Here is a 114,739-nt window from a genome sequence, read left to right as displayed (position 1 = left end):
ATCGCGTACGTACTGGTCCCGCCCGCCGCGAGCGCGAAAGCCCTGGCTTCGGAGTTCGCTCGCTACCTCGGTATCCCCGTCACTGCCCGGATGACGCAGGCGCGGATCACCGACGCTGCCTGCCATACCTACAACCGTGTGGGCGTGCGTCTGGTCGTGATCGACGAAATGCACCGCCTCAATCCCCGCACCACCACCGGTGCGGACCAGATCACGACCGAACGTACCGCGTCCCGCTGCTCTCCCGCGTCCTGCTGGAAACCTGGCGCCGACGCCAGGGCCGCACTCTCACCCTCGACGCTACGAACGAGCCGGCGGACTACAGGGATCCATAGCCCAGAACGCCGAAGCCATCTACGGCCGGCTCGACGAACACCGACAACGCCTGGCCCGCCGGGTAGAGGATCGCGGTGGCGATCTCAGGGGCTCCTGGCAACCGCCCCGCTCCTGCCCGGATCGTGGTGCAGGCCTGCCAGCCGTTCGGACCCGATCGGCTGAAGACTCGGGCAGATCTTCTCCTGGACGGGTTGCGTGCGGCGGACAGCGACTGGGGGCTCGTCATCGCTCCGCACCCGGCACAGGGCGCCGACGCCTTCTCTCCGGTGTTACGGAGGGCCACTCGTGGCCGTGGCCGATTCGCGAGTCGGCGCTCGGGGCTGCCTCACTGGTGCCGACGCTCTGGCGAGCGCCTACTCGACGTGCGGGATCGAGGCCGCTCTGCTCGGCGTCCCGGTCCTCGAAATCGGCTCGCCGGGCGAACGCACGCTGGACCTGGCCGGCCATGGCCTCGCGAGGAGGCGCAGCAATGCTCACGACAGCATTGAGGGTGGCCGGAGTTGATCAATGTTACTGTGAGCAGTATGTCGGCCCACCACATGATCTGTGACTCCGGCCGTGCGGTGCGCACGGTCCGGTTCGGTGTGGCCACCTTCCGAGGCGGTTCCAAGGCCGCAGACCGGCGCCCCACGGGCTTGGTCTGGATCGAAAGGGCTGCAGCAGCGGCTACGTCCCTCTGACACTTGCGGCTGAGGATTTCCTCGCCGGTCAGGCCACCAGTTTTGCGCCGATAATGCGCTACGAGTGGTATGTCCATGCTTCGCCCCTGCGCCCGCCCGGACACCGGGATCAGCCGGGGTGGCACATCGTCGCTCCGAAGCCGCAGCCTCGCTCCACAGCCCCGTATTTCCCCGGACCCTCCTTCCGCCGTCCGACCCGCCCTGGAGTTTTACCGTGATCACCGCTTCCGGCATCGAGCTGCGTGCCGGCGCCCGCATCCTCATCGAGTCCGCTTCCTTCCGTATCGCCAAGGGCGACCGCATCGGTCTGGTCGGTCGCAACGGAGCGGGCAAGACCACGCTCACCAAGTGCCTTGCCGGCGAGGGCAATCCCGTCGGCGGCACGATCGCCCGCTCCGGCGAGGTGGGCTACCTCCCGCAGGACCCCCGCACCGGCGACCTCGACGTGCTGGCCCGCGACCGCATCCTCTCCGCCCGTGGCCTCGACGAGATCCTGCGCAAGATGCGGGAGAACGAGGAGCGGATGGCGACCGGCAAGGGCGCCACCCGCGAGAAGGCGATGAAGAAGTACGAGCGCCTGGAGACGGAGTTCCTCACCAAGGGCGGCTACGCCGCCGAGGCCGAGGCCGCCACCATCGCCGCCGCGCTCAGCCTGCCCGACCGGGTCCTCGGACAGCCGCTCCATACGCTCTCCGGCGGACAGCGCCGCCGCGTCGAGCTGGCCCGCATCCTCTTCTCGGACGCCGACATCCTGCTGCTCGACGAGCCGACCAACCACCTCGACGCCGACTCGATCGTCTGGCTGCGCGACTACCTCAAGACCTACCGCGGCGGCTTCATCGTGATCTCCCACGATGAAGAGCTGGTCGAGACGGTCGTCAACAAGGTCTTCTACCTCGACGCCAACCGCGCCCAGATCGACATCTACAACATGAGCTGGAAGCTCTACCAGCAGCAGCGCGAGGCCGACGAGAAGCGCCGCAAGCGCGAGCGGCAGAACGCCGAGAAGAAGGCCGCGGCCCTCAACTCGCAGGCCGACAAGATGCGCGCCAAGGCCACCAAGACCGTCGCCGCACAGAACATGGCCAAGCGCGCCGAGCGGCTGCTGTCCGGTCTGGAGGCCGTCCGGGTCTCCGACAAGGTCGCCAAGCTCCGCTTCCCCGAGCCCGCACCGTGCGGCAAGACCCCCCTGATGGCCGAGGGCCTGTCCAAGTCGTACGGCTCGCTCGAAATCTTCACCGATGTGGACCTCGCCATCGACAAGGGCTCCCGGGTCGTCATCCTCGGCCTCAACGGCGCGGGCAAGACCACGCTGCTGCGGCTCCTCGGCGGCGCCGAGAAGCCCAACACCGGCGAGGTGATCCAGGGCCACGGCCTCAAGCTCGGCTACTACGCCCAGGAACACGAGACCCTCGACCCGGACCGCTCCGTCCTGGAGAACATGCGCTCCGCGGCGCCCGACCTCGACCTCGTCGAGGTCCGCAAGACCCTGGGCTCCTTCCTCTTCTCCGGCGACGACGTCGACAAGCCCGCCGGCGTCCTCTCCGGCGGCGAGAAGACCCGTCTCGCCCTGGCCACCCTGGTGGTCTCCTCCGCCAACGTGCTGCTGCTGGACGAGCCGACCAACAACCTCGACCCGGCCAGCCGCGAGGAGATCCTCGGCGCGCTGCGCACGTACAAGGGCGCCGTCGTCCTCGTCACGCACGACGAGGGCGCGGTCGAGGCGCTCCAGCCGGAGCGCATCATCCTGCTGCCCGACGGTGTCGAGGACCTGTGGGGCGCGGACTACCAGGACCTCGTCGCGCTGGCCTAGTACTGCAACGGTGTTTGCTGTGACGGGTAGGCAGGTCGATCGTTGGTGTTGTCATGGGTGGGGATCTTGCTGAGGTCAGGTCGTGGGCCGGTGAGTTGGGTGCGGTGCAAGGGCGGTTTCTTCACCGATTCGGCAGATCGGAGCCTCGTGAGTCAGCTCTTGCCTATATGCGGGGACTCGTAGCCCCGTTGCAGCGGAAGAACGGCTGGACGCTGGCCGAAGAAGCCGGCCACGCAGGTCCGGACCGCATCCACCGGCTGTTGAACCGGATCGAGTGGGACGCCGACGAGGTTCTGGACGATGTGCGTGACTACGTGGTCGAGCATCTCGGCGATCCTGGTGCGGTGCTGATCGTGGACGACACCGGCTTCCTGAAGAAGGGCACCGGTTCGGCCGGGGTGCAACGGCAGTACTCCGGCACCGCGGGCCGCACGGAGAACTGCCAGGTCGGTGTCTTCCTCGCCTATGCGGCCCCGCTCGGACGAACGCTGATCGACCGCCGTCTGTATCTGCCTGCCTCCTGGACGGACGACCGAGAGCGGTGCCGCCGGGCCGGCATTGACGACGAGGTCGGCTTCGCGACGAAGGTGGCGATGGCCAAGGAGATGGTCCGCCGCGCGATCGCCGGCAAGATCCCGTTCCGCTGGGTGACCGCAGATGCCGGCTACGGCTACAGCAAGGGCTGGCGCTCTGAGCTGGAACAGGCGGACGTCTTCCACGTCATGGCCACCACCCGCCACGACACGGTCGTCACCCGCTGGGCCATCGACCACCCCGTGAGCGATCTATTTCCCGCCCTGCCCCGGCAGAAATGGAAACGCCGCTCGTGCGGCCAGGGCTCCCACGGGCCCCGCGTCTATGACTGGGCACGCGTCGAAGTCCGCCCCTGGCACCGGCCCGACCGCCGGCATTGGGTGATCGCCCGTCGCAGCGTTGCCCGTCCCCAAGAGCTCTCCTACTACATCGCCTACGGCCCGGCCGACGCCACCCTGGACGAGCTGATCCACATCGCCGGGAGCCGCTGGGCGATCGAGGAATGCTTCCAGACCGCGAAGCAGGAGTGCGGCCTGGACGACTACCAGGTCCGCCGCTACCCCGGCTGGCACCGCCACATCACCCTGGCCATGGCCGCCCACGCCTGCCTCACCGTCCTGCGGGCCCGCCAGCTCGACACCGGGAAAGCAGAAACGGATCCTCCCAGCTCATCCACCTCAGCCTCGCCGAGATCAGACGCCTGATCCACCGCCTCACCAACCGACGGCACGCACCCGTCGACCACATCCTGCACTGGTCGACCTGGCGCCGAAAACGACAACACCAAGCCCGAACCAGCCACTACAAACAACGAGGCCACGCCCCACCGACTGACCACCCGTCACGACAAACACCGTTGCAGTACTAGGGACTGTTTCTCGGATCTCCTGACAGGACTGGGGCATGGCGCCGCATCGGACAAGCCGACATCCGCCCCTCCACCCACCTCGCCTACGCCCGGCAAGTCCTGACTGAATGGGGCTGGATGAACGAGCCCTACCGGCTTGGAACGGGCGCGGCGCCCGGTGCGTATGCAGCGACATGCTCAGTTGCCAGCGCATGGGCATGGGCTCCGTGAACACCATGAACCAAGCCGGCGCATGGCTTATCACCGAACTGCGCGCATAGGGATGGACCGGCCTCATCGGCGCATGGAACCGGACCCCCGGCCGCACCGCCACCGACGCACTCCGCCTCATCGACGCCACCATCCGCCGCGCCTCCCATGCAGGCCAGTGACCATTCATTGAAACCCTCGTCAACGCAGCCGCCGCGGTCGCCATCTGAACCGGGGGAGTAGCAGCCCGGACAAACGCTCACCCATGCGTCACGATTGACTTGCACGGCCGGCCAGGGAGCCCCCGTGTCCCCGCGCCCACTCCCCGGCCAGGCCGTGCCACACCGCATAACCCCCGGAAACCCGGGCACCAGACCGTATGACCCGAGCTTGAGCAGGCACATCCCCCGACCCGCTCAAGCCGCCTCGGCCCCACCAGCACCCCTCGGCTGGTGGGGCCGACGGGTGCCACGACACGCCCTTCGTGAAAGCGTCAGGAAATTGTGATGGGGGTTACTGCCGGGTCATGGGCCGCGGTGAGTCTCGGAGGATCTCGGAAGATCTCGTGATGCCCACTGCCAGAGAAACCGGCCAACACTGTACTAGAATGTCCGAAATTCTCCCCCGGTGTTGTTAAGCCTCTTTACAGGCTCGTCGGCCTAACACACCGCCCAACTGCATTTCTCACCAACGCAAAAGGAGCCCCGCTTCCTCGACGCGGTTTCCTAGGCCATGGGTCGAGGGGGCTCCTTGCGCGGCGTCCAGGCATCAGGAAGGACTCCGAATGCAGAGTAACGCGAAACCACCCCCTGAGCCCAGCTTCGGCGTGGACAGAGGACGCGGACCAGTCGCCCGCCACCTGCGGAAATGGCTGGTCAGCCGTGAACAGAGCGTCCATACAAGTTTCATGTGCGGCGTGGCGTACAGGCTCGGCGACTTCGCGGCCGGCCTGGTCATCGCCTGGCTGATCGCCCGCTACTGACCGGTTGTAAGCGTCGGGCCCTGCACCACATGGCGTCGGGCCCGACTGCGTGTCAGTGCTTACTTCACCGGCTTCCACACAGCCCACCGCTCCGACGTGAACTGCCCGTCCGACGCCCGTATCGTCACCGTGATCTCCTGCGCCGACGTCGCCAGACGGTTGTTGATGATGTCTCCGGATTTCGTCGTCCGTTCCCAGTAGCAGTCCTTCATGCTGCCCCTGGCCCGGTACATGCCCGGCGGGATCGTTTCCTCGTCCTCGTCCTCGCCCGCGTCCGCGTCCGCCGGATTGTTTGACACCACATACGTGCCGGCACCGAACCACCGATCGCACTTCCCCGACACCGCCTGCTTCAGCACCGGCGTCCACTTCGGGCACAGCTTCGGCGCCCCCGCCTGCAGCACCGCTTTTCCATCGCCGTCCATGTTCCCGGACTCGGCCAGCCACTGTGGCCGCGATGCCCCGTCCACCGCGCTCACCGGCAACGACTCACAGATGTCCGACACGAAATCCGACGCTGCCGGGTACAGGTCATCAACAACCCACCCCTTTTCATCTGCCAGCCGGTCGATGTCGCCCTCAGGCGTCGCCGGGTAAGAGCTGATGCTCATCCCATCTCCCGGGCACCTGCCGGAGCGGTCTGAGAAAAGCTCAGTCACCCGTCGCCCCGTCGGTCCGCTCCCGCAGGAAGTCGGCGTGGCCGTTGTGGCGGGCGTACTCCTGGACCATCAACATGTAGACCCAGCGCAAGCTGAGGGAGACTCCGCGAGAGGACATGAAGGTCTCGTCGAGGCCGTGCCCGGCCGCCGCCGCGTCGCACGCTTTGACTTCGGTCTGGAACAGTCCGAAGTTTCGCTCCGCATCGGCTGCGTGAACTCCGTCGAGTCCCTCATTGCCATCTGATGGGCCGGTGAAGACATCACCGATCGCCTCACCGGCGAAGCTTCGCCGGAACCACCATCGCTCTACCTCCGCCATGTGCCGGACCAAGCCAAGGAGAGTGAGGTTCGACGGCTCTACGGTCGTTCGCGCCGGTTGGGCCGGCTTAAGTCCGGCGCACTTGGCCAGCAGCGTTTCCCGGTGCCAGCTCAGCCAGCCTTCCAACATCTGACGCTCAGTTACGGTACCTAGGAGGCCTAGCTGCTTGGTGCGTTCGACCGGTGGTGCTGTCCATGTCATGGATCCACCCTGCACCGCCATCCGGGAGGGTTCGAGCAGGCAAAATGGCAACGCGGCCAGGCCGCACTCTGTGATTACTGAGCGTAGAGAACTCCGTGATCACGTGGATCCGTGGCCGTTCTGATGCCCCCGCCACCTCCCGGGCGCCTATTGCCCGTCGGCCTTATAGCGGGTTCGATTCCCGTCATCCGCTCTTGAACGAAGGCCCAGGTCGGCGACCTTGGGCCTTGTGTGTTGCCTGAATCCTTCAGAGCCGCGCACTATCCGCGTGCCACAAGTGCCGCAACGGCACGTCGGATTGGGCCCTACCCAACCGCCGGCGTCTCGACGGTCACGAAGATCCGGTCCAGGTGGTGATGGAGTACCTCGATGGCCGACTCCGGACTCCGCTGGCCCACGAGGATGCTGGTACCCATGCTCGCCGTCATTGCGAGCAGACTGATCGCCTCCGTGCGCGCGTCGACGCCGGGATCGGCCAGGCCTGATGCCTGGGGCTGTTCGAGCAAGCCTGTCAGGGTGTTCTCCGCGGCGTCGGGGTTGTCGAGGAAGGGCTGAGCACCCAGCGCCTCATCCGTTACGGACAGGATCGAGTAGGAGCTGTGGAGGAGGTGGAAGGTGCGGCTCTCCTCGTCGGTGGGGAGGGACGCCAGGAGGATCGCCTCGATGGTCGGGGCCCGGGTCCGAGCCGGCGGCAGCCAGGCAGGTGCCCACCCGTGCGGTGAAGCGATCGGTCAGGTGCTGGACCCCGTAGAAGAGCAGCTTCTCCTTGGTCTCGAAGTAGTACTGCACGAGCCGGAGTGACACTCCAGCCTCCGCGGCCACGTCACGCATGCCGACGGCGTGCAGTCCTTGCCGCCCCACGACCCGGATGAGCGCATCGGCGATCTGGGTGCGCCGCTCCTCGTGATCCACGCGCTTTGGCATGTGCCGGTGTCTCCGCCCGTCGGTGGTGGGGTTCGCCGCCCGTTCTCTCCGGACACCCTCATGGTACCGCCGTACCACCATCATGGTACGGTCGTATTACGAAAACGGATCTTCCCGGAGGTGCCCCGTGCCCGAGAACACGACCCGTGTGCGCCGCGACGTCGGCCGCTACGTCAACGACACCCTGCGCGACCGCTACTTCGTTGCCAGCGACGTCCTCTACGCAATGGGCGCACCCGTTCGTTCCGAGACGGACGTCGAGACGAGCTTCGGCACCACGCACGTCTACCGGTACGGCCCCTCGGACCCCGCCGCCGAATCCCGCACGCCGGTCGTCCTGATACACGGCGCGGGCTACTGCTCGGCGATGTGGTACCCCAACACCCCCGCGCTCAGCGGTGAACGGCCCGTCTACGCGCTCGACACCCCAGGCGACGCCGGGCGCAGCGTCCACCGCGAGCCCATGTGGCAGCCCGAGCGTGCCGCCCAGTGGATGGACGAGGCCCTCGACGCGCTCGGCCTGGACCGGGTCCACCTCGTCGGCTCCTCATATGGCGGCTGGCTGGTGCTCAACCAGGCGCACCGCCGACCCGGACGGCTCGCCTCGGTCACCGCCCTCGACCCCGGCGGCCTGGAGAAGGTAGGCCTGCGCTTCTTCGCCTGGGTCTTCGTGAGCCTCTTCGCCAGCTTCGCCCCCAAGGCGCTGCGCCCCCGCCTCGCTTCCTGGCTGGAGCAGCCGGTCATCGCCGTTCCCGAGTTGCGGAAGTGGGTCCAGGTGGGCGCCCGGGCCTTCAGGATCCGCCGCCCCGCCCCGCTGCCGCTGGCCGAGGACGCGCTGCGCTCCATCCGGACCCCGCTCTACGTCATCATGGGCAAGCGCAGCCTTCTGGTACACCCGCAACGGCAGTTGGAGCGGGTGCCGCGCCTGATCCCCGGGGCCCGTGCCGAGATCATCGCCGCGACGGGCCACGGACCGCAGATCGACCATCCCGACGTGGTCAACGCCCGGATGCTGAGCTTCATGGAGGATGTCGACTCCCTCGACCCGGCCGCAGCCGACGCGTAGGACCTGCAGCTGGGGAACACTGGCGCAGGTGTGGCGGCTGCAGTCAGTGCAGGTGCAGCGGTGGTACGACCAGGACCACGGCGAGGAGACGTGGCCTTGGTGACGGATATCGCCTGCCCCGAATTGGCGAGAGTCGACACCGTTGGCCCGAGAGGCTGGCCCCTCCCCGACGCGGACCGACCTCGCGGCCGCCCGGTACGGTGCCCACCGGCTGGGCCTGTTTCACCACCGGTGATCAGCTTTTCACCCCGGTCCCCTGTACCCCGGATCAGCGTTCTGGCCCGGGGTGCAGCCGTGTCTCCACCAGCAACGCCACCTGATTCGGCACTCTGTGCCCATGACCGACGTCTTTGACCACGCGCCGCAGGTATGGAACGCTGCGCAGCTCCGTGCAGCGCTCAAGGACCTGCCCGACGACACACCCATTCACATCGGTGTCGCCGAAGACCCCGGCGACTTCGGCGGGTACCGTGAATCCGTCCTCGTCGACGCCCACCACGTCGAGAACTGGTGGCCGGCCACTGGGACCACGCCCGAACGGGCAGAGAAGGAGAAGGCGCTTACTCTCTTTGCCGACTGGACGCCCGGAGAGTACGACCTGCTCGACTGAGCCTGCGAACCCACGATGCCGCAGGCGAAGGATGTCGTGCCGTACTCACAGTCCGGCGAGGACAGGAAGGCGAGCGCTCCTAATGCTGTACGCGTACAACATCGGCGCCGCCGCCAGGCCGCGGCGACCGGGGCCTGCGCTGCGGGCAGGGTGTCTGTGCCCATGCCCCGTTGTCAGTGGCCCCGGCTCGCCAGGGCGTCAATGACTCAGGACGCTGTGAGGGCCCGCACGGACTACTCGTCCGTGCGGGCCCCCACGCTGTGTTCCAGGCTTGCGGCTACTCCTTCTTGTCACCGCCCTCGGCATCGGCCTGTTCGCCGGTTGTGTTGGTCTGTGCCTCATCCGGGGTGTCCAGTTCACCGGAGGGCGTGCGGTCGTCCATGGTGATGGTGACCGGTCTGCCTGTCACGGCGAGTCCGGACAGGCTTTCCGCGACCCGCTTGTAGAGCACGGTGGCCAACTCCTGGTCGCCGTCCCCGTCGGCCGCGGTTTCCTCGACCGAGTGCAGGGCAATCGGCAACGCGATGAGCGACCGTCCGGACAGCGCAGCGCGGACACGTTCCTCGCCCTTGTCCAGGACCTGCGCCGGCACCCGGAAGTGTGGCTGCCGCCCGGCGTGCGCCGTGAGGAACTCCCACACGTCCCGATGACAGAGCACGGTCGGGGACGAGACCCGGGCCGCCTCCCGCAGCAGCGCGCTGTGCTCCCCAGTCACCTCCTGCCTCCGCTTCCTTGGCCGCGTTCTGCTCCAGTTCGGCCCGCAGAGCAGCCGTCTCCTCGCGAAGAGAGGTCAGCTCGGTACGCGTTTCCTTCCCTGCCGCCTCCAGTTGCTCGCGCAGCACACTCGTCACCCCGTCCAGCTGTGCCCGTACGTCGGCACGGACGCCGGCCAGCAGAGCGGGCGGCTGCTTCTCCAGCGCGGACCGCAGCGAGGCGAGCTCTTCGGCCAGGACCTCGCGCACCGCGCGCAGGATCTCCTCCAGCGAAGCTGCCGACAGCAACGGGCTGTCCGCGTTGCCGCCGTCCCGCTGCGCCGGAATTACAGCGGTCGCTGCGATCTGCGGCGCGGCGTTCTGTGTTCGTTGCCGCGGCCACCGGGATCTGGCTTTCCGTGGTGAGGGGCTCGGCGATTTCCGACGGCAGTTTGACCTCGTGGGCGGCCGGTCCGGATCTGTTACTGGCGACGGAAGTCGGCGTGAACGGTACGGGCGAGGTGAGGGCGTTGACCGCTTCCCTCAACCCGCGCATTTCGGCGGAACTCACCATCGCCCTGCGCGCAGCGGGCCGGCACAAGCATGCTGAGGCACTGCCCTCGCGGTCGCCGAACGGTGTGCGGCGAAGGACGTCGTCAATGTGATTGAGTGCTTCACCGCCCGGGGAACGGCCGGGGAAGCTGACCTGATCCTCTGTGCGACACAGGACCGGAGCGTCTCGCATGTACTGGCGTTGGTACGTGTGCTGGTACAGGGGAGGCGCAGCGACTCCGCCGCCGTGGTCGTGGACCGGGCGGTGAGCCGTTGGCCGGCCGACGCCATGGCCACCATGATCGCCGGTCTGTACAGTACGGACCATCTTCCGCAGGCTGCCCAGGCATTGATCGGCTCTATGCGCCACTCCGCGGTCGCGACACGGTTCCTCCTGCGGTATCCGGACGAGGCCTACCCCGGTGCGGAGGCCGTGTTGCGGATGGTCACCGCCACGGGTAGTCCCGAGCGAGCCGCGCATCTGCTGACCTGTCTGGAGAGCAGTGAACTGCTGTCGCTGGCCGAGGCGGTGTTCCAGCAGACTCTGACGGACAAGCCCACCGGTCACGCGGGGCAGTTCCTGCGGGTGCTGGACCAGTCGGGTTCCGCCGTCGTACAGGAAGCCGGCCTGTATGCCCGAGCGTGCGCGGTACCTGGGCAGGACATGGCGCCGCTGCTGCTCGCCCTGGCCGCTGCTCAGCGGCTGCGCGCTGTCGACGCCGTGGCGTGAGGCTGCATCAGCAACGGCGACAGCGCCGAACTCGTGCTGCTTCTGAGGCAATTGCACAAAAGCGATCACCCGACGCACCCGCGTGCCACGGACGTCATCGATCAACTCTTCGCCGCCGTGACGGAAACCTGGACCACAGAGCAGCAGGAGATGCTGGTGATCTCGCTCGCACAAGCGAGTCTGACACACGATGCCGACCGGTTGGCCCGCCGAGCCGCGAGCCGGTCGGGGTCCAAGGGCGCCCTCAAATACGAGCAGACCAAGCACGAGCAGAAAGTGTTCTCCTTCACGTTCTGGAGGAAGAGCTCTCTGGGCAAGCAGGGGGAGCCAGGCGCACGATAAGCGACGGCACCGGGCTGCGGTGGGCCTTCGTTAGTACCTGACACTGTCGGAGATCTTGAAATCTGGAGCTGCCGAAAAGGACGGGCATGTCGATTAAGGCTTGTCCCGCAAATGGTGTGCCAGGCAGGGTGACCGGCATGACTTGGTACGGTTGTCCGCATTTGCATGGCCTGGAGGTGTAGCGGGCCTCGGATTTCATGGAGGCCGAGCGGTGAGGTTCGTCTGCCGGAGCTTTGGACTGTCGGATCTGCCGCGGCGCGGTCTCGCCACACACGAGGCTCCCCTGGAGCTGCTTCTCCTCGACATAGAGGCAGAGCTGTCCATCTGGGAAGAGGGGAGGGCGGTGTGGTCCGAGGAAGCGTTTCCCGTGGCCGAGCTTGCTTACCACCTGGCGCGCTGGCTCCAGAGTCCGCTCGCCGGCCAGGAGGGTTTCAGGTTCGACTCGATGCAAGCGGATGCGGGACTGATCCGCATCGTGGGCTCTGATGGAGGTTGGCGAGTCGGCTCCGACTTCCAGCCCGACTGCTGGACCTCGCCCATCGTCTGGGATGTTCTCGTGGCGGAGATCAAGGAGTTCGACCGCTCTGTGCGTGAGGGCGTCGCTGCGATGGGTATCGAGCCGTCCTTCATCCCAGAGGTTTGACGGCTCTTCCATCCGGTCGGGACGGGATGGAATGATCATGACGTGGCTGGTGTGATCACGGCGTCAGAGCCGTCTTGGATAGGCCCGTTCACCGGGCTGAGCCCGCGCCAGTTCGCCAAGTTGGTGACCGCGCTTCGGCGCGACGGAGCGGACGCGATCCGCAAGGGGCGTCCATGGGGTCTTCCGCTGGAAGACCGAGCGTTGTTGATCGCGGTGTACTGGCGCACGAACTTGACGATGCGCCAGCTTGCCCCGCTGTTCGGGGTGTCGAAGTCGGCGGCAGACCGCATCATCGACCATCTCGGCCCGTTGCTCGCACTCCAGCCGCGCAAGCGGTTCCGGAAGGACACCGTGCTCATCGTGGACGGCACCTTGGTGCCCACCCGGGACCACACAGTGGCTGAGCAGTCCAAGAACTACCGGTACTCAACCAATCACCAGGTCGTCATCGACGCCGACACCCGGCTCGTCGTCCTGGTTGGCCAGCCTCTGCCCGGCAACCGCAACGACTGCAAGGCATGGGAGGAATCCGGTGCCAAGGCCGCCGTCGGCACCACCACGACGATCGCTGACGGGGGCTATCCGGGCACCGGACTCGTCATGCCCCACCGGCGACGCAAAGGCGAGGACCTGCCCGACTGGAAGCAGGAGCACAACCGTTCACACAAACAGGTCCGGGCCCGCGTCGAGCACGCCTTCGCCCGCATGAAGACCTGGAAGATTCTGCGCGACTGCCGCCTGAGAGGAGACGGCGTCCACCACGCCATGGCCGGCATTGCCCGCCTGCACAACCTCGTCCTCGCCGGATAGGCGAACGGACCGAACTGGGACAGCATCGCGCCTGGCCACTCCGAGATCAATTGCGGGACAAGCCTTAGGCGGTGCGTTTTACCCGCTCAGAGGGGTCGGCTTCAGGTTGTGCGCCCTGTGAAGAACCTGCCATCGTCCTGGTGACCGTTGGGCGAACGCATCGTTCGTGGTCTGTGATGCCGGCGTGACTCGCCATGCCCGTCGTGATCGGCAGCTCCAGATTTCAAGATCCTCGACAGCGTCAGGCACTGAAGGGCCTGCTGATCGGGTAGGCGGGTGGATCGGGTGGGTGTCAGTGCAGGGCTGCGTCGAAGGTCGCGCGGTTGGCCGAGGTGTAGGCGTGTTCCCGCTCGGACCACCGGATTCGGCCGGTGATCTCGTGGTCATCGGCGACACGTGGGGACGGGCGCGCGAGGTGGCTGCGCCAGCACTGGGCGTTGCGGGTCTGGCGGTCGAGCGCGGCATCGATGAGGCTGGAGCGGGAGGTGGCGTCGAGCCCGTACACGTCGGCGAGGATGCGTAGCTGTGCGGCCTGGACGGTAGCGGGCGGGGCGTCGGGCTTGGAGGAGATGCACCAGGTCCAGGCCGTGTAGCCGAGGTCTTCGAGGGGATCGCCGGGGGCAGCGGTGTCGAAGTCGATGAAGGCGACCGGGATGTCGTCTGCGAAGACCGTGTTGTTCGGCCCCGGGTCGTGGTGGCAGACCACGGGGTGCCGGCCGGTCAGGCGGCTGCCGCGGGTGGCGTCGTGGAAGGCGCGGAGCAGGGAGCCGGCGGCGGCCACCTGGGGGTCGGTCCAGCGCTGGAAGCGGGTGGTCGGGAAGGCGCTGACCGTCCGTACGGCGGCGGACGTGTTCCTCGACTTGCTCGACAACGCGAACACCCTTCGGTCGTACGGCATCGGTATCGGCAGGACCGCCGAACGCCCTTGGCGAGAGAGGTCTACCGGACGTCGCCTGAACCCAGCACAATCGCCCGTATGACGATCACCACGAGCGCCGCGCCGCCGCCCACGCACAACAGGCCCGTCGCGCTTGCCCGGGGGTTCCTCACGGGCGGCGTGACGGGGGCGTCCCTGGCGGCCGGCGTCGTCGGGATCGTCATTGAGAACGAGCCGCTGATTGTCGGGGGAGCGTGCTTGCTCGCGGTCTACGTCCTGATCCGCTACCTCGCCGGCATGCCGAGGCGCGCCCGGGAAGCGGCGATCCCGCCGCACCTGGCCCTCGCGATGATCGAGGGCCTGGAGGCCGTCGGGGGTGAGACGAGCGACATACCGGTGAAGTTCGACCTCACAGTCGCACCGGACGACGCACCGGCGTACCGCGTCGAGTTCACGCAGGACATCAACCTCGCCGACCTGCCCGACTACCGGCCGCGCGGCATCCTGGTCGCCCAGTACCCGCCGGACCGGCCGCTGAAGGTGAGGATCGTCAAACGACCGACACCGGACTGGGAGGAACGGGCCGCCTCGGCCCGCCTCGACTCGGCACCCGGACCGGCCCGGGCGAGCGACCCCTTGGAAGGCTGCGGTGCCACCCTGGTCGGGTTCCTCGGTCTGCTGCTCGGCGCGGCCCTGGTCGTCCTGTTGTTCCGCGCGGACCTGTTCGACCAGGACGACACCGATACCGCGCGGCCGTCGGTCTCCTCCTCCAGCACCTCCCCGTCGTCCACGACCACCGTGTCGTCGGCGTCCGGCACGGTGGCCCTCGGCCCCGGTCAATCCTTCCTGGACGAGGGCAGGTTGGGCCGTTCCGTCGCCGCGCTCGCCAAGGGCGAGGACAAGCAGCGGGTGCTCACCGTCGTCGTACAGGAACGCCTGCTGACGGTCGTCTTCGCCCCCACCGGCACCCAGGCGGCCTCCCGACTCGACCTGGATTCCCCGCCGTACGACCGTGTTCCCGCCCTGGTGAAGGAGGCCACGACCACGCTCGGCATCGGCTCCCCGCGCACCTGGCAGCTCACCGCCGACCGCCTCACCGGCAGGGTGGCCCTCAGGGTCTCCGTGACCGGCTCCGAAGGCACCGCCTATCTGGAGGCGGACGGGCAGGGCAAGGTCGTACGGCGCGTCTCGGCAGGAGGCTGATCCATGGACTGGCATGTGTATCCGGCGCTGTGGTGCGGGGTGTTCGGCGCGTGGGCGCTGGTCGGATACGGGAGGTCGCTGGCCGGGATGACCCGGGTGCAGCGGACGGTCCGGGCGACGGGACGGATCGAGCGGGTGGACGAGCCCCGGCACGGAAGCTCCCCGAGCGACGGGATAGCCGTGGTCGTCTCCTTCCAGGACCCGTCCACCGGGCAGGAGTTCACCGTCACCAACGAGGGTGAGCGCGGCGAGAGGATCAGCGTGGCCTGGACGGGCCGGGAGATCGGGGTCCACTATCCGCGCGGCAGACCCCACGCCTTCCGGTTCGCCAACCACCTCTCCGAAGGCGGGCGCGGCCTCGGCTGGGCGAACTTCGCGCTCTTCCTCGTCTACGCCGGTCTGGTCGCCGTCGCCGCGATCGACTTGGGCTGGCCGTGGGCGCTGCTCGGCCTCTGCGGGCCCTGGGCCCTTTCCGGCCTGTACCATCTGCCCGGCAACATCCGCGACAGGAACCGCCGTATCGACCAACTGGCCGCCATGGTTGCCGTACCCGGCCGTGTCGTCGCCGTCCTCAAGAGCGTCACCGTCGACTCCAACGACGGCCACACCCTGACCAACCTGATGCCGGTCGTCACCTTCACCACCCTCGACAGCAGGGAGGTCACGGCCTACTGCGAGCCCGGAATACCGGACACCGCCGGATCACGGGGCCTGGACCTCACGATCCACTACGACCCCGACGACCCGGCCCTCTTCGTCCTGGACGTCGAGGCCGAACGCCGCTCCTGGAAGCGGGACATGGCCGTCAACGTGGTGGGTGTGCTGGTCGTGGCGGCGGCGGCCGTGGTGGGGGTGATCGCGCTGTGACTCGGGAGCCGGGCTATCTTCCCGTCATGGAACCGCTGACGTTCGACTACGAGAACCTGCATCTGCGTGTGGACCGGGGAGTGTTCGAACTGTTCACCATGGGCAGATCCGAGCTCCGGGTGCCGCTGCGGTGGCTCGGGGCACTGGTGCACTACAAGAAGCCTGCCCGGCCTGGCCAGTTGTTCATTGGCACCGTACGCGATCCGAACGCCGTGCTCTACGGCACCGACCAGGCTGCCTTCTGGTACAGCACCTCGCCCGCGTTCCGGGTACCGCCCGGTGACGAGCCGTTGTTCCGCGCGTACTTCACCGATGTGGCCGCGCTCGCCGACCGGAGGGTGGTCTGAGGCGGAAGCGGCGGAGCCGAAGGTCTTCCAGCACGAGCGTCTGTACATCCAGGTCGACCGGGGGGATGGAGGCTGATCCTTTGGAGTGGACACCCTGACAATGGTTCTTGATGTCCAGGGAGGGATGTACAGGTGGGACGCAAGTCTCCGTATCCGGAGGAGTTCAGGAAGGACGCGATTGCGCTCTACCGCGCCGCGGGCGGCAAGCGCACATACGCGGCGGTGGCGGCGGACCTCGGTATCACCGCCGAGTCGCTGCGGACGTGGGTCCGCAAGGAAAACGAGTCGCAGGCACTGCCCGAGCGTCGCGAGGCCGGGGGAGTCCGGCTGAGGAACTGGCCCGGTTGCGGGCGGAGAAAGCCCGGCTGCTGAAGGCGGAGAAGGAGTGGCAGCTGGAGCGCGAGATCCTGCGCAGGGCAGCCGCCTATTTTGCCCGGGAGGTGAAGTGAGCCCCCGCCGCTGGGACTTCATCTCAGAGAACCGTGCCGACTTCGGCGTGAAGCGGATCTGCCGGGTTCTGGGCGTCTCCCGCTCCTGCTGGCTACCAGCACCGGGCCACTGCAGACGCCCGCGCCGAACGAGCCGTCGAGGAAGAGCGAACAATGTCGCAGATCCGACAGATCCATGCCGACCACCAGGGCGCCTATGGCGCCCCGCGCGTCCATGCCGAACTTCGCTCCCGCGGGAGAAAGATCAACCGCGAGCGCGTGAGCAGACTGATGAGGATCAACCGCATTGCCGGACGGCACCTGCGGCGCAAGAAGCGTACGACCATTCAGGACAAGACGGCCCCGCCTGTGCCGGACCTGGTGATGCGTGACTTCACGGCGGACATGCTCAACACCAAGTGGTGCGGCGACATGACATACGTCGCCGTCGGCTCGACCTGGCTGTATCTCGCCACGGTCATCGATATCTGCTCGCGGCGCGTGATCGGCTGGTCGATCGCGGACCGCATGCGCACCTCGCTGGTCACCGACGCGATCGAGATGGCCGTGGCCGCCCGCGGCGGGCAGGTCCACGGCGTCGTCTTTCACACGGACAGGGGCGCGCAATATGGATCGGCCGCCTTCGCCGAGGTCTGCCGTCGGCACGGCATCCGCCGCATCATGGGCAGCGGCGGCTCAAGTTATGACAACGCCCTCGCCGAATCGTTCTTCCAGGGCCCCAAGCGCGAGTTGCTGCACGGAAGGCGCTGGACCTCGAAGCCGCAGACACGGCTGGAGCTGTTCAGGTGGCTGTCGTACTACAACCGGCGCCGCCGTCACTCAGCCCTCGGCTATCTCTCGCCAGTTGAGTACGAACGGCATTTGATCACGTCACGTACGCTGTCACTCGTCGCGTGAAACCCGGTGTCCACCCCCGGGGATCAACCTCAACTCATCAGAGCCCCTTGGCGGGAGACAGAAGCCGACATGGTTGATGCCAGGCTCGTCGGAGCAGTTGACCAGAGGATTTCCGCAAGGGCTTCACCGCCATCTACGAGATCACCCTTTGAAAAAAGCGGCAATCTTCGGATAAGACGGTCTCTTTCGTCGACCTGAGCGGCACAAGACGATCGTGTACGCCCTGCAAGCCAAGGTGGACGCCACCAACGTCGCCCCCGACGTGAAGGGCACGTTCCGAGCTGACACGTGGGCGGGCCTGGCATGATGCCGAGGACCAAGGCTGCCCTTCAGACACTACGAGACGAGAAGCGAAATGACTGAGCAGACAGAGCTCGAGGCCCAGATCCGCAGCGGCGTACCGCACTCGGCCCGCGTGTGGAACTACTGGATCGGAGGCAAGGACCACTATCCGGTCGACCAGGAACTGGGAGACCAGGTTATCGCGAGCTATCCCCAGACCCGGGACCTTGCCCGTGCGTCACGGGCCTTCCAAGCGCGTGCGGTGCGTTACCTGGCCGACGAGGCGGGAATCACGCAGTTTCTCGACATCGGAACCGGGCTCCCCGTCCAGAACAGCACCCACGAGGTCGCCCAGAGCATCCAGCCGAAGGCACGCATCGTCTACGTCGACAACGACCCGCTGGTCCTGGCCCACGCCCGCGCCCTCTTGACGAGCGCACCGGACGGCATGACGAATTACGTGCACGCGGACATGCTGGAAGCTGAACAAGTACTCCACGAAGCCGGACAGACTCTGGACATGTCTCAGCCGGTAGCCGTCATGGTCCTGTCCACGCTGGGACATGTCGATCCCCAGTCCGGCATCGACCTCATGCGCCGATACATGACCGGCACCGTAGCCGGAAGTTATCTGGTGCTCTGCGACACGATCGCCACACCACAGACGCTGGCGGCCCAGGAAGCCTACGCGGCCGGAGACACTCCGCCCTACCTGGTGCGCCAGCCTGAGGAGATCCTTGCTAGCGCCGACGGGATGGAACTGGTCGACCCGGGATTCGGGTCCATCTCCCTGTGGCGTCCGAGCCGGAGCGAAGATGGTGCTGAGCCCGTCGATCAGTGGGGGTTCGTCGCCCGCAAGTGATATGTGGCACTTGCATACCCGCGGGCCATGGCCGAGACCCCGGACCGGCTTCGTTCCGCTGGGTGGCAGTACTGGATGATGGGAAGGGCTGCCAGGAGCGATAACACTTACTGCCGGTGGGTGTGAGCGACTTCGGGTCTGTTCAGCGCACCGGCGTTCATCCGCCCGGATAACCGGGGTCATGCGGTGGGGTGGCTGGACCGTTTCAGCCTGGATCCACCGGCTTGATTTCGGAGTGATCGTTTCGGGGTTGTCCTGGCGGTCGGCGAGATGATCTGGCCGTTCGGGCAGGGAGTACCCGCTGGTCTGTCCAGCTCTTCCACGTGTTCGGCGGTCTCGGGCCCTTGCGGGCGGGGTGGCCAGGGCTTCTCAGGTGGTGGGTGGTGGCGCGTGCACCAGGTCGAAGAGGTGGTTGAAGTCGTTGGCCCAGGGCCAGTGTTCGGACAGGTGGAGGATGAGGCGCCGGGCCGAACGGGCCAGGCGGGCCGGCACGTTGATCAGGTGGTCGCGGATCGTTGCGGTGGTGGCCTTGGCGTGGAAGGCGGACGCCAGGGCGCCGGCGGCGCGGGTCAGATTGTGCGCGAGAGCGGCCAGCGCGAACCAGGCGGCGTTCGCCTGGAAGTGCCCGGAGGGGGCGTGGGCGAACGGGCCGTTCTTCAAGTCCGCGATCACCTGTTCCACGACAGCGTGCCGCCTGTGATCACGTTCGGTATCGAAGAGGGAGAGCGGAGAGTCGGTGAACGCGGCGTGATAGCGCCAGGTAGCGAAGAGCGTGCCCTGCCCCTCGGGCACCGCCCGGGAGTTGAGCCGTTTGACGCGGCGCACGATCAGACGGGCGGTGACCTGCTGCTTCTTCGGCTTGGAGGTGAAGGCGGCGTAGGTGGTCTCGGCTATCTCGGCGTCCGAGATCCAGCATTGCCCCTCCTCGTCCCACACCGCCTTGGGGTACTTGATCGCCTTCCACGCGGCTTCGTCGATGCCCGCGATCGCGTCCTTGACCGAGGCGTTCATCCGCACGTGACCGAGAACCGGACGCCCAGGGCCCGGCAGGCGTTCACGACATCGGCGCCGTAGAACGCGGAGTCGGCCCGCACGACCAGCAGGCCGCTCGCGCCGCACGCTTGCGCGGTGCGGATCGATTCGGCGACGAACGCAGCCGCACCTCGAGCGGAGTTGGACGGTCCCTTGCGCAGGCGGGTGGCGGCGATCACCGGAGCGGCCAGCGGGGTGGAGACGATCCCGAGCAGCGCGTTCAAGCCCTTGACCTTGCTGTATCCGTAGCCGGCTCCCTGCTTGGAGTAGCCGTACGTTTGGCGGATCGTGTCGTCGATGTCCACGTAGGCCACCTGGTCGGCGCCGGGCAGCAGCGGGGTGTGCGCGGCCAGTTCGGGCAGGAACCGGCGGGCCACCGCGTGCAGTTGCTTCACGTGTCCGTGGCTGAAGGAGCGCAGGTACGAGCCCAGCGTGGACGGCGCCCGCACCCCGCTGAACAGCCGCGGCAGCCCACCGTGCCGCAGCCGGTCCATGTCATCGATGCTGTCCGCCCCGGCGACCATGCCGCCGACCAGCGACATCAGCTTCGCCGCGGGGAAGGCCCCGGTGCCGTCCTTCGAGGCCGGCAGCCGGACGTGCTCGTCGACGAGTGCGGGCAGTCCGCACCGCTCGGCCAGCCGCACCACCGGGGCCAGCCCGCCGTACCCGACCAGATTCGGATCATCAAACCGTGCGGAGACCCTCGCTGCGGCATGGGAAGATTGCATCTCGGAAGTGCCTTGCTGATCGTGCGTGCTGGAAGCGTGAAGAACTCCCATCATCGCAGGTCACAAGGCACTTCCTCGTTTTCGGAGAAGCTATCCACAGGCATCAAGCCGGTGGATCCGGGCTGAGGCTGGCGATGACGAAACACATGATGAAAAAGAACGCGGGACCTGCGTAGCCAAAAGAAACGGCGGCCAAGGCCGCCTTTGCTGCCTTGAGTGCTTGCTCTGTCTCCGGTCGCACAGTTGCTGTCAGTTCAGCAGCGGGCCGTGACGTGACCTGGTACCCGAACTCTTCCGCCCCCCCGTGGCATTTCATGACCTATGGAGCCATTGAACCGCCAAAGCCCCTGCTTCTGGCAGGGATTGAACAGGCCAGAGGTGAGGCCCCGCCCGGGGGATGTTCGGGCGGGGCGTCCGAGTAGCGCTGCAGCCATGAAGCGCGAATGGGGACGGTTTCAACCGTACGGGCCGGGACCGACAATCGGGTCAGGCTCGGTCTTCCCGTGTCGCGACCTTGGCGGCCCGCCGCCGCTGGGCAATCCGGCTTCCCACGTCCACGTAGGCCAGCCCGTCATCATCCCGCTCGATCCGCCCACCTGCTTCGCACCAGCCGCATTTGACCCAGGTCGGGCCGAGGGGTTCCAGAACAGCCACCGCTTCGAAGGGGAGGATGTACGCGCCGTTCACGTCCGCGCTGGACCACCACTGTGCGGAGGCCATAGGCTCGCCGGGGATGCCTCGCAGGAGCATCTCCAGTTCGTCACCGGCCCGGTAGACCCGAGGGCGGGTGTACGGGTTGCTGGCCGCTACGTCCGCCACGACCCGCACACGGGCCCGCATCATCCAAGAGCTCATGGTCTCCCTTTCATCGAGTGGTGGACGTACTACCCCTGCCGTGACGGCAGAGTGCGCGGGTGCGCAATTTCGTGGTTGGTGTGACAGGTGTGGTGCCTGTTCCCGGAGCACCCGGGGCGACGCCGCTCATTAGAGATCGTCTCAACTGGCCTGATCGCTAGTAGTGCTTGGTCATGTGCGGTCTGCGATGGCGTGTCTTCTTGATGGGTCGTGTCGTTGACAGGACGTGCTGAGTGGGGAGTTGGCTGCGGTCCGGTGTGATCTGGAGGACTTCGCGGCGGAGATGTTCGAGCCGTTCGCGCGAGCGGATCAGCGTCGGTGGGGTGGGGTCTATCTGCGGGGCCTGCTGCTGGACGGCGGGCGCAAGTCGGTGGAACCGATGGCCGCCCGCCTGGGCGAAGACGGGAACCGGCAGGCGCTGGCCCACTTCATCACCTCCAGCCCGTGGGATGCGGCGCATGTGCGGGCCCGTCTGGCCTGGCGTATGCAGCCGGTCGTCAAGCCCACCGCGTTGATCATCGATGACACCGGGTTCCTCAAGGACGGGGATGCGTCGGCGTGTGTGACCCGGCAGTACACCGGCACTGCGGGCAAGGTCACCAACTGCCAGGCCGGGGTGTCGCTGCACCTGGCTTCCAACGGCGCCTCGGCGGCGGTGAACTGGCGTCTGTTCCTGCCCGGGAGCTGGGATCCCGCCTCGCCGAAGGCCGATCAGGCCAAAGTGGCCCGCCGTGGCAAGTGCGCCATCCCTGCCCAGGTGGGCCATGTCGAGAAGTGGCAGCTGGCCCTCGACATGATCGACGAGACGCGGTCCTGGGGCATCGAGGTGCCCCAGGTCATCGCCGACGGCGGCTACGGTGACACCGCCGCCTTCCGGCTCGGCCTGGAAGAACGCGGTCTCGATTACGTGGTGGGCATCTCGACCTCGACCACCGCACAGCCCGAGGACGCACAGCCGTCTGCCCCGGCCTGCACAGGCCGGGGCAGACGGCCGGTTCCTGCCTACCCCGAGCCGGCCCGGAGGGTGAAGAGCCTGGTCATCGCGGCCGGAAAGTCTTCCGCGCGGCCGGTGCAGTGGAGGGAGGGATCACGGCCGGGCAGTGGCCGCAGCGGGCACAAACGCATGTACTCGCGCTTCGTGGCCCTGCGGATCCGGCCCGCCGGACGCGAGATCCGCAAGGCCACGGCCGCCACCGAGCTTCCGGTCCGCTGGTTGCTGGCCGAATGGCCCGCCGACCAGGACGAGCCCGTGCAGTTCTGGCTCTCCAACCTGCCCGCAACCACCCCGTTGCCCGTCCTCGTGCGCACCGCGAAGCTCCGCTGGCGCATCGAGAACGACTACCGCGAGATGAAACAGGCCCTGGGCCTGGCCCACTTCGAAGGCCGAACCTGGCCAGGCTGGCACCACCACGTCACCCTCGTCTCGGTCGCCCACGCCTTCTGCACCCTGCAGCGACTGAGCCGATCCCCAAAAGAGACGGCGTCGGCCTGAGCCTCTACCGAGTCGTCCACGAGCTGCAGATACTCCTCGCGATCTGGACCGGCGCCTGCCCCACCTGTCACCGCAACATGCCAGACCCCGCACCAACATGACCAAGCACTACTAGGCACTGTTTCTTGGATCATGTTCGGAGCCAGATCGCGAGGGCCGCGAGGGTGACGGTGCCAAGGTAGATGTAGGCGCGTTTCTCGTAGCGGGTGGCGACCGCTCGGAAGCCCTTCAGCCGGTTGATGGCCCGTTCGACGGTGTTGCGTTTCTTGTAGCGCTCGCTGTCGAAGCCGGTGGGCCGGCCGCCTCGGGAGCCCCGATTCTGCCGGTGTTTCTGCTGGTCGAGGCGTTCGGGGATGGTGTGCTTAATGCCGCGTCGTCGCAGGTGGCGACGGTTTCTTCGGGACGTGTAGGCCTTGTCCGCCAGGACGTGATCTGGTCGGGTGCGGGGCCGCCCGACTCCGCTGCGGGGCACGGAGATCTCCTCCAGCACGGCCTCGAGCTGGGGGCCGTCGCCGTAGTGGCCGGGTGTCAGGACGAAGGCGAGGGGGCGGCATCGTCCCTCGGCGGCGAGGTGGATCTTGGTGGTGAATCCGCCTCGGGAGCGTCCCGGGCATTCGCCGATCCGACCACCTCCTCCAGCCGGACGGCCAGTTTCCGCAGCACCGGGTCGACCTGGTTCGTCCCCCGAACGTTCCCCTTTTGAGGACCCTCGGCCGCCGACGCCTTCCGCGCGCCGGCAGCGTGCTGGTGGGCTCGCACGGCGGTCGAGTCCACGGACACATCCCAGTCGATCCGGCCCGCGGCATCCTCGGCGGCCTGGATGCGAGACAGCAGCATCTTCCAGGTTCCATCAGCTGACCAGCGACGATGCCGTTTGTAGACGGTCTCCCACGGCCCAAACCGCTCCGGCAGGTCCCGCCACTGGACACCCGTCCGCACTCGGTAGAGAACCCCGTTGATCACCCGACGGTGGTCACTCCACCGACCCCCGCGCCCACCACCACGAGGCAGGAGTGACTCCAGCCGGTCCCACTCCGCATTCGTCAGATCCCCACGACCCATCCCACCACCCTGACCTCAACACCCCAGTCCTGTCAGGAGATCCGAGAAACAGTCCCTAGTTGTCACGTAGGCAGGCTTCTTGTCACCTACGAGGCTTGACGTCCCGGCGGACCGGTCGTAGGCGTAGAGGGTGGCCCTGCCGGTGTCGCCGCCGCCGTTGAAGGTGGTGCCCGCACCGAAGAACACGGTCGTTGCGGTAGCCGCGACGGCGCGCACGAGGGTGCCCTTGGGGCCCGGGGTGCCCGCGTTGCGGACCTCGCGGGTCGCGGGATCCCACTCCCACAGGGCGGGAGCCGTCTCGGCGCCGCCGCCCACGGCGTACAGGACGCCGTCAGGCGCCACGGCGAGGGCCCGTACGTCGCGGTCGGCCTGCGTACGAAGGCGGTCACTTCACGCTCCCGGCGGACAGGCCGCTGCGCCACTGACGCTGCAGCACGATGAACGCCGCGATCAAGGGGACCACGGCGAGCAGGGAGCCGGTGATGACCAGGGGGTTGTAGTCGGGGAACTGGGGTGCGCGGGTGCCCCATTGGTAGATCCCCAGGGTCATGGGGAACAGCTTGGGGTCGGTGAGCATCACCAGAGGGAGGAAGAAGTTGTTCCAGATGCTGACGAACTGGAACAGCAGGATGGTGACGAATCCGGGCAGCATCACCGGCAGGGCGATCCTCACGAAGGTGCGCAGTTCGCCGGCCCGTCGAGTCGTGACGCCTCAAGTACCTCGTCGGGTACGGACGCCTCGGCGAAGGTCCGTGCGAGGTAGACGCCGAAGGGATTGGTGAGCAGCGGGACGAACACCGCCCAGATGGCTTCGAACCGTGGAAGCGTGGAAGTCGAGCAGTCCTGCACCTGACAGTCCCCGACAGAGTCAGGCTCAGGATCTGTCACTCCACGAAGCGCTTCTCGACCAGCAGCCCCGACAGGAGCAACCGCCACTCGCTCGACGGTGCGTCAGCCGGGACTACGAGGTCGGAGGCGCGGGGTAGCGGTCGGTGCCGTTCCCTCACGGCGACGTAGTCGTCCGTGTGTGGAAGGGCGGAGGACACCAGGAACAGCAACAGCAGGTCGTTGCGCGCGAGAAAGTCGAGGGGGTGTGGGCGCACGTCAAACGCAGCCTGGCAAACCTCGCCGTCGTCGCCCTGGACAGGCTCGAAGTCCTCGTACGCACCCGGCTCAAACGCCTTCAGTACCGGCCAGACACCCTCGACGGCTTCATAGCCGGCACCGGCCTGGCCCTCGACCACCCAGCCTCACCCTGACGAGCTGAAGGCAGTAACGCTCGACGAACTCCGTGTGGCAGTTCCGCAGCGCGACGTACCCGGGGCCGTCCCGCGGCCATGCGCCCTAGCAAATCTGCCGCCCGCTCGGCCTCAGCCACCACTGCGGCGGGCAGCCGCACCTCGGCTTCCATCAGGAGGTCCACCTGGATACTTCGCTGCGCCGGCTGCAGCAGGTCCATCCGGGAGGGTGGCCTGCTGCCGTTCCGGATGGGCTTTTCCCGCGTCTACAGCACGTTCGCCGAGCGAGGTCTGACCGACGACCTCACCTTCATCGGCTCCAGCAAGCTTGCCCTGCCCGAGACCACCGATCGCTTCAGCACGAGCAAGCGATTCATCGCCCCTTCATCCGTCAGGTCAAAACACACTGCCAGGACACCGGCCAGTTCTGCGACGTCCGGTCCGGGATCCGGAGGGCCAGATGCGCGGACGCAAGCCGCCGGTCGGCGGTCCCGGTCGGGCGCTGACTCAAAGGAAACGGCCGGACGGCCGTGAGAGGAAGGGGAACAGGTGTTGCCTCGGCGCTGCCTCCCGCCCGCCGGGCAGGTCAGCGGGGCCCAGCCCCGTGTCCTTGCCGCTACGTTCAGTTCAACGAGCGTGCGCTCCCGGCGCCTGCTCGCGGCTGTACGGACCTCCAGCGGCCGCAGCCTCGCCACCTGCGCCAAGGCGGTGGCCGAGCGGCTGCCGCGCTCGGCCACGGACACATGGCCTTCGGCGGCGAGAAGGTCTCCCGCTGGGAAGCCTGAGCACTGGATTGCGGCGGAGACCCTTGCTGCAGGGCGGGGCGTGCCACCCGGGCCAGGGAGAAGAGGGGCCCGGCCGCGCGTGAGGCGGAGGGGCGCTCAGCTGAGGCCGGACTTAAATGTACGTACAATTTCTGCGATTCTTCCAAAGGCGGCTTGCTTGTCGGTGCCGGGCCACCTAACGTGAATGTACGTACATTTGATCGGAGGGTTCTCTTGGTGACCAAGCAGCACCACCGGACCGTGATCATCGGCGGCGGGACCGCAGGTATCTCGGTCGCGGCTCGGCTCCGCCGCGCCGGTGAAAAGGACGTCGCAGTGCTCGACCCGAGCCTTCACCACTACTACCAACCGTTGTGGACGCTGGTAGGCGGCGGACGAGCGCCGCTGAAGGAGAGTGTCCGCCCGCAGGAGACCGTGATGCCGAAGGGCGTGCGGTGGATCCACCGCGCCGCGGTCTCCATCGACCCCGAGGCCCAGGCGGTGACGCTGGATGACACCGGCACCGTCTCCTATGACCACCTGGTGGTCTGCCCCGGCATCCAGCTGGACTGGGATCGGGTGCCGGGCCTGGAGGCCGGGCTCGGCAAGGACGGCCTGTCGAGCAATTACCTGCCGCACACTGCTCCCGCGACCTGGCGCTTCATCCGCGGGACCCGCTCGGGCAGCGCGGTGTTCAGCATGCCGACGGGAGCCATCAAGTGCGGCGGTGCCCCGCAGAAGATCGCATACCTCGCCGCCGACTACTGGCGGGAGCAGGGTGTCCTCGGCAAGATCGACGTCCACCTCGTGATACCCGGTGCCGCCATCTTCGGAGTTCCGGAGTTCGCGCGCGTGCTCGATGACGTGGTCCGCCGGTACGGCATCAACGTCCACTACGGAAGCGAAGTCACCGAGGTGCGTCCCGAGGCCCGCGAGGTGGTCGTCACCGAGCTGGGCACCGGAGGCAGGAAGACTCTGCCGTACGACATGGCCCACCTCGTCCCACCGCAGAGCGCCCCGGAATGGATCAAGCGCAGCCCGCTCGCCGGAGCAGACGACCCGGCCGGCTACGTCGAGATCGACAAACACACCATGCGACATGTCAGGTACCCCAATGTCTGGGCCCTCGGAGACGTCGGATCGTCCCCGAACTCCAAGACCGGCGCGGCCGTGCGCAAGCAGGCGCCCGTGGTCGTCGCGAATCTCCTCGCCTCGATGAACGGCCGGGAACCCACCGCCGCCTACCACGGCTACTCCTCATGCCCGCTGACCACGGCCCGCAACAAGATGCTGCTCGCCGAGTTCGACTACAGCGGTCAGCCCACCCCGTCGATCCCGGTGATCAACACCATCCGCGAACGCACCGACATGTGGTACCTCAAGCGGCGCGGCCTGCCGTTCCTCTACTGGAACCTCATGCTCCGCGGGCTCGCTTGATCCGACGCCCGAAAGCGGGAACCCGACCGCCGCACCGGCCGGAGAACCGGCGGGTCGCACCCGCGGTCCCGGCCTCGGCGTACATCGCCACCCTGCTTCTGGCCACCTTGCCGTCGCCGCGCTGCACAGACGGCGCACGGCTCGCCCGACCTCGTCACCCGCGCCCCGGGCCCGATGCCCCGGCGCACCGTCACCGCTCATCATCAGGAGCCCGTCATGACGAACCACACCGGACCGCTGGTCTTCGTGCAGTTCTACCTAGACTGCCTCTCCCACGCCTCGTACCTCGTCGGCGACCGCACCACCGGCCGGGCCGTCGTGGTCGACCCGCAACGCGATGTCAACGACTACATCTCCACCGCCGAGCGTCACGGCCTGACCATCGAGCGGGTCCTCGAGACCCACATCCACGCCGACTTCCTCTCCGGTCACCTGGAGCTGGCCGAGCGCACCGGCGCCCGCATCTCCTATGGCTCCGCCGGCACGCTCGACTTCGACACCGACCCCCTGGACGACGGCGAGCACCTCAGCCTCGGCGAGGTCGACCTGGAGATCCTGCATACCCCTGGCCACACCCCCGAGTCGATCTGCGTCGTCGTGCGCGAACATGCCGACGACGCCATCCCCCACGGTGTCCTCACCGGAGACACGCTGTTCATCGGCGACGTCGGCCGTCCCGACCTGCTCAGCGCCCGCGGCCGGTCCGCCGAGGACATGGCTCGCGCGCTGTACCACTCCACCCGGGAGCGCCTGCTCACTCTCCCCGACGACACACGTGTCTACCCGGCGCACGGGGCCGGCTCGGCTTGCGGCAAGAACCTCTCGACCGAGCTGAGCTGCACGATCGGCAACCAGCGTCTGAACAACTACGCCCTGGCCGACATGACCGAGGGCGAGTTCGTCTCCGTTGTGACCGAAGGCCAGCCCGCCGCGCCCGCCTACTTCGCGTTCACATCCGTGCGCAATCGCCAGGCCCGTCCAGTCCTGGACGAAAACACCCACGTCGTCTCCCTCGACCCGGCCGCCTTCCTCGACGCCCGGACGCGCGGCGCCATCGTCCTGGACACGCGGGACCCGGAGTCGTTCGCCTCCGCCCACTTGCCCGGCGCGGTCAACGTCCCCCTCGGCGGGCGCTTCGCCGAGCTCGCCGGCGAGGTGCTCGACGCCCAGGACAGCATCATCCTGGGCGGCGACCCGGCCACCGCGCGCGAGGCCCGCAACCGGCTCGCCCGCATCGGCTTCGACCGCGTCCTCGGCGCCTTGACGACCCCGGTTGACGCCGTCGGCGCCGAATACCTGACCGCCGCCGTGCGCGTGGAGGCCACCGGCCTCGATGACCGGCTCGCCAAGGACGCGGACGGCTTCGAGCTGCTGGACGTGCGTGGCCCGGGCGAAGTGCGTGAAAGCGGCACCATCCCCGGCGCTCGCCTCATCCCGCTGCCCGAACTGGTCGGCCGCCTGGGCGAACTGCCGGCCGACCAGCCGCTGACCGTGTTCTGCGCGAGCGGCAATCGCTCATCGGTGGCCGCGTCCGTACTGCGCGCCCGCGGCTTCGACACCACCGACCTGCGCGGCGGCTTCTCCGCCTGGCGCGGTGAGGTCGAGTACCCCGCCGACACGACCCCGGGTGGCGTCCCGGCGTGAGCGTGCTGATTCTCGCCCTGCTCTGCGGAGCCGTGGTCGGCCTGGCTCTCGGCGCGCTCGGCGGTGGCGGGGGTGTGCTCGCGGTCCCGGCCCTGGTGTATCTCCTGGGCGTCGCACCCGCCGACGCGGGGACCACCAGTCTGGTCGTCGTCACCGTCACCTCCGTCATCGCCCTCGTCCGCCACGTCGGCACCGGCAACATCCGCTGGCGGACCGGCGTCCTGTTCGCCGCGGCCGGCGTGGTACCCGCCATCGGGGCGTCCATGCTCGCCCACCGCATCCCGCAGACCGTGCTGACCACTGCGTTCGCCGTCCTGGCCGCTTTCGCCGCCGTGGTGATGCTGCGCGGTCTCCGCGCGGTGCACACCCGCCAGGCCCCCGAGTCCGAGGCGGCCTCGCAGGCCACTGCACCCGAGCCGGCGGTGGGGTCCGGCGCGTCCCTCTCAGGCCCGCCCGGGCCTGCGGATGCGACCGTCGTCCGGGCAGCCGGCGGAACCAGCGTGACCGCACAGCGTGCGGGCGGTCACACGCCGGAACAGGCGGGCGGCGCCGACACCGCCGACAGCCACGGGAGGACTGTCGGCCGGGCCGGGTACCTGCGCACCGGAGCGGCCGGAGCCGGCCTGGGTGCGGTGACCGGGTTGCTGGGTGTCGGCGGCGGCTTCCTTGCCGTACCCGCCCTGGTGTCGGTGCTCCGCCTGCCGATGCGGACGGCCGTCGGCACCAGCCTCGTGGTCATCCTCATAAACTCGGTTGCGTCCCTCGCCACCCGCGTAGCCGCCGGAGGAATGTCCCTCGACCTCGCGATTTTCGGTCCGTTCGTGGGCGCCGCCGTACTCGGCGCCTGGGACGGCAAGCGGCTGGCAGCCAAGCTCTCCGGCGCTGCCCTGCAACGGACTTTCGCCGCTCTGCTGCTCGCGATGGCTGTGTTCATGCTCATCGACGTGATCGTCTGAGGTTTCCCGCACGGCCGCAGTTGGTACACCCTGCGACGGGTGACGGCCCACGCTGATCGGCTGCCGCCTGAGCAACGGGCATCCGAGCCCGTCGCGCGACCTTTGGCGTACACAACGCGGTCATGTCGGGCCGGCACCCCTGCGGGCCAGGTCTACCACCTTTGCCCGGGGGGAACCGGTGAGCGCGGGTTTGCGCCGCCCCTGTAAATGTACGAACATTCACCTTGTGCCAGTAGCATCCGTCCGACCCCCGAGCCCCAGGAGGGCAACGGTGACCTCCCGACCCGATCCCCGTCCCCTCACCCGATCCGCGGGCAAACCGCTGTGGGCACAGCTGCGTGCCGACCTGCTGCGCCGCCTCGAAGACGGCGAGTTCCGCGACGTCTTCCCCGGCGAGCACGACCTCGTCGTCGAGTACCAGGTGAGCCGGCACACAGTTCGCGAGGCCCTCCGTCAGCTTCGTACGGACGGCCTCGTCACCGCCCGGCGCGGCAAGGTCTCCCGGTTCACTGCCGGCCGCCCGCTGGAGCAGAAGGTCGGTGAGGCGTACAGCCTATTCCGGTCTGTCGAGGAGGTCGGCGCAGTCCAGCGCAGCGTCGTTCGTGTGCTCGACCAGCGCGCCGACGGTGTCATTGCTGCCCGTCTGGGACTTGAGGAATCCACACCGCTCGTCTACCTCGAACGCCTCCGTCTCGCCGACGAGAACCCGCTCGCCGTCGATCGCGTGTGGCTGCCTGCGGACGTGGCCCGCCCGCTCCTGGATGTCGACTTCACCCACACCTCGCTCTATGACGAGCTCGAACGCCACTGCGGCACGCGCATCAGTGGCGGCTGGGAGCGCATTCGGGCCGTCGCGCCCGGCCGCGGAGAGCGCACCCTGCTCGACTGCCCAGAGTCCACAGCGCTGTTCGCGATCGACAGACTCGGTCACGACACCTGCCGACGCCAGGTCGAGTGGCGGCAGACACTCGTCCGAGCGGATCGCTTCGCCGTCGCCGCAGAGTTCTCCACCGACGACGGCTACCGGCTGGGTGCTCCGGTCCGTATGCCTTGACCCGCGATCGCTCCTCAGGGCGCTGTCACGTTGGCGGGTGGCGTGGGAGGATCCTCGGGTTGATCATGGTGGAGGGGGATCGTCCGTGGGGAGCGTGTCGCCGTCGTACAGGGGGCACCGGTACCCGGTCGAGGTCATCGTGCACGGTGTGTGGCTGTACTTCCGGTTCCCGCTCAGTTTCCGTGAAGTCGAGGAGCTGATGCTCGAGCGCGGTGTCATCGTGTCCCACGAGACCGTGCGCCGCTGGTGTCTGAAGTTCGGGCAGGCGTACGCCAGCGCGCTGCGCCGCCGACAGCCACGGCCGGGGGGCAAGGGGCATCTGGACGAGGTCTTCATCAAGATCAACGGTGAGCAGAAGTATCTGTGGCGGGTGGTCGACCAGGACGGCAATGTGGACATCCTGGTGCAGAACCGGCGGGACACGGCCGCGGCCAGGCGCTTCTTCCGCAGGCTGATGTCGCCGACGGGCGGGGTGCCGCGAGTGGTCGTCACCGACAAGCTGCGTTCCTACGGCGCCGCCCACCGCGAGGTCATGCCCTCGGTGGAGCACCGCTCCCACAAGGGATTGAACAACCGGGCCGAGAACAGCCACCAGCCGACGAGCAACGCGAACGGGCCATGAAGGGCTTCCGCAGCGTGGGCGGGGCCCAGCGGTTCCTGTCCGCGTTCAGCGGCATCTCACCCCACTTCCGGCCCCGACGCCACCTGATGACCGCATCCGAACACCGAGCCGAAATGACCATCCGCTTCACCACCTGGGAGCAAATCACCGGCGTCACCGGCCGACTTACCGCGGCCTGAGCCCAGGCCGGCACCCGGCCCCACCACACCTCGACGCACCATCAGACACCCACACACCCACACACCCAACAACGTGACAACGCCACCCGCACGGTTGTTCAGGCCCCCTGGAAACGGCTTATGCGGCTTGGGTCAGGGTAGTTGGTGCTTCTCGGAGTGCTGCTTCGTAGGCGATGGGGCTGCGGTGTCCGAGGTGAGAGTGACGGCGTCTTGTGTTGTAGCGGTGCAGCCAGCGGAACGCGTCGAGGCGGGCCTCGCGCTCGCTGGACCAGTGCTTGCGGCCCTGGAGTGTTTCGCGCTTGAACGTCGCGTTGAAGGATTCCGCGAGTGCGTTGTCCGCGCTGGAGCCGATCGCGCTCATGGACTGATGGACGCCGGCTCTGCGGCAGGCGTCGGCGAAGGCCCGGCTCGTGTACTGGGCCCCGTGATCGACATGCATGATCGCCCCGGTCAGGCTGCCGCGGGTGCGTTCCGCGGCGATCAGAGCGTCGGTGACGAGATCGGTCCGCATGTGATCGGCGATCGCCCAGCCGACGAGGCGGCGCGAGGCGAGGTCGATGACGGTGGCCAGGTAGAGGAACCTCCCGCCGTCCACGGGGAGATACGTGATGTCACCGACGTACTTCGTGTTCGGCGCGGTCGCGGTGAAGTCGCGGCCGATCAGGTCCGGAGCCTTCGCCGCGGACGGGTCCGGGATCGTGGTGCGGTGGCGGCGACGCAGCCGCACGCCTGCGAGATTGATGCTCCGCATCACGCGCGCGACCCGCTTGTGGTTGACGCGCTCGCCCGTCTTACGGAGCTCGGCGGTGATCCTGGGGACGCCGTAGGTGCCGTCCGATTCCCGGTGCACGGCCCGAATCCGGGCAGCGAGCCTGGCATCGACCGCCTGGCGGGCGGCCCGGTCCGCGGCGGTGCGGCGCCGGGCCCTGACCCCGGTTTTTGGACACCGGAGAGACTTGGATCTTGATGGTCCAGGAGAACGGAGTCCCTGTGGGGGCCGCCGATGAGCGGCTCGCGGCCCGGATACGCAAGGTCCATCGCAACTCCGACGGCACCTACGGAGTCCCGAGAGTCACCGCCGAGCTCCGCGACGAGGGCGGTCAGACGGTCAATCACAAGCGTGTCGCCCGGATCATGCGGGCCATGGGCCTTGAGGGTGTGCGCCTGCGGCGTCGGAACCGCACCACCGTCGCGGACCCGGCCGCGGCGAAGGCGCCGGACCTGATCGGACGCGACTTCACCGCGGCCGCGGTGAACGCGAAGTACGTCGGCGACATCACCTACCTGAGCGTCGGCAGCGGGAGGTTCTGCTATCTCGCGACCGTCATCGATCTCTGTTCACGACGTCTGGCCGGGTGGGCGATCGCCGACCACATGCGCACAGAGCTCGCCACCGACGCCCTCGCCGCGGCCGAGCGGACGCGCGGCAGCCTCGCCGGAGCAGTGATGCACACCGATCACGGGGCCCAGTACACGAGCCGGGCCTTCGCCGACGCCTGCCGCAGGGCCGGCGTCCGCCAGAGCAGCAGTGGGCAGCAGCGCGGACAACGCCGCCGCGGAATCATTCAACGCGACCTTCAAAAGGGAGTCTCGTCCTGGGGTTTTAACACAGGAGGGAACCTAACACCCGCGCGGTTCACAGCCGTTCTCCGGCCCGTACCGCAGCGTGCTGACGGACTCGGCGCCGGTATGGCCGCCCGCCCGCCATGCGCAGCACGGCCTGGACGACCTCACAGACACATTGAGCGTTGTCAGCGAAGTTTGGCCACCAGTAGATTCGTGCCACCGATACTTGAGCGAACTCGGGCTGCTTGACTACGGGGGGTGACCGTGTCGGACGCGGTCTACGGTCTGCTGGGGCGCTAGGCGGTGCGATCGTCGCAGCCACCGCTACGTTCTACGGGCCGCTTCAGCTGCAAAAAGCGAGCGCTCCGCGAGTCGTCAGCGGAGCGCGACTCGACTCATGCCCATACCGAAGCAAATCGACAGTCCGAGCTGCAACGTGCTCAGGTCGCTCGGGTCGTGCAGGTGCGTAAGGCCATGGCCGCGTGGGACAACCTCTTGGCGCGGACGTTTCGTTTGCTCGGAAAAGGCATTGTCGACCCCGGAGCGTTCCACCAGGCGGCGGAGCGGGCGCGTGTCGACGCGAGTACGGCCCTATACGAGGCACTGAGCTTCTTCAGCGTTGCCGCTCCAGTGTGAGGATGGCCTTGGCGATTGACGTCATGCGGTTGGGGCTGCATCGGGACCTGCGGAAGATTCGCAAGGACTTCAGGTTTGCGACGCCGCGTTCGACGGGCGCTCGTGCTGCGGCCAGTGCCTGGTTGAGGGTCGCCAGTGCCTGGTTGAGGGTCTTTTCGGTGGGGGTGAGCTCCTGCAGGGGCTTGCGCTTGATGCCGGTGGTCAGCCATGGGCCGGCGCCTTGGTAGGCGAGATCGGCCAGGATGGGAACGCCCTGGCGCTCGCAGATCCGGATGATCCGGTGGGTACGGGCGGCGGTCAGGTCGTGGGTGCGGCCCAGCAGGGCGGGTGAGAGCCACAGCAGCCGGCCGCCGCGGTCGGTGACGACCTGCACGTTCACGCCGTGGCGCCGGTGTTTGTGAGAGTAGTCGGCCCGGCCGTCGCCGACCCGGTCGCACTCGGCAAGGGTCCCGTCGAGCAGGACGAAGTCGGGTTCGTGCTCGCGCAGCGTCTTCAGCAGACCTGGTGCACGTTCGGCGAGCAGGTCGACGACCGTGCTGGTGTAGGCATGGGCGGTGGACTCGCTGATCCCGAACCCGGCGGCGATCTTCGCCAGAGTGGTGTGTTCGCGCAGGCACACCAGTGCCACCATCGCGCGCTGGGACGGACGGAGCTTGCATCGCCGGTCGCCCTCACGGGTGATGATCAGCATGGTGACCCACTCCACGAGTGCATGCGGCAGGTCGAGTGCGGCAGGATGGATGACCAACGAGGCCCCCGAGCAATGTGATTGAGACGTCAGACATCTCGATCAACAGCCCGGAGGCCTCGCTTGTTGCGCTTCACGGCCCATCACTCGATCGGTGGCCAACTCGAAGAAGCTCACTGTGTTGCTGCGACCCCTGGAATGCGCCCGCGCTGAGTTCGAGGGTCCCTTGCGCAGCCTCGTGGCGGCGATCACCGGGGCGGCCAGCGGTGTGGAGACAATGCCGAGCAGTGCGTTCAGGCCCTTGACCTTGCTGTATCTGTATACGACGCCTTGTTTGGCGTAGTGGGTGCGGCGGATGGTGTCATCGATGTCCACGTGGGCGACGTGGTCCGCGCCGGGCAGTAGAGAAACCCCATCATCGCAGGTCGCAAGGCACTTCTTCATTTCCGGAGAAACCATCCACAGACATCAAGCCGGTGGATCCGGGATAAGGGCCGGATCCACCGCGTTCACCCTTGGTGACGCTTATTATAACGGTATTGCCTCTTATCAACTACTGACGCGAGTATCGGCCGAGTACACCTAGCGGTCCCCCGTACACTCCCCGCCGTAGACTTATCAGAGAGCTTGAACCTTGCCAGACGTCCAGTTCAGGCGGGCCCCGCGAGATTGATCCCGCGAAGGGAAGCGGGATTAGAGTTTCCCACGGCTCCGTGCGGGCTCTCGCCAATGAACGGAAGCTTCTGCCGCGCTTTGTGAGCGGTGGAATCCCCTCAGAAAGGACGTGGGCCAGATGAGCCACCTTGTGAGCCAGGCGCCCATCAGTGACATCACACTGGCCGCTTCGGCTGTGCGCTGGATTTTCCCCCTCGGTATAGCAGTGGTCGTAGTCGCTGTTCTGCTTGGCCTCGTCTGGTGGGACGCGCGCCGTCGGTCTCGGGCACGACAGCAGGGACCACGGCCCGAACGTTCCTCCCGAAGTAGCGAAAACTTGAGGGCGGCAGATGATTTCGGGGAAGGCCTCAGCCCATATGAGATCAACCGCCCCTCTTCGCCAATGGACGTACCCAAGGATGACAACGGTGGGGCTTTTGGCAGTGGAAGAACCGGCAGCTGACGGGTCAGCGACATCGGCGGCACTCGCCGAGATCACCGCGCGGTCAAGATCTACTTTCTATACCCGCCCTTAGCTTTTCCTGCCTAATCCCTTGTTAAGGGCAGCGCTGGAGGAGATCGATTCGCTCGCGGGGTGGGGCCGACGTACCCGCCCCCGGCACGTCAGGGCCAGGTCGGCCGATCAGGTGCCGATACCGCGATTCTGCGTAGTCCCTTCGAGTAATGCGCTACTCATAAAGGGCGAACCGTAACAATAAGGGGCGGGGGGGAAGGAAGATCGACGGGAGAGTGGTGCATGCCCCTGCGGAGGCGTAAGGCGCAGCTGAAGGCCCGGGCCGGGAAGACGGCGGTCAGTGGTTACGGCGCGGTGGATAGGCGCCTGCCCGTCAGCGAGCTGGCCCGGCAGTTGCTGCGCAAGGCCTTTCCCGACCACTGGTCCTTTCTCCTCGGTGAGATCGCCCTCTACTCCTTTGTGGTCCTGCTCCTCACCGGCGTGTACCTCACTCTGTTCTTCGACCCGAGCATGATGGAGAGCGTCTACACCGGTTCCTATGTGCCCCTTCAGGGGGTGAGGATGACGCAGGCCTACACCACCACCCTCAACATCAGCTTCGCCGTGCGCGGAGGCCTGCTGATCCGTCAGATCCACCACTGGGCGGCACTCGTGTTCATCGCTGCGATCGCCGTCCATATGCTGCGGATCTTCTTCACCGGCGCCTTCCGTAAACCGCGGGAGGCCAACTGGATCGTGGGCGTGACACTGTTCGTACTCGCGCTTCTCGAAGGATTCGCGGGCTACTCGCTGCCCGACGACCTGCTGTCCGGTACGGGCCTGAGGACGGCGGCCACCATTGTGGGGTCGATCCCTGTCGTCGGAACGTACCTGGAGCTGTTTGTCTTCGGCGGACAGTTCCCGGGCGATGCCGTGATCCCCCGTCTGTACCCCGTGCATGTCCTGCTCGTGCCCGGCCTGATCGTGGCGCTGATCACCGCTCATCTCATCCTGGTGGTCTATCTGAAACACACCCACTGGGCGGGTCAGGGGAAGACCAACAAAAACGCCGTCGGCTCACCGGCGTTTCCTCACTTCACCGCGAAGACCACAGGTTTTTTCCTCATGGTGTTCGGCGTACTGACGTTGCTGGGCGCGCTCGCCCAGATCAACCCCGTATGGAACTACGGCCCCTACCGCGCCAACCAGGTCTCGGGTAACGCACAGCCGGACTGGTATGTCGGGTTCCTGGAGGGCGCGCTCCGGCTGATGCCGCCATGGGAGACCGACATTGCGGGTCACACCTTCATGTGGAATGTGTTCATTCCGGCGATCGTGCTGCCAGGCGTGGTCTTCACAGTGCTGTTCCTCTATCCCTTTTTCGAGAAATGGGTGACGGGCGACCGCAGGGAACACCATCTGTGCGACCGGCCGCGCAACCGGCCGACCCGTACGGGGCTCGGCGTGGCGGCCATCGTCTTCTACGCCGTTCTCCTGGTCGCCGGCGGCAACGACGTCGTAGCCTTCTCGTTCAGGGTTTCGGTCGAGGCCATGACCTGGATCCTCAGAACCACGCTGATCGCTGCCCCACTCCTGGCCTTCGCGCTGACCAAACGCCTCTGCCTCGCCCTTCAGATGCGGGACCGCCGCCGACTGACCGAAGGCGAGGAGACCGGCCAGGTGACACAGTCGGTGAACGGCGGTCTCTCGGAGAGCCGCCGTGGCCTGAGCCCGACAGCCCGCTACCGCATCCTGATGCGTGATGTCCCGACGCCCCTGGAGCTCCCCGCGCAGGGCCCGATCTCGCGTCGGCGACGGCTTCGGACCGTACTGAGCGGCTGGTACTACGGGGACCTCGTGGAACTGCCCGTCACGGAGGAGCAACGGTCCCGGATCGCGGAGCGGACGACACCGTCGGAGCCGGTCCGCGAACGCGAGGACTGAGAACCACCCTCAGTCCTGGACACCCACGTACTGGAAGACCATTCCGAACACCCCCGCCAGGACCAAGCCCAACCCGATCAGGAACAGCCACAGACCGAACACCACACCGATGGCGAGCACGGCCATCCCCGCGGCTGTCAGTGACGGCCAGATGCTGTGCGGAGAGAAGAAGTCCACCGGACCGGACCGCTCGTGGATGTACCCGTCCCCGCGGTCCTCGGGGCGCAGGCCCTTCCTCCGGTAGTTGGTGGCGAAGAAGAACGTGACCAGCAACGCCATGAGGAACGAGACGGTGAGAGCCGTCGTGCCTGTCGGATCACGGGACCACACGGCGTAGAGAACATCGGTCACGAGGAAGAACCCCGCGACCCCGGCGAAGACAATGGCCTCGGTCTTCATTCGCCCGACTCCTCTTCAGCGCCCGATGCAGAGCGGGAGCCGCCTCGGCCGAGGCCCGGCTTCTGCTTCTCCGGCGTGAGGGGATGGTGCAGGTCGAAGGCCGGCGAGTCGGAACGCACGCGGGGCAAAGCCCGGAAATTGTGCCTCGGGGGCGGACAGGAGGTTACCCACTCCAGGGAACGGCCGAACCCCCACGGGTTGTCCACCTCGACCTTGGGCGCGTAACGGCTGGTGCGCCACACGTTGTACAGGAACGGCAGTGTCGACAGGCCCAGCAGAAAGGAGCCGACGGACGAGATCGTATTGAGCAAGGTGAAGCCGTCCGCCGCGAGATAGTCGGCGTAACGCCGGGGCATTCCGGCCTCACCCAGCCAGTGCTGGACCAGGAAGGTCAGCTGAAAGCCGATGAACAAGGTCCAGAAATGGATACGACCGATGCGTTCATCCAGCATACGTCCGGTCAACTTGGGCCACCAGAAGTAGAAGCCTCCGAACATCGCGAAGACTACTGTTCCGAAGAGCACGTAATGGAGGTGGGCGACGATGAAGTACGAATCGGTGAGATGGAAGTCCAGCGGAGGTGAGGCGATCAGCACTCCACTGAGGCCGCCGAGGAGAAAAGTCACGAGGAAGCCGATCGCCCAGAGCATGGGTGTCTCGAACGAGATACTGCCGAGCCACATGGTGCCGATCCAGTTGAAGAACTTGACACCGGTGGGCACGGCGATGACGAATGACATGGCGGAGAAGAAGGGCAGGAGAACGGCTCCTGTCGCGAACATGTGGTGGGCCCAGACAACCGCCGAGAGCATGGTGATGCTGATCGTGGCCATCACCATTCCGAAATACCCGAACATCGGCTTCCGGCTGAACACGGGAATGATCTCGCTCACCACTCCGAAGAAGGGCAGCGCGACAATGTAGACCTCGGGATGGCCGAAGAACCAGAACAGGTGCTGCCACAGTAGCGCCCCGCCGTTCGCGGCGTCGTAAACATGGGCCCCGAACTTCCGGTCGGCTTCCAGGGCGAGCAGGGTGGCGGCGAGCACCGGAAACGCGAGCAGCGCGAGGATCGAGGTGAACAGTACGTTCCAGGTGAAGATCGGCATCCGGAACATGGTCATACCCGGCGCACGCAGACAGACGATCGTAGTGATGAAATTGACCGATGCCAGGGTCGTACTGATCCCCGACAGCACGAGCCCCATAGTCCAGAGGTCTCCGCCGGCGCCGGGCGAGAAGACGGCACTGTTCAGCGGTGCGTAGGCGAACCAGCCGAAGTGGGCCGCGCCGCCGGGCACCGCGAATCCGGACACCACGATGATTCCGCCGAAGAGGAAGAGCCAGTAGGTGAGCGCGTTGAGGCGCGGGAAGGCGACGTCGGGTGCGCCGATCTGAAGCGGCATGATGGCGTTCGCGAAGCCGCCGAACATCGGCGTGGCGAACAGCAGCATCATGATGGTGCCGTGGACAGTGAACAGCTGGTTGTACTGTTCCGCGCTGACGATCTGCAGTCCCGGCCGGGCCAGCTCCGCGCGCATGAGCATGGCCAGCACTCCGGCCAGCAGGAAGAACCCGAACGCGGTGACTATGTAGAGATTGCCGATGACCTTGTGGTCGGTGGTCGTCAGCCAGCCCATGAGTCTCACACCGGCATTGATGCGCTTGTTGGCCACCGGCGCGGCCGACGCGGCTTCCTGCAGGTCCTGCGCCATCAGTTCTCCGTCCCTCCCGGTTGACTCGATGGTGGAGCCTGCCACCGTGGACGGCCCGTACGACTGGCGGTGACACCTCGAGTTTCACCAATTCACCGGTTTCCGATCGGGTGTCCCAGGGGCCCTGCCCTTGCCGAAAATGTCATCCGTTGAGGTCATGCGGCATGTCGGTACTCGTGGAGAATGTCGCCGAGGCGATCGCGGCGGCGTATTTCGAGGCGGGCGGTCTCGTCCGGATCAGTGATCGGCGTGGGCAATGGATACAGCGGGCGGGCATTCGCGATGCCCTGATGCGGCCGATGGGAGTTGTAGAACTGTTCGAACGCGCGCAAGGCGTGGAGCAGATGCCGCTGGCTCCAGATCAACGTGCGGTCCAGCAGCTCGCGCCGGCAGGTCTGCACCCACCTCTCCATAATCGAGTTCATTCTCGGCATCCGGACGCCGCTGAGCCCAACCTCGATGCCCGCATCGGCGAGGATCGCGTCGAACAAGGCGGGGAACTTCCCGTCCCGGTCCCGGATCAAGAACCGCGCCCGGCAGCGTGCGTCCTTCAGGTCCATGACGAGATTCTTCGCGGCCTGCGCCCAGGCGGTGGCCGGGTGTGCCGTGGCGCCCGGAATCCGGATCCGCCGACTGCCGTGCTCGATCACTGCGAGCACGTACATCCGTGCCCCGGACAAGGTGACTGTCTCGAAGAAATCGCACGCCAGCAGGGCGCCGGCCTGCGAGCGCAGGAAGTCCGCCCACGTACTTGAGCTCCGTTGGGGTGACGGATCGGTCCCGGCCTCCCGCAGGATCTCCCAGACCGTGGAGGGGGCCACTGTCACGCCCGGCACCAGCAGCTCGCCGTGGAGGCGCCGGTAGCCCCACGTGGGATTTTCCCGTGCCAGGCGCCGCACCAGGGCACGGATGGAGCGCACGGTGCGGGGCGGACCCGGGCGCTTCGGCTTGGACCCGGCGGCGTGGCGGCGGGCGACCAGGCCGCAGTGCCAACGCAGCACCGTGTCCGGCCGGACCAGCAGCCGCAGCCTCGGCCAGCAGCCAGCGAACCGGAAGCCCGCTGCCGGCCGTGGCCTTGCGGATCTCACGCCCGGCGGGCCGGATCCGCAGGGCCACGAAGCGCGAATACATGCGCTTGCGCCCGCTTCGGCCACTGCCCGGCCGTGACCCCTCCCTCCACTGCACCGGCCGCGCGGAAGACTTTCCGGCCGCGATGACCAGGCTCTTCACCCTCCGGGCCGGCTCGGGGTAGGAAGGAACCGGCCGGGGCAGGCAGGGGTGCACGGCTGTGCGTCCTCGGGTTGCGCGGTGGTCGTGGTCGAGATGCCCACCACGTAGTCAAGACCGCTGCCTTCCAGGCCAAGCCGGAAGGCAGCGGTGTCACCATAGCCGCCGTCGGCGATGACCTGGGGCACCTCGATGCCCCAGGACCGCGTCTCGTCGATCATGTCGAGGGCCAGCTGCCACGGGCCTTGACCCCGGATCTTGAACACGTCTATGCGGCTCGGGTCAGGGTAGTTGATGTTGTTTGGAAGGTGTTCTCGTAAGCGATCGGGGAGCGTTGTCCGAGGCGGGAGTGCCGGCGTCGGGTGTTGTATCGGGTCAGCCAGCGGAAGGCGTCGAGTCGGGCCTCACGCTCGTTCGACCAGCCCTTTCGGCCTTTCACCGTCTCCCTTTTGAAGCTGGCGTTGAACGATTCGGCGGCGGCGTTGTCCGCGCTGGACCCGACCGCGCCCGTACTCTGCCGCACCCCAGCCGACCTGCAGACTTCAGCGAAGATTCGACTCGTATATTGCGAGCCGTGATCGGTGTGCATCACCGCCCCGGCCAGGCTCCCGCGGGTCCGTTCGGCAGTCTGGAGGGCATCGATGACGAGCTCGGTGCGCATGTGATCGGCGATCGCCCACCCGGCCAGACGGCGTGAACACAGGTCGATCACGGTCGCGAGATAGAGCGGTTTCGCGCCGCTGACCGGCAAGTATGTGATGTCGCCGACGTACTTCGCGTTCACCGCGGCCGCGGTGAAGTCGCGTCCGATCAGGTCCGGCGCCTTCGCCGCGGCCGGGTCCGCGACGGTGGTGCGGTGCCGGCGCCGCAGACGGACGCCTTCCAGGCCGACGGTCCGCATGATCCTCGCGACCCGCTTGTGATTGACCACCAGGCCGCCGTCCTCGCGGGGCTCCGCGGTGATCCTCGGGGCGCCGTAGGTGCCGTCGGAGTCCTGGTGAACCTTGCGTATCCGGGCCGCGAGTTCGGCCTCGGCGGCCTGCCGGGCCGTCCGTGCAGCCGCGGTGCGGCGCCAGTAGTAGAAGCTCGAGCGGGCGATTCCCAGCAACGAGCACAACCGCGTGACGCCGAACCGGCGCTGGTGATCCTCAACGAACTGGCAGCGGTTCACCAGCGCGTCTCTCCCGCGAAATACCGGGCCGCCTTGCGGAGGATGTCCCGCTCCTCCTCCAGCTCGCGGATCCTCTTCCTCGCGGCGGCCAGCTCCGCCTGAATCCCGTCACCATCAGGCCGCGGCGCCGCCGCAGGTGTGGAGTGAGCGCCGGACCGGCGTCCGTCAGCGGCCCGGATCCAGCGCGACCGCGTCCGCCTTGAACTCGGCGGGGTAGTGCTTCATCCCCACAGGGACTCCGTTCTCCTGGACCATCAAGATCCAAGTCTCTCCGGTGTCCAAAAACCGGGGTCAGGGCCCATGAGAAATACGCGGAGCGCCGGGCTGCAGTCTGGCTCTACCGATACTGCACCGGGAGGCTGCCTCCAGGGGAGCCGGCCATCGAGCCCTGGGAGTGCCAACTTCATTGACAGCTACTGTCCGCTGACATCGAACCTGGATCGGTTGCCACCGAACTCGGACCGGTTTCCTGCGTGGCCGTGGCCGTGACCGGGAGGCTTCATTCGTTCGTGCGACAGGTCATGAACCAGTGGGTGTCGAAGTAGTGGGCCATCGTGAAGGGATGGTCCTTCTCAAGGAGGAGGATGCGGCAGACGAACTCTGCGGTTGAACAGTCGAAGGGGACGTTCTCACCGTCGAATGTCTGCATGGTGACAGGCCAGTGGTCAGGGTCTCCGTCGTCGATCTGCCAGCAGTACAGATTCTTGTGCTCGGTGCCTGCCCAGATGAGCAGGCCGTCCTTCTTCAAGTCGGTCCACGGTTCCTGGTTCAGATGGAGGTACGCGTCGAAGGCGCCCTCCCCGAACGTCTCCACCATGCGCTTGTAGTCGCGGGGAAGACGCGTGCCCATGCGCGCCTCGATCTGCGCCCAGTCGACGTCCGGTCGCTGGTGCGGCAGGATCCAGCCGGTGATGCCGATGAGCCGCTCGACCCAGTCTTCGTCCTGGCCGGCGATCCCCGCGGGCAGCATTTGTACCTGCCGCGGGGTGACCGCCAGTACCGGCACGATGTCGCCCTGCGCATCCAGTGCAGTGCCCGCGCCGAGCCACTGCCCTGCATGGGCCCAGGCCACTACCGTCTCGGCACGACCTTCGAGGAGGTCGGGGAGACCTGCGCCATGAACCTCGCTCACGCCCGGTTCCGTGATGCCGTCCAGGACCAGGGTCCGTGGTTCTCCGTGACGGGAAGCCAGCTTCTCGACCAGAGCGTGGGGGTCGATGTCCTGTGAGAGGTACAGAACCCCGCTCGGCCGGGGGATCCGGTCCAGCAGGTTGTTGAGCATCGAATGAGTGAACTCCATGGAGGACAGGAAAGCGCGCTCCACTGACAAGAGCCCGAGATCCAGCTTCGATGACAATCGGTCCAAGTTCACTGTCGGGCCCTGACCCTGGTTTTTGGACACCGGAGAGACTTGGATCTTGATGGTCCAGGAGAACGGAGTCCCTGTGGGGATGAAGCACTACCCCGCCGAGTTCGAGGCGGACGCGGTCGCGCTGTATCGGTCCCGTCCGGGAGCGACGATCAAGTCGGTCGCCACCGACCTCGGAGTGAACACCGAGACGCTGCGGAACTGGATCCGGGCCGCTGACGGACGCCGGTCCGGCGCTCACTCCACACCTGCGGCGGCGCCGCGGCCTGATGGTGACGGGGTTCAGGCGGAGCTGGCCGCCGCGAGGAAGAGGATCCGCGAGCTGGAGGAGGAGCGGGACATCCTCCGCAAGGCGGCCCGGTATTTCGCGGGAGAGACGCGCTGGTGAACCGCTGCCAGTTCGTTGAGGATCACCAGCGCCGGTTCGGCGTCAAGCGGCTCTGCGGCATCGCCCGCTCGGGTTTCTTACTGGCGCCGCACCGCCCCGGCCCGCGCGGCCCGGCAGGCCGCCGATGAGCGGCTCGCGGCCCGGATACGCAAGGCCCACCGGGACTCCGACGGTACCTCCCCGGCATGACAACGACCCCAGCCCCGTTCCTGGGCTGCGGGTCGGGCCCGACTCACGCCGTGTACTGGTCCTGATCTCCGGCAGTACTCGTCACTACCGCTTCAGCGTCGGCCCCGCAGGACTTCTACGCCCCCGCAGAGCGGGAACAATCCAGGCATCCCACCCGGTCAGCCAACATGACAGTGCCGTCGACCGCGTTCTCGCCTGTGTCGGCCAGTTGCTGGGCGAGCGTGCGGCCCAGGCCGCGGCCGCCCTTCGATGGCGAAGCGGTGTTCGGGCCACTGGGCTCACGGACGCGATGTGGTCCCGGACCGCGGGGCGACCGCTGTCCGGGACCAGTGAGCTGACCGACTCCGGTGTCACCCGGTGTAGGTGAACTCGTCGGCTGGACTGGTGGGGGACGAGTAGCCGTTCACGGTCACGGTGATGTCCACGGTCGTGCTCGTAGCCTTGCCCGACGGGGGTGCTTTGGCGACGATCTTGTCCGAGTCGACCTGGACGGATGGCGAGGCGTTCTTCCCGAAATACACGGAGGCGCCTTTCGCGAAGCCCGCGCCGGAGATAGTGACCGAGTCGTTGGCCTTGCCCCTGTCCGGTGTGATGCCGGTGACCGCCACGGGTTCGGGCCCGCCGTAGGCGAACTGCCCGAGCGGGACTGCCGGGGAGGTGCCCAGGGGGTTGGTGACATACACGTTGACGATGCCGGTCCCGTCGGGCACCTCGGCAGTGATGGTGCCGTCAGGGTTGAACGTGGGTGGTTTCTGGCACGGGACGGGGCCAAAGTCGACGTTGCAATCCTTGCTGAAGTCGCGGCCCTTGATAGTGACCTGTGTGCCCGATGCGCCGAAGCTGGGGAGCACGCCGGTCACCACCGGCGGCCCGGAGAGGACGGGCGCGTCCAGCAGTCTGAGGTAGGTGGAGTTGGCATGCTGAAATGCGACCTGGCCCAGGAAATCCTCAACCGAGGCCTTGACCAAATTGTCGTCGCGGACCATGTAGTCGGTGTTCTTGCTGACGGCAGTGCCAGGCTGGACGTAGACGTTGTTCCCGCGCAGAGCTGCGATCGACCCGAGGAGCGCCTTCACCTCGAGAGTTGCCGCTGGTCCGGGATCCGGGTACCAGCTCTCCGCGGTGGGGAGATCGGCCCAGGCCAGCGGCACCACGTCGTAGGCGTTGACGTAGCGCTGGTTCATGCTCTCGAACTGGGAGGTGAGGTAGTCGGCGAAGCTCTGCAGACCGGCGGTGGGTGCCGCGAAGGTGACCACCCCGAACTGAGGCTGGCTTTGCTGCCAGGTCTGTGCCTTCAGGTACAGCGCGACCATGTTCGCGATGCAACCACCCAGGCTGTGACCGATTACGTAGACCGTCGGCTGCGGAATCCCCGTCAAGAGGCCGGCGAGCGCCTGCACGAGATTGGAACCGGCGCTGAGCGAACGCATGTCGACGACCTGAGTGAAGGCGTCCATCGCCCCCTTCGACACGGAGACGGGGGACGTCGACCCGCTGGCGGTGAACGGCACCACCGTGCCGACATCGAGGTCTTCGAGAATGTCGGTCACGCTGGCGATTGTCCCGCGGACGACCACGGCAAACTGGTTCGAGCCGTCGTTGTTCTTGGCGATGTACGCCATGTTCGCGTTGTCCGGGCTCAGCGCGAGCCACGTCGGTGTCCAGTTTTTCGTCAGGGGGGAGTTGGAGAACTGCCGGGAGATGCCGAGCTTGATCCGCTCGGTCTGGGCTTGCAGGGTCTCCCCCGACGGACGCGGAGTCGCTCCAGTTGCCGCGATGGCGGCCAGGGTCATGGCCACCTGAGGCGTGATCGGAGTGGCCTGTTGTGCCGCCGCCATGCTCGCTCCTTAAGTCTTCACTCATCGTCATACATCTCCATTTCAATGTATTCGCATACTCAGTACCCTGACGGATGTCAGGCCACTTGTTTTCTCTAGTTCACTGGAATGGGGTCCGACTAAGACCGTGTCCTATGTGGTGAGTCGGGCGAGTCGTTTGTAGCAGCAGAGGGCGGCGGCGAGGCCGAGGAAGGCCAGGTAGTTGCGAGGGTGGCGTTCGTAGCGGTGGTTGAGTCGGCGGTAGCCGGTCAGCCACGACATGGTGCGTTCGATGACCCATCTGCGGCGTCCGAGCCGTTCGCTGGATTCGATTCCTTTGCGTGCTATGCGGACGCCTATACGTTTACCGCGCAGCCATTTCCGCAGGTCGGGGATGTCGTAAGCCTTGTCGGCGTGAAGCTTGCCGGGTCTGTAGTGCCAGCCGCGGTGAGGGTCGTGTCTCGTTTGGAGACCGGCCACCATGGGCTTCAGACCCTGGCTGTCGTGGGTGTTGGCGGCGGAGACGCCGACGACCAGGGGCAGTCCGTTCGCGTCCGACAGGACGTGCATCTTGGAACCCGGTTTACCCCGGTCCACGGGGCTGGGGCCTGTGAGTTCGCCCCCTTTTTGGCCCGTACGTGGGCGGAGTCCAGGACCACGCGGGTCACGTCGAGCAAGCCGCACTCGTCGATGCGGTCGAGCACCGCCTCGTGCAGCCGGCCCCAGACACCGGCCCTGGACCAGATGGTGAAGCGCCGGTGTGCAGTCGACTTCGAGACCCCGAAACACGGAGGCAGAGCCCGCCAGGCACACCCGCTCACCAGCACGTAGACGATAGCCGCGAACAGCGTCTCATCAGGCGTGTCCTGCGTCCCGCCGCCCTGCGGACGCACCCTCGATGGTGGGATCAACGGCTTCGCGATCTCCCACAGCCCGTCCGGAACAATCCAACTCCACGTATCCCGCCCCATGAACAGCTCAACGAGTGATCACCACATAGGACACGGGCTAATACTGCAACGGTGTTTGCTGTGACGGGTAGGCAGGTCGATCGTTGGTGTTGTCATGGGTGGGGATCTTGCTGAGGTCAGGTCGTGGGCCGGTGAGTTGGGTGCGGTGCAAGGGCGGTTTCTTCACCGATTCGGCAGATCGGAGCCTCGTGAGTCAGCTCTTGCCTATATGCGGGGACTCGTAGCCCCGTTGCAGCGGAAGAACGGCTGGACGCTGGCCGAAGAAGCCGGCCACGCAGGTCCGGACCGCATCCACCGGCTGTTGAACCGGATCGAGTGGGACGCCGACGAGGTTCTGGACGATGTGCGTGACTACGTGGTCGAGCATCTCGGCGATCCTGGTGCGGTGCTGATCGTGGACGACACCGGCTTCCTGAAGAAGGGCACCGGTTCGGCCGGGGTGCAACGGCAGTACTCCGGCACCGCGGGCCGCACGGAGAACTGCCAGGTCGGTGTCTTCCTCGCCTATGCGGCCCCGCTCGGACGAACGCTGATCGACCGCCGTCTGTATCTGCCTGCCTCCTGGACGGACGACCGAGAGCGGTGCCGCCGGGCCGGCATTGACGACGAGGTCGGCTTCGCGACGAAGGTGGCGATGGCCAAGGAGATGGTCCGCCGCGCGATCGCCGGCAAGATCCCGTTCCGCTGGGTGACCGCAGATGCCGGCTACGGCTACAGCAAGGGCTGGCGCTCTGAGCTGGAACAGGCGGACGTCTTCCACGTCATGGCCACCACCCGCCACGACACGGTCGTCACCCGCTGGGCCATCGACCACCCCGTGAGCGATCTATTTCCCGCCCTGCCCCGGCAGAAATGGAAACGCCGCTCGTGCGGCCAGGGCTCCCACGGGCCCCGCGTCTATGACTGGGCACGCGTCGAAGTCCGCCCCTGGCACCGGCCCGACCGCCGGCATTGGGTGATCGCCCGTCGCAGCGTTGCCCGTCCCCAAGAGCTCTCCTACTACATCGCCTACGGCCCGGCCGACGCCACCCTGGACGAGCTGATCCACATCGCCGGGAGCCGCTGGGCGATCGAGGAATGCTTCCAGACCGCGAAGCAGGAGTGCGGCCTGGACGACTACCAGGTCCGCCGCTACCCCGGCTGGCACCGCCACATCACCCTGGCCATGGCCGCCCACGCCTGCCTCACCGTCCTGCGGGCCCGCCAGCTCGACACCGGGAAAGCAGAAACGGATCCTCCCAGCTCATCCACCTCAGCCTCGCCGAGATCAGACGCCTGATCCACCGCCTCACCAACCGACGGCACGCACCCGTCGACCACATCCTGCACTGGTCGACCTGGCGCCGAAAACGACAACACCAAGCCCGAACCAGCCACTACAAACAACGAGGCCACGCCCCACCGACTGACCACCCGTCACGACAAACACCGTTGCAGTACTAAAGCGGAACCGCAGTGAACGGCTTCAAGAATCTGTTTTCCCTGCAACCTCGTCGTCGCGGTTTTAGATGCCCGTCGGCAACATCCAGGAACTCGGTCATTTTCTCAACAGCGAAGGCATGGTCCATCGCAGGAATCTACGCCCAGTGGTATGAACCGCCCCGGGTTCGGTAGAGATATCAGCTTGTTGTTGTGACCTGGAGTTTCGCGGTGGTGAGGTAGTGGTTGGTCTCGTATTCGATGGGTGGGATGTGCCCTATTTCACCGTGGAGTCGGCGGTGGCAGTGCCAGTCGACCCACTCGGCCGTCGCGAGTTCGACTTGGGAAAGTGTCCTCCAGGGCCAGCCGGGTTTGATCAGCTCGGTTTCGAAGAGTCCGATCGCGGACTCCATGAGGGCGTTGTCGTAGGCGTCACCGACCGAGTCGATCGAAGCAGCGATGCCCACGGCGTCCAGATGCACGGCAAGCCGGAAGCTCGTATATTGCGACCCGGCGTCCGAGTGATGTATCAACTCGCTTGCCGTGTGGGGGAATCCGTCCCGGTCGCGTTGCCACAGAGCCATCTCCAAAACGTCCAGGACGAGCCTGGTCTCCTTCGACGTGGCGGCGGACCACCCAACGATCCGGCGGGAGAACGTGTCCACGACGAAGGCGACGTAGACAACTGAGGTTGATCCCCGGGAGTGGACAGCGGGTTTCATGCAACGAGTGACACCGTAGGTGACGTGATCAGTTGCTGTTCGAACTCACGCGCGATGAAAGGATTCCGCAGCATCGGCGGGGCGCAGCGGTTCCTGTCCGCGTTCACCGAGATCTCACCCCACTTCCGACCCGACCGCCACCACATACTGACTTTGAACCGCCCCGGGTTTGATGGAGATCATCAAGACCCGGAAGGATGCCGATCATGGCTGCTCCCCGTAAGTACCCCGACGAACTGCGTGAACGCGCGACGCGTCTGGCCATCGAGGCCCGCAAGGACCCGGCCGGCCGGGTCGGAGCGATCAAGCGGATCGCCGACCAGCTGGACGTGCACCCCGAGTCCCTGCGCGGCTGGGTGAAACGGGCCGAGATCGACGAGGGAGTCGTGCCCGGGACTACTAGTTCGGAGGCTGCCCGGATCGCGGAGCTGGAGCGGGAGGTGAAGGAACTGCGGCGGGCGAACGCGATATTGAAGTCCGCCTCGGCTTTCTTCGCCGCGGAGCTGGACCGTCCACTGCGATGAAGGTCGCCTACATCGACCAGTACAAGGAGACGTTCGGCGTCCAGCCGATCTGCGACGTCCTCGCCGAGACGGACGCGCCGATCGCGCCGAGCACCTACTACGCTGCTCACACCCGTCCGCCGTCGGCCCGCAGCCTGCGCGACGAGCAACTCACCCAGGAGATACGCCGGATCCACGCCGACAACTACGGTGTCTACGGAGCCCGCAAGGTCCACGCCGCCCTGGTCCGCGAGGGAGTCGAGGTGGCCCGCTGCACGGTCGAACGCCTCATGCGTCAGGCGGGGCTTCGCGGCATGATCCGGGCCAAGGGCCCGCGCACCACCCGCCCTGCTCCGGAGACCGACCGTCCGGCCGATCTGGTCGAGCGGCAGTTCACCGCAACTACTTCGAACCAGTTGTGGGTTGCCGACATCACCTACATCAGAACGTTCTCCGGCTGGGTCTACGCGGCCTTCGTCATCGACGTCTTCTCCCGCATGGTCGTCGGCTGGCAGGTCGCCACCAGCCTCTACACCGACCTCGCCCTTCACGCGCTGGAGATGGCGATCTGGCGCCGTCGGCACACCGGCGCCGACCTCACCGGCCTCACGCACCACTCCGACCGCGGCGTTCAATACCGTGCCATTCGCTACACCGAACGCCTCGCCGACGAGGCGGCCGTGGCCTCGGTCGGTTCCAAGGGCGACTCGTATGACAACGCCCTCGCCGAGGCGTTCAACAGCCTCTTCAAGGCCGAACTGATCCGCAACAAGGGCCCCTGGACGTCCATCAACGACGTCGAGATCGCCGTCGCCGAGTACATCGACTGGTTCAACCAGAGGCGCCTGCACGGCGAACTCGGTCACGTCACCCCCGCCGAGCACGAAGCCGCCCACTACGCGGCCCAACCCCCAGCATCACTCCAGAAAACCAGCTAACTCACCCTCCACGAAACCCGGGGCTTGACACTTCGGCTCGTTGGGGTGAATCTGCGCGAAGTCCCTGAAGGGCCTGGAGTGGTGGCTGTATCTCGTGGTGTGTGAGGTATGCGGATGGGGGCGGGCTGACCGCTGTGGGACGTCGGCGCCGGGAGACGGTGCGTATGCAGGCGGCCGAGTTGTTCGAGCAGAGGATCAAGCCGCCGGAGGCCGCGCGGCGGCTGCGGGTGAGCCTGAAATCGGCCTACCAGTGGCACCAACGGTGGTGGGAGGGCGGTGTTCAGGCTCTGGCCTCCCGTGGTCCGAGCGGGTCGCGATGCCGCCTGTCCCCGCGCTGCCTGGAGAAGCTGGCCGTTTATCTCCAGCAGGGGCCGGCCGCGCACGGCTGGGTGGAGGACCAGGTGTGGACGGCCGCTCGGGTGACCACGCTGATCGGCCGGAAGTTCCCCGTCTCCTACAGCGTCTCGGGTGCCACCCACTGGTGACCGTTCTCACCGAAGCCAGTCGCCGTCTCATCCAATGCAGCCGCCCAAACGGGACTGTCACATTGACGGTCGGGCTGGGTTGATCTCCGGGGAGGGGAGCCGATCATGCCTTCCACGGCACCGTCGTACAAAGGCCACCGGTACCCGGTGGAGGCCATCTCGCACTGCGTGTGACTGTACTTCCGCTTCCCGCTCAGCTTCCGCGAGGTCGAGGAGCTGATGCTCGAGCGCGGAGTGATCGTCTCCTACGAGACAATCCGCCGCTGGAGCCTGAAGTTCGGTCAGGCCTACGCCAACTCGTTGCGCCGGAGGTGCCCCCGGCCGGGTGACAAGTGGCATCTCGACGAGGTCTTCATCAAGATCAATGGTGAGTGGAAGTACCTGTTGCGGGCCGTGGACCAAGACGGGATGGTACTCGACATCCTCGTGCAGGCCCGTCGTGACAAGGCCGCGGCCAGGCGCTTCTTCCGCCGGCTCCTCAAAACGACCGGGGCGGTGCCCAGGGTGATCGTCACGGACAAACTCCGTGCCTACGGCGCAGCGCACCGTGAGGTGATGCCCTCGGTGGAACATCTCTTCCTGCCAAACAGCCTATCCCGGGCATACGCCGCCCGCACTCCGTGCAAGGCCTGTCCTGCCGAGGGTGCCGGGCTCATGTCCCCCAGGTTCCCGGACCCGTTCGGCTGACCGGCGCAATCTGCCCGCGCCCGACGTGTGGCCTGAGCTTTCGGATGGTTCGGTGTCGGCAGGAGTCGGACCGACTCACACGAGGCCGTGAGGTCAGCCAGTCGAGGAGGAGAACCGGTGTGAGCGTGACTCAGGGAGCCCCTCAGGGCGTCATCCCCGCGCGTCTGCTGAAAGGCCAGAAGGCACTCGTCACCGGCGCGAACTCGGGCATCGGCAAGGCGACGGCCATCGGCCTGGGGCGTGCCGGAGCCGACGTGGTCGTGAACTACGTCGCCGGGCGCGAGGATGCCGAGCAGGTGGTCGAGGAGATCTCCGGGTTCGGAGTGCACGCGGCGGCCTACGAGGCCGATGTGTCCCAGGAGGACCAGGTCGTCGCGATGGTCGAACGAATGGTCCAGGAGTTCGGGACCATCGACATCCTCGTGGCCAACGCCGGGCTGCAGCGCGACGCCCCGTTCACCGGGATGACGACGGCCCAGTGGCAGAAGGTGCTGGACGTCAACCTCACCGGCCAGTTCTTGTGCGCTCGGGAGGCGACGAAGGAGTTCTTGAGAAGGGGAGTCGTCCCCGAGGTCTCGCGAGCTGCCGGGAAGATCATCTGCATGAGCTCGGTGCACCAACTCATCCCTTGGGCCGGCCACGTCAACTACGCGGCCTCCAAAGGTGGCGTGCAGATGATGATGGAGACGCTCGCCCAGGAGCTCGCACCCCACAGGATCCGGGTCAACGCAGTTGCTCCAGGCGCCATCAGGACTCCCATCAATCGCAGCGCCTGGAACACTCCCGATGCCGAGAAGTCCCTGTTGCAGCTGATTCCTTACGGGCGCGTCGGTGATCCGGAGGACATCGCCCACGCGGTCGTCGGGCTCGCCTCGGACCTCATGGACTACGTGGTGGGCACCACGCTCTACGTGGACGGTGGCATGACCCTCTTCCCTGGCTTTGCCACCGGCGGGTGAACTGCGACGTCGCGACCTCGGGCGGCACCCTCTGTCTCGCCCGGCACGTGGCAAGCGCGCCGTTCGCCGTGCATCCCGATGAAGACTCCTGTGTCCCCAGGAGTGCCCTTGACCTCGGATCAGCGGAACCGTCGTCCTCGGTCGCGCTGTTCGTCAAGGGCGTCGTCCAGGGTGGTGGCGGCCATGATCAGTGACAGATGCGTGAAGGCCTGCGGGAAGTTGCCCAACTGCTCGCCGCTGGGGCCGATCTCCTCAGCGAACAGGCCGACGTGGTTGGCATAGGTCTGCATCTTCTCGAAGGCATAGCGCGCCGGACGAACCCGCCCGGCGCGAGCAAGAGCGTCCACATAGAGGAAGGTGCAGAGACTGAACGTGCCTTCGGAGCCCCGCAGACCGTCCGGGGAGGCCGCAGGGTCGTAGCGGTAGACGAGGCTGTCCGACACCAGCGTGCGCTCCATCGCGTCGAGCGTCGACAGCCAGCTCACCGTCCTGGGAGCCAGGAACCCGACGCGCGGAACCAGCAGCAGCGAAGCGTCGAGGACATCGCTTCCGTAGTGCTGGACGAGGGCCTGCTCCTTCTCGTTCCAGCCCCGCTCCATCACCTGTTCGAGGATCGCGTCGCGAGCCGCGGTCCAACGAGGAGCGTCGGCGGGACGGCTGTGTTCTCTCGCCAGTCGCAGCCCCCGGTCGAAGGCCACCCATGACATCACCCGGCTGAAGGTGAAGTCCTGGCGTCCGCCACGGGTCTCCCAGATGCCCTCATCGGCGCGATCCCAGGAATCGGCCAGCCAGTCCAGTGTCCGCGCGACGTTCTTCCAGCCGTGGTAGCTGCCTCCCATGGCGGCCTCATGTCCCTCCGACAAGGCATAGAGCGCCTCCCCGTAGATGTCCAGCTGCAGCTGATCAGCCGCGGCGTTCCCCACCCGAACCGGATACGACCCCCGATAGCCTTCGAAGTGTGGGAGAACCTCTTCCGACAGCTCGGGATCCCCGTCGACGCGGTACATGATCTGCAGCGGCTCGCCATCGACACCCTCCCGGGCCTGGAGGCGGTCGCTCATCCAGTGAGTGAACTGCGCCGCTTCCTCGACGAACCCCAGGTCGAGCAGAGCACGCACGGACAGGGAGCCATCACGGACCCAGGTGTAGCGGTAGTCCCAGTTGCGTTCACCCCCGATCTGCTCGGGCAGACCCATGGTGGCGGCGGCGACGGGGGCACCTGTGGGGGCGTAGGTGAGCAGCTTGAGCGTGATGGCCGAGCGCTGCACCACACCCGGCCACCGGCCGCGGTACCGGGAGGAGTGGACCCAGTCCTGCCAGAATTCCACCACCTCCCAGAAGCGTTCCATCACCTGGCCCGGGGTGACCGGCGGCGGGGGTTCGCCATCGGGTCCGTCAACGGTGAACACCGCTGCGGCCACCTCGCCCGACCTCAAGGTCACCGCACCCCGCACATCCGTACCGTCCCGCTTCAGGGGGAAGGTACTTTGCAGATAGGCAGTGGCGTTCCGCGCCCGGAACGTAGCGGTACCGTCTTGCACGTCGAGCTGGTGGGTGGCCCGGCCGTAGTCGAATCGTGGACGGCAGTCCAAATTGAAGCGCACCGTTCCGCGCACCGCCCGCACGCCGCGGATCAGCACATGCCGGTCTGTGGGGGTGCCGGTGCGATCCGGTGGCATGCAGTCGAAAACCTCGCCGACCCCGTCCGGCGACATGAACCGCGTCACCAGGACCGCGGTGTCGGGGTAGTAGAGCTGCTTGCAGGTGGTGTTCTGACTTTCCGGCGCGAACAGGAAGTAGCCTCCACGGTCGTGGTCGAGCAGGGCAGCGAAGACACTGGGCGAGTCGAACCTGGGCGCCGGGAGCCAGTCGACGACCCCCTGGGACGAGACCAGAGCAGCGGTTTGCAGGTCACCGACGAGGCCGTGGTCAGCGATGGGCGGATAGCGATCCATGGTCGTCACTCCTCGCTGATGCCCCTGGTTCCAGGGTCCCCCGTGCGCGACGGGATCGCCATCCCCCACCAGTCGGGTCTGACGCTGCGCGTGTCCACCTCATGACTCAGCGCAAGACACTGGAGCAGTGACTGGCCGACCACCTCTTGCCCAGTTCTCAGCGCCTGATCCTTGATCGCCGGGGTTCCGTGATCCGGGAGGCGGGCAGCCACAGGAGCCACTACGCCGCGTGAAGGCCGGCTACCCGATCGAGGCGATGAACGTGTGCCGCCCCGGGAGATCGATGACGACGAGGGCAGACGGTTGCTGCGGATCACCGCAGGGGCATGGGGGCAGAGCCCGTGCCGGACGGTCGAACAGCCCTTGAGGAAGCCGCCACACCCGCCGCTGGTCTCGTGGAAGCCATCGCCCACCAGGTACGCGACCGTCCCGGCGCCGTAGCTGTCTGCCGCGGAGAGGATCGATCGGCCTACCGCGGGCTGGACGCTCGCGCTGGGCGGATCTCCCTGCGCCTGCGTGAGCTCGGAGCCCGCGGCGGCGCCCCGGTCGCCATCCTGATGGAGCGGTCGCTGGATATGGCCGCCGCGATGCCAGGCACTGCTTCTCGGATCTCCTGACGTGATTGGGGTGTTGGGGCAGGCCGGCTGTATGGGGCGTGGGGATCTGACGAATGCGGAGTGGGATCGGCTGGAGTCGTTCTTACCTCGCGGTGGTGCAGGTGGGGGTCGGTGGAGTGATCATCGACGAGTGATCAACGGGGATCTGTACCGGGTGCGGACGGGTGTGCAGGGGCGGGATCTGCCTGAGCGATTCGGGTCGCGGGAGACGGTTTATAAGCGTCATCGCCGCTGTTCAGTGGATGGGACGTGGGAGATGCTGCTGTCGAAAGTCCAATCGGAGACTGGCCGTCCGGCTGGAAGAGGTGGTCAGATCGGCGAGTGTCTGGGACGTTCCCGCGGCGGCTTCACCACCAAGATCCATCTCGCCGCCGAAGGACGACGCAGGCCTCTCGCCTTCGGCCCTGACACCCGGACACTACGGTGACGGCCCCCAGCTCGAGTGGATCCACCGTTGGTTCTGGGCCGTGAGAGGTGGAGCCAGGTGAGAGGGACTTCACCGCTGTTCGCCCAGGGGCGCGGGGGCGCCTCGGTGACGGCAACCGGCGCCGGCGGGCCTCGTTGACTGACCATTGACCACGGGTACTTCGTCGATGCGGACGGCGATGAGGCCCCTCAGGAGTGCCGGTGGTACGCCTTGTTGGTGATACGCCAGCTGCCGTCCGAGCCGTGGACCAGCGGGAAGATGTCGGTGAAGGCGTCCGGACCGTGCCGGAGCGTCATGGTCGCGGTCGCGACGGTGCCGTGGACGTCGACGGTGTCGATACGGCGTGAGCGGGCCGGTTCGTCCGGGGCCGGATGGCCCGGGAAGAGAGCGCAGTACCGATCCAGCGGCCAGGAGACGAAGACGCCGTCGCGGATCCCCTCGATGTGGGCGGTGGGCAGAAACGCATCGCGGAAGTGGGTGGGGTCGCCTGTGGCGTGTCCGCGGATGTAGGCACGGAGTGGTCGGAGTACGGCGTCCTCCGGCGCGGCAGTGTGGTGCAAGGCCGACAGCCGAGCATCTTCTCGCGCGGGTCTCTGGCTATCTGGAAATCCTGGCCGCCCACGGCGTCGACTGCCGACTGCTGCGCTCCGCCGATCCGGGGCGGGTCATCTACGAGGACGACGTGCAGGTTGTGGTCGCGCCATACGCGTAGGTCGGGTCCGAGCTGGGCGCGGGCGGTGTAGAGGGCGGCGGTGTATCCGGCGGGGCCGGAGCCGATGATGACGACGTCGTGTATGTCGCTCACACCGTGGTCTCCGGGGCGATTTCTGCGATCAGGCCCTGGACGAGGGCCTTGATCTCGTCGCGGATGGGGCGGACGGCTTCGACGCCCTGTCCGGCGGGGTCGTCGAGCTTCCAGTCGAGGTAGCGCTTACCGGGGAAGGCGGGGCAGGTGTCGCCGCAGCCCATGGTGATGCACACGTCGGACTCGCGGACGGCGTCGATGGTGAGGATCTTCTGCGTCTCCTTGGAGATGTCGATGCCGGCCTCGGCCATGGCTTCGACGGCGGCTGGGTTGACGGTGTCGCCGGGGTCGGAGCCGGCGGAGCGGACCTCGACGCGGTCTCCGGCCAGGTGGGTCAGCCAGGCGGCGGCCATCTGGGAGCGGCCGGCGTTGTGGACGCAGACGAACAGGACGGACGGCTTGCCGGAGGACTCGGCCATGTTGATCGTTCTCTCTCGTCGCATGGCGGTACCGGCCGCCAATGACTTCAGCCCCAGCTGGTATCAGCGGGCGATGATGTGAGAGTATCAGTGCATGCTGACTTCAGTCGATCCTGATGTGATCCGGGTGCTGGGCGATCCGCTCCGCCTGAAGATCGTGACCCTGCTGGCGCGCGAGACGCTCTGCACGACGCACCTGGTCGAGGAGACCGGGGCCAAGCAGACCAACCTCTCCAACCACCTGAAGGTCCTTCGCGAGGCCGGGCTGGTGGAGACCGAGCCATGCGGCCGCTTCACCTACTACAAGCTCAAGCCCGAGGTCCTGGCCGGTCTGTCCGAGCAGTTCGCCGTGCTGGCCGAGTCCGCCCGTACCGCCGGCGAGAACAAGAGGGCCTGCCCGTGACCATCGAGGGCACCACGAAGGCCCCTGCTGCGGACCAGGCTGGGGGAGGGGACGACTCGATCGTCAGGAAGCTCCCCACCCTCGACCGGTATCTCGCGGTGTGGATCCTGCTCGCCATGGCCGTCGGCCTGGGCCTGGGGCGGCTGATCCCCGGGATGAACGACGCGCTGGCGAAGATCGAGATCGGCGGGATCTCCCTGCCGATCGCGCTCGGCCTGCTCGTCATGATGTACCCGGTCCTGGCCAAGGTCCGCTACGACAGGCTCGACACCGTCACCGGCGACCGCAAGCTGATGGTGTCCTCGCTGGTCATCAACTGGATCGTCGGCCCGGCAGTCATGTTCGCGCTGGCGTGGATCTTCCTGCCGGACCTGCCCGAGTACCGCACCGGATTGATCATCGTCGGCCTCGCGCGCTGCATCGCCATGGTCATCATCTGGAACGACCTTGCCTGCGGCGACCGCGAAGCAGCCGCCGTCCTCGTCGCCGTCAACTCCGTGTTCCAGGTCATCGCGTTCGGCCTGCTCGGCTGGTTCTACCTCGACCTGCTGCCCCGGTGGCTGAACCTCGGAGACGGCCAGGGCCTGGACGTCTCCGTCTGGCACATCGCGCTGAACGTCATCATCTTCCTCGGCATCCCGCTGCTGGCCGGCTTCCTCACCCGCCGCATCGGCGAGCAGAAGATGGGCCGCGAGAACTACGACGCGAAGTTCCTGCCGAAGATCGGCCCCTGGGCCCTGTACGGGCTGCTCTTCACGATCGTCATCCTGTTCGCCCTCCAGGGGAAGACGATCACCTCGCAGCCCCTGGACGTGGTCCGGATCGCACTGCCGCTGCTTGTCTACTTTGCGATCATGTTCTTCGGCACCTTCCTGCTCGGCAAGGCCCTCGGCCTCGCCTACGACCGCACGGCCACCCTCGCGTTCACCGCGGCGGGCAACAACTTCGAACTGGCCATCGCCGTCGCCATCGCGACCTTCGGCGTCACCTCCGGCCAGGCCCTGTCCGGCGTCGTCGGCCCGCTCATCGAGGTACCCGTCCTGATCGGACTCGTGTACGTGTCGCTGGCCTGGCGCAAGAAGTTCACGCCCGGAGCACTTACCACCCCGGGAAGGGACGACTGATGCACTGCCTCGACTGCCGCACCACGGCAACGAGCAGCACCACTGTCGGCGTCTGCCAGGGTTGCGGAGCCGGAGTCTGCGCGGCGCATGCCCGCATCGCGCCCCGGAGCGTGCGTCGGGCAGTCTGATCGGAACCCCCGGTGGGGCCGAGACGCGGACGGTGCTGTGCCTGGTGTGTGTCGCAGCCGAGGCACCGGCCGCATCGGCTCTGACCCCGTGACCGGCATGGCGGACGTCGTGGTGATCGGCGGCGGGCAGGCAGGGCTCGCTGCCGGCTACCACCTGTGGCGCAACAAGCTCGACTTCGTCATCCTCGACGCCCAGAGCACGCCCGGCGGAGCCTGGCAGCAAACCTGGGACTCCTTGCACCTGTTCTCCCCGGCTGCGTTCTCCTTCCTGCCCGGCCGCCTCATGCCCACCCAGACCGGCGTGGAGTACCCGGACGCCGGGCACGTGGTGGAGTACCTGACCGACTACGAGCAGCGCTACGGCCCGTCCACCGCCCGGTCCGCGTCCAGGCGGTGCGCCGGGGCGCGGACCGCCTACGGGTGGAGACAGACACCGGCGCCTGGTCGGCGAGGGCGGCCGTCTCCGCGACCGGCACCTGGTGGCGCCCCTTCCTGCCCGCCGTCCCCGACCAGGAGGTCTTCACCGGCCGTCAGCTCCACACCACCGGCTACCACAGCCCATCCGACTTCGCCGGACAGCGGGTCGTCGTGGTCGGCGGCGGGAACTCCGGCGCACAGATCGCCGCCGACCTCGCCACCCACGACGGCATCGACCTGACCTGGGTCACCCAGCGCCCACCCCGCTTCCTCGCCGACGACATCGACGGCCGCGCACTCTTCGACGCCGCCACCGCCCGCCGCCGCGCCCTGGACGAAGGCCGCACCGACACCGGCGGCGTCGCCTCACTCGGCGACATCGTCGCCGTCCCACCAGTCCGCGAGGCACGCGACGCCGGACTGCTGAAGGCTCAGCCCATGTTCGAGCGGCTCGTGGCAGACGGCATCCGGTGGAGCGACGGAACGTCCGCACCGGCGGACACGGTGATCTGGTGCACCGGCTTCCGCCCCGCCCTCTCCCACCTCGCCCCGCTGGGCCTGCGCGGGACTCGCGGCCACATTGCCACCGACGGCACCCGCGCGGTCGGCGAGCCACGGCAGCACCTGCTCGGCTACGGCGACTGGACTGGGCCGGCCTCCGCCACCCTCATCGGAGTGGGGCGCCCCGCACGCGACACCGTCCGGCAGGTCACAGAGCTGCTGGCCTGAGTGCCTGCGGCATGCTGGAGGCATGCGGATCGAGGTTGTGGTCGTGAACGAATGCCCGAACGAAGAGCTGGCTGTTGGCCGGTTGCGGCAGGCGCTGGAGGCGTCCGGGCTGCACGAGGCCGATGTCGTCACACGGATGGTCACCGACCAGGCCGAGGCCGAACGCATCGGCTTCACCGGCTCCCCGACCATCCTCATCGACGGTGAAGACCCGTTCGCAGAAGCCGGACGGGCACAGGGGATGGCCTGCCGCCTCTATCGCACGCCCGAAGGCATGGACGGCGCACCTAGTGTCAGCCAGCTGCAACAGGCGCTTACGACCGCCTCCCGCCACTCCTGATCCTGGTTCACCCGGCCACTGCTGTACGCAGTCGCTTCCAGGACGTGTTCGGCATCCCGGCTGACGCCGCGCAGGGTTTTGGAGGAGAAGCTGAGCTGGAACTTCATGCCGACGAAGCCGGGACCCGGGACCGCGGTGGAGAGGCCGCCCCGGTGCAGCGGCGCGCCGTTGGTGTCCAGGGCGCCCGGTCCGGTCAAGTAGGGGGAGACGAGGCGGTGTCCGGTGGCGAGCAGGACCACGTTGACCTCCTCCCTCGTTCCGTCGGCCCACACGACGCCGTCGGCCGCGAAGCGGCTGAACATGTCGCGTCGGTCGACGCCGTGCTGGTCCAGCGCGATGCGGTAGTGGCCGTAATCGAGCACGGAGACGGGCACCTTTACCAGCAGCCGCCGGACCGGCGCGACGTCGAGGCGGGTGTGCTTGAGTCACCAGTGCAGCTCCCGGCCCAGCGGGCGCTGGGGTTTCCATCCGATCGGGCGCCGGGTGGCCAGGGTGGTGTCGGCGAGCGAGCCGAGCTCGGCGGCGATCTGGATCGCGGAATTGCTCCCGCCGACCACGACGACCCGCAGCCCGGCGAAAGCGTCCGGGCTGTGGTAGCCGGCGGCGTGCAGGATCCGGCCGCCGAAGTCCGCCTGCCCGGGAACATCCGGAACGAAGGGTGTGCCGTAGTCACCGGTCGCGGCGATGACCGCCCGAGCGGTGAACTCCCGCCCGTCCTCGGCCCGTACGGACCAGATGCCGTCCTGGCGTGTCACGGAGGTGACGGTCGTCGAGGTACGGATGTCGGCGGACAGGCGGCGGGCGTAGTCGCGCAGGTAGCCCACCACTTCGTCCCGCCGGGGGTATCGGTCCGGGGCGCCGGGGAAGCGCATCCCGGGCAGGGACGAGTGCCGGGCCGGGGAGAACAGGGTGAGGCTGTCGTAGTAGCGCGGCCAGGACCCGCCCGGCTCCGCCGCGACCCCCACCACCAGAACGCGGGTGAAGCCGTGGCGCAGGGCGAGGGCCGGGGTGGCCAGGCCGGACTGCCCGGCACCGATGACGACGAGATCGGCATGATGCATGACAACGTGAACCCTTCACATGAGTCGCCAATTCGGGAAGTGGCGAAATGTTGAGCAGGGTGCGATGACAGAGAACAGTGTCGAGACGTCCGCGATGGATCCGGCGACGGCCGGCTTCCTCAAGGCCCTGGCCAGTGAAACCCTTCAGAAGGTGATGCAGCAGTTCACCGGCGGGATCGAGTTGACGGTCGGCGAGATCGCGCAGCGGTGCGCACTGACGCCGTCGACCGCCTCGGAACACCTGAGCCTGCTGCACGGCGGTGGCCTGGTGGTCTCCCGCAAGGAAGGCAAGCAGGTCTATTACCGGGGGCCGACGGTGCCGCCTTGGCGAAGCGCGTCTCCACGCTCCAGGCGTATCTGGCGCGCTGCTGCCCGCCCGACTGCGCCGGCTGACCTGCCGGCCGTTGGTCAGGAGCGCAGGTCGAGCATGGCGGACATGGCCGCCACAACGGACGGCGCGACCTGGTAGTACACCCAGGTCCCGCGCCGCTCCGAGGTCAGCAGGCCGGCCTCGCGCAGCTTCTTCAGGTGATGGGAGACGGTCGGCTGGGAGACGCCGACGTCGGAGATGTCGCACACGCACGCCTCACCGCCCGGATGCGAGGCGACCTTGGAGAACAGGCGCAACCGCACCGGGTCGGACAGCGCCTTGAACATGACGGCCATCTTCTCCGCGTCGTCCTGCGACAGCTCCCCAGCAGTGATCGGCGGGCAGCACGGCACCACAGTCCCCGCGTCGAGGACCGGCAGCTCCGCAATCTCTGACTTCGACATGTGTCTATGTTGACACTCGTCGATACCCGGTGCAAGCTCCGGATATCGACAGCAATCGAAACAGCTGCCGTACCAGCCGCCTACCTCGGAGGACATCACCGCCATGACCAACACTGCAGACCTGCCGGTCGTCGTCATCGGCGCCGGCCCCGCCGGGTTGGCCGCCGCCGCCCACCTGGTCGAGCGCGGCATCGAACCGCTGGTCCTGGAGGCAGGACCGGCCGCCGCCTCCGCAGTACGTGACTGGTCACATGTGCGGCTGTTCTCCACCTGGGGCGAGGTCACCGAACCGGCCGCAGAGAAGCTCCTGGCCCCGACCGGCTGGACCAAGCCCGACGCGGCCACCTACCCGACCGGCGGGGACTGGGCCGAGCAGTACCTCCAGCCCCTGGCCGACGTCCTGGGCGAGTGCGTCCGCTTGGGCGCCACTGTCACCGGGGTATCGCGCACCGGCCGCGACCGCATCGTCGACGCCGACCGCGAGACCCAGCCCTTCGTCGTCCACTTCACCACCGCCGACGGCGGTGAGGAGCGTGTCTTCGCCCGCGCGGTCATCGACGCCTCCGGCACCTGGACCGCCCCCGGCCCGGCCGGGGCCAGCGGCCTGCCCGCCCTCGGCGAGAAGACGGCAGCCGACCGCATCACCTACCGCGTCCCCGACCTCAAGAACCCGGCCGTCCGCGACCGCTACGCGGGCAAGCGCACCGCCGTCATCGGCTCCGGCGCCTCCGCGTTCACCGCCCTGGCCACCCTCGCCGACCTCGCGCAGGAAGAGCCCGGCACACACGCGGTGTGGATCCTGCGCCGTGGCATCAGCGGCTCCACCTTCGGCGGCGGCACCGCCGATCAGCTCCCCGCCCGCGGCGCCCTCGGCCTGGCCGCGAAGGCCGCCGTCGACAACGGCCACGCCGACGCGGTCACCGGCTTCCGCACCGAGGCCATCGACCGTGACGAGGACGGCCGCCTGATCCTGGCCGGTGAGGACGGACGCCGCCTCGACCCGGTCGACGAGGCCATCGTCCTGACCGGCTTCCGCCCCGACCTGTCCTTCCTCTCCGAGATCCGCCTCGGCCTCGACGAACGCCTCCAGGCTCCCACCGAGCTCGCCCCGCTCATCGACCCCAACCAGCACTCCTGCGGCACCGTCTACCCCCACGGCCACCGCGAACTCTCCCACCCCGAACCCGGCATCTACCTGGTCGGCATGAAGTCCTACGGCCGCGCCCCGACCTTCCTGGCCATGACCGGCTACGAGCAGGTCCGCTCCGTCACCGCCGCCATCGCCGGGGACACCGAGTCCGCCGGCCGCGTCGAACTAACCCTCCCCGAAACCGGAGTCTGCGGCGGCGCCGGACTCTTCGACGCCGCGGCCACCGATCAAGCCGACGCCGGAGGATGCTGCACCACTCCGGCACCCGCACTCGTACAGATCGGCCTCGCCACCTCTCCGCCGACAGCTGCCGCTGCCGACGAACCGTCGTCCGGCGGCTGCTGCTGACCTGATCCCAGCGCCCCGACCCCCGACGGCCGGGGCGCTTCCCCTCTGTGTCAGGAGGATCGTCATGTCCCGAGTACAGCTCGCACTGCGCGTCCCCGACCTTCCCGCCTCGATCGCCTTCTACAGCAAGCTCTTCGGCACCGAGCCGGCCAAACTGCGCGACGGCTACGCCAACTTCGCCATCGCCGACCCCCCGCTCAAACTCGTCCTCATCCAGGGCACACCGGACGAGGACACGCGCATGGACCACCTCGGCATCGAAGTCGACACCACCGAAGCCGTGCACGCCGCTACCACCCGCCTCGCCGACCAGGGGCTGGCGACCGGCGTCGAGAACGACACCATCTGCTGCTACGCACTCCAGGACAAGGTCTGGGTTCACGGCCCCGGCCAGGAACCGTGGGAGGTGTACGTCGTCAAGGCCGACGCCGACTCCCTGGCCAAACAGAGGACCAGCACCTGCTGCGCGGACGCCGTTGCCGAAGCAGGACCGGTCGAGGCCGGTGGCTGCTGCCCGTGACCGAGCTCGACGCCCACAGGGCCGAGACCGGAACCGGGGACCGGTCGCGGCCCCGCGCAGTGCTCCCGGCCCTGTGCATCACACAGATCACCAGCTGGGGAATCGTCTACTACGCCTTCCCGGTCCTGAACCCAGCCATCACCACCGACACCGGTTGGCCACCGGCGCAACGGCAGCCGCGTTCTCCGCAGCCCTGCTCATCTCCGCCTTCGCCGGTATCCGGGTCGGTCGGATCATCGACCACCGCGGCTCGCGCACCGTCATGACCACGGGCTCCGTCCTCGGAGCGACGAGCCTCATCATCACCGCCGCCCCCAACCTGCAGTGTTCTTCGCCGGACGGCTCCTGGCAGGGCTGGCCATGGCGGCCATCTTCTACCAGCCAGCCTTTGCCGCACTGACACGCTGGTTGGCCCCCGACCACGTCCGCGCCCCTCACCATCGTCACCCTGGCCGGCGGACTCGCCTCCACCGTCTTCGCACCCCTTACCGCCACGCTCGCCAACCACCTGACCTGGCGCGCCACCTACACCGCCCTGGCACTCGTCCTCGCCACAGTTACCGTGCCCGCCCACGCCCTGGCGCTGAAAACCCCCTGGCAGATAGCGCCACCCGCACCAGATCACGCCAGCAATTCCGCCACGCCCTGGCGCTGAAAACCCCCTGGCAGATAGCGCCACCCGCACCAGATCACGCCAGCAATTCCGCGACCACGGTGGCGCGCAGCCGGCCATTCCGGATGCTGGCCAACGCACTTACTTTCTCCGCGTTCACCGTCTACGCCGTCGTCGTAGCCCTGGTCCCGCTCCTCCTCGAACGCGGACACACCACCAGTCAGGCCGCCTGGGCACTCGGCCTCGGCGGCGCCGGACAGACCCTCGGCCGCACCCTGTACGCGACACTCGCCCACCACACCGGAGCCACCGCCCGCACCACCACCCTGATTGCACTCGGTGGCGTCACCACCGCCGCACTCGCCTTCACACCCGGCCCCTACATCCTGCTGGTCCCCCTGTCGGCCGCGGCCGGAATGGTCCGCGACAACCTCACCCTGCTGCAAGCCACCGCCTTCACCGACCGCTGGGGCACCACCCACTACGGCCACCTGTCCGGACTCCTTGCAGCACCTGCAACCACCGCATCCGCACTCGCCCCCCTCGTCGGCGCCGCCCTGGCCGCACCACTCGGCGGAACCCCCACCTCTTCGGCGCGCTGACCCTCATCTCCATCCTGGCCGCACTGACCGCTCTACGTGCCGCGCCGCATCCTCCAAAGCCATAGCAGCGCCGACAAGCCGCCCCTTGGGACACGCCACTGCCCCGTGGAGACGAGGCCCCCAGCCTCTGCAAGCCGAATCCGCGCTGACGCCTACCACGGCACGCACGCACGGAGAGTCCAGATCCCTGTCAGACAATCGATTCCCCAGCCTCCTTTGCACGAAAGCCACAGGCCGGACTGCTACTTCGTACCCGCCCCGACCAGCGCATCCCGAGCTGGTCGAGATCCGTTCGGCGCTGGTCGGTGAGCTTCCTGGCGTGCTTGCGGGCGTTGCCGTGCCACTTGCCGAGTTTGACGACCACAGCCCCCTCAACACCGCCCTGACCGCCTCCTCCCGGGCCGTTCTCCATCTCCAAGGTGCTTGGCATGCTTCTGAAGCACCCGCAGGGGGAGCGTGGACCCGCAGCGCGAGGGGTGTCATGATCACTCAGGCGTCCGGCGTGGGTCCGACGCGCAGGGAAGGACTATGAAGCTCTACCTCGCCGTACCTGTTGTTCTGCTGGCGTTGCTCATCGCCGCCTCCGGCGTAGCAGCGGTTTCTCGTGGCTGGGTGCTCCCCGTGAACCGGCGACCGGTCTGCCATCCGCGCCTCTACGGCTGGGGCCAGTTGGTGGTTGCCTTCGCGCTGTGCTGGCAGATGGTCTTCTTGCTGGTACTCAGCGACCCCGACACACGCCAGTGGGGGACCCTGACTGGCAGCGCGCTGCTGCTGACCGGCCTCATCGTGATGATGCTGAGCCATCGCACGGGTCGTGATTCGGCAGAGTAGTGGCACGTCCTGAGGACCGCCATCGACGGCGCGATGCCGGGCCGCTGTACAGACGTCAGCTCAAGGTGCGCCGCCAACCCGGTCAAGCACATAGGGTCCATGTCCTCGGCACCAACAAGGACTGAATCCCGCCTCGGACCGACCTGTCGATGGCACGGCACTTGGGTCCGGAGCCACCGACGGGGCCCGAGGCAGCAGGGGAACCATCAAGATCCGCACGACCGTGGAGCTTGGCGGCCCACTGGCCGCGTCCTGGAGCCGACGCCTTGATCACTCCAGTCACAGCGTGATCACGGCGCCAGGCCGGGGCCCTGTTGCACCAGCGGGTCACAGGCCGCCTGGCTGGGGCCTCACCCAGAGGTCGTTTTGAGAGTATTCGGCAGGTAGCGGTGGGGACTTGATCCTGGCGGACGTTCGTCGGCGACCACTCCCACGATGCTGTACGAGGCAGCGTTGCGCGATACTCGTCCCGTGGAGTGGTTCGAGCAGGCCCGGACAGCGGAACTGCGCCGGGATTGGGATGCGGCCATCGCGTTGGTAAGCGCCCACGCCGAGTGCTATTCCACCGATCCCTGCAGGCACGACAACCACCTGTGGCACATGGATTTGCTCGCCCGTGCGGAACGGCTCTCGGAACTCACAGAGCGTGCTCTCACGGATGTCCACGCACGTCGGAGACTCAACACATCACTTCGCGAGCGGGGAATGGAGGCGGCGCTGCGCAACCGCGCCAAAGACGGTGATCGTGGTGCCCTGTACGTCCTTGTTCAGCTGCTGTGCGAGACGAGTCGGGCCCAGGAGGCCCATCGAGTGGTCCAAGCCTTCGGCCCGAACGATCAGTACGCACACCAGATCATGGCCCGCTTTCGATCGCCATCGAGCGGTGCACAGCGACGCTCGGCACCTGCCGTATCTGACCTATGAAAAGCCGGTTCATGGGGTGCGCCATTCTCGGGTGGGGCCGAGTCAGGGCTGCGGGTCGCGGTGCGGTCGGCTACTGCTTCCTGGTGAAGTTGCCGGTGTTGATCTCGGTGAGGATGTCGAGCTTGACCAGGCGTTTCAGCTTGGCGCGGGTGCCTTCGATGCTCTTCGGCAGCAGTTCGTGGTCGAGGGCTTGGCAGACGTCGCGGGCCCTCAGCGGGCCGGTGGCCTCGTTGAAAACGGCGAGGATGCGGGGGTAATCCGGGTGCTCGGGCAGGTCCGGCGAAGCAATCTGGGTGGGGAGCCGGTCCGCGAGGGCGGTGACGGTCTTCCGGGTGATCGCCAGGTGCTCGAGGTGCGTCACGGCCTCCCGCAGCCGGCCCTGCAGTTCGTCGATCTGCGTGCGAAGGTTCTCGGCCAGGGCCCGCGCGGCGTCCTCCTGGAGGCCGAGAGCGTCGAGGAGGAGTTCGATGTTCACGCCGTCACCGCCGTCGCGTCGCGCCAGGTGGGGGCGCTCGCGCGGTCAGACGGCGGACCATGACGTGGGTCATCGCCCAGTAGACGCGCGAGGCGGAGGAGGACGGACGGTGCTCGTAGTCGCGGACCAGGCGCCGGTGCAGTATCAAGACACCGTAGGTCTGCTCGACTCTCCACCGCTTCGGCTGCGGGACGAACCCCGTCTCCTGCGGGTTACGCTCGACGATCTCGACCTCGATGCCCAGGCCGCTGCCGTGCGTGACGACCTGGTTCTTGAAGCCCTGATCGACCAAGGCCTTCTTGACGGTTGCTCCGGTGTGCTCGGCGACCTGGTTCAGCAGGGCGATGCCCGCGGCGTTGTCGTGCGTGTTCGCGGCCAGCACGGTGACGGCAATGATCAGGCCCAGCACGTCCACGGCCAGTCCCCGTTTGCGGCCCGGCACCCGTTTCGCCGCATCCCGGCCGGTCGTGGAGGCAGGGACCCCGGCGGCCACGCGGACACTCTGCGTGTCCAGCACCACCAAGGTCGGGTCCTCTAATCGGCGGGCCTTCTCCCTCACCTGGCAGCGCAGGAGTTCATGAATGACCTGGTCGGTCCCGTCGTCGCGCCAGAGAGCGAAGTAGTAGTACGTCGCGGTCTTCGGTGGCAGGTCATGCGGGAGATAGGCCCACTGGCAGCCGGTCCTGCTCTGGTACAGGATCGCGTTCACGATCTCCCGCATCTCGTAGGCGCCTTGATGGCCACTGACCGAGCGATGCCGGTCCTTCCACGCGGTAATCACCGGTTCGATCAACGACCACTGCTCGACCGATAAGTCACTCGGATACGGCTTGCGTTCACTCACCCTGCCACCCCAACAGGCGGCAGGCGGCGGACCAGCCGATTCCGCCCACACCCACACCATCAGGCGACCACAGAACCACTCAAAGAGTCACGAACCGTCCTCTCACCCATAGCTGCACCCTGCTCAACTGATCATTTCAGAATGAGTTTGGTTCAGGGGCTTGGCAGTTGGGGCGGTGGGCGGCAAGGTTCTGGATGTGTCGGATGATCTTGTGCCTGATGGCCTGTGGGAACGTGTTGCTCCCCTGCTTCCTCCTCACCCACCGCGGCGTCGGCGGTACCCGCGCCGGGCCGGCGGATGACCGCGCAGCCCTGCGCGAGATCATCTATGTCCTACGCAAAGGCGTGACTTGGGCGGACGTGCCGGCCGAGAAGATCGGCTGCAGCGGGGTGGCGTGCCGGCGACGTCTGCGGGACTGGACCGAGGCCTGCGTGTGGCCCCCGCCTGCACGAGATCCTCTTGGCGTAACTTCCCAGGGCCGGGCTGCTGGACATGGACGATGCCGCGGTCGACGGCTCTCACGTGCGGGCCTTGAAGGGGGGCTCACACCGGACCTTTGCCGGTCGACCGCGGCCGCCCCGGCAGCAAGCACCACCTGATCACCGACCGGCATGGAACACGCCTCAGCGTGTCGCTGACCAGCGGAATCCGGCACGACGTCACCCAGCTGATGCCGCTGCTGGACGCGATACCCCGCACCCGCGGGCGGCGCGGCCGTCCCCGCCACCGGCCGGCTGTTTGCCGACCGCGGCTACGACTACGACAAGTACCGACGACTGCTCCGGGCCCGCGGCATCACGCCGAAGATCGCCGCCAAGGGCACCACCCACGGATCCGGACTGGGCAGAACACGGTGGGTCGTCGAGCGCACCTTCGCCTGGCTCCACCAGTTCAAACGACTACGCACCCGCTACGAGATACGCGGCGACCTCCACCTCGGGCCGCCGCCCCGTGGGCCGCCGAGGAGCCGGTTCGCCGGCCACAGGGGCTCCTGCGCACCGCACACGCACAGCCGCGTGGCGCCCCCGTCGCGCGGGTCCTTCGCTCATCGCCCGAGACGGCTTTAGTGTGGGAGGGTGCACGATGGTGTGGTCACCCTGTTCCTCGGCGGGGACGTGATGCTCGGCCGGGGCGTCGATCAGATCCTCCCGCACCCCGGTGACCCGGCGCTGCGGGAGGCGTACATCCGCGACGCCCATGCCTACGTCGACCTGGCGGAGGCGGCGAGCGGGCCGATCCCCAGGCCGGTCGGATTCCGCTGGCCGTGGGGCGTGGCGCTGCTGGTCCTGGCTGACGCCGCGCCGGACGTGCGGGTGGTCAATCTGGAGACCGCCGTCACCAGTGACGGGGACTTCGCGCCCGGCAAGAGCGTTCACTACCGGATGAGCCCGGCCAATCTGCCGTGCCTGGCCGCGGCCCGGCCGGACGTCTGCGCGCTGGCCAACAACCATGTGCTCGACTTCGGCCCGCGCGGCCTCCACGAGACGCTCGACGCCCTGGCGGAGGCGGGACTGCGGACGGCGGGGGCAGGCCGGGACGAGGTGCGCGCGAGACAGCCGGCGATCGTCCCCCTGGGCGCCGGCGGGCGGGTGCTGGTTTTCTCCTTCGGGATGCCGTCCAGCGGGATCCCGAAGGACTGGGCCGCCACCGGGCAGCGGGCCGGTGTCAACGTCCTCGCGGAGCCTTCGACGGCAGCTGCGGCCGCGTTCGCAGACCTTCTTCGGCAGGTCAGACAACAGGGAGACATCACGGTCGCATCGGTCCACTGGGGCCCGAACTGGGGCTACGACGTCTCCCGCTCCGAGGTCCGCTTCGCCCATGCGCTCCTCGACGCAGGCGTGGACGTCGTGCACGGACATTCCTCGCACCACCCGCGCCCGCTGGAGGTGTACCGGGAGAGGTTCATCCTGTACGGCTGCGGCGACCTCGTCGACGACTATGAAGGCATCGGCGGCTACCAGAGCTACCGGGACGACCTGCGAGTGCTGTACCTGGTCTCGGTGGAGGCGGACACCGGCCGACTGATTGACGCGCGGATGGTGCCCTTGCAGGCACGCAGGATGCGGCTGGAACACGCCTCACCCGAGGACACCGAGTGGCTGCGCGCCGTCCTCGACAGACACAGCCGGGAGTTCGGCACCCGCGTCGACGGCGGGCCCGAAGGCACGCTCACGCTGCGGCCCCTGCGCGCCAGACATCGCACAGGCTCCCCGCACCAACTGTGAGCCCGACGGCACACTCACCCTCCGGCCATCGCACGGAAGGCAGCGGACATGACCAAGGCCGCCCACCCGCCCGAAGATCTTGCGCGGGCCGTTCGAGCAGCTGGCGCGAGGTGTGCGCCGTGGAGGTGTGGGTGATCGTCAGCCGCTGGTCCGGTGCGCCGTGGCCTGCGGCTCACTGCCGAGGCCTGTCTCGTCGTCCTGTATGAAGACACCGGCGAAGCCATTGACGAGGTCGGGGGCCTGCGGTATTGGGGTGGGCCGATCCTGACCTGTGCGGGCATCCAGCATCAGGCCTTCGGAGTTCAGCGACGTGTAGACGACACCGTGCCAGGCCGAGTGGAAGCGGGGGGCGTTCCGATCGCTCGTCGGGAGTTCCCAGAGCTTCTTGCCGGACTCCGCGTCGAGCGCGAACACCCCATTCTGCCCCGCCTTGAACTTGCCGCAGACGACCGTCGTTCTCCCGTCGTGGGAGCACAGATCCGGAACCGTGGCCACGTCGGGGGTCGCCGTGAGATGCCCGGTCCCGATGTCCACGAGCTTCGTGTCGTGCGCGGCCAGGTCACTGCCCAGGGTGATCAGGAGGTGGCGCGGCCCGGCGGAGAGAACGGTCGAGTCGCCTTCGTTATGCGTCCACACCTGCTTGCCGTCCGTCACGCGCAGTCCGTACACCCGTTTTTCGAGTAACTCGCTCAGATCGACAGCTGCGATGACGCCGTCGTGGACAGCGATCACCGCCTCCACTCCGACTGTTGTCTTGCTCCAGAGAACCTTGTGGGTCGTGAGGTCGATGGCCATGAGGTCGCTGCCGTCGACGACGATCGCGATGCCGTTTTCAACGGCAGCGATCTTCAAGTCCACGGACTTCGTGAAACCCAGCGAATCGTCCAAGGGCACCTGAGCGCTCCACGCCTGCTTGCCGGTGTTCGCATCTGCGGCGAGCACCTCGATGGCGTACCGCGTACGGTGGGTGCCAGTGCCGGGCATCTCGACCGGCATCACGGTCGTCGCCAGCCGTGTGCCGCGGACATCGGCGACGACCGGGGGGCCCAGCTTCGGCATCGTGGAGGGTCGCTGCCCCTTCGGCCGGGCGTACGAGTGCTGCCCCGTGGCTACGTCGACGGCGACCAGGCCGTCCTCCGCCGTAACCCACGCAGTACCACCGTCAAGGGTGACCGCTCCGGGCGGCAGAACCAACTCCTGGGCGGCGAACCGGGTCACCGGCTCGTGGCTGCGCAGCGGGGCCGACGTTGCGTTGGTGGACGGTCTGGATGCCCTGGAGGGCTTCTCGTTCGGGCGCTCCGTGCTCTGGTCCACCCCTGAGCAGCCGAGCAGGACGATGGCACCCAAAGCCGTCCAGCCGGCCTGGACACAGCAGTTCCTGCTCATCCGGCGCATCCCCATCCCCTCGGATATCCGTCAACTTCCTTGAAATGAAGCTCTGTTGGTGCCTAGTTGATGCCCGGTCGGGCATCGTGAGGCGCGCAGGCGTCTACGGAGCCCAAAGGACGGCGGAGCGTAGCCGTGCGTCCGTCCGAGCTCGCGGGTGAACCGGACGACACTCGTGGGTGGCGATGCTGCGGGGTGCTGTGCCGGACACCGCGACCCGGCTGTGATCCGCCAGGCACGATCTAGCCTCGCACGGCTACCGCCGCAAGAGCCGAAGAGGCGACTCCTCCGAACACGATGGCAAGCCCGGCCAGTGCAGCGACAACCCTCGTCCTTCTACCGCTTGCTCGTTCGGCACTCGTGGATGTTTCGCCCAATACTCGCGCACGCCGCGATGTTCCGATGATGTGCCGCTCCGGCGACACGCTTCTTCTGTCATGGGTGATGGACAACTTCGACGAGAACGGACGAGCTGGGCTCTGCCTGGTGGCGGAGCCCAGTGCCCCCCGTCCCTGACATCGTGGCGTGCGGTGGCATCCGCGAGTTGGCGATACATGCACCGCTACTTGTGGCTCAGCGCGGCCCTTCCGTATCGGGCACGCTGCCCAGTGCCGTCTGCCTGAGCTCTCTGGGCGGCACACCGTATTTCGCGCGGAACGCCCTGCTGAATTCCGGCGGGCGCAGGAAACCCCACCGGGCGGCGATGGCGCTGATCGGGCGTCGTCGCAGGCGGGGATCGGTGAGGTCGGCGTGGCAGTGTTCCAGCCGACGCCGGCGTATTGAGGCCGCCACGGTCTCCTCCTGCTGCCGGAAGAGGGTGTGCAGGGAGCGCAGAGAGATGTGATGGTGCGCCGCGATGTCCGCCGGGCTCAGTTCCGGATCACCGAGGTTGCGGTCGATGAAGGCATTGACGCGGGCCAGAAGGGCCTGCCGGCGGGTCTCGGCCGGGAGGTCGCCGTAACCATCGATGTGCTGCGCCAGGCAGGCGCCTGCCAGGTCGAGCGCCATTGCCCCCAGTCGGCTCAGATCGTGCGGGTCGCAGTCGGGGCCGTAGGCGTCCAGAGTTGTCGCAAATCGGGAGAGGATTCACCGCGCGCACCGGCGCGCGCCCCGGTGATGTTGTGCACTCGCCGGTTTGCGCAGTGCCGCACCACGATGGCGGGGTCGGCGATGAGCCGCCGTTGATCCTCACCGATGGCTCCGGGGGCTGGGCGGTCCTGGAGGACGCCGAAGCAGGCGCCGGGGCGCACACCGTGGTCCCGTGGTCCGTGGCTCGATTGCCCTGTAGCCCGCTCGAACCGGCACGGGCCTCTGGGAGGGCGCCAGGCATCGCAGTGGTGATCCATAGAGGTCCGACCGGCACGAAGAGACGACGCGGCGTGGGCGCGGTCAGCGAGGGGTGACTGTCGGCATGTCCCAACCGGACCACCGTCCGCATGCTGCGGCAGACGCCGTTGGGGAACCGGAATGGCCGATCGCTTCGCCACTGCCCCACCCACCGTGGCCCGGGGATCCCCGTCCAGTCCTACGAAGCAGCCGTCCCCCTCGCCTCACTCCTTGGTCGAGCAGCGCCCGCGAGCGGCATCACGGCCAGGAGGTGGCGATGCCGCCCTTTCGCGGCGTCGGGGTCGGCTGTGTGGTAGCGCAGCGCAGGACGGATCCCTCCATGAGGACGACGTAGCGGTGACCGTCCTCGTAGAGGAACCGGGAGCGGGCGAGCTGGGCGGCGACCGCTTCGGCGACGTCGTTCGGCCTCCTTGGAACCTGGGCAGGCCACATGTCAAGCAGCGACTTGCCGACACTTCCCACTGCCAGCGGGTGACTAGGTGTCAGAAGATCACCTGCAAGGGCTAATTGTCTTTTAAGTACCCATGCTCAAAATAGTTTTGACGGTTGATCAGTTCCTCATCCGGGCGGTTTGAGGGAGCTCCGCAGACCCGATTGGCCCACCAAAACAAGGATTCCGATTTGCTCGATATGACAGAAATGGGGGGTGTTAGTACGTTCGATCACGCACCGACTGTCACAGCGAGACTGTCTCTGAGTCCGAGAAGGAGAACAAGCGACATGATCATGACCCGTTCCCACGCGATCGCCACGGCCGTCGCGGCCGCCGCGGCACTGACCGCGACCGGTATCACCTACGCCTCCGCGGTCCCCGCCCCCCAGGCCCAGGTGGCCCCGGTCGTCCTCCCTGCCCAGGCCCCCATGGGCGGCGAGGGCGGCAACACGGGCAAGGGCAACGAAGGCAAGGGCAATGAAGGAAACGAGCGCGGCGGTAACGAGCGCGGCGGTAACGAGCGCGGGGGCAAGCGCCATCACGAGGAGGGCCGGATCCACATCAACGAGCGCGAATACTCCGGCCGCCCCGACGGCTGCATCACCGTCGTCAGCGGCCTGGGCGCCAAGAGCTTCAACATCCGCAACGACAGCCGCAACGAAGTTGAGGTCTTCCGCGGAGCCGTGTGCGACAACGGCGCCCCCATCGCCACCGTCGGCCGCTACAGCTCCGCCAACAACATCCGCCCCGGCAAGGACGAGGACGAGAACTGCGAGGAGGGCGAGCACCGCGAGAAGACGCATGACGCAGTGAAGGTCAAGCACGGAGTTGTCGCCAGCTTCCGCGTCATCAAGCGCCACCACGACGAGAGGGGCGAGGGCGGCGAATTCGGCGATTACTAAAACCAGCAACCGCCTGATGCGCATACCAGAGAATCCCGGCCCGCCGTAATCGGGCCGGGATTCTCGTCCGGCCCCCGGCCCAAGAATATCAAGACCGCGGGAGCGCGCGGAGGCGCCGAAGAGGGCGGTGTACAGCCGTACCGACATGGAACGGATCCACGCGCAGCACGCGCCCCCGCCCCGTGACCATGACGTGTCAACTAGTAGGGCTTTGTTAGGTGGTGTCGTAGGGCTGCCATGGGGTGGGTTGTCGGCAGGTGGGGCAGGTTCCGGTCCAGGTGGCCAGCAGATGTTGGAGGAGGTCCAGGGCCTGGTAGAGGGTCAGGCCCTGGCAGGGACTTTTGGGCAGGTCCGCTGTTCGGTCAGGAACAGGTGGGCGGCGGTGACGAGGGTGACGTGGCGGTGCCAGCCGGTGAATGAGCGGCCTTCGAAGTGGTCGAGTCCGAGGGTGGTCTTCAGCTCGCGGTAGTCGTGCTCGATGCGCCACGGTAACTTCGCGAGGCGGACCAGATCCCGGGCCGGGATGTCGGCTGGCAGGTTGGATATCCAGTACTTGACCGGCTCGTCCTCACCCTCGGGCCACTGGGCGATCAGCCAGGTCAGGCCGATGACACCGTCGGGAGCGGGCTTTGGACGGCGTCCCGCGAGCCGGATGCGCAGGAACACGAAGCGGGAGGTCATCGCGGCTTTGGAGCCCTTGCGCCAGGTGACCGTCACCGCTTTGTCGCGGCCGGCGGCCAGGACGTGTTCGCGCAGGCTGAGTGGGCGGGTTCGGTAGCGGGGCAGCGGCCTGGGACCGAGCCCACCGTAGGGCGGCTGGTGGGGCTTGGCCGCCTCGGCATGAGCGGTCAGTTCGCCCTTGACCTGCAGTGCGTAGGCCAGGCCCCGGTCTTCCAGCGCGTGCCGGAAGTCGGCGTTCGCGCCGTAGCCGGCATCCGCGACCAGCACCGCGGGCCACAGTCCGACCGCTGCCAGTTCGTCGAGCATGTCCAGCGCGAGCTGCCACTTCGGCCGGTGACGCTCTTCGTCGGGGATCCGGCAGTGGGCCCGCCGGTCCGCCGCTTCTGGGCTGTCCCAGCTCTGGGGCAGGAACAGCCGCCACGAGAGCGGGCAGGATGCGGTGCCGGAGGCGGCATGGACGCTGACGCCGATCTGGCAGTTGCCGACCTTGCCCAGGGTGCCGGAGTACTGCCGGGCCACCCCGGGCGAGGACACTCCGTCCTTGGGGAAGCCGGTGTCGTCCACCACCCACACCTGCGGACGCACCACCCCGACCGCACGGCGGGCCAACCCCGCGCGGACTGTGCCCACCGGCCAGGTCGAGGACGTCATGAACTGCTGCAACTGCTGATGGTCCACACCCAGACGCCCAGGCGATCGGCTGCATCGACTTCCGACGCCCGTCCAGCAACAGACCCCGCAGATACAACCGGCCCTTCACCCGCTGGTCAGCACGTCTCAGCGAAGCGAACACCTCCCCGGCGAACTCCTCCAACCGGCCACGACACAAAGCGAGTTCATCCGCCCTCATACCAGCAGGAAACCACCAGGGGCCGCCGCCTGCCCAGACACGTAACAAAGCCCTACTAGTAGTGTTTCGTTACCTTGAGTGATCTTGCCTGGTCGTGGGCATCATCAGGGTGTGAAACTGGGGGATGTCGAGCGGCTCCGGGGCGAGTTGGCGGAGTTCGTGGGTGATGTGTTCGGGTCTTTGCCGCGGCGGGATCAGCGACGGTGGGGTGCGTGTTATCTGCGGGGTTTGATGCTGGACGGTCGGCGTAAGTCGATCCAGCCGATGGCCGAGCGGCTGCCGGAGGGGAACATGCAGGCTCTGCAGCAGTTCTGAACCAGTCGCCGTGGGATCCGTTGCCGGTGCGGCGGCGGATCGCCCGGAGACTGTCCGAGGTGTGGTTTGCCGACGCGCTTCCCGGCGCGGATCGTCATGCCGGGCTGGTCAGCTCAGCGCCGACGACTGCCGCCGCCATCGAGCTGCGCCACGTCGCCCCGGCCAACCTCTGGAGTGACTTGGGCGCTGCGGCAAACTGGGCTTGCCGAACGTGTTCCGCCGGGTCGCCAGGGCCCCTCGGGCGAATCCTCAACCGTCCGTAGGATTACGGCGAAGCCGAAGAAAGGGGCAGGCCAGGTGGCAGGGCGACGCAAGGGCAGCAGGGACAGCAGCCGAAAGGAGAACTGCGGCGACATGTGCGCCGACAGCTGCTTCTGGAACCGTACGTGTTGCCCCGACATGTGGCTCGTCTCCCTTCTCCTCGTTGTCCTGCCCCGGGCGGCCGGACTCCCGAGGTCCGTTGGTGAAGACCCGGCGGCGCCCCGTCCGAGCGGCAGGGTGGCAGGCGCGCTGTATGAGGCCGTCCGGCGCTACCGCACAAAGGCCAGTCCACTGCTGCCCGCGTGCTGTCCCTACACGCCGAGCTGCTCCACCTACGCAGTCAAGGCGCTGCACCAACATGGTGCGCTGCGTGGTGGCCGGCTGGTTCTGGGGCGTCTCCTGCGGTGTCGGCCGGGAGCTGCCCAGCGGCGGGGAGGCCGCGATCCGGTGCCTGGCTGACAGGCCGGGATGCGGTATGGCACATGAACGGATTCGGTAGGACGTCCTCGTGGAAGTGACTGGCTCCGATCCCGTTAGCCGAACGGAACCCGGCCGGGTCAGTATCCGATGGCTTCCCGGAGAAGCAGCACGGTGCCGCACCCCGGGCGGGGTTCCGCGTTGAGGATGAGTAGGCGGTTGACGGCGCTGGGCATCCCGTACACGGCCTGGGCACGGGCGCCCTCCAACGGCAGGGCGTGTTCCTCGACACGGCACAGCGCTGTGCTCAGGTCGGGCACCACCTTCTGCGCGCCGACGATCCAGATCGCGTGGGCGGCTCCGCCCGCGTTGGCCGGGAGTTGGCTGCCGCTTCCGGAGGCGAGAACGAGCGAGCCGGTCTCGGTGACCGCGGCGACGCTGTTGATGACGAAGTCGGGGCAGGCGACCAGCCTTCGGATCTTGTCAGCGCCGGTGGCGCGGTCGATGGCCAGGATGCGTGGCTTGATGGCGTCGTACTGGCCGCCGGCGTTGATGTCCTCCTCGATTCCGGACAGTCGAAGGGTCTCGCTGGCTCCGGTGAGCACGCCGGCTCCCTCGGGGACCAGGTCCTTGACGCGGGCGCGCGCTTCTGCGGCGTCGTCGAGGATCTCGGCGGCGAAGCCGTTGGCACGAAGCGCGGCGGCCACCCGCTCCAGTCGTTCGGCCGATGCCGGGGAGACGAAGGATCCGGCCTGAGCCGGGGTGGCCGTGGACTCTGCCGGGTCGGTCCCGGAGCCCTGCACCGGGTGGGGCGCCGCTCCCGCCAGCGGTGAGGTGTCGAGGTACCTGACCTCGTACACCCGCTCGGCGAACTTCCAGCCCTCTGCGGTGCGCCGGTAACGGTCGTGGTAGACGGCGTAGTTCAGCCCCTGACGTCCGTCGAGGGTGCGCGCGAGTTCTTGGATGTAGGCGCGGCCGGTCGCGGTGTCGCCATCGAGCAGGATCGTGCCGGGGTGTGTGGTCTGTACGAAGAAGTCCCACTGGCTCTGCAACCGCTCACCCCCGGCACGGATCTCCTCGCGGCCGACCAGCTCGACGGGGATGTTGGGCATGCGCAGGGCACCATCCGCTGTGAACAGCGATGCCAGGCGAGGGCGGTCGCGCATCATCGCCGCGTCGGTGAACTCGCCGCGCAGCGCCTCGATCTCGACGCGGTCCGCGACGGCCTGGAAGTCGTTCATCGAAGTCTCCTCTTCGTCTTGTTGTCGTTCCCACCGTTACGACAACGCAGCTCTTCAGAATGTGAGGCGCGCGTCGGCCTCACATTTCGGTGCGCTGCCTTGTCGTAACGGGTAACGGCACAGAAGCGAGCAGGGGAGACAGTCAGACCATGTCCACCAGAGCCGAGCACGGCGACGATCAGATTGATCCCGGCCTCAGCGCGATCATGAGCGAGCGGCGCCGGCTGATCAACCTCGCCTATCGGCTTCTCGGATCCCTCGCCGACGCTGAGGACGCCGTGCAGGAGACCTACGCCCGCTGGTACGCCCTGTCCGCACGTGAGCAGCAGGCCATCGAGTCGCCCGGTGCCTGGCTGATGACGGTCGCAGGCCGCATCTGCCTGAACCTGCTCGGCTCGGCGCGGGCCAGGCGGGAGACGTACGTGGGCGACTGGATCCCGGAGCCACTGCCCGAACCCACGGAGTGGATCAACGGGCGCTCCGGCGCCGACGGGAGCGATCCGGCCGATCGGGTCACCCTCGACGAGTCGGTGACGATGGCCTTCCTGGTCGTCCTCGATTCGATGACCCCGGCCGAGCGCGTCGCGTTCGTCCTGCACGACGTCTTCCGCTACCCCTTCGGCGAGGTCGCCGAGATCGTCGGCCGCACTCCGGCGGCATGCCGCCAACTGGCCTCGTCCGCCCGCCGTCGCATCCGAACCGCGCAGCCTGCGGCGGGCCCGGTTACCGGGCAGGCCGGCATCGTCAGGCAGTTCAAGACGGCGTGGCAGGCCAAGGACATCGACACCCTGATCAGCCTGCTCGACCCCGGCGCCACCGCGACCGCCGACGGCGGCGGGCTGGCAGTCACCCACCTGCACCCGATCGTGGGCGGTGAGCGGATCGCACGCGCCTACGCCGAGATCGCCCGTGTGGCGGGCGACCGCACCACGTTCCTGGAGCGCACGGTCAACGGCACGCCCGGCTTGGCAGCGCTGCAGGACGGCAAGCTCGTGACCGTATTCGCGTTCGAGGTCGTGGGCGACCGGATCAGACATATCTGGGCAGTGCGAAACCCCGAGAAACTCCAGCCCTGGCGGTTCGGCTGAGGAGCACCCACATCTCGAACACGTCTTACTGGTCGCTGATCCGCTCCTTGAACACCTTGCGGTACTCCGACCGACGCGTGCAGCAGGTGGCTCGCAGCAGCGTGGAGACGAGAAATGCTTAGGACTTGTGGATCAGCTCCTCGGGAGCGCGCGAAGGGCGTACCTTCCCGGATGATTGATCGACCAATCACCGAGTGGGCCCGCTTTGCGGCCCGGGCCGGGAAGGCATGCCCGTGCTCAGCGCAGTGAACGCCGACGGCAGTACCAAGTCAGGTTTTGTGATCGACGAGATCGTCCGCGAGGGCGCCCGACGAATGCTCGCCGCCGCGTTGGAGGACGAAGTCAACCGGTACCTGGCCGAGTTGGCGGCTGAGACGATCGAGGCCGGCCACCGCCTTGCGGTCCGCAACAGCCATCACCGGTCCCGCACCGTGGCCACCCCCGCGGGACCGGTCGAGGTCACCGTCCCGCGGGTGAACGACAAAGTGCGTCGAGTCGGCGACCGGCGAGCGGACGCGGTTCTCCTCCGAGATCCTGCCGCCGTGGTGCCGCAAGTCACCCAAGGTCAGCGAGGTCCTTCCTCTGCTCCTCTGCTCCACCTGCATGGGCTGTCGTCGGGGGACTTCGTCCCGGTGCTGGAGTAGTTCCTCGGCCCGGCGGCCGGGCTGTCGCCCGTGACCGTGACAGGGCTGACACAGCAGTGAAGCGACGACCACGACACTTTCCATCAGCGCGGCCTCGCCGCCAGTGACTTCGTCGACGTGCGGGCGGACGGGGTGCACCCGAAGGTGCGGCTTGGAAGGCGCACTCGCGCGTGCTGGTCCTGCCCGGGGTGCGGCTGGACGGCGCCAGGGAGCTGATCGTGCTGGAGGAGGGCCTCCCGCAGATCCCGGCCCGTCATACAAACCCCTTTGGTGATCACCTGGAACCAACCTATGCCCGCCACATGGGCCTTCAAGGACAGCATCCCCCGACTGACGGATGCGGACACGACGCGTCTTCCCGCCCTTCGCAGGCAATCCACTGGTGTTCCCCGGACCATTCGAGGTGGTCCGGCCGAGTATGCGAGCGGGACAACTGCGTGCTGCCGACGGGCCGTTGGCGCCCTGGCCGTGAATGTACGGGGGCTGACGCACTGTCACTGTGGAGGCCGCTGGACTACGGTGAGGTCTGGATCGCGCGCAGACATGAAAGGGGAATGGAGTGGACCAGGAGCTGCCCGAAGCCGAGACGCGGGCAAGTTCCCCTGGTGGTGAACGACGGCTCCGCTCAGAGCGGGCCGAGGACGTGTGCCCCTTTCCCGGTCTGGCCTCCTTCGGCCCTGGGCAGGCGCAGTGGTTATTCGGCCGGGACGAACTGCTCGCACGGCTGATCACTCGTCTCGGCGGGCGACTGCACTCCGGCGGCGCGGTGGCGGTCGTCGGCCCGACGGGCGTGGGCAAGTCGTCGTTGCTGGCAGCTGGTCTCCTCCCCGCGCTCGCCGCTGGTGCCATTCCCCGCGCGGAACGCATGCCGCATTTTTGCTTCACCCCCAGGAACCACCCGATGCAGTCCCTGGCTGCCTTCCTGGGATCCCTCGCGGGCATGTCACCTGACAGCCTGGCGACGGCGCTGGCGGAGGACCCGGAGGGGCAGGCGGAAGTTCTCCGAGAGGTGATCCGGGCGCGGATCAGCGGCGGGGGCACTGAAGACTGCCTAGTAGTGCTTGGTCATGTTGGTGCGGGGTCTGGCATGTTGCGGTGACAGGTGGGGCAGGCGCCGGTCCAGATCGCGAGGAGTATCTGCAGCTCGTGGACGACTCGGTAGAGGCTCAGGCCGACGCCGTCTCTTTTGGGGATCGGCTCAGTCGCTGCAGGGTGCAGAAGGCGTGGGCGACCGAGACGAGGGTGACGTGGTGGTGCCAACCTGGCCAGGTTCGGCCTTCGAAGTGGGCCAGGCCCAGGGCCTGTTTCATCTCGCGGTAGTCGTTCTCGATGCGCCAGCGGAGCTTCGCGGTGCGCACGAGGACGGGCAACGGGGTGGTTGCGGGCAGGTTGGAGAGCCAGAACTGCACGGGCTCGTCCTGGTCGGCGGGCCATTCGGCCAGCAACCAGCGGATCGGAAGCTCGGTGGTGGCCGTGGCCTTGCGGATCTCGCGTCCGGCGGGCCGGATCCGCAGGGCCACGAAGCGCGAGTACATGCGTTTGTGCCCGCTGCGGCCACTGCCCGGCCGTGATCCCTCCCTCCACTGCACCGGCCGCGCGGAAGACTTTCCGGCCGCGATGACCAGGCTCTTCACCCTCCGGGCCGGCTAGTACTGCAACGGTGTTTGCTGTGACGGGTAGGCAGGTCGATCGTTGGTGTTGTCATGGGTGGGGATCTTGCTGAGGTCAGGTCGTGGGCCGGTGAGTTGGGTGCGGTGCAAGGGCGGTTTCTTCACCGATTCGGCAGATCGGAGCCTCGTGAGTCAGCTCTTGCCTATATGCGGGGACTCGTAGCCCCGTTGCAGCGGAAGAACGGCTGGACGCTGGCCGAAGAAGCCGGCCACGCAGGTCCGGACCGCATCCACCGGCTGTTGAACCGGATCGAGTGGGACGCCGACGAGGTTCTGGACGATGTGCGTGACTACGTGGTCGAGCATCTCGGCGATCCTGGTGCGGTGCTGATCGTGGACGACACCGGCTTCCTGAAGAAGGGCACCGGTTCGGCCGGGGTGCAACGGCAGTACTCCGGCACCGCGGGCCGCACGGAGAACTGCCAGGTCGGTGTCTTCCTCGCCTATGCGGCCCCGCTCGGACGAACGCTGATCGACCGCCGTCTGTATCTGCCTGCCTCCTGGACGGACGACCGAGAGCGGTGCCGCCGGGCCGGCATTGACGACGAGGTCGGCTTCGCGACGAAGGTGGCGATGGCCAAGGAGATGGTCCGCCGCGCGATCGCCGGCAAGATCCCGTTCCGCTGGGTGACCGCAGATGCCGGCTACGGCTACAGCAAGGGCTGGCGCTCTGAGCTGGAACAGGCGGACGTCTTCCACGTCATGGCCACCACCCGCCACGACACGGTCGTCACCCGCTGGGCCATCGACCACCCCGTGAGCGATCTATTTCCCGCCCTGCCCCGGCAGAAATGGAAACGCCGCTCGTGCGGCCAGGGCTCCCACGGGCCCCGCGTCTATGACTGGGCACGCGTCGAAGTCCGCCCCTGGCACCGGCCCGACCGCCGGCATTGGGTGATCGCCCGTCGCAGCGTTGCCCGTCCCCAAGAGCTCTCCTACTACATCGCCTACGGCCCGGCCGACGCCACCCTGGACGAGCTGATCCACATCGCCGGGAGCCGCTGGGCGATCGAGGAATGCTTCCAGACCGCGAAGCAGGAGTGCGGCCTGGACGACTACCAGGTCCGCCGCTACCCCGGCTGGCACCGCCACATCACCCTGGCCATGGCCGCCCACGCCTGCCTCACCGTCCTGCGGGCCCGCCAGCTCGACACCGGGAAAGCAGAAACGGATCCTCCCAGCTCATCCACCTCAGCCTCGCCGAGATCAGACGCCTGATCCACCGCCTCACCAACCGACGGCACGCACCCGTCGACCACATCCTGCACTGGTCGACCTGGCGCCGAAAACGACAACACCAAGCCCGAACCAGCCACTACAAACAACGAGGCCACGCCCCACCGACTGACCACCCGTCACGACAAACACCGTTGCAGTACTAGGGGTAGGCAGGAACCGGCCGTCTGCCCCGGCCTGTGCAGGCCGGGGCAGACGGCTGTGCGTCCTCGGGCTGTGCGGTGGTCGAGGTCGAGATGCCCACCACGTAATCGAGACCGCGTTCTTCCAGGCCTAGCCGGAAGGCGGCGGTGTCACCATAGCCGCCGTCGGCGATGACCTGGGGCACCTCGATGCCCCAGGACCGCGTCTCGTCGATCATGTCGAGGGCCAGCTGCCACTTCTCGACATGGCCCACCTGGGCAGGGATGGCGCACTTGCCACGGCGGGCCACTTTGGCCTGATCGGCCTTCGGCGAGGCGGGATCCCAGCTCCCGGGCAGGAACAGACGCCAGTTCACCGCCGCCGAGGCGCCGTTGGAAGCCAGGTGCAGCGACACCCCGGCCTGGCAGTTGGTGACCTTGCCCGCAGTGCCGGTGTACTGCCGGGTCACACACGCCGACGCATCCCCGTCCTTGAGGAACCCGGTGTCATCGATGATCGACGCGGTGGGCTTGACGACCGGCTGCATACGCCAGGCCAGACGGGCCCGCACATGCGCCGCATCCCACGGGCTGGAGGTGATGAAGTGGGCCAGCGCCTGCCGGTTCCCGTCTTCGCCCAGGCGGGCGGCCATCGGTTCCACCGACTTGCGCCCGCCGTCCAGCAGCAGGCCCCGCAGATAGACCCCACCCCACCGACGCTGATCCGCTCGCGCGAACGGCTCGAACATCTCCGCCGCGAAGTCCTCCAGATCACACCGGACCGCAGCCAACTCCCCACTCAGCACGTCCTGTCAACGACACGCCCCATCAAGAAGACACGCCATCGCAGACCGCACATGACCAAGCACTACTAGGGACTGTTTCTCGGATCTCCTGACAGGACTGGGGTGTTGAGGTCAGGGTGGTGGGATGGGTCGTGGGGATCTGACGAATGCGGAGTGGGACCGGCTGGAGTCATTCCTGCCTCGTGGTGGTGGGCGCGGGGGTCGGTGGAGTGACCACCGTCGGGTGATCAACGGGGTTCTCTACCGAGTGCGGACGGGTGTCCAGTGGCGGGACCTGCCGGAGCGGTTTGGGCCGTGGGAGACCGTCTACAAACGGCATCGTCGCTGGTCAGCTGATGGAACCTGGAAGATGCTGCTGTCTCGCATCCAGGCCGCCGAGGATGCCGCGGGCCGGATCGACTGGGATGTGTCCGTGGACTCGACCGCCGTGCGAGCCCACCAGCACGCTGCCGACGCGCGGAAGGCGTCGGCGGCCGAGGGTCCTCAAAAGGGGAACGTTCGGGGGACGAACCAGGTCGATCCGGTGCTGCGGAAACTGGCCGTCCGGCTGGAGGAGGTGGTCGGATCGGCGAATGCCTGGGACGCTCCCGAGGCGGATTCACCACCAAGATCCACCTCGCCGCCGAGGGACGATGCCGCCCCCTCGCCTTCGTCCTGACACCCGGCCACTACGGCGACGGCCCCCAGCTTGAGGCCGTGCTGGAGGAGATCTCCGTGCCCCGCAGCGGAGTCGGGCGGCCCCGCACCCGACCAGATCACGTCCTGGCGGACAAGGCCTACACGTCCCGAAGAAACCGTCGCCACCTGAGACGACGCGGCATTAAGCACACCATCCCCGAACGCCTCGACCAGCAGAAACACCGGCAGAATCGGGGCTCCCGAGGCGGCCGGCCCACCGGCTTCGACAGCGAGCGCTACAAGAAACGCAACACCGTCGAACGGGCCATCAACCGGCTGAAGGGCTTCCGAGCGGTCGCCACCCGCTACGAGAAACGCGCCTACATCTACCTTGGCACCGTCACCCTCGCGGCCCTCGCGATCTGGCTCCGAACATGATCCAAGAAACAGTGCCTAGTACTGCAACGGTGTTTGTCGTGACGGGTGGTCAGTCGGTGGGGCGTGGCCTCGTTGTTTGTAGTGGCTGGTTCGGGCTTGGTGTTGTCGTTTTCGGCGCCAGGTCGACCAGTGCAGGATGTGGTCGACGGGTGCGTGCCGTCGGTTGGTGAGGCGGTGGATCAGGCGTCTGATCTCGGCGAGGCTGAGGTGGATGAGCTGGGAGGATCCGTTTCTGCTTTCCCGGTGTCGAGCTGGCGGGCCCGCAGGACGGTGAGGCAGGCGTGGGCGGCCATGGCCAGGGTGATGTGGCGGTGCCAGCCGGGGTAGCGGCGGACCTGGTAGTCGTCCAGGCCGCACTCCTGCTTCGCGGTCTGGAAGCATTCCTCGATCGCCCAGCGGCTCCCGGCGATGTGGATCAGCTCGTCCAGGGTGGCGTCGGCCGGGCCGTAGGCGATGTAGTAGGAGAGCTCTTGGGGACGGGCAACGCTGCGACGGGCGATCACCCAATGCCGGCGGTCGGGCCGGTGCCAGGGGCGGACTTCGACGCGTGCCCAGTCATAGACGCGGGGCCCGTGGGAGCCCTGGCCGCACGAGCGGCGTTTCCATTTCTGCCGGGGCAGGGCGGGAAATAGATCGCTCACGGGGTGGTCGATGGCCCAGCGGGTGACGACCGTGTCGTGGCGGGTGGTGGCCATGACGTGGAAGACGTCCGCCTGTTCCAGCTCAGAGCGCCAGCCCTTGCTGTAGCCGTAGCCGGCATCTGCGGTCACCCAGCGGAACGGGATCTTGCCGGCGATCGCGCGGCGGACCATCTCCTTGGCCATCGCCACCTTCGTCGCGAAGCCGACCTCGTCGTCAATGCCGGCCCGGCGGCACCGCTCTCGGTCGTCCGTCCAGGAGGCAGGCAGATACAGACGGCGGTCGATCAGCGTTCGTCCGAGCGGGGCCGCATAGGCGAGGAAGACACCGACCTGGCAGTTCTCCGTGCGGCCCGCGGTGCCGGAGTACTGCCGTTGCACCCCGGCCGAACCGGTGCCCTTCTTCAGGAAGCCGGTGTCGTCCACGATCAGCACCGCACCAGGATCGCCGAGATGCTCGACCACGTAGTCACGCACATCGTCCAGAACCTCGTCGGCGTCCCACTCGATCCGGTTCAACAGCCGGTGGATGCGGTCCGGACCTGCGTGGCCGGCTTCTTCGGCCAGCGTCCAGCCGTTCTTCCGCTGCAACGGGGCTACGAGTCCCCGCATATAGGCAAGAGCTGACTCACGAGGCTCCGATCTGCCGAATCGGTGAAGAAACCGCCCTTGCACCGCACCCAACTCACCGGCCCACGACCTGACCTCAGCAAGATCCCCACCCATGACAACACCAACGATCGACCTGCCTACCCGTCACAGCAAACACCGTTGCAGTACTAGTAGGGCTTTGTTAGGTCCTGTGGTGTGGTTCTGGTGTTGGTGCGGGTTGGCCGCATATCGAGCAGGCGCCGGTCCAGGTGGCCAGGAGGGCCTGAAGCGCGCGGAGGACCGCGTAGAGGGTCAGGCCGGCGCAGGCGCTTTTGGGTCGAGCCTGAGCATGGTGCAGAACGCCTGGGCGAGGGAGGCGAGGGTGACGTGGCGGTGCCAGCCGGGGAAGTTGCGGCCCTCGAAGTGGTCCAGGCCCAGACCGTCCTTGAGCTCGCGGTAGTCGTGTTCAACGCGCCAGCGGATCTTGGCGATGCGGACCAGTTCGCGCAGCGGGGTCTCGGCAGGCAGGGTGGAGAGCCAGTAGTCGGTGGGCTCGGCGGCGCCGGGCGGCCATTCGGCCAGCAGCCAGCACTCGGGCAGGGAGCCGTCGACGGCGCGGCGGATCGTCCGGTTTGCGGGTCGGACCCGCAGTGCCAGGAACCGCGAGCGCATCTCGGCGCGGGGATTGTGCTTCGTGGTCTTGCTTCCCTGGCGCCAGGTCACGGTTCGTGCCGCCGATCGCCCTGTGTCCAGGACGAGTTGGCGCAGAGTGCTGTGCTGACCGGGGTAGGCCGGTCCGGGCGGGCGGCCCTGGCCGCTGTAGGGCGGGCGCTCGGGGACGGCGTCGCCCGGGTAGGCGGTGGTGGTGCCCTTGACCGCGACGGCGTAGGCCAGGTCGCGCTCGGTCAGGCCCTCGCGGAAGCCGGTCGCGTCGCCGTATCCGGCGTCGGCGACCACCGGCAGGTCAGGAAGTTCCCAGCCCTCGCGGACCTCGTCGAGCATGTCCAGGGCCAGGCGCCACTTCTCCCTGTGCCGCTCGCTGTCGGGGATGGCCGCCTTGGCGCGTCGGCGCTGGATCGCCCCGGTCAGCAGCGCATCGCCGGTGTTCTTGGTGTCGTCCCAGCTCTCGGGCAGAAACAGGCGCCAGTTGACCGCCGAGGAAGCGTGGTCGCTGACCAGATTGACGCTGACGCCGATCTGGCAGTTGCCGCGCTTTCCCAGCGCACCGCAGTACATCCGCGCCACACCCGGTGAGTCGTAGCCGTCCTTGGGAAAGCCCACATCGTCGATCGCGTACGCCTCCGGCGAGATGTGAGCGGCAGCCCAACGAGCCAGCCGCTCACGGACCTTGGCCCAGTCCCAGGTCGAGGAGGCCACGAACTGCTGGAGCTGCTGGTGGTCCACGCCCAGGCGCTCGGCCATCGGCTGCATCGACTTGCGCTTGCCGTCCAGCATCAGCCCGCGCAGGTACAGCTCGCCCTTGGCTCGCTGATCCCGCCGGGCCAGAGAACCGAGCATCTCCGCCGCGAACGCCTCCAAGCGTGTGCGGACCGTGTCCATCTCCTCGGGCGTCACACCTGAAAGAACATCACAACCTATCTGGAGATGATCAATCGGGGTACCTAACAAAGCCCTACTAGGGCCGTATCAGGCAACGTTTGCCCTGTTGTGACGTGACGTGTCGCCTGATTGCTGTGCTGGGCGGCGCGTGGCCGTCATCCTGGCTGGGTGGCGGAACGAGTACAGGTACGCGAGATCGACGATGACGAGGGCAGACGGCTGCTACGGATCACCCGCAGGGGCACCGGATCGGTGGTGACCTGGCGGCGGGCCCAGATGGTCCTGCTGTCCGCGCAGGGCATGCCGGTGGCGAAGATCGCCGAGGTGTCGTTCACCAGTGATGACCGGGTCCGGGACGTGATCCACAACTTCAACGCCGATGGATTCGCCTCGCTGTATCCGAAGTACAAGGGCGGCCGCCCCAAGACTTTCACGCTGCCCGAGCGGCGCGAGATCAAGAAGATCGCGAAGTCGAAGCCGACCGAGCACGACCTGCCCTTCTCCACCTGGAGTCTGACCAAGCTGGCGGACTTCCTGGTCGCCGAGGGGGTGGTCGACGACATCAGCCACGAGGGCCTGCGCATCCTGCTCCGCGAGGAAGGCGTCTCCTTTCAACGCCTGAAGACCTGGAAGACCTCCCGCGATCCGGACTACGCGGCCAAGAAGGCCCGCGTCGAACACCTCTACGCGATCGCCGACGGCGAGGTCATACCCGAAGAAGGCGAGCCCGAAGTGGTGTTCTGCATGGATGAGTTCGGCCCGCTGACCTGATGCCCCACCCGGGCCGGCAATGGGCCGAGCGCGGTGGCAAGCACAAAGACCCCGACAGTGAGCCACGCCGACGACGGCGGGCGACCTACAACCGCTACGGCGGAGTACGGCACCTGTTCGCAGCCCTGGACCTGGCCAAGGACAAGCTCTACGGTCACATCAAACCGGTCAGGAAGCGGACGCAGTTCCTGGAGTTCTGCCGCTACCTGCGCAGCCTCTACCCGCCCCAGACCCGCATCGCGATCGTCTGCGACAACTGTGAGACTCGTGGGGCGTCGCCGGGGGCCGGAGCCTGACCCGTGCGACAACTGGCCCTGGTTGCCTTGGAGTAGATCTGTCGGCTCTGGCCCCCGGCGGTGCTTGCTGCCGCCGGACCGGCGGGCGTGTCCCGATAGGGGCCTTGCCCCACAAGGCACCATCACAGTTCTGACCGCCCACCCGGCCCGGCGTCGGCCATCAGCCCCAGCCGATGAAGGAGCCGCGTGACCGTCACCAGCATGCCCCAGCCGACGCTGCCCGCACAGCGGGCAGCGCAGCCCGCGGAGGACGTGATCCTCGGGGTAGATACGCACAAGGACGTGCACGTCGCTGCAGTGATCACCGTGCTCGGCGCACTGCTGGCTCACCAGGAGTTCCCGACCACCGCTGCCGGATACCGTCAACTCCTCGCCTGGGCACGCTCCTTCGGCATCCTGCACCGTGCCGGAGTGGAGTGCACCGGATCCTACGGATCGGCCCTGGCACGGTTCCTGCAGCAGGAGAACATCCAGGTCATCGAGGTCAACCAGCCTGATCGTGCCACCCGGCGCAAGCGGGGCAAGACCGACGCCGTCGACGCGGACGCCGCTGCCCGCGCGGTCCTGTCCGGACGCGCCACCACCACACCCAAGACCGGTAATGGCCCGGCCGCCGACCTGCGCGTCCTCAGACTGGCCAAGGAATCGGCCATCAAGGCCCGCACCCAGGCGATGAACCAGCTCAAGGCCGTACTCCTGGGCGTCGATCCCGTACTCCGCGAGTCCATGTCTGGCCTCAGGAACCCGGCGCTGATCGCGCGGTGCGCGGACGGCCTTGCCGACAGCGACGACGCAGCCGTGTTCACCCTTCGCCTCCTGGCCCGCCGCATCCAGCACCTGACCTGCGAGGTCAAGGAGCTCGCCCGCCGAGTCACCCAGGCCGTCCGCGAACACCGCCCGCAGCTGCTGGAACTCGTCGGCGTCGGGCCGGACAGTGCCGCAGCCCTCCTCATCGCCGCCGGCGACAACCCCGACCGGATTGCCACCGAGGTGTCATTCGCCGCTCTGTGCGGCGTCAGCCCGGTTGAACAATCTTCCGGCAAGACCCAGCGCCGACGGCTCAACCGCGGCGGGAACCGGCAGGCCAACGCCGCCCTCTACCGCATCGTCATGACCCGCATACGCTGGGACGACCGCACCCGCTCCTACCTGGAACGACGCACCAAACAAGGCATGTCGAAGCGCGAGATCATCCGCTGCCTCAAACGCTACGTCGCCCGCGAAATCTACCGCCACATCCAGCCGAAGATGGCCGCCCCAACTCCTCCTCCGCAACTTGACGAAACATAGGGGCATCTTCTCCCCGCACCTGACCACGAAGAGATGCCAGCGGGTCGGCACCTGGGCGGCCGCGCACAACGTCGAGATCGCCTACACCCCGACGAACTCTTCCTGGCTCAACCGCATCGAGTCCCAGTTCACCGCCCTGCGCTACTTCACCCTCGACGGCACCGATCACGCCACCCACAAAGAACAGGGCAGCATGATCCGCCGCTACATCATCTGGCGAAACCGCCATACCGACGACCAGCGCCTACAAGCCGTCGTCGACAGGGCAAACGTTGCCTGATACGGCACTAGCAGCGGTTGCTCTGGTCGTCCTGGCCGGTGCCTGGTCGGTGCTGCGGGCTGGAAGGCATGCCGCACCAGAGGCCCGGCCCGGCACCCCCGACAGCTGAACCTACTGCTCGATGTAATGGTTGAAGTGCAATAGATAGTTACAGCATGTTGGTGGCATGACACCCGTACCCTCGGTCACCGTCACGCCGGCACAGGACCGCTGCCCCGTTTGCCATGAGCCGACTGAGGGGGAAGCGCAGTGGTGGACGCTCCGATCGCGCCACCGTACGTCCGAGGGCGAGGTCGAGTACTGCACCGGTGGCTGCGGTTGCCTCGTCGTCCTGGTCAACGGGGAAATGATTAAAGCTCTCCCCGCCGACCATCGGTGAAGTACGAGCGGAGTCGTCGGCATCAAGGCCCAGGTTCAGGCACAGGCCACTCTGCGGCGTCGGGGCGGCACCCCGGAGTCAGGCGGCTCCCCTCTCCCCATCACGAGCGAGACGGGCCATCCGTTGCGGCGAGAGCCGTACGCCTTGTCACCGTTGACGTGACCGGGCCGCTCGCCCTGCGGGCGAATACTGCAACTCTCGAATATCGACACTCCACCAGTGGCATGCGGACACGGTCGACGCTCTGGTGCTGGGGTTCACCGGTCCCCGGTTCAGACCGCATCGTCTGGTTCTGGCGGTGGGGGACGAGGGCGGGCCGGCCAGGGTGTCCGCACGCCTGGAGCCTGTCCTCGCGGCTCGTGTCGGTGAGGCCTTGAGTGGCGCGGCGGTGGTGGGGGAGCGGCGGGCAGAGGGCGAGTCGTATATGCGGGTGGAGACGGATCTGGTCGTGGAGGTGCTGGCCGGGTCCGGCCGTCACGGCACCCTCACCGTGGTCCGGATGCGGTGAGGGTGCGGTGCCTGACTGCTGGTCAGGGGTCGGTTTCGTACTCCACGACGGTGTCCGTGCAGCCCTTGGCCAGCTTCTCCAGGGCTGCGCGCGCCTTGTCGTCCGCGGTGAGCTTCCACCGCAGCTTGGTGCCCACCCAGTCGGCACCGTACGTGCACTGCGCGGACGCGGCCGGCGGGAGCCATTCAGTTGGATCCCGATCGGCCTTGCTCCTGTTGGTCTTCGCGGTGACGGCGACCAGCGACCTGTCGGCGCCGAGGTCGTTGGCGTACTGCTCGCGCCGGTCCGCGTCCCACTTCGAGGCCCCGGGGTCCCAGGCTTCGGCGAGCGTGGCGGCGGGGTCGGAAGTGGGGGTGAGATGCCGCTGAACGCGGACAGGAAGCGTTGTGCTCCGCCGGCGGAGCGGAAGCCTTTCATCGCGCGTTCACGCTGTCTGGTGGGCTGGTGGCTGTTCTCGGCCCGGTTGTTCAGGCCCTTGTGGGAGCGGTGCTCGACGGAGGGCATGACCTCGCGGTGAGCGGCACCGTAGGAGCGAAGCTTGTCCGTGACGACCACCCGCGGTACCGCACCGGTCTTCTTCATCAGCCTGCGAAAGAAGCGCCGGCCGCGGCTTTGTCCCGCTTCCCCTGGACGAGGATGTCGAGCACGTTGCCGTCCTGGTCGACGGCCCGCCACAGGTACTTCCGCTCGCCGTTGATCTTGATGAAGACCTCGTCCAGATGCCATTGAGCAGTGTTCATCTTGAAGTTGCAGGTCACGGGGCTGGCGTGGGTCGAGGCTGGGGTGCTCGTGCCGGTCGGGGGCGTGATCGGTAGCAGGTGATCATCCGGCGCATTGCCGGTTCGCCGGAATCGCGATGCCGGGTCCAGAGGGCTTCGTAAGCTCCGAGGAAGCACGGGTGGGAAGGGGCTATTGATGGCGGATGTTCTGGTCTGGGTGATGCAGCGGAGGGTGGTGCTGGCCGATCGCGCCGAGCGGCTGCGCAAGGAGCTCGCCGGGATCGTTGCCGAGGTGGCCCGGCTGGAGGCTGCCGAGGTGGTGATCGGGCAGTTCATCGAGGCCGAGCGGAGCGGGCAGGCTGACGACCGGGCCGTGGCTGAGGAGTTGGAACGGGAAACGACGGCACCGGGTGCGGGCGGGATGCTGCTGGTCCCGCACCGCGAGCCGGGCGTGGACGAGAGCGCGCTGCCCGCCGACTACCAGGCGATCATGAAGATGGTGACCGCGGCTTCGGAGCCGGTCCCGGCCAAGGACGTCAGCGTCCAACTCGGCAGGGGCACCCAGCCCGGGCAGGTCGAGCCGGTCCGCGACAAGCTCAGGCGCCTGGCGGACCGGGGCTGGCTGCACCGCACCCCAGCCGGCCGCTTCACTGCCCTGCCGCAGCCGCCGGTCTGACCGGTCGCGGCTGAATTTCGGCGTAACGTGCAGTCCGCCGACGGGAGTTGGGGTGTCCATGCGAAGGAACAACCGCCCCGCCGAGGGCACTGAAGGGCTTGTCCACCAGTGCCGCCTGCCGCTGTCGAGCGCCACTTTGGACCTGGTCTCCGGCCTGGTCCGCGGTCACCTGAAGAAGATCCGCTCGCGCTGGCGCAAGCTCCCGCCCGGCCGGATCGCCCTGATCGTTCTGGCGGGCCTCCGCCACGACCAGCGGCTTTCCGACATCGCGGGCGCCAACGACGTCTCCGCCTCCACCGTGCGCCGCTGGCTGCTGGAAGTGCTCGGCCTGCTTGCCGCGCGGGCCCCGCGCCTGGACCGCGCCCTGAAGAAAGTCGCCCGGAAGGGTGGCGTCGTTGTGTTGCTCGACGGCACCCTCGTCCGTACTCGCCGACGCACCGGGGACGCCAACCCGGCCGAACTACTCGGGCAAACACAAGGCCCACGGCCTGCTGTTCCTCGCCCTGACCGACGAGCGCGGCAACCTGGTGTGGATCTCGGCGGCGAAGCCGGGGCGCTGCTCGGAGATCACCACTGCCCGCCACAACAAGATCACCGCCCACCTGAGGGAGGCCGGCCTGGGGGGTGCTCGCCGACCTCGGCTTCGTTGGCCTGGACGACAATCCCGACGACCCGGTGATCGTCACCGACCGCAAAGCGACCCGCGGTTATCCCCTGACTGTCGCCCAGACGGAGGCGAACCGGCTGGTCAGCCACGAACGAGCACGGCTTCGCCGATCTGAAGAACTGGCGGATCCTCACCAAGGTCCGCATGAACGCCCGCCACGCGACCATGCTTCTGCGGGCTCTCCTCGTGCTGACAAACGCCGAGGTCCAGCGTTGACGGACGATCACCTGCTACCGATCACGCTCCGACCAGCGCGAGCACCCCAGCCTCGACCCACGCCAGTCCCGTGACCTGCAACTTCAACATGAACAATGCTCATTGTCGTCGGGCGGTGACTGTTGGTGATCCCGGCGGTATGTCGGAGAGATGTGGTAGGCGGAGGGTGGGGGTCTGACGGCCTTGTCACGTTGTTGGGTGTGTGGGTGTCTGATGGTGCGTCGAGATTGCGTGGGGCCGGGTGCCCCAGCCTGGGCTCAGGCCACGGTAGGCCGGCCGGTGACGCCGGTGATCTGCTCCCGGATGGTGAAGCGGTGGTCATTTCGGCTCGGTGTTCGGATGCGGTCATCAGGTGGCGTCGGGGCCGGAAGTGGGGTGAGATACCGCTGAATGCGGACAGGAACCGCTGGGCCCCGCCCACGCTGCGGAAGCTCTTCATCGCCCGTTCGCGTTGCTCGTCGACTGGTGGCTGTTCTCGGCCCGGTTGTTCAATCCCTTGTGCGAGCGATGCTCCACCGAGGGCATGACCTCGCGGTGAGCGGCGCCGTAGGAACGCAGCTTGTCGGTGACGACCACCCGCGGCACCCTGCCCGTCTTCGTCATCAGCCTACGGAAGAATCGCCTGGCTGCGGCCTTGTCCCGCCGGTTCCGAACAAGAATGTCCAGGACATTGCCGTCCTGGTCGACCACCCGCCACAGGTACTTCTGCTCACTGTTGATCTTGATGAAGACCTCGTCCAGATGCTTCCCAATGCCGATGTCAAGCCGCCGTCGTCACTGAGGGTATGACCTGGTAGCACCGTCGGTCACGGATCAGAGCCCACAGGACGTTGACGCGACGGCGTGCGAGCGCGAGGACGGCCTGGACGTGCCGTTTCCCCTCGGCGCGCTTGCGGTCGTAAAACTTCCGTGAGTTGGGGTCTCGTTGGACGCTGACCAGCGCGGAGATGTAGAAGACGCGCTGCAGGCGACGGTGGTATCTCGTCGGTCGGTGGTCGTTACCGCTGACCTGGCCGGAGTCGCGTGGGGCGGGGACCACGCCGGCGAAGGCCGCGAGCCGGTCGGCCGTGGGGAAGGCGTCCAGGCTGCCGCCGACGGCGACGAGGAACTCGGCACCGAGGATCGTGCCGATGCCGGGCATGGACTGGATCACGTCGGCCAGTTCGTGTTCGCGAAACCGGCCCTCGATGAGTTTGTCGGTCTCGGTGATCTTCTCGTTGAGGACCATCACCTCCTTGGCGAGGGTGTGCACCATCTTCGCGATGGCCTTCTCACCCACGACGGCGGTGTGCTGGCGCTCGGCGGCCTCAACCACCTTCTCGGCGAGGGCAGCAGCGTTGCAGACCTTGCGGTTGCGCAGCCAGGCGGTCAGCCGCCGACTGCCCGCGCGGCGGATCGCTGCCGGTGTCTGGTAACCGGTTAGCAGCACCAGCGGGCCGACGTTACCCAGGTCGAGGGCCCGTTCCAGGGCCGGAAACATGCTGTTCAGCAGGGCCTTGAGCCGGTTGGTGGTGCGGGTGCGGTCGGCGACCAGATCGACGCGGTGGTCGGTCAGCAGCCGCAGCTCGAGCGTGGCTTCGTCGCCGGGGCGGATCGGCTGGAGGTCGCGGCGCATCCGGGCCTGGTCGGCGATCACGCGGGCGTCACGGGCGTCCGTCTTGCCCTGGCCGCGGTAGCTGTCGGTGGCCCGGTTGACCGCGATACCGGGGATGTAGACGAGCTCCTGGCCATGGTTGACCAGAAGGGCGATCAGCAGGCCGGGCTCGCCGCCGGTCATGTCAAGCGCCCAGGTCGTCTTGCCGCCGTCGGCGAGGTCCAGGACGTCACCGATCAGCTTCAGCAGTTCCGGCTCGTCGTTGGCCACCCGACGCGACAGCAGCGTGTCGCCCTCGCTGTCCAGGACCAGGCAGTGGTGGTGGGTCTTGCCGCAGTCGGTTCCCGCCCATATCCGGCTCATCGTGCTCCATTCGGTCGTACATGCCTTGCGTACCACGGACGACCTCGCCGGCATTGCTCTACACAGCGACTTGTTCGCACTTCCCAATCGGCGGCCGAGTCGTCGTGGGGAGCCAGGCGGCCAAGCACCTGAAGCCACGAACGGCAGCCACTTGTCAGCCACACCCAGCTCCCCTGGGTGTCCTCACCCTACGAACGGGAGGACCAACCCGTTCAAGAAGGTAGAGCCACTTGTCCCCGGGGCGCGGCCGCCGGCGACGCAGCGCGCTGGCGTACGCCTGGCCGAACTTCCGACACCAGCGGCGCACGGTCTCGTGGGAGACGGTCACGCCGCGCTGGAACATCAGCTCCTCCACCTCACGGAAACTGAGCGGGAACCGGAAGTACAGCCACACGCAGTGCGAGATGACCTCGACCGGGTGCCGGTGCCCCTTGCACGACGACGGTGCACCCACCACGGACGGCTCCCCCAACGTGATCAACCCAAGATCATCCCACGGGCCAGCCAACGTGACAGCGCCCCTTTCGGTGTTCAGGGACTGAACTGGATTCAGAGTTTCAGTGGCCCGAAGGTGCCGTCTCGGAACGTGAAGACGGTCGGCTCGGTGTCGAACTCCTCCCGGAAGTACCCGCTGTAGCCAGGTTCTTCGACGTGGGGTGCGAGCAGGTCCAGGACGGTGTAGAGGTCACCCATCATGTCGTCGAGCCAGAGGTTGCGGCTGAACAGTCCCCATGCGTGGAGCTCACCACCAGGCGTGAAGCGTCGCGACTGGCGTAGTAGGGACACGAAATCGCCTCCTGGCAGGCGACTGTCCGGATCCGGGGAGAGCAGTGGATACGAGTGCTCCTCCGCGTCGAGCTCTGCTGGACGCTCGGGGGCCAGGCCGAGGTGCCATCGCAGGGCTGCCAGGACCGTGTCGGGCGTGTCGTCCCGGAGGAAGCACGTGAAGACGAGTTCGTAGTGGAGGCTCACGGGAGTGCATTCTGCCCGGCGCCGCTGACAGACCCAGATCATGGCCTCACGGCCGGGCTTGATCACGTTCGATCAGGGCGCCCGGGCGTCTGACGGTCTTGCCCACGTCGTAGCGGGTGGCGGGCTGCTTGTTCTTCGAGCCGAGCGGGCGACCGGGGCCTGACCGCGATGGTTTCGGCACACGGGCCGGGCAGTGCAGAGGCTGTCGCACGGCTCCTGCCCGGTGAAGGTCAAGAGCGATTAGTTGTTCGCTTCCGAAGATCCCGAAGGCATCGGAATCCTGGCTGATGGGCGGAACTTCTTGTCGTGTGACCGTGAACGTGATCTCGAGATGCCGCAGGATGTGTGGGAGTGGCTGCCGCCCGAGCACCTGTGCTGGAAAGTGCTCGACGTCGTCGAAGAGCTTGACCTTTCGGCGTTCGAGGACAGCTACCGTGACGACGGGCGGGGAGGGGCGGCGTACGCTCCCGCAAGCCTGATCGCGTTGCTCTTGTACTGCTACAGCAAGGGAGTGCGCTCCTCCCGCCACATCGAGCAGGCGTGCTGGGACGACGTGGGCTGCCGGATCATCACCGCGAACCGCAGAGTGGACCACTCCACCGTCGCGCGGTTCGTACGACGCCACCGCGCGGGCAAGTTCAGGAGAAGGACAGCGACAGAAGGATGACTCAGGAGGCGGACGCCTCGATCTCCCCCGCAAAGACGATGACCTGGTCGATGAGGCTCCGCCGCAGATGGACGACGTCCGTTCCCGCCAGGCGGGGGCCTCCATCCGGCGTGGTGAAGACCCACTTGTACCGGGCCCACTCGTCAGGCATGTCCACCGCTGAGCAGCGCACCATTGTGCCGGTCCCCGCTGGGTGCCGCCGGATGTCCAGCACGAACCGCTCGACCGCCGCGATTCCTTCGCTGCGGCCCAACGGCCCCCAGAAGACCACGTCTGAGGTCAGGGCCTGGGAGAGCAGGGCAGTCACATAGCTGTCGTCCGAGGCGTTGAACGCGGAGATGAACGTGTCGATCGCGGAGCGTGCGGTCTCTTCCTGCATACCCCAGTAATACCAGCCTTTCGCGTGCGCTCGTCCCGCGAGCCGCCTTCCGATCACGGTGAACCATCCCGGTCACAGCACTAGTAGTGCTTGGTCATGTGCGGTCTGCGATGGCGTGTCTTCTTGATGGGTCGTGTCGTTGACAGGACGTGCTGAGTGGGGAGTTGGCTGCGGTCCGGTGTGATCTGGAGGACTTCGCGGCGGAGATGTTCGAGCCGTTCGCGCGAGCGGATCAGCGTCGGTGGGGTGGGGTCTATCTGCGGGGCCTGCTGCTGGACGGCGGGCGCAAGTCGGTGGAACCGATGGCCGCCCGCCTGGGCGAAGACGGGAACCGGCAGGCGCTGGCCCACTTCATCACCTCCAGCCCGTGGGATGCGGCGCATGTGCGGGCCCGTCTGGCCTGGCGTATGCAGCCGGTCGTCAAGCCCACCGCGTTGATCATCGATGACACCGGGTTCCTCAAGGACGGGGATGCGTCGGCGTGTGTGACCCGGCAGTACACCGGCACTGCGGGCAAGGTCACCAACTGCCAGGCCGGGGTGTCGCTGCACCTGGCTTCCAACGGCGCCTCGGCGGCGGTGAACTGGCGTCTGTTCCTGCCCGGGAGCTGGGATCCCGCCTCGCCGAAGGCCGATCAGGCCAAAGTGGCCCGCCGTGGCAAGTGCGCCATCCCTGCCCAGGTGGGCCATGTCGAGAAGTGGCAGCTGGCCCTCGACATGATCGACGAGACGCGGTCCTGGGGCATCGAGGTGCCCCAGGTCATCGCCGACGGCGGCTATGGTGACACCGCCGCCTTCCGGCTCGGCCTGGAAGAACGCGGTCTCGATTACGTGGTGGGCATCTCGACCTCGACCACCGCACAGCCCGAGGACGCACAGCCGTCTGCCCCGGCCTACACAGGCCGGGGCAGACGGCCGGTTCCTGCCTACCCCGAGCCGGCCCGGAGGGTGAAGAGCCTGGTCATCGCGGCCGGAAAGTCTTCCGCGCGGCCGGTGCAGTGGAGGGAGGGATCACGGCCGGGCAGTGGCCGCAGCGGGCACAAACGCATGTACTCGCGCTTCGTGGCCCTGCGGATCCGGCCCGCCGGACGCGAGATCCGCAAGGCCACGGCCACCACCGAGCTTCCGGTCCGCTGGTTGCTGGCCGAATGGCCCGCCGACCAGGACGAGCCCGTGCAGTTCTGGCTCTCCAACCTGCCCGCAACCACCCCGTTGCCCGTCCTCGTGCGCACCGCGAAGCTCCGCTGGCGCATCGAGAACGACTACCGCGAGATGAAACAGGCCCTGGGCCTGGCCCACTTCGAAGGCCGAACCTGGCCAGGCTGGCACCACCACGTCACCCTCGTCTCGGTCGCCCACGCCTTCTGCACCCTGCAGCGACTGAGCCGATCCCCAAAAGAGACGGCGTCGGCCTGAGCCTCTACCGAGTCGTCCACGAGCTGCAGATACTCCTCGCGATCTGGACCGGCGCCTGCCCCACCTGTCACCGCAACATGCCAGACCCCGCACCAACATGACCAAGCACTACTAGGCGGCCCGTGGTCGGGTCTGTGGTCGGGCCCGACCACAGGCCGGCGTAGGCCGACCACAGACCCGACCACCGCAGGTCAGGCGGCCGGGGCGAGCGATGATGCGCTGCCCGTACGATGACCGGCGTGACCGTCCGCCGTGCCCTTGGCTCCGGCCCCCAGGCTCCCGCGCCGCCCAGGCCGACCTGCTCGACGCTCTCCCCGGAGAGCGCCTGTCCGACCTCGACGAACTGCGAGCCCGAGGCGTACTCGGCACGCGCCCGGCTGCGCCTCCGTCCCCGCGGCGGACCCTCGGGGCCGGTGGCCGCGTCGACGAGAAACTGCCCCACCAGCCCGCCTGACACCCCTCGGCACTGGTGCGTGGCTTTGTCCACGAGAACGGGCTCTGGCACAACTTCTGTGATGCCACTCCGCTTCTACTCGTGCTCGCACCGGTTCAGCCCGCTGACCTGCTGTTTCCGCGCTTCTCCCGGGCCGTCCTTGCGATCGGCAGGCCGTAATCGCTGAGTAGGCCCGGAGCGCGGTGCCGGGATTGCTCCCGGTCCGTTTCTCCGGACCTCTCGCCGAACCCGCCGTGCGTCTCTCAACGCAACGGGCTCTCCACGGTTTCTGCCGTCAGACGGGGTTCGCAGGCTGCCAAGGGTTGGGGATCGTGCATCTGGCAGTTCTGGGTACGTCCCGGCTTTGTCCGGGCCGCTCTCGCCCTCCCCGGCATCACCCGGATCAGGCTGTCCTCAGCTTCAATCCTGCTGCTGCGACAGCGGGTTGGTGCAGGTCTTCCACCTCCACTCGAACCAACAGCGCCTCACGGCGCAAACAGAAGCTGAGCCAGAACCCGAGAACGAGGCTCTGGCCCACTTTCCGTGGATCAGCACGCTGAGTGACGTTCGTCGGGCGAGCAGGTCCTGGGGAAGCTGCCTGAAAATGACCCGTACCGGGTGCGGTGTGGCTGACAGTTCGGCCCGTGGGACTGGAGGAGTTGCTATTCCCGTCGATCGCCGACGTGGCGGTGCTGTCGATCGACGTGAACGACGAGGCGGTACGCATCGAGGCCCGGAGCACGGCCGCGGGGTCCGTCTGCCCCGGCTGCGGGAGCTGGTCACGGCGGGTTCACTGCTCCTACCTGCGGTTTCCCGCTGACGTGCCCAGCGGAGGCAGACGGGTCAGTCTCTGTCTACGCGTCCGCCGGTTCCTCTGCCCGGTCATCTCGTGCGGGCGGCGGACCTTCGCCGAGCAGATGCCGGGACTGACCCGTCGCTACGGCCGGCGGACCGAGCGCCTGCGGTCGACGCTGGTCGCGGTCGGTCTCGCGCTCGCCGGCCGGGCCGGTGCCCGCATGGCAAAAGTCTTCGGCGTGTCCGTCAGCCGCGGCACGGTGCTGCGGCTGGTCGCAGCCTTGCCCGACCCGGAAGTGCCAGCCCCGCGCGTGGTCGGCGTCGACGAGTACGCAACCCGCAAGGGCCGCCACTACGGGACCGTCCTGGTCGACGTCGAAGGCGACGTCCGGTGGACCTGCTGCCCGACCGGGAGTCCTCCAGCTTGGCCGCTTGGCTCGCGAAGCGGCCCACTGTGGAGGTGGTATGCCGCGATCGGGCACCATTCTTCGCCGAGGGCGCCACCGCCGGGGCGCCCGCGGGGCCTCGGCTCCGAGTGGCGCAGCAGCCATGAAGCGCGAATGGGCGGCGAGCAATGTCACTTCGGGCAGAGCGTCTTGCGCAGCGCCTCGTTCAATGCCTTGCCCTGCGCGTCCGTGAGCGGCCGGGCGTCATTCCCGAACCGCTGCGCCGCCGACCAGTCGGCCTTGTCGTTCGGCTTGGCGAGCGAGGAACACTGATTCCGCCCGGCGTCGATGGCCTTCTGCTCGTCCACGATGATTTGCGGGTCAACAGCCGCGATCGCGTCTAGGTACGCGTCACGGTCGTCGCCGATCGGAGCGGGCGGAATGCCCGCGGCCTTCTCGGCGGCCGAGTGGTCGACGGTCGTCTCCTTCGGCGCGGGCTTCGCGACGTCCTTCTCCTCGGCCGAGCAGGCAGTCAGGGCGAGCAGCGCGGCGGCGAGCAGGACGACAGCGGGTTTCACGATGGCACTCCGTACGTAGGTCTGTGCAAGGTATGACAGATGGGGCGTACAGATGGTTGTGCTCAGCGTGCGCACGACGAGCGGCCCGTCCGGTCGCACGGCTGCGCCCCGCCGTGTCGTACAGCGGGGCGCAGCGTGTCGTACGGTGCCATGCAGGCGTCATACGGCCTGGTCAGTGGCCTGCTGGGCGTCGTATGGGGCGAGTTGGTGGGCGGTGATCTGCGGCACCGTTTCACCAACATCGGCTTCGCCGCATAGCTCCAGAGCGGCCTCGCTTCGCCTTACGACTACCAAGCCCAGCCGATATCGCGTACTTCCAGGCCGTCCGCGTAGGCCATGTACGAGATTCAGCACCACGTTCCGAAGGCGTGGGCGATCTCCTTGCCGCCGGAGGTCGGCCACCGGTCCGGGTGCTCGGCGGTATCAACGAGCAGGGCCTGTACTGCCGTCCGCGCCTCGGCGGACGGCAGTTCGTCCATGACCTCGGCAGCGAGCCATTCCAGCCGGACGTCACCCATCCCGAGCCCCCTGGTGATCGACAGGGGCAGCACGCTACGACGTGCCCGCCGCCCTTGCCAGAGCCTGTGGATAACCCCGCCTCGGCGGCCTCCCACCCGCTCAGGGACGCTCCTCAGGCTCGGTGACGACGAACTCCTCGCCGTTCCACCGCACGACCACCTCCCGGACTCCGTCCGGCCCGCTCCGGGCCGCCCGCACCAGCTCGACCCGGCCCGCCATGCTCCAGCCGCGCACCGCCCAGTACGGGTGGGCACTGATCAGGCACGACAGCCGGATCAGCTCCCGTCGCAGCTCCGCCGCCCCGCTGCCGGGGCAGCGGGCGAGCTGGTTGTAGATGCGGATTTGCCGGCGCCTGAGATCGATGTCCTGTGACACCGATCTTTGAGCTTGTGCCATCGAACTTTGGGTGGTGCTGCTCGTCACTGTGCCGAGCTACGCCGGTTGGCATCGCCCTCGCTCATCTATGCCAAGATTCGAGGGTGGATATTACGGACGTCACGCGTGCGATAGCGGCTGCGACTTCGGTCGCCGCATCGCTCGACCTGCCAGCCAACGATGCAATCGTTCTCCACAACTCGAACAAGCTGGCACTGCGGCTGACGCCATGCGACGTCTTTGCCCGGGTCGCCCCTGTGGGACAAGAGGTTGCACAGTTCGAAGTCGATCTCGCTCAGCGGCTCACCGAGGTCGGATGCCCGATGTGCCCTTTGGAACCTCGGGCGGACCCACGTGTGTACACGCGCGATGGCTTTGCAGTGACGCTGTGGACCTATTACGAGCCCGTGACACCTCACACCTCACCGGTCGACTACGCCAAGGCGCTGGAGCAGCTGCACGCCGGCATGCGCAAGGTCGATGTGCCGAGCCCGAGGTTCACGGACCGGATCACGGAGGCGGAAGAAGTTGTCGCCGACCCGGATCGCTCGCCGGAGCTCACCGACGCGGACCGCGTGTTCCTCAGCGGCAGGCTCGCAAGCCTGCGACGAGCGATCGACGACCGCGTCGCCGTGGAACAGCTGCTCCACGGCGAGCCGCATCCAGGCAATGTGCTCAGCACGAAGAACGGCCCATTGTTCATAGACCTTGAGACGTGCTGCCGTGGCCCCGTCGAGTTCGATCTCGCCCATGTCCCCGAGGCGGTCTGCGAGCACTACCCGGGCGTTGACCAAGGGCTGCTGGACGAGTGTCGGCAGCTCGTTATCGCGATGGTCGCCGCGTGGCGTTGGGAGCTTGGCGACCAGTTTCCGAATGGGAGGCGATTCGGAGAGGAATTCCTGTGCTTGCTGCGCGAGGGTCCTCCTTGGCCGACACTCGACACAGTGACCAGGCGACTGGATGGTCTGTAGAAATCGCCGAAGGTCACGTGAAAGCGGCAAGGAACCAAGCGACGAGACTGTCGTTGCAACACCTGCGCGCCGGTGGAGCCGGGACCGGGTCTGGGCGAGGCTCCACCGTGTCGTTCTCGACGAACTCGGCGCCCGTGGCGAGCTGGACTGGTCCCGGTGCGCCATCGACTCCGTCAGCCTCCGGGCCGCAAAAGGGGGCCACAGACGGGACCGAATCCGACCGACCGTGGCAAGGCGGGATCGAAAATCCACCTGATTGTTGACCGGAACGGACTGCCGCTGTCGCTGGGTATATCCGGCGCGAACATGCACGACAGTCTCGGCCTCCTGCCGCTCGTGCGCGGCATCCCGCCCATCCGATCCCGCCGAGGTCCACGCCGCCGAAGGCCCGAAAGGCTCCACGCGGACAAGGGCTACGACTTCGACCACCTGCGCCGATGGCTCGGCACCCGCGGCATCCGACACCGCATCGCCCGCAAGGGCATCGATTCCTCACAGCGACTCGGACGCCACCGCTGGGTGGTCGAGCGGACCGTGTCCTGACTGGCCGGCTGGCGACGTCTGCACCGCCGCTACGAGCACAAGGCCGAACACTTCCTCGCCTTCGTCGGTATAGCCGCCGTTCTCATCTGCCACCGCCGTCTCGCACGCAGTCGACGACCTAAAGCACTTCAGGCAGTGCGGTTGCGATCCAGAAAAGCCCGACCAGAACCGCTCCTCCTCCCACCAGGCGAAACGTCCCAGCCGTAGCGCTTCCCATTGACACGCGGCAGGAATAGTAGGAAAAGATCCGATCTGCAAGGTTCCACAGGTTAGCCACGAGGCAGATCCCGAAACCCGCGACGACGACTCCAACCATGACAGCAAGCATCAGCCACACTTCCTACGCTCGTGCATTCGACAGATGAGTTCCTATCTTCATGCCCCGCTGTCGGCGTGCTTTGAACCGTGACCCCCTATCGGTCGATGAAAAGTGACCCCTTCCGTGATCAAGTGATCAGTCTGGCTCCATGGGAGTCAGGTGGAAGAGGTGATCGGTGTGGAGGACTGGGCTGAGATCCGGCGGCTTCACCGTGCGGAGGGAATGTCGATCAAGGGGATCGCGCGGCATCTGGGGATCGCCCGGAACACTGTGCGGCGGGCCGTGGCCAGCGACGATCCGCCGAAGTACCGGCGGGCACCGAAGGGCTCGATCGTGGACGTGGTGGAGCCGGCGATCCGCGAGTTGCTGGCGGAGTACCCGCGGATGCCCGCCACGGTGATCGCCGAGCGGATCGGATGGGAACGGTCGTTGTCAGTGCTGAAGCGGCGGGTGCGGGAACTGCGGCCGGTCTACCTTCCGGCGGACCCGGTCTCGCGGACGGCGTATCAGCCCGGCGAGCTGGCCCAGTGCGATCTGTGGTTCCCGCCGGTGGACATCCCGCTGGGCTTCGGGCAGACCGGGCGCCCGCCGGTGCTGGTGATGGTGTCTGGCTATTCCCGGGTGATCACCGCGAGGATGCTGCCGTCGAGACAGGCCGCCGACCTGGTGAGCGGCCACTGGGACCTGCTGTCCGGCTGGAACGCGGTGCCCCGGGCACTGGTCTGGGACAACGAAGCGGCCATCGGACGCCGCCGGGAGGGACGGGTCGTGCTCGGTCATGAGTTCGCCGCGCTGGCCGGGCTGCTGGCCTGCAAGGTGATCCTGTGCCGGCCCCGCGACCCGGAGGCCAAAGGTCTGGTCGAGCGGGCCAACGGCTATCTGGAGACGTCGTTCCTGCCCGGCAGGGTGTTCACTTCCCCGGCCGACTTCAACACGCAGCTGGCCGCGTGGCTTGAGGTCGCCAACCGACGGGTGCACCGCACTCTGGAGGCGCGTCCGGCCGAGCGGTGGGAGGCCGACCGGGCCGCGATGCTGCCACTGCCGCCGACCGCGCCGCCGCGCTGGTGGCAGACCTCGGTGCGGATCGGCCGGGACCACTACATCCGCCTGGACACCTGCGACTACTCCGTCCACCCGGCCGCGATCGGGCGGATCGTGCGGATCGAGGCGGACACCGAAACGGTGCGGGCTCATCTGGACGGCCGCCTGGTCGCCGAGCATGCGCGCTGCTGGGCCCGCCACCAGACGCTGACCGACCCGGACCACGCCGATGCCGCCACGGCGATGCGGCGCCAGTACCGCCAGAGCGGGGCCGTCGCCGCGGCGGTGGAGGTCGCACAGCCGGATCTGCCGGCCTACGACCGCGTCTTCCATCTGATCGAGGGCGGAGGAGGAGAGGAGTGAAGCCATGGCCACCCGCCCCACCACGTCCCGGGACATCGCCGCCGAACTGGCCTTCCTCAGCCGTGCGTTGAAGGCACCGGCCCTGCTGGACGCTGCCGACCGGCTCGCCGAACGCGCCACCGCCGAGTCCTGGACGCATCAGGAGTACCTGGCCGCCTGCCTGCAGCGCGAGGTCGCCGCCCGAGAGGCCCACGGCGGAGAAGGCCGCATCCGCGCGGCCCGTTTCCCCGCCCGCAAGACCCTGGAGGACTTCGACTTCCATCACCTGCGCGGGCTGAAACGGGAGGCGGTGGCCCATCTGGGCACCCTGGACTTCATCACGGGCAAGGAGAACGTGGTCTTCCTCGGCCCGCCCGGCACCGGCAAGACTCACCTGGCCATCGCGCTGGGCATCCGCGCCTGCCAGGCCGGTCACCGCGTCGCGTTCGCCACCGCCTCTCAGTGGGTCGACCGCCTGGCTGCCGCCCATACCACCGGAAAACTCCAGGACGAGCTCTTGCGCCTCGCGCGCGTCCCCGTTCTGGTGATCGATGAGGTCGGCTACATCCCGTTCGAACCGGAAGCAGCGAACCTGTTCTTCCAGCTGATCTCCGGCCGCTACGAACGCGCGTCCGTAATCGTGACCAGCAACAAGCCCTTCGGACGCTGGGGAGAGGTCTTCGGCGACGACACCGTCGCCGCCGCCATGATCGACCGTCTCGTCCACCACGCCGATGTGCTCTCCTTGAAAGGAGACTCCTACCGGCTGAAAGACCGCGACATCGGCCGCACTGCCGCGGCGGACGATCCGCAGCAACCGCCTGCCTTCATCGTCATCGATCACTGGGCGGTTACCTCGGCGGGTGCGGGACCAGTTCAACGGAGTGCTTTGGCGGTTTTGCACGGGCAGTGGCTGGCGGGATGTCCCGGAATGCTATGGGGCCTGGCAGGCGATCTGTTCCCGGTTCAACGGCTGGGCCAAGACCGGGGTGTTCCAGGGCGTGACGCGTTGATCGCCGAGGTCGCCGCGAGGGGCGAGGTCGGCTTGGAACTGGTCAGCGTGGACTCCACGATCGTGCGGGCACACCAGGAATCGGCCGGACCGGCAGCAGCCAGAGAGACCCTGGACGCCTTGGAACAAGCACTGACCGAGGGGGAAGGGACTTCGTTTCCGCAGGTGCTGCGGGTGATCCCACGGCGGCCGATGCGGGCGTGAGCGGTACACACGAGCCCCCGGATGAGGATCGAGCTGTAGTTCTCGGATCTGGCCCGGTTCCCGGATGGCATCCGGAAACCGGGCCAGCACCACGACGCGTGAAGCGGGTAGCGCATGCGCAACGTCATACGGACCCGAGGTGCCATAGCCGGATCAGAGGGCGCGCAGGTGGACCAGCGCAGCGCTCTGGGGTGCCCGCGCGGGACCCGGTAGCCCGAGTGCTCCCAGCGCCGCGCCGGAGGCCTGGATGCCCGTGACTTCCCAGGTCACCGACGGGTCGGTGGGAGTGACGAGCGAGGCGCGGTAGTCCTGGTCAGGGGCGAGTCCGGGGATGCGGAGCCGCGGTGGCACGGGCACGATCTCGTCGAGCTGGGCGTAGGAGAAGAGCGCCTCCGACCGGTCCTGAGCGACCACTCCATGCGCGAGCAGACCGTCGGGCAGCTCGACGCGTGTCAACCGACCCGTGTGCAGGAGCGCGCGGTGCTGCTTGTAAAGGTCTATCCAGCACGCGAGGCGGTCCAGCTCGTGGGTCGGCACCGTCGTGAGGTCCCACTGGACGCCGAACTGGCCGAAGAAGGCCGTGGCCGCGCGGAGGTCCAGAGTGCTGGTCCGGCCGGTCTGGTGGGAGACCGGCGCGGTGACGTGGGCGCCGAGGTACTCCAGCGGGGCGAGCTGGGCGGTCCAATGCTGGATCGGCTGCCGGGACAGCGGATCGGTGACGTCGGAGGTCCAAGCGCTCTGGACCCGCTCGAGCACGTCCAGGTCGATCCTGCCGCCTCCCGAGGCACAGCTCTCCCACGAGATGCCGGGATGGCGGCGGGTCAGCTCGTCGAGGAGCTCGCGGAAGGCAAGGGTCTGCCGCCGTGACGTGGGCCGGCCGGAGCCGTGCGAGTCACCGCCGTCGATCTGGTCGCGGTTGTGGTCCCACTTGACGAAGTCGATCCGGTGCGCCGCCACCAGGCGGCCGAAGGCGTCGAGCAGGTGTGTCCGCACATCGTTCCGGCTGAGATCGAGCAGGTAGCAGTTGCGTTCCAGCACGGGCGACCGACCGCCCGTGCGCAGGATCCAGTCGGGGTGGTCCCGGTGGACCGCCGAGGCCGGGTTGACGGCCTCTGGCTCCCACCAGAGCCCGAACTCCATCCCCTTCTCGTGCACCCGATCCACAAGCGGTGCCAGCCCGTCCGGCCACGCCACCGGGTCCGGGTTCCAGTCGCCCAGGCCGTCGTCGAGGGAGGTGCGGCCCGCGAACCACCCGTCGTCGAGCACGAAACGCTCGGCGCCCAGCCTGGCCGAGATGTCGACCAGCTCGGTCAGTGTGTCGAGGTCGTGGTCGAGGTAGACCGCCTCCCACGGGTTGAACATGACAGGTGCGGGCGGGGACGGATGGGCCACGAGCGACCGGACGTACTGATGGGTGGCGTCCGCCAGGCCGTCGAGCCCGCGCGCGGACGCGGCCACGTGTACCCAGGGCATCGCGTACGTCTCGCCCTCAGCGAGGACCAGCTCGCCCGGGTGCAGCAGCTCGCCGGCCCGGACGACGGCGGTGCCGGAGCTCAGTTGCTCGACGGAATACCGGTGGTTGCCACTCCAGGCGAGGTGGACACCGAGCACCTCACCGTCGCCGTATCCGAAGCCAGGGGTGCCGACCACAATCAGGCCGGTGCCGTCGAGGATGCGCATGCCGCGGCGGTGCTCCCGGACCCACTGCCCGTCCGCGAGGGCATGGCGCTGGGGCTGCCGCTCGCGGGCCCATCGCCCGGTGAAGTCGAGGATCTCGCCCGCGCTGGTCGGAACGGGGATGACCACGTCGAGCGCGTCGACCACGTAGGTGCCGGCACCTACGTTGGTCAACAGGTGCCGGAGGCGGAGCCCTCCCCCCGGGACGGCTTCAGCCTCGAAGCACAGTTCGAGTCCCGCCGCCTCGTCGGTGGCCTGGACCACGAGCGAGCCGTCGTCGCACCGCACCGAGCCGGGAGCGAACGCGGTGGACCAGTCGCTCGCGGGGCCTTCGGGGCTGATCCGGTGGCCGAGCAGCGCGGGCCGTCCGAGGTAGCCGCGCGCGTGCTCCGGGAGCACGCTGACCGGTGAGCCGATCAGCCAGGAGTTCCAGGCCGTGGTCTCGACCGAGGCGGGGATCGTCAGGGATCGGACGTCCGTCGCTGTCAGGGAAAGCCCCATCCACCCGATGTCGGGCAGGCCGTCCGCCCGCGGCAGCAGGACCATCGTTGTGGTCTCGGTCCCGCCGAGGCCGGAGAGGGACACGGGGGCGGTGGGCGCGGGCACGGCAACGCGTCCGGGCTCGATCATTCGGTGACTCCTGGTTCGGTGAGAGGGGCGGATCAGGCCTGCACGGCGAGCAGGCGCGCCTTGAGATCGTCGAGGGCTAGCCGGGCGGCGCCGAGGGCGACGGACTCGTCGCCGAGCAGGGACACGCGGAACTCCGGCGTGTTGAGGGAGGTCGTGGCCAGGTGCCGCTCGAACGGACCGGTGAGCAGGTCCCCCGCGCGGGACAGGCCGCCGCCGAGCACGACGAGGTCGGGGTCGACGGCGTGGACCAAGACGGAGGCGCCCAGGGCGAGGGCCTCGGCGACGCGGTCGACGGTGCGCACCGCAGTGCGGTCGCCGTTCGCGGCCGCTTCGAAGAGCGCCCGGACGTCGTCGCTGGTGGACTCCTCAGCGGCCGAGCCCGCAAGCCTGCGGCTCTCCTGGTCGAGCTGCGCCATCGTGTCGGCCCACCCCAGGATCTTCATGGAGCCGACGGACGCCGCTAGGCCGTGCCGTCCGTTGTGGATCTGCCCGTTGATGACGATCGCGGCCCCGAGGCGGCGGCCGGCGTGCATGTAGACGAGGTCGTGTGCCTCGGCGGCGGCGCCCTGCCACTGCTCGGCCACCGCTGCGAGGTGGATGTCGTTGGAGACCAGCACGTCGCGCTTGAAGCGCCTCGACACCTCCGAGACCACGTCGATCTTGTCGAAGCCCGGGAGCGAGTAGACGTCCAGGTCCTGGCCCGCAGGAACGGTGCGGAGGTCTTTGACCTCCGAGCCGTCGGTCGCCACGCCGGTGATGCCGCAGGCCACCGAGCGGATGTGCTCCCAGCTCGTCCCGGTCTGCCGGACGGTCGTCTCGACCAGACGCGCCGCCGCCCCGATGCGTCCGGCCGGCCTGAGGCCGGAATCGACGCTGCGTCTGCGCACCGCTACGACGTTCCCGCGCAGGTCGCAGACGACCACGGCCACCTTGTGGGCGCCGATGTCGACTCCGACGACGGCGAAGTTCTCGGCCACGACCTCGTATCGCCGGGCCGGTCGTCCCGCGGACCGCTCGCCGTTGGGACGGTCGAGCGACTCCCGGACGAAGCCCTGGTCCAGCAGCGTCGCCACCAGTTCCTCGGCGGTGGGGCGGGAGACTCCGACGGTCGAACGCACGTCATTGACCGTCAGCGACGCGGCGTCGAGGAAGGCCCGCACAGTGGCTGCGAGGTTGAGCTTGCGCAACAGGTGGGCATCGCCCGCACGGCCTGCGGGAACCGCGCTGTGCTGGGTTTCACGCATGTCTTGACTCACAGCGTCACGCTATCTAAATTGACGCCCCAACAGCAATATTGCAAAGAAACTTACTTATCTAAATTCTGGCCGAGCGGCATCCCCTGATGAGTTCGACCAGCAAGGAGGGCCTCATGAGCAAGCGGGCCAACTGGGTCGCGATGGCTGCGGCATTGGGCCTGGTCGCACTGACCGGCTGTGCCGTCGGCGACGGGAGCGAAGGCGGAGACGGGAACAGTTCGGGCGGTGACGTGACGCTGAGCCTGCTCACCTTCGAGACCCCCAACCTCACCGCCTCCTACTGGGACGACATCATCGCCAAGACCAGCGCCAAGGTGCCGGGGGTGAAGATCAAGAAACTCGTCGCGCCGAGTGCCGAGCAGCGCAACGAGTACGCGCGCCAACTCGACTCGACCGGCGCGCTGCCCGACATCATGGTCGCGATCGACCCTGCCGGACTGGCGGAGGGCGGCAAGCTCGCTCAGTTCAGCAAGAAGGAACTGGCCGACTGGGTCAGCCCGACCGCGAACAGCTTCAACGGCAAGATCTACCAGCTGCCCACCAACTCGCAGACCTGGCAGATCTACTACCGGAAGGCGGCCTTCGAGAAGGCGGGCATCAGCACCCCTCCGAAGAAATGGGACGAGCTGCTCTCCGCGGTCGGCAAGCTGAAGGCAGCGGGGGTCAAGCCGTTCGTCATCGGTGGCGGTGCACCGGACGGCCTCGGCCCGCGATGGACCTTCTCCCAACTGGTAGCCGACGAGGTCTACGCCAAGGACCCGAAGTGGCTCGACAAGCTGGTCGCGGGGAAGACCGATTTCAGCGACCCGCTGTTCGTTAACGCGACGACCAAGATGAAGGCGTTGGCGGGCAAGGAGAACGTCGACAACCTGTCGGCCACCTACGCACAGGCGCAGGAGGCGTTCCTCGTGGGCAAGGGCGCGATGTACCCGATGGGCTCGTGGTTCCCGGCGGCTCCGGACAAGGCGCAGCAGGAGCAGATCGGCGTCTTCCCCATGCCCACGCAGGACGGCTCGCTCGTTGTGCCCACGTACACCGGCGGCGGACTGTCGGTGGGCGCCAAGTCCCCCGACGTCGCCAAGGCCAAGAAGTGGGCCATCGAGTTCTCCAAGCTGAACGCCGACGGCGGAGCGCGGTACGACGGCTTGTTCGTCGCCCTCAAGGGCTACAAGCCGCCGTCCGGCCTGCCGCCGCTGTACAACACCACCCTCGATCTCTACAACAGGGCCCAGTCCAGCGGAACCGTGACACCGAGCTTCGGTAACGAAGGCGGCGTCCCGGCCCTGCCGTCGGGCTTCATGCCCAAGGTCGACGCGGCACTGAACGATCTCCTCAACGGCCGTGCGGACGTGGACAAGTTCGTCGCGACGCTGAACAAGCAGTTCAAGGAGTTCTCGAAGTGACGCATCCCCTGCGCTCCCGGACGGGGGACGTTGCCGCTGGAGGAGTCCCGCGGCCAGGACGGCCGGAGCCCACCGCGGCCCCGTCCAAGCGCACGGGTGGGCCGCGCAGGCGCCGCACCTGGACATGGCCGTCCGCGGGAGCCTTCGCCGTCTTCGTCCTGCCGACCCTCACGGTCTTCACCGCGATGGTTCTGGCACCCATCCTCTGGACCCTTTACATCGGGATGACCGACGAGCGCGCCACCCGCCCGAACACCTCCTTCGTGGGCCTGGACAACTACGGTTTCCTTCTCGGCGACGAGGAGTTCCGGCACTCTTTGTGGAACACCGTGGTGATCACGGTGATCGTGGTGCTGTTGACGAACCTGCTCGGTCTCGTGATCGCCCTGCTGCTGCGCCGGCAGGGTCGCCTCTACAGCTTGCTGCGCGGCGTCTACTTCACACCGGTGATCCTTTCCGCCGTGGTGGTGTCGGTGATCGGCCGCTCGATCCTGGCGGACGACGGCCTGCTGAACAGCACCCTCGTCTCACTGGGGGTCAAGAGCCCGCCGGGCTGGCTAACGGATCCGTCGTACGCGATCTACTCCGTCTCCGGGATCATGGTCTGGCAGTTGCTCGGCTTCGCCGTCGTGGTCTACCTCGCCGGGCTCGCGGGGATCCCCGTCGAGCTCGAGGAGGCGGCGAGCCTCGACGGCGCCGGCCCCTGGCAGCAGTTCCGCGCGATCACCTGGCCGATGCTCGCGCCCGCGCTGACGATCAACACCGTGATGCTGATGATCAGCGCGTTCAAGGTCTACGACCAGATCGCCGTGCTCACCAACGGCGGCCCCGGCACCGACGGAACGGCCACCGTCGCTTTCGAGGTGATCCGCACCGCCTTCTCCGAGCAACGCCCGGGAGTGGCGTCCGCGATGGCCGGGATCATGCTCGTCGTGGTGTCGATCGCGAGCGTGACCGTGCTCAAGCTCCTGCAACGACGAGAGGTGAACCTGTGAACTCCCGAACGCCGTGGGTCCGCCCGCTGTTGGCCACTGGCGTGGCGGCCTTCTTCTGTCTGCCGCTCTACGTGGCGCTGGTCAACGCTTTCAAAACCAGTGCCAAGGTCGTCGCATCGCCGCTCGCGCTCCCGGTTCCGCCGACCCTCGACAACATCGTGCAGGTGCTCCAGCGGCCTGACGGGCTGTTCTGGTACGGGCTCGTCAACTCCGTCATACTGACCACCTTCTCGATCCTGATCACCACCGTGCTGGCCGCGATGTCGGCCTACCACCTCGTCCGGTCCGGCCGCTGGTGGAGCCGTGCCGTCCTCGGCGTCATGCTGACCGGCCTGATGATCCCGCCCGCAGTGATCATGCTTCCGATCACGCGGATTCTCAACGCCATCGGCTTGTTGCACACGATGCCGGGCGCGGTGCTGGTCAACGTCGGGTACTACCTGCCGTTCGCGGTGCTCGTTTTTATGGGCTTCATCCGTTCGATCCCCCGCGAGCTCGAAGAGGCCGCAGCGGTCGACGGTGCCGGGCGGTTCCGGACCTTCTGGCAGGTGGTCTTCCCACTCCTGCGGCCTGCGTCGGCCAGCGTGCTGATCTTTCTCGGGGTCTGGGTCTGGAACGACTTCCTGACCCCGCTGCTCGTCCTGGGCCCGGGAGCCGGGAACACCGTGACGGTCGGGATCTTCCGCTCCATTGGCCCCTACCAGCAGGACTTCGGGGCGGTGTTCGCCTTCATGCTGCTGGCCACACTGCCCGTCCTGGCCTTCTACCTCGCGTTCCAGAAGCACTTTGTCCGTGGCCTGACTGGTGGCGCCACGAAGGGATGACCGGCGCAAGCGGCCGGTGCAGCGCAGTTTCCGTCAAAGATGACAGGAGCACCATCATGCAGTTCTCAAAGAGCACGCCTTCCCAGCACACCCCGCGCAGAGCTGTACTTCGCGGAGGCGCCGGTGCGTTGGCAGCCGCGATGCTGCCCATCGGCGCTCTGACTGTGGTCGCAGCACAGCCGGCGCAAGCACTTCCCGCCGGTCTGGCTCCGTCGATCGAGATCGGGGCCGGCTATCTGAAACTCAAGCTGGACGCCGCCGGGACGATCGTGGGACTTGTTGACGTCAGGACCGGGGTCGATTACATGGCGCCCGATCGTGCCGCGTCCCTGGTGAGCCTGGTGGTCGACGGCGCACAGCAACGGCCGACCGTGGTGAATCGGTCCGGGCGCGGCGGCCGGATCCTCTCGTTCAGGAACACGGCGGCGAACTGGACGATTCAGGTGGAGGTGGTCGGCAAGGCCGGCTACACCACGTTCGAGGCGGTCGCCATCGACGCGCCGAAGGACGTCGATGTGCAGACCCTTCTCTGGGGCCCACTGGCCACGTCGATCTCCGAGACGGTCGGCACATCGGTGGGCGTGGTCCGCGACGACGATTTCGCCATAGGGCTCCGGCCGCTGACCGACCGTACCGAAGGCGCCTGGCCGCAGGAGTACCAGGACATGGGCTGGGAGAGCGAGATTGACCACGACCCGGACCATGTGAGCGTGGGTTCTCTGGAAGAGTGGAGCGCTGCAGGCGTGACCCCCTGGGGTTCCGTACTGCGCGCCTTCACCTTCGACTACACCGAGGAACGCCACCGCAAGGTAAACGGATATCCGATCCCGGTCGGGCCGCTGCCCGGCCGCGACGGCAAGGTCGCCGGTTCCAAGATGGCACTCTTCGGAGCCTCGCCTGAGGCGACGCCGACGATCCTGTCTTACATCGCGGCAGGTGAGAAGCTGCCCTACCCGAGGCTGAACGGTCAGTGGCAGAAGGCCTCACAGGCGAGCAGCCAATCGTGGCTCGTGCTCGGCGACCTGCAGACCGGCAATATTCCGGCGGCGGCCCGATTCGCCAAGGCGGCCGGTATGAACCGCATCTACTCACTCACCAGCAGCTACGGCCCATGGGAGTCGAGCGGCCACTACAAGTTCGACTCAAGCCTGGGCGGGAGCGACGCCGGGGCCGCGGCAGCCGTGGACATCGCCGAGGCCAACGGCGTACAGCTCGGCGTACACACCCTGTCGGACTTCATCAGCACCGGCGACGAGCCCTACAACTGGTCCTGGTTCCCGCGCGACGACTACCTCACGCCACCCGCCGACGACCGGCTCGTGACAGGGGGCAGAGCCTCGCTCACCCGCCCGTTGACGGCCGGCGACACCACCGTGTACCTCGACTCCGGCGCGCTGCTTGCTGCAGGAGTGCACCACAGCTACTTGCGCATTGGGGACGAATTCGTCAGCTACGGAGCGGCCGAGCAGGTCGGGAAGGAGTGGAAGCTGACCGGTGTGCAGCGCGCGCGATGGGGATCGGTAGCGGTCTCACACGCTGTGGGTGACCGCGCCGCCCGAGTCGTGGCCAAC

The 114,739-nt window shown here is 67.5% G+C and carries 90 protein-coding genes, 37 pseudogenes and 1 other annotated feature (2 of these 128 running past the window's edge); of the genes and pseudogenes, 73 read left to right on the top strand and 54 right to left on the bottom strand.

The annotated features are described in order from the left end of the window. The 5 genes and pseudogenes from OG842_RS01225 to OG842_RS01205 all read left to right on the top strand — a co-directional run. Nucleotides 1–120 (top strand): annotated as a pseudogene (locus OG842_RS01225) (ATP/GTP-binding protein); its annotated part reaches 75 nt to the left of the window's first position; the annotation flags it as partial. Nucleotides 121–1,230: 1,110 nt separating this feature from the next. Beyond that, complete coding sequence (locus tag OG842_RS01220) at nt 1,231–2,829, top strand: ABC-F family ATP-binding cassette domain-containing protein (protein WP_266726676.1); 1,599 nt, start codon at nt 1,231–1,233, stop codon at nt 2,827–2,829. Nucleotides 2,830–2,882: 53 nt separating this feature from the next. Further along, nucleotides 2,883–4,067 carry an IS701 family transposase gene (locus tag OG842_RS01215; protein WP_266726591.1) on the top strand — a complete coding sequence of 395 codons (1,185 nt, stop codon included), beginning with the start codon at nt 2,883–2,885 and terminating at the stop codon, nt 4,065–4,067. Between the two features lie 182 nt (nt 4,068–4,249). After that, nucleotides 4,250–4,602: pseudogene (locus OG842_RS01210) on the top strand (DUF6197 family protein); the annotation flags it as partial. A 602-nt stretch (nt 4,603–5,204) separates the two neighbouring features. After that, complete coding sequence (locus tag OG842_RS01205; RefSeq protein ID WP_266726674.1) at nt 5,205–5,402, top strand: hypothetical protein; 198 nt, start codon at nt 5,205–5,207, stop codon at nt 5,400–5,402. Nucleotides 5,403–5,461: 59 nt separating this feature from the next. On the opposite strand, the gene OG842_RS01200 is transcribed toward OG842_RS01205, so the two are convergent. From OG842_RS01200 to OG842_RS01190, 3 genes and pseudogenes are all read right to left on the bottom strand, one after another. Continuing rightward, a complete protein-coding gene (locus OG842_RS01200; protein WP_266726672.1) occupies nt 5,462–6,013 on the bottom strand; it encodes a hypothetical protein in 552 nt (183 codons plus the stop codon). Nucleotides 6,014–6,053: 40 nt separating this feature from the next. Then, nucleotides 6,054–6,509 (bottom strand): DinB family protein, encoded by a 456-nt coding sequence (locus OG842_RS01195; protein WP_266726670.1) that lies wholly within the window; start codon nt 6,507–6,509, stop codon nt 6,054–6,056. 377 nt (nt 6,510–6,886) lie between these two features. Continuing rightward, nucleotides 6,887–7,505, bottom strand: a pseudogene (locus OG842_RS01190) (TetR/AcrR family transcriptional regulator). 127 nt (nt 7,506–7,632) lie between these two features. Between OG842_RS01190 and OG842_RS01185 the strand changes: the two are divergent. Together OG842_RS01185 and OG842_RS01180 are read left to right on the top strand one after the other, a co-directional pair. Further along, nucleotides 7,633–8,571 (top strand): alpha/beta fold hydrolase, encoded by a 939-nt coding sequence (locus OG842_RS01185; protein ID WP_266726668.1) that lies wholly within the window; start codon nt 7,633–7,635, stop codon nt 8,569–8,571. Between the two features lie 337 nt (nt 8,572–8,908). Continuing rightward, nucleotides 8,909–9,181, top strand: coding sequence for a DUF6225 family protein (locus OG842_RS01180; RefSeq protein ID WP_266726666.1), 273 nt, complete (start codon nt 8,909–8,911; stop codon nt 9,179–9,181). Between the two features lie 277 nt (nt 9,182–9,458). On the opposite strand, the gene OG842_RS01175 is transcribed toward OG842_RS01180, so the two are convergent. Continuing rightward, the gene (locus tag OG842_RS01175; RefSeq protein ID WP_266726664.1) at nt 9,459–9,896 is read right to left on the bottom strand and encodes a hypothetical protein; all 438 of its coding nucleotides are present in this window, start codon (nt 9,894–9,896) and stop codon (nt 9,459–9,461) included. 740 nt (nt 9,897–10,636) lie between these two features. Here OG842_RS01175 and OG842_RS01170 point away from each other — a divergent pair. The 4 genes from OG842_RS01170 to OG842_RS01155 all read left to right on the top strand — a co-directional run bounded on the left by OG842_RS01170 (nt 10,637) and on the right by OG842_RS01155 (nt 12,950). After that, nucleotides 10,637–11,155 (top strand): hypothetical protein, encoded by a 519-nt coding sequence (locus tag OG842_RS01170; RefSeq protein WP_266726662.1) that lies wholly within the window; start codon nt 10,637–10,639, stop codon nt 11,153–11,155. Between the two features lie 33 nt (nt 11,156–11,188). Then, nucleotides 11,189–11,497, top strand: coding sequence for a hypothetical protein (locus tag OG842_RS01165; protein ID WP_266726660.1), 309 nt, complete (start codon nt 11,189–11,191; stop codon nt 11,495–11,497). 211 nt (nt 11,498–11,708) lie between these two features. Beyond that, a complete protein-coding gene (locus OG842_RS01160) occupies nt 11,709–12,140 on the top strand; it encodes a DUF7878 domain-containing protein (RefSeq protein WP_266643999.1) in 432 nt (143 codons plus the stop codon). 42 nt (nt 12,141–12,182) lie between these two features. Beyond that, nucleotides 12,183–12,950 carry a transposase gene (locus OG842_RS01155; RefSeq protein WP_266735643.1) on the top strand — a complete coding sequence of 256 codons (768 nt, stop codon included), beginning with the start codon at nt 12,183–12,185 and terminating at the stop codon, nt 12,948–12,950. 292 nt (nt 12,951–13,242) lie between these two features. Here OG842_RS01155 and OG842_RS01150 read toward each other — a convergent pair whose 3' ends face one another. Continuing rightward, complete coding sequence (locus tag OG842_RS01150; protein ID WP_266726658.1) at nt 13,243–13,821, bottom strand: phosphotransferase family protein; 579 nt, start codon at nt 13,819–13,821, stop codon at nt 13,243–13,245. Nucleotides 13,822–13,926: 105 nt separating this feature from the next. Between OG842_RS01150 and OG842_RS01140 the strand changes: the two genes are divergently transcribed. From OG842_RS01140 to OG842_RS01120, 5 genes and pseudogenes are all read left to right on the top strand, one after another. Next, nucleotides 13,927–15,030 carry a hypothetical protein gene (locus OG842_RS01140; RefSeq protein ID WP_266726656.1) on the top strand — a complete coding sequence of 368 codons (1,104 nt, stop codon included), beginning with the start codon at nt 13,927–13,929 and terminating at the stop codon, nt 15,028–15,030. 3 nt (nt 15,031–15,033) lie between these two features. After that, on the top strand, nt 15,034–15,897 hold the full coding sequence (locus OG842_RS01135) for a DUF3592 domain-containing protein (protein WP_266726654.1): 864 nt from the start codon (nt 15,034–15,036) through the stop codon (nt 15,895–15,897). Nucleotides 15,898–15,923: 26 nt separating this feature from the next. Next, on the top strand, nt 15,924–16,244 hold the full coding sequence (locus tag OG842_RS01130) for a hypothetical protein (RefSeq protein ID WP_266726652.1): 321 nt from the start codon (nt 15,924–15,926) through the stop codon (nt 16,242–16,244). Nucleotides 16,245–16,376: 132 nt separating this feature from the next. Then, nucleotides 16,377–17,590: pseudogene (locus OG842_RS01125) on the top strand (IS3 family transposase). Between the two features lie 355 nt (nt 17,591–17,945). Then, nucleotides 17,946–18,734 carry an SAM-dependent methyltransferase gene (locus OG842_RS01120; protein WP_266726650.1) on the top strand — a complete coding sequence of 263 codons (789 nt, stop codon included), beginning with the start codon at nt 17,946–17,948 and terminating at the stop codon, nt 18,732–18,734. Nucleotides 18,735–19,103: 369 nt separating this feature from the next. Here the strand turns inward: OG842_RS01120 and OG842_RS01115 are convergent. Further along, nucleotides 19,104–20,494: pseudogene (locus OG842_RS01115) on the bottom strand (IS1380 family transposase). Between the two features lie 486 nt (nt 20,495–20,980). Then, nucleotides 20,981–21,349: a hypothetical protein gene (locus tag OG842_RS01110; protein WP_266726648.1), complete on the bottom strand. Its 369-nt coding sequence runs from the start codon at nt 21,347–21,349 to the stop codon at nt 20,981–20,983. A gap of 226 nt (nt 21,350–21,575) precedes the next feature. Here OG842_RS01110 and OG842_RS01105 point away from each other — a divergent pair, with 226 nt between their 5' ends. Beyond that, a complete protein-coding gene (locus OG842_RS01105) occupies nt 21,576–22,841 on the top strand; it encodes an IS701 family transposase (RefSeq protein ID WP_443063954.1) in 1,266 nt (421 codons plus the stop codon). A gap of 130 nt (nt 22,842–22,971) precedes the next feature. Here OG842_RS01105 and OG842_RS01100 read toward each other — a convergent pair. The 3 genes and pseudogenes from OG842_RS01100 to OG842_RS01090 all read right to left on the bottom strand — a co-directional run. Then, a protein-coding gene (locus OG842_RS01100) for an IS5 family transposase (protein ID WP_443063953.1) occupies nt 22,972–23,903 on the bottom strand; the annotation gives its coding sequence in 2 pieces (ribosomal slippage) (nt 22,972–23,553 and nt 23,556–23,903; 930 coding nt in all). A 15-nt stretch (nt 23,904–23,918) separates the two neighbouring features. Beyond that, nucleotides 23,919–24,245 (bottom strand): hypothetical protein, encoded by a 327-nt coding sequence (locus OG842_RS01095; RefSeq protein ID WP_266726646.1) that lies wholly within the window; start codon nt 24,243–24,245, stop codon nt 23,919–23,921. 43 nt (nt 24,246–24,288) lie between these two features. Then, nucleotides 24,289–24,707 (bottom strand): annotated as a pseudogene (locus OG842_RS01090) (carbohydrate ABC transporter permease); the annotation flags it as partial. Between the two features lie 278 nt (nt 24,708–24,985). Between OG842_RS01090 and OG842_RS01085 the strand changes: the two are divergent. Then, nucleotides 24,986–25,162, top strand: a pseudogene (locus tag OG842_RS01085) (IS630 family transposase); the annotation flags it as partial. On the opposite strand, the gene OG842_RS45095 reads toward OG842_RS01085, so the two are convergent. After that, nucleotides 25,087–25,362, bottom strand: coding sequence for a hypothetical protein (locus tag OG842_RS45095; protein ID WP_353962593.1), 276 nt, complete (start codon nt 25,360–25,362; stop codon nt 25,087–25,089). The pseudogene OG842_RS01085 and the gene OG842_RS45095 overlap by 76 nt on opposite strands. Nucleotides 25,363–26,139: 777 nt before the next feature. On the opposite strand from OG842_RS45095, the gene OG842_RS01080 reads away from it, so the two are divergent. From OG842_RS01080 to OG842_RS01060, 5 genes and pseudogenes are all read left to right on the top strand, one after another. After that, nucleotides 26,140–27,342 (top strand): NAD(P)/FAD-dependent oxidoreductase, encoded by a 1,203-nt coding sequence (locus OG842_RS01080; RefSeq protein WP_266726644.1) that lies wholly within the window; start codon nt 26,140–26,142, stop codon nt 27,340–27,342. Between the two features lie 216 nt (nt 27,343–27,558). Then, nucleotides 27,559–28,986 (top strand): MBL fold metallo-hydrolase, encoded by a 1,428-nt coding sequence (locus OG842_RS01075; protein ID WP_266726642.1) that lies wholly within the window; start codon nt 27,559–27,561, stop codon nt 28,984–28,986. Further along, entirely contained in the window at nt 28,983–29,942 is a 960-nt protein-coding gene (locus OG842_RS01070; RefSeq protein WP_266726640.1) for a sulfite exporter TauE/SafE family protein, read from the top strand. Before OG842_RS01075 ends, OG842_RS01070 begins: the two co-directional genes overlap by 4 nt. Before the next feature lie 271 nt (nt 29,943–30,213). Continuing rightward, nucleotides 30,214–30,996, top strand: a complete 783-nt coding sequence (locus tag OG842_RS01065) for a GntR family transcriptional regulator (RefSeq protein ID WP_266726638.1) — start codon at nt 30,214–30,216, stop codon at nt 30,994–30,996. A gap of 85 nt (nt 30,997–31,081) precedes the next feature. Continuing rightward, nucleotides 31,082–31,797 (top strand): annotated as a pseudogene (locus OG842_RS01060) (IS6 family transposase). Nucleotides 31,798–31,915: 118 nt separating this feature from the next. On the opposite strand, the pseudogene OG842_RS01055 reads toward OG842_RS01060, so the two are convergent. Further along, nucleotides 31,916–32,749 (bottom strand): annotated as a pseudogene (locus tag OG842_RS01055) (IS3 family transposase); the annotation flags it as partial. A 47-nt stretch (nt 32,750–32,796) separates the two neighbouring features. On the opposite strand from OG842_RS01055, the pseudogene OG842_RS01050 reads away from it, so the two are divergent. Further along, nucleotides 32,797–33,397: pseudogene (locus OG842_RS01050) on the top strand (IS3 family transposase); the annotation flags it as partial. A 579-nt stretch (nt 33,398–33,976) separates the two neighbouring features. Here the strand turns inward: OG842_RS01050 and OG842_RS01045 are convergent. Both OG842_RS01045 and OG842_RS01040 read right to left on the bottom strand, forming a co-directional pair. Next, the gene (locus OG842_RS01045; RefSeq protein WP_266726636.1) at nt 33,977–34,747 is read right to left on the bottom strand and encodes a transposase; all 771 of its coding nucleotides are present in this window, start codon (nt 34,745–34,747) and stop codon (nt 33,977–33,979) included. Nucleotides 34,748–34,789: 42 nt separating this feature from the next. Beyond that, nucleotides 34,790–35,146: a hypothetical protein gene (locus OG842_RS01040; protein WP_266726634.1), complete on the bottom strand. Its 357-nt coding sequence runs from the start codon at nt 35,144–35,146 to the stop codon at nt 34,790–34,792. Between the two features lie 952 nt (nt 35,147–36,098). Here OG842_RS01040 and qcrB point away from each other — a divergent pair. Next, entirely contained in the window at nt 36,099–37,739 is a 1,641-nt protein-coding gene (qcrB, locus tag OG842_RS01035) for a cytochrome bc1 complex cytochrome b subunit (protein ID WP_266726632.1), read from the top strand. A gap of 9 nt (nt 37,740–37,748) precedes the next feature. Here qcrB and OG842_RS01030 read toward each other — a convergent pair whose 3' ends face one another. The 5 genes and pseudogenes from OG842_RS01030 to OG842_RS01010 form a co-directional block, all read right to left on the bottom strand. After that, the gene (locus OG842_RS01030) at nt 37,749–38,138 is read right to left on the bottom strand and encodes a cytochrome c oxidase subunit 4 (RefSeq protein WP_266726630.1); all 390 of its coding nucleotides are present in this window, start codon (nt 38,136–38,138) and stop codon (nt 37,749–37,751) included. Beyond that, complete coding sequence (gene ctaD, locus OG842_RS01025) at nt 38,135–39,853, bottom strand: aa3-type cytochrome oxidase subunit I (protein ID WP_443063952.1); 1,719 nt, start codon at nt 39,851–39,853, stop codon at nt 38,135–38,137. The genes OG842_RS01030 and ctaD overlap by 4 nt, the downstream gene beginning before the upstream one ends. Before the next feature lie 155 nt (nt 39,854–40,008). Further along, nucleotides 40,009–40,941 carry an integrase core domain-containing protein gene (locus OG842_RS01020; protein ID WP_266733365.1) on the bottom strand — a complete coding sequence of 311 codons (933 nt, stop codon included), beginning with the start codon at nt 40,939–40,941 and terminating at the stop codon, nt 40,009–40,011. After that, nucleotides 40,883–41,319 (bottom strand): annotated as a pseudogene (locus OG842_RS01015) (transposase); the annotation flags it as partial. The pseudogene OG842_RS01015 and the gene OG842_RS01020, both read right to left, overlap by 59 nt. Before the next feature lie 29 nt (nt 41,320–41,348). Next, the gene (locus tag OG842_RS01010; protein WP_443063951.1) at nt 41,349–42,251 is read right to left on the bottom strand and encodes an IS3 family transposase; all 903 of its coding nucleotides are present in this window, start codon (nt 42,249–42,251) and stop codon (nt 41,349–41,351) included. A gap of 290 nt (nt 42,252–42,541) precedes the next feature. Here OG842_RS01010 and OG842_RS45090 point away from each other — a divergent pair. Continuing rightward, nucleotides 42,542–42,661: pseudogene (locus tag OG842_RS45090) on the top strand (DUF7677 family protein); the annotation flags it as partial. Between the two features lie 89 nt (nt 42,662–42,750). On the opposite strand, the gene OG842_RS01005 reads toward OG842_RS45090, so the two are convergent. Then, complete coding sequence (locus OG842_RS01005; RefSeq protein ID WP_266726628.1) at nt 42,751–43,608, bottom strand: hypothetical protein; 858 nt, start codon at nt 43,606–43,608, stop codon at nt 42,751–42,753. Between the two features lie 94 nt (nt 43,609–43,702). On the opposite strand from OG842_RS01005, the gene OG842_RS01000 reads away from it, so the two are divergent. Further along, nucleotides 43,703–44,008, top strand: coding sequence for a transposase (locus OG842_RS01000; RefSeq protein ID WP_266726626.1), 306 nt, complete (start codon nt 43,703–43,705; stop codon nt 44,006–44,008). Between the two features lie 539 nt (nt 44,009–44,547). On the opposite strand, the gene OG842_RS00995 is transcribed toward OG842_RS01000, so the two are convergent. Further along, nucleotides 44,548–46,035 (bottom strand): lipase family protein, encoded by a 1,488-nt coding sequence (locus OG842_RS00995; RefSeq protein ID WP_266726624.1) that lies wholly within the window; start codon nt 46,033–46,035, stop codon nt 44,548–44,550. Nucleotides 46,036–46,167: 132 nt separating this feature from the next. After that, nucleotides 46,168–46,985 (bottom strand): IS5 family transposase gene (locus tag OG842_RS00990; protein WP_266726622.1). Its coding sequence is split into 2 segments (ribosomal slippage): nt 46,168–46,643 and nt 46,643–46,985, totalling 819 coding nucleotides; the frame shifts between segments, so codons are not numbered across the junction. 94 nt (nt 46,986–47,079) lie between these two features. Between OG842_RS00990 and OG842_RS00985 the strand changes: the two genes are divergently transcribed. Next, entirely contained in the window at nt 47,080–48,264 is a 1,185-nt protein-coding gene (locus tag OG842_RS00985) for an IS701 family transposase (RefSeq protein WP_266726591.1), read from the top strand. A 340-nt stretch (nt 48,265–48,604) separates the two neighbouring features. Here the strand turns inward: OG842_RS00985 and OG842_RS00980 are convergent, their stop codons facing one another. Further along, complete coding sequence (locus tag OG842_RS00980) at nt 48,605–49,126, bottom strand: DDE-type integrase/transposase/recombinase (RefSeq protein ID WP_266726620.1); 522 nt, start codon at nt 49,124–49,126, stop codon at nt 48,605–48,607. Between the two features lie 48 nt (nt 49,127–49,174). Between OG842_RS00980 and OG842_RS00975 the strand changes: the two are divergent. The 5 genes and pseudogenes from OG842_RS00975 to OG842_RS00955 all read left to right on the top strand — a co-directional run. Beyond that, a pseudogene (locus OG842_RS00975) lies at nt 49,175–49,267 on the top strand (IS6 family transposase); the annotation flags it as partial. 65 nt (nt 49,268–49,332) lie between these two features. Beyond that, a protein-coding gene (locus tag OG842_RS00970) for an IS3 family transposase (RefSeq protein ID WP_266738344.1) occupies nt 49,333–50,567 on the top strand; the annotation gives its coding sequence in 2 pieces (ribosomal slippage) (nt 49,333–49,612 and nt 49,612–50,567; 1,236 coding nt in all). Then, nucleotides 49,611–49,739: a sequence feature (AL1L pseudoknot), on the top strand. (Overlaps the previous gene by 129 nt.) 101 nt (nt 50,568–50,668) lie before the next feature. Next, nucleotides 50,669–51,043: pseudogene (locus OG842_RS00965) on the top strand (helix-turn-helix domain-containing protein); the annotation flags it as partial. 114 nt (nt 51,044–51,157) lie between these two features. Beyond that, nucleotides 51,158–51,679 (top strand): annotated as a pseudogene (locus OG842_RS00960) (IS6 family transposase); the annotation flags it as partial. A gap of 179 nt (nt 51,680–51,858) precedes the next feature. Further along, the gene (locus OG842_RS00955) at nt 51,859–52,698 is read left to right on the top strand and encodes an SDR family oxidoreductase (protein WP_266726618.1); all 840 of its coding nucleotides are present in this window, start codon (nt 51,859–51,861) and stop codon (nt 52,696–52,698) included. Between the two features lie 119 nt (nt 52,699–52,817). On the opposite strand, the gene OG842_RS00950 is transcribed toward OG842_RS00955, so the two are convergent. Further along, the gene (locus OG842_RS00950; protein ID WP_266726616.1) at nt 52,818–54,653 is read right to left on the bottom strand and encodes a glycoside hydrolase family 15 protein; all 1,836 of its coding nucleotides are present in this window, start codon (nt 54,651–54,653) and stop codon (nt 52,818–52,820) included. Between the two features lie 326 nt (nt 54,654–54,979). On the opposite strand from OG842_RS00950, the gene OG842_RS45085 reads away from it, so the two are divergent. Beyond that, nucleotides 54,980–55,270 (top strand): AMP-binding protein, encoded by a 291-nt coding sequence (locus OG842_RS45085; RefSeq protein WP_353962591.1) that lies wholly within the window; start codon nt 54,980–54,982, stop codon nt 55,268–55,270. A gap of 31 nt (nt 55,271–55,301) precedes the next feature. Next, nucleotides 55,302–55,710 (top strand): annotated as a pseudogene (locus OG842_RS00945) (transposase); the annotation flags it as partial. Nucleotides 55,711–55,885: 175 nt separating this feature from the next. Here OG842_RS00945 and OG842_RS00940 read toward each other — a convergent pair. The 3 genes and pseudogenes from OG842_RS00940 to OG842_RS00930 all read right to left on the bottom strand — a co-directional run. After that, a pseudogene (locus OG842_RS00940) lies at nt 55,886–56,242 on the bottom strand (nuclear transport factor 2 family protein); the annotation flags it as partial. 170 nt (nt 56,243–56,412) lie between these two features. Then, nucleotides 56,413–56,502 (bottom strand): annotated as a pseudogene (locus OG842_RS00935) (FAD-dependent oxidoreductase); the annotation flags it as partial. Next, nucleotides 56,499–56,921: an arsenate reductase ArsC gene (locus OG842_RS00930; RefSeq protein ID WP_368082244.1), complete on the bottom strand. Its 423-nt coding sequence runs from the start codon at nt 56,919–56,921 to the stop codon at nt 56,499–56,501. The pseudogene OG842_RS00935 and the gene OG842_RS00930, both read right to left, overlap by 4 nt. Nucleotides 56,922–57,015: 94 nt before the next feature. Between OG842_RS00930 and OG842_RS00925 the strand changes: the two genes are divergently transcribed. From OG842_RS00925 to OG842_RS00910, 4 genes and pseudogenes are all read left to right on the top strand, one after another. Next, nucleotides 57,016–57,324, top strand: a complete 309-nt coding sequence (locus OG842_RS00925; RefSeq protein ID WP_266726612.1) for an ArsR/SmtB family transcription factor — start codon at nt 57,016–57,018, stop codon at nt 57,322–57,324. 2 nt (nt 57,325–57,326) lie between these two features. Next, on the top strand, nt 57,327–58,448 hold the full coding sequence (gene arsB / locus OG842_RS00920; protein WP_266733364.1) for an ACR3 family arsenite efflux transporter: 1,122 nt from the start codon (nt 57,327–57,329) through the stop codon (nt 58,446–58,448). A gap of 216 nt (nt 58,449–58,664) precedes the next feature. Beyond that, nucleotides 58,665–59,722 (top strand): annotated as a pseudogene (locus OG842_RS00915) (ArsO family NAD(P)H-dependent flavin-containing monooxygenase). Between the two features lie 22 nt (nt 59,723–59,744). Beyond that, the gene (locus OG842_RS00910; RefSeq protein ID WP_266726611.1) at nt 59,745–60,062 is read left to right on the top strand and encodes a hypothetical protein; all 318 of its coding nucleotides are present in this window, start codon (nt 59,745–59,747) and stop codon (nt 60,060–60,062) included. Here the strand turns inward: OG842_RS00910 and OG842_RS00905 are convergent. Further along, nucleotides 59,978–60,424, bottom strand: a complete 447-nt coding sequence (locus OG842_RS00905) for a hypothetical protein (RefSeq protein ID WP_323185686.1) — start codon at nt 60,422–60,424, stop codon at nt 59,978–59,980. The two genes, OG842_RS00910 and OG842_RS00905, sit on opposite strands and share 85 nt — an antisense overlap. Nucleotides 60,425–60,487: 63 nt before the next feature. Then, the gene (locus OG842_RS00900; RefSeq protein ID WP_323185685.1) at nt 60,488–61,123 is read right to left on the bottom strand and encodes a flavin-containing monooxygenase; all 636 of its coding nucleotides are present in this window, start codon (nt 61,121–61,123) and stop codon (nt 60,488–60,490) included. A 64-nt stretch (nt 61,124–61,187) separates the two neighbouring features. Between OG842_RS00900 and OG842_RS00895 the strand changes: the two genes are divergently transcribed. Beyond that, nucleotides 61,188–61,592 (top strand): ArsR/SmtB family transcription factor, encoded by a 405-nt coding sequence (locus tag OG842_RS00895; RefSeq protein ID WP_266726610.1) that lies wholly within the window; start codon nt 61,188–61,190, stop codon nt 61,590–61,592. Here OG842_RS00895 and OG842_RS00890 read toward each other — a convergent pair. Beyond that, nucleotides 61,532–61,897: an ArsR/SmtB family transcription factor gene (locus tag OG842_RS00890; RefSeq protein WP_266726608.1), complete on the bottom strand. Its 366-nt coding sequence runs from the start codon at nt 61,895–61,897 to the stop codon at nt 61,532–61,534. The two genes, OG842_RS00895 and OG842_RS00890, sit on opposite strands and share 61 nt — an antisense overlap. Before the next feature lie 103 nt (nt 61,898–62,000). On the opposite strand from OG842_RS00890, the gene OG842_RS00885 reads away from it, so the two are divergent. The 5 genes and pseudogenes from OG842_RS00885 (at nt 62,001) to OG842_RS00865 (ending at nt 66,885) form a co-directional block, all read left to right on the top strand. Further along, nucleotides 62,001–63,395: an NAD(P)-binding domain-containing protein gene (locus OG842_RS00885; protein ID WP_266726606.1), complete on the top strand. Its 1,395-nt coding sequence runs from the start codon at nt 62,001–62,003 to the stop codon at nt 63,393–63,395. A gap of 64 nt (nt 63,396–63,459) precedes the next feature. Further along, on the top strand, nt 63,460–63,915 hold the full coding sequence (locus tag OG842_RS00880) for an ArsI/CadI family heavy metal resistance metalloenzyme (RefSeq protein ID WP_266726605.1): 456 nt from the start codon (nt 63,460–63,462) through the stop codon (nt 63,913–63,915). Continuing rightward, nucleotides 63,912–65,195, top strand: a pseudogene (locus tag OG842_RS00875) (MFS transporter). The gene OG842_RS00880 and the pseudogene OG842_RS00875 overlap by 4 nt, the downstream one beginning before the upstream one ends. Before the next feature lie 463 nt (nt 65,196–65,658). Then, entirely contained in the window at nt 65,659–65,961 is a 303-nt protein-coding gene (locus tag OG842_RS00870) for a hypothetical protein (protein ID WP_266726604.1), read from the top strand. A 471-nt stretch (nt 65,962–66,432) separates the two neighbouring features. Further along, nucleotides 66,433–66,885: a hypothetical protein gene (locus OG842_RS00865; protein WP_266726603.1), complete on the top strand. Its 453-nt coding sequence runs from the start codon at nt 66,433–66,435 to the stop codon at nt 66,883–66,885. 70 nt (nt 66,886–66,955) lie between these two features. Here the strand turns inward: OG842_RS00865 and OG842_RS00860 are convergent, their stop codons facing one another. Together OG842_RS00860 and OG842_RS00855 are read right to left on the bottom strand one after the other, a co-directional pair. Then, entirely contained in the window at nt 66,956–67,360 is a 405-nt protein-coding gene (locus OG842_RS00860; RefSeq protein ID WP_266726602.1) for a hypothetical protein, read from the bottom strand. Further along, nucleotides 67,357–68,204: pseudogene (locus tag OG842_RS00855) on the bottom strand (IS5 family transposase). Before OG842_RS00855 ends, OG842_RS00860 begins: the two are co-directional and overlap by 4 nt. 196 nt (nt 68,205–68,400) lie before the next feature. On the opposite strand from OG842_RS00855, the pseudogene OG842_RS00850 reads away from it, so the two are divergent. Both OG842_RS00850 and OG842_RS00845 read left to right on the top strand, forming a co-directional pair. Further along, nucleotides 68,401–69,145 (top strand): annotated as a pseudogene (locus OG842_RS00850) (IS5 family transposase); the annotation flags it as partial. Between the two features lie 135 nt (nt 69,146–69,280). Then, complete coding sequence (locus OG842_RS00845) at nt 69,281–70,429, top strand: CapA family protein (RefSeq protein WP_266726600.1); 1,149 nt, start codon at nt 69,281–69,283, stop codon at nt 70,427–70,429. A 138-nt stretch (nt 70,430–70,567) separates the two neighbouring features. On the opposite strand, the gene OG842_RS00840 is transcribed toward OG842_RS00845, so the two are convergent. Continuing rightward, nucleotides 70,568–71,425 (bottom strand): outer membrane protein assembly factor BamB family protein, encoded by an 858-nt coding sequence (locus tag OG842_RS00840; RefSeq protein ID WP_266733362.1) that lies wholly within the window; start codon nt 71,423–71,425, stop codon nt 70,568–70,570. Nucleotides 71,426–71,597: 172 nt separating this feature from the next. Between OG842_RS00840 and OG842_RS00835 the strand changes: the two genes are divergently transcribed. Further along, nucleotides 71,598–71,858, top strand: coding sequence for a hypothetical protein (locus tag OG842_RS00835; protein WP_266726599.1), 261 nt, complete (start codon nt 71,598–71,600; stop codon nt 71,856–71,858). Between the two features lie 530 nt (nt 71,859–72,388). Here OG842_RS00835 and OG842_RS00830 read toward each other — a convergent pair. After that, nucleotides 72,389–72,823: a helix-turn-helix domain-containing protein gene (locus tag OG842_RS00830; RefSeq protein ID WP_266726598.1), complete on the bottom strand. Its 435-nt coding sequence runs from the start codon at nt 72,821–72,823 to the stop codon at nt 72,389–72,391. 556 nt (nt 72,824–73,379) lie between these two features. After that, nucleotides 73,380–73,567, bottom strand: a pseudogene (locus OG842_RS00825) (transcriptional regulator); the annotation flags it as partial. A 315-nt stretch (nt 73,568–73,882) separates the two neighbouring features. Between OG842_RS00825 and OG842_RS00820 the strand changes: the two are divergent. Next, nucleotides 73,883–74,497 carry a hypothetical protein gene (locus tag OG842_RS00820; protein WP_266726597.1) on the top strand — a complete coding sequence of 205 codons (615 nt, stop codon included), beginning with the start codon at nt 73,883–73,885 and terminating at the stop codon, nt 74,495–74,497. A 321-nt stretch (nt 74,498–74,818) separates the two neighbouring features. Here the strand turns inward: OG842_RS00820 and OG842_RS00815 are convergent. Further along, nucleotides 74,819–76,028: pseudogene (locus tag OG842_RS00815) on the bottom strand (IS701 family transposase). Nucleotides 76,029–76,139: 111 nt separating this feature from the next. Here OG842_RS00815 and OG842_RS00805 point away from each other — a divergent pair. Then, a pseudogene (locus OG842_RS00805) lies at nt 76,140–76,396 on the top strand (transposase); the annotation flags it as partial. A 43-nt stretch (nt 76,397–76,439) separates the two neighbouring features. After that, nucleotides 76,440–77,063, top strand: a complete 624-nt coding sequence (gene yidD / locus OG842_RS00800; protein WP_323185683.1) for a membrane protein insertion efficiency factor YidD — start codon at nt 76,440–76,442, stop codon at nt 77,061–77,063. A gap of 98 nt (nt 77,064–77,161) precedes the next feature. Here the strand turns inward: yidD and OG842_RS00795 are convergent, their stop codons facing one another. Next, nucleotides 77,162–78,262, bottom strand: coding sequence for an LUD domain-containing protein (locus OG842_RS00795; protein ID WP_328512068.1), 1,101 nt, complete (start codon nt 78,260–78,262; stop codon nt 77,162–77,164). Nucleotides 78,263–78,411: 149 nt separating this feature from the next. Here OG842_RS00795 and sigJ point away from each other — a divergent pair, with 149 nt between their 5' ends. The 3 genes and pseudogenes from sigJ to OG842_RS00780 all read left to right on the top strand — a co-directional run bounded on the left by sigJ (nt 78,412) and on the right by OG842_RS00780 (nt 81,093). Beyond that, complete coding sequence (gene sigJ / locus OG842_RS00790; protein ID WP_266726594.1) at nt 78,412–79,350, top strand: RNA polymerase sigma factor SigJ; 939 nt, start codon at nt 78,412–78,414, stop codon at nt 79,348–79,350. Between the two features lie 233 nt (nt 79,351–79,583). After that, nucleotides 79,584–80,230, top strand: a pseudogene (locus OG842_RS45080) (transposase); the annotation flags it as partial. 323 nt (nt 80,231–80,553) lie between these two features. Then, complete coding sequence (locus OG842_RS00780) at nt 80,554–81,093, top strand: nSTAND1 domain-containing NTPase (protein ID WP_266733846.1); 540 nt, start codon at nt 80,554–80,556, stop codon at nt 81,091–81,093. Between the two features lie 67 nt (nt 81,094–81,160). On the opposite strand, the pseudogene OG842_RS00775 reads toward OG842_RS00780, so the two are convergent. Then, nucleotides 81,161–81,637: pseudogene (locus OG842_RS00775) on the bottom strand (IS701 family transposase); the annotation flags it as partial. Nucleotides 81,638–81,697: 60 nt separating this feature from the next. Here OG842_RS00775 and OG842_RS00770 point away from each other — a divergent pair. Further along, the gene (locus OG842_RS00770; protein WP_266726591.1) at nt 81,698–82,882 is read left to right on the top strand and encodes an IS701 family transposase; all 1,185 of its coding nucleotides are present in this window, start codon (nt 81,698–81,700) and stop codon (nt 82,880–82,882) included. 163 nt (nt 82,883–83,045) lie between these two features. Here OG842_RS00770 and OG842_RS00765 read toward each other — a convergent pair. After that, nucleotides 83,046–83,828 (bottom strand): annotated as a pseudogene (locus OG842_RS00765) (IS701 family transposase); the annotation flags it as partial. 124 nt (nt 83,829–83,952) lie between these two features. Here OG842_RS00765 and OG842_RS00760 point away from each other — a divergent pair. After that, a protein-coding gene (locus OG842_RS00760) for an IS5 family transposase (RefSeq protein WP_443063950.1) occupies nt 83,953–84,884 on the top strand; the annotation gives its coding sequence in 2 pieces (ribosomal slippage) (nt 83,953–84,358 and nt 84,358–84,884; 933 coding nt in all). A gap of 179 nt (nt 84,885–85,063) precedes the next feature. Here OG842_RS00760 and OG842_RS00755 read toward each other — a convergent pair. Both OG842_RS00755 and OG842_RS00750 read right to left on the bottom strand, forming a co-directional pair. Then, nucleotides 85,064–86,248 (bottom strand): IS701 family transposase, encoded by a 1,185-nt coding sequence (locus tag OG842_RS00755; protein WP_266726591.1) that lies wholly within the window; start codon nt 86,246–86,248, stop codon nt 85,064–85,066. Between the two features lie 177 nt (nt 86,249–86,425). Next, nucleotides 86,426–87,688, bottom strand: a complete 1,263-nt coding sequence (locus OG842_RS00750; RefSeq protein ID WP_443063949.1) for an IS701 family transposase — start codon at nt 87,686–87,688, stop codon at nt 86,426–86,428. Nucleotides 87,689–87,841: 153 nt separating this feature from the next. On the opposite strand from OG842_RS00750, the pseudogene OG842_RS00745 reads away from it, so the two are divergent. The 4 genes and pseudogenes from OG842_RS00745 to OG842_RS00730 form a co-directional block, all read left to right on the top strand. Further along, nucleotides 87,842–88,701 (top strand): annotated as a pseudogene (locus OG842_RS00745) (IS630 family transposase); the annotation flags it as partial. 240 nt (nt 88,702–88,941) lie between these two features. Continuing rightward, nucleotides 88,942–90,030 carry an IS110 family transposase gene (locus OG842_RS00740; protein WP_443064049.1) on the top strand — a complete coding sequence of 363 codons (1,089 nt, stop codon included), beginning with the start codon at nt 88,942–88,944 and terminating at the stop codon, nt 90,028–90,030. A 7-nt stretch (nt 90,031–90,037) separates the two neighbouring features. Further along, nucleotides 90,038–90,310: pseudogene (locus OG842_RS00735) on the top strand (IS630 family transposase); the annotation flags it as partial. Nucleotides 90,311–91,062: 752 nt separating this feature from the next. Further along, nucleotides 91,063–91,197: a hypothetical protein gene (locus OG842_RS00730; protein WP_266733845.1), complete on the top strand. Its 135-nt coding sequence runs from the start codon at nt 91,063–91,065 to the stop codon at nt 91,195–91,197. Between the two features lie 22 nt (nt 91,198–91,219). Here OG842_RS00730 and OG842_RS00725 read toward each other — a convergent pair. Both OG842_RS00725 and OG842_RS00720 read right to left on the bottom strand, forming a co-directional pair. Beyond that, nucleotides 91,220–91,540: pseudogene (locus tag OG842_RS00725) on the bottom strand (GmrSD restriction endonuclease domain-containing protein); the annotation flags it as partial. Nucleotides 91,541–91,554: 14 nt separating this feature from the next. Next, a pseudogene (locus OG842_RS00720) lies at nt 91,555–91,922 on the bottom strand (IS6 family transposase); the annotation flags it as partial. A gap of 190 nt (nt 91,923–92,112) precedes the next feature. Between OG842_RS00720 and OG842_RS00715 the strand changes: the two are divergent. Further along, a complete protein-coding gene (locus tag OG842_RS00715; protein ID WP_266726581.1) occupies nt 92,113–92,592 on the top strand; it encodes a hypothetical protein in 480 nt (159 codons plus the stop codon). Nucleotides 92,593–92,978: 386 nt separating this feature from the next. Beyond that, a complete protein-coding gene (locus OG842_RS45075; RefSeq protein WP_443063948.1) occupies nt 92,979–93,374 on the top strand; it encodes a transposase family protein in 396 nt (131 codons plus the stop codon). Between the two features lie 358 nt (nt 93,375–93,732). Here OG842_RS45075 and OG842_RS00705 read toward each other — a convergent pair. The 5 genes and pseudogenes from OG842_RS00705 to OG842_RS00685 all read right to left on the bottom strand — a co-directional run. Next, nucleotides 93,733–94,219: pseudogene (locus tag OG842_RS00705) on the bottom strand (IS6 family transposase); the annotation flags it as partial. Between the two features lie 16 nt (nt 94,220–94,235). After that, nucleotides 94,236–95,432 (bottom strand): IS110 family transposase, encoded by a 1,197-nt coding sequence (locus OG842_RS00700; protein WP_266726579.1) that lies wholly within the window; start codon nt 95,430–95,432, stop codon nt 94,236–94,238. Between the two features lie 226 nt (nt 95,433–95,658). Further along, a pseudogene (locus OG842_RS00695) lies at nt 95,659–95,886 on the bottom strand (IS6 family transposase); the annotation flags it as partial. Nucleotides 95,887–95,981: 95 nt separating this feature from the next. Beyond that, entirely contained in the window at nt 95,982–96,404 is a 423-nt protein-coding gene (locus OG842_RS00690) for a hypothetical protein (protein WP_266726577.1), read from the bottom strand. 46 nt (nt 96,405–96,450) lie between these two features. After that, nucleotides 96,451–96,615: pseudogene (locus OG842_RS00685) on the bottom strand (NF041680 family putative transposase); the annotation flags it as partial. 33 nt (nt 96,616–96,648) lie between these two features. On the opposite strand from OG842_RS00685, the gene OG842_RS00680 reads away from it, so the two are divergent. Beyond that, a complete protein-coding gene (locus tag OG842_RS00680; protein WP_266726575.1) occupies nt 96,649–97,071 on the top strand; it encodes a transposase in 423 nt (140 codons plus the stop codon). A 1-nt stretch (nt 97,072) separates the two neighbouring features. Here the strand turns inward: OG842_RS00680 and OG842_RS00675 are convergent, their stop codons facing one another. Next, a complete protein-coding gene (locus tag OG842_RS00675) occupies nt 97,073–97,450 on the bottom strand; it encodes a nuclear transport factor 2 family protein (RefSeq protein ID WP_238576850.1) in 378 nt (125 codons plus the stop codon). A 149-nt stretch (nt 97,451–97,599) separates the two neighbouring features. Here OG842_RS00675 and OG842_RS00670 point away from each other — a divergent pair, with 149 nt between their 5' ends. Together OG842_RS00670 and OG842_RS00665 are read left to right on the top strand one after the other, a co-directional pair. After that, nucleotides 97,600–98,865, top strand: coding sequence for an IS701 family transposase (locus OG842_RS00670; protein WP_443063947.1), 1,266 nt, complete (start codon nt 97,600–97,602; stop codon nt 98,863–98,865). Between the two features lie 1,056 nt (nt 98,866–99,921). Next, nucleotides 99,922–100,119, top strand: a pseudogene (locus OG842_RS00665) (hypothetical protein); the annotation flags it as partial. 551 nt (nt 100,120–100,670) lie between these two features. On the opposite strand, the gene OG842_RS00660 reads toward OG842_RS00665, so the two are convergent. From OG842_RS00660 to OG842_RS00650, 3 genes are all read right to left on the bottom strand, one after another. Further along, complete coding sequence (locus OG842_RS00660) at nt 100,671–101,057, bottom strand: hypothetical protein (protein ID WP_266726574.1); 387 nt, start codon at nt 101,055–101,057, stop codon at nt 100,671–100,673. Between the two features lie 347 nt (nt 101,058–101,404). Next, nucleotides 101,405–101,575, bottom strand: coding sequence for a hypothetical protein (locus OG842_RS00655; protein WP_266726573.1), 171 nt, complete (start codon nt 101,573–101,575; stop codon nt 101,405–101,407). 100 nt (nt 101,576–101,675) lie between these two features. Continuing rightward, entirely contained in the window at nt 101,676–101,951 is a 276-nt protein-coding gene (locus OG842_RS00650; protein ID WP_266726572.1) for a hypothetical protein, read from the bottom strand. Nucleotides 101,952–102,055: 104 nt separating this feature from the next. On the opposite strand from OG842_RS00650, the gene OG842_RS00645 reads away from it, so the two are divergent. The 4 genes and pseudogenes from OG842_RS00645 to istB all read left to right on the top strand — a co-directional run bounded on the left by OG842_RS00645 (nt 102,056) and on the right by istB (nt 106,383). Further along, nucleotides 102,056–102,922, top strand: a complete 867-nt coding sequence (locus OG842_RS00645; RefSeq protein WP_266726571.1) for a phosphotransferase — start codon at nt 102,056–102,058, stop codon at nt 102,920–102,922. Nucleotides 102,923–102,995: 73 nt separating this feature from the next. Continuing rightward, a pseudogene (locus OG842_RS00640) lies at nt 102,996–103,567 on the top strand (IS5 family transposase); the annotation flags it as partial. A gap of 385 nt (nt 103,568–103,952) precedes the next feature. Continuing rightward, entirely contained in the window at nt 103,953–105,188 is a 1,236-nt protein-coding gene (gene istA / locus OG842_RS00635) for an IS21 family transposase (protein WP_266733358.1), read from the top strand. A gap of 4 nt (nt 105,189–105,192) precedes the next feature. Beyond that, the gene (gene istB / locus OG842_RS00630) at nt 105,193–106,383 is read left to right on the top strand and encodes an IS21-like element helper ATPase IstB (RefSeq protein ID WP_323185679.1); all 1,191 of its coding nucleotides are present in this window, start codon (nt 105,193–105,195) and stop codon (nt 106,381–106,383) included. Nucleotides 106,384–106,536: 153 nt separating this feature from the next. On the opposite strand, the gene OG842_RS00625 is transcribed toward istB, so the two are convergent. Both OG842_RS00625 and OG842_RS00620 read right to left on the bottom strand, forming a co-directional pair. After that, nucleotides 106,537–108,690 (bottom strand): alpha-galactosidase, encoded by a 2,154-nt coding sequence (locus OG842_RS00625; RefSeq protein WP_266726569.1) that lies wholly within the window; start codon nt 108,688–108,690, stop codon nt 106,537–106,539. Nucleotides 108,691–108,722: 32 nt separating this feature from the next. Beyond that, nucleotides 108,723–109,934, bottom strand: a complete 1,212-nt coding sequence (locus tag OG842_RS00620; RefSeq protein ID WP_266726567.1) for an ROK family protein — start codon at nt 109,932–109,934, stop codon at nt 108,723–108,725. A 125-nt stretch (nt 109,935–110,059) separates the two neighbouring features. Here OG842_RS00620 and OG842_RS00615 point away from each other — a divergent pair, with 125 nt between their 5' ends. The 4 genes from OG842_RS00615 to OG842_RS00600 form a co-directional block, all read left to right on the top strand. Then, on the top strand, nt 110,060–111,349 hold the full coding sequence (locus tag OG842_RS00615) for an ABC transporter substrate-binding protein (RefSeq protein WP_266726566.1): 1,290 nt from the start codon (nt 110,060–110,062) through the stop codon (nt 111,347–111,349). Nucleotides 111,350–111,534: 185 nt separating this feature from the next. After that, nucleotides 111,535–112,344, top strand: a complete 810-nt coding sequence (locus tag OG842_RS00610; protein ID WP_401878453.1) for a carbohydrate ABC transporter permease — start codon at nt 111,535–111,537, stop codon at nt 112,342–112,344. After that, nucleotides 112,341–113,168: a carbohydrate ABC transporter permease gene (locus OG842_RS00605; protein ID WP_266726564.1), complete on the top strand. Its 828-nt coding sequence runs from the start codon at nt 112,341–112,343 to the stop codon at nt 113,166–113,168. Before OG842_RS00610 ends, OG842_RS00605 begins: the two co-directional genes overlap by 4 nt. A 56-nt stretch (nt 113,169–113,224) precedes the next feature. After that, on the top strand, nt 113,225–114,739 hold the 5' portion of the coding sequence (locus OG842_RS00600) for an Ig domain-containing protein (protein WP_266726562.1). The gene runs 933 nt beyond the window's last position; only the first 1,515 of its 2,448 coding nucleotides appear in the window; it begins with the start codon at nt 113,225–113,227; its stop codon lies beyond the right edge, outside the window.

Origin of the sequence: Streptomyces sp. NBC_00376, from assembly GCF_036077095.1 — a bacterium.
Lineage (GTDB): Bacteria > Actinomycetota > Actinomycetes > Streptomycetales > Streptomycetaceae > Streptomyces.
Note: the sequence above shows the minus strand (reverse complement) of the source record. Positions and strands in the feature narration are given on the sequence as shown.

Bases quoted from the DNA above. Each gene is read 5' to 3' on its own strand.
- OG842_RS00890 (WP_266726608.1), bottom strand. From the start codon at position 61,897: ATGTCGAAGTCAGAGATTGCGGAGCTGCCGGTCCTCGACGCGGGGACT.
- OG842_RS00740 (WP_443064049.1), top strand. From the start codon at position 88,942: ATGCCCCAGCCGACGCTGCCCGCACAGCGGGCAGCGCAGCCCGCGGAG.
- OG842_RS01130 (WP_266726652.1), top strand. From the start codon at position 15,924: ATGGAACCGCTGACGTTCGACTACGAGAACCTGCATCTGCGTGTGGAC.
- OG842_RS00610 (WP_401878453.1), top strand. From the start codon at position 111,535: ATGGTTCTGGCACCCATCCTCTGGACCCTTTACATCGGGATGACCGAC.
- OG842_RS01140 (WP_266726656.1), top strand. From the start codon at position 13,927: ATGACGATCACCACGAGCGCCGCGCCGCCGCCCACGCACAACAGGCCC.
- OG842_RS00755 (WP_266726591.1), bottom strand. From the start codon at position 86,248: ATGGGTGGGGATCTTGCTGAGGTCAGGTCGTGGGCCGGTGAGTTGGGT.
- OG842_RS00925 (WP_266726612.1), top strand. From the start codon at position 57,016: ATGCTGACTTCAGTCGATCCTGATGTGATCCGGGTGCTGGGCGATCCG.
- OG842_RS00885 (WP_266726606.1), top strand. From the start codon at position 62,001: ATGACCAACACTGCAGACCTGCCGGTCGTCGTCATCGGCGCCGGCCCC.
- OG842_RS00655 (WP_266726573.1), bottom strand. From the start codon at position 101,575: ATGGGTGACGTCCGGCTGGAATGGCTCGCTGCCGAGGTCATGGACGAA.
- OG842_RS00700 (WP_266726579.1), bottom strand. From the start codon at position 95,432: ATGAGCCGGATATGGGCGGGAACCGACTGCGGCAAGACCCACCACCAC.
- OG842_RS00615 (WP_266726566.1), top strand. From the start codon at position 110,060: ATGAGCAAGCGGGCCAACTGGGTCGCGATGGCTGCGGCATTGGGCCTG.
- OG842_RS00895 (WP_266726610.1), top strand. From the start codon at position 61,188: ATGACAGAGAACAGTGTCGAGACGTCCGCGATGGATCCGGCGACGGCC.
- OG842_RS00985 (WP_266726591.1), top strand. From the start codon at position 47,080: ATGGGTGGGGATCTTGCTGAGGTCAGGTCGTGGGCCGGTGAGTTGGGT.
- OG842_RS01215 (WP_266726591.1), top strand. From the start codon at position 2,883: ATGGGTGGGGATCTTGCTGAGGTCAGGTCGTGGGCCGGTGAGTTGGGT.
- OG842_RS00795 (WP_328512068.1), bottom strand. From the start codon at position 78,262: ATGAACGACTTCCAGGCCGTCGCGGACCGCGTCGAGATCGAGGCGCTG.
- OG842_RS01075 (WP_266726642.1), top strand. From the start codon at position 27,559: ATGACGAACCACACCGGACCGCTGGTCTTCGTGCAGTTCTACCTAGAC.
- yidD (WP_323185683.1), top strand. From the start codon at position 76,440: ATGCCGGGCTGGTCAGCTCAGCGCCGACGACTGCCGCCGCCATCGAGC.
- OG842_RS00995 (WP_266726624.1), bottom strand. From the start codon at position 46,035: ATGGCGGCGGCACAACAGGCCACTCCGATCACGCCTCAGGTGGCCATG.
- OG842_RS00840 (WP_266733362.1), bottom strand. From the start codon at position 71,425: ATGCCGGTCGAGATGCCCGGCACTGGCACCCACCGTACGCGGTACGCC.
- OG842_RS01135 (WP_266726654.1), top strand. From the start codon at position 15,034: ATGGACTGGCATGTGTATCCGGCGCTGTGGTGCGGGGTGTTCGGCGCG.
- OG842_RS00950 (WP_266726616.1), bottom strand. From the start codon at position 54,653: ATGGATCGCTATCCGCCCATCGCTGACCACGGCCTCGTCGGTGACCTG.
- OG842_RS01195 (WP_266726670.1), bottom strand. From the start codon at position 6,509: ATGTTGGAAGGCTGGCTGAGCTGGCACCGGGAAACGCTGCTGGCCAAG.
- OG842_RS00770 (WP_266726591.1), top strand. From the start codon at position 81,698: ATGGGTGGGGATCTTGCTGAGGTCAGGTCGTGGGCCGGTGAGTTGGGT.
- OG842_RS00715 (WP_266726581.1), top strand. From the start codon at position 92,113: ATGGCGGATGTTCTGGTCTGGGTGATGCAGCGGAGGGTGGTGCTGGCC.
- OG842_RS00900 (WP_323185685.1), bottom strand. From the start codon at position 61,123: ATGCATCATGCCGATCTCGTCGTCATCGGTGCCGGGCAGTCCGGCCTG.
- sigJ (WP_266726594.1), top strand. From the start codon at position 78,412: ATGTCCACCAGAGCCGAGCACGGCGACGATCAGATTGATCCCGGCCTC.
- OG842_RS45085 (WP_353962591.1), top strand. From the start codon at position 54,980: ATGGGGGCAGAGCCCGTGCCGGACGGTCGAACAGCCCTTGAGGAAGCC.
- OG842_RS01205 (WP_266726674.1), top strand. From the start codon at position 5,205: ATGCAGAGTAACGCGAAACCACCCCCTGAGCCCAGCTTCGGCGTGGAC.
- qcrB (WP_266726632.1), top strand. From the start codon at position 36,099: ATGCCCCTGCGGAGGCGTAAGGCGCAGCTGAAGGCCCGGGCCGGGAAG.
- OG842_RS01180 (WP_266726666.1), top strand. From the start codon at position 8,909: ATGACCGACGTCTTTGACCACGCGCCGCAGGTATGGAACGCTGCGCAG.
- ctaD (WP_443063952.1), bottom strand. From the start codon at position 39,853: ATGGCGCAGGACCTGCAGGAAGCCGCGTCGGCCGCGCCGGTGGCCAAC.
- OG842_RS00820 (WP_266726597.1), top strand. From the start codon at position 73,883: ATGATCATGACCCGTTCCCACGCGATCGCCACGGCCGTCGCGGCCGCC.
- OG842_RS00930 (WP_368082244.1), bottom strand. From the start codon at position 56,921: ATGGCCGAGTCCTCCGGCAAGCCGTCCGTCCTGTTCGTCTGCGTCCAC.
- OG842_RS00980 (WP_266726620.1), bottom strand. From the start codon at position 49,126: ATGAAACCCGCTGTCCACTCCCGGGGATCAACCTCAGTTGTCTACGTC.
- OG842_RS00625 (WP_266726569.1), bottom strand. From the start codon at position 108,690: ATGATCGAGCCCGGACGCGTTGCCGTGCCCGCGCCCACCGCCCCCGTG.
- OG842_RS01120 (WP_266726650.1), top strand. From the start codon at position 17,946: ATGACTGAGCAGACAGAGCTCGAGGCCCAGATCCGCAGCGGCGTACCG.
- OG842_RS00675 (WP_238576850.1), bottom strand. From the start codon at position 97,450: ATGCAGGAAGAGACCGCACGCTCCGCGATCGACACGTTCATCTCCGCG.
- istB (WP_323185679.1), top strand. From the start codon at position 105,193: ATGGCCACCCGCCCCACCACGTCCCGGGACATCGCCGCCGAACTGGCC.
- OG842_RS00620 (WP_266726567.1), bottom strand. From the start codon at position 109,934: ATGCGTGAAACCCAGCACAGCGCGGTTCCCGCAGGCCGTGCGGGCGAT.
- OG842_RS00910 (WP_266726611.1), top strand. From the start codon at position 59,745: ATGCGGATCGAGGTTGTGGTCGTGAACGAATGCCCGAACGAAGAGCTG.
- OG842_RS00870 (WP_266726604.1), top strand. From the start codon at position 65,659: ATGAAGCTCTACCTCGCCGTACCTGTTGTTCTGCTGGCGTTGCTCATC.
- OG842_RS45095 (WP_353962593.1), bottom strand. From the start codon at position 25,362: ATGGACCTGCTGCAGCCGGCGCAGCGAAGTATCCAGGTGGACCTCCTG.
- OG842_RS01110 (WP_266726648.1), bottom strand. From the start codon at position 21,349: ATGAGCTCTTGGATGATGCGGGCCCGTGTGCGGGTCGTGGCGGACGTA.
- OG842_RS01200 (WP_266726672.1), bottom strand. From the start codon at position 6,013: ATGAGCATCAGCTCTTACCCGGCGACGCCTGAGGGCGACATCGACCGG.
- OG842_RS00880 (WP_266726605.1), top strand. From the start codon at position 63,460: ATGTCCCGAGTACAGCTCGCACTGCGCGTCCCCGACCTTCCCGCCTCG.
- OG842_RS01000 (WP_266726626.1), top strand. From the start codon at position 43,703: ATGAAGCACTACCCCGCCGAGTTCGAGGCGGACGCGGTCGCGCTGTAT.
- OG842_RS01040 (WP_266726634.1), bottom strand. From the start codon at position 35,146: ATGGTTTCTCCGGAAATGAAGAAGTGCCTTGCGACCTGCGATGATGGG.
- OG842_RS01030 (WP_266726630.1), bottom strand. From the start codon at position 38,138: ATGAAGACCGAGGCCATTGTCTTCGCCGGGGTCGCGGGGTTCTTCCTC.
- OG842_RS00830 (WP_266726598.1), bottom strand. From the start codon at position 72,823: ATGGCGCTCGACCTGGCAGGCGCCTGCCTGGCGCAGCACATCGATGGT.